The sequence below is a fragment of the Serratia sp. GW822-FHT06E05 genome (genome assembly GCF_058799445.1).
The window spans coordinates 516,379-598,889 of sequence record NZ_JBXALM010000001.1; the positions used below are offsets into that span (position 1 = coordinate 516,379).

An 82,511-nucleotide genomic window follows, 5' to 3' on the forward strand; every position below is an offset into this window, starting at 1 on the left:
GGTGAAAATCGACAAACTGGATGCCAAATCACTGAAAGAGTTCGTCGACCGTTACAACCAGCAGGCGATGACCATGTTGCAACAGGCGCAAACTATGGATCCGACTGCTTATCAACAGCAGAGAACCGACATCCTGCTGCAAAACCTGCCGCTGCTGTGGAAGGGCAATCCGTCGATTAGCATTGCACCGCTAAGCTGGAAAAACAGCAAGGGTGAAAGCACCTTTACACTGAATCTGGATCTGGATCTGACCGATCCGGCGCAGGCCGGTTCGCCGGCAACATCGATGGAGAAGTTGATTACCCGCACGGTAAAAAGATTCGACTTAAACCTAAGCATTCCGGTAGCAATGGCGACGGAAACCGCGGCGCAATTGACATTATCGCAAGGCTACAGTGCCGAAGAGTCGCAGAAACTGGCGCAACAACAGGTGCAAGGGTTGGCGACCATGGGCCAAATATTTAAACTGACCACCCTGAAAGAGGGTGTGATCGGCAGTCGCTTTCACTACGCCGATAACCAGGTTGATCTGAACGGCAACAAAATGTCGCTGCAGGAATTCATCGGTATGTTTGGCCAGTTTGGCGCACCAGTCGAAGATGGTGCACCGGCACAGGACGCGGTACCCGCCCCTGCACAGTAAAAGCTAATTCACGCTCAAGGGGCCAGACGATTCGGGCCTCTTTTTTATCCCCGTCCGCTATTTCCTGCTTTGCCTTTCTTTCCTGCCTGGCGTTAATCGTCATCATCGACAGTGGCGCATTGGTCAGGCAATATCGGTTTATACGCGATCAGCCGCGCCGAAACCGCAGCCTTCCTTCATAGGGTTAAGCAGGAGATGCTTAGCGAGTAGGTTCGTTTGTCCCGTAAACAGCATCGCGGATTTGCAGTGGATAACGTCCACTCATGCCTTCAAAGGCCGTATTGGTCAAGGCTACCACGCTGATCGCCGCTTGCGGATCGTAAAACCAACTGTGGCCATAGACACCGCCCCACTGCAGAGTGCCATTGTGCTGAGGCGTCGCCGCCAACTGCGCATCTTCCAGTACCGCACCGCCGAAACCAAACCCCCAGCCGGGCCCCTGAGTCTCGGCGTGCGACCCGACATGCGCTTGACGCATCAGCGCTGCGGTGGCCGGCTGTAAAATGCCTTCCTTGCCAGTGCGCAAGGTTTCCACCAACTGCAACACGTCGTCTGCATCGCCAACCATGCCAGCGCCGCCAGAAGGATAGGCCTGAGCGTCCAGTGCGCGCGAGGGTGCCAGTTCAATCTCGAAGCCGAACCCTTCCGGCAGGGTCAGCAACATGCCATCTCGTATAGGTTCCGGCTCCGCGGCGGTGTCGTGATACGCCGTTGCCAGATTATCGACATCGGTGGTGTAAAAACCGGTATTACGCAACCCCAAAGGTTGGGCAACCCAATGGTTGAACACCTGCGGCAAGGGCTCGCCCGCCACCTGTTCCAGCACCGCCCCCAGCACATCGATTGCCAGTGAATATCGAAACTCGCTGCCCGGCTCGGCCAACAGATCCGCCTGCGCCAACAGGCGCAGATTCTGTTCCAGCGTTAACGACGACAGTTCCATACCGTCTTTAATACCGAGTCGATGATACGGTCCTTCCGCAGGTTGGCTCAAACGATAATCCAGGCCGGCAGTGTGGCTCAACAAGTGACGGATTTTAATTGGCGGGCGAACCCCATCGGCCAGCACCGGGGTAAACCACGGCAACCAACGGCTGACGGTATCATCCAGCCCCAGCTTCTGCTGTTCGATCATACGCATGGCCGCCAGCGTAATATAAGGCTTGGACACCGACGACAGCCGAAATTGGGTCTCACGCCTCATAGGCTTCTTCTGTTCACGATCGGCATAGCCGCTGGCATTGGCGTAAACCACGCGACCGTGCCTAGCGACCAGCACCACGCTGCCAACGATACGCCCTTCATCAATCGCCTGTTGGCTAACGCCCTGCACTCTTTTTGCTAATGACTGATCCGCTATCGACATGTTTTGTTGCTCTCTGAGGATGATGAAATCAGTCTAAAGCGATTATTATAAAATTAAATGCCACATTTCTTAACGGATCATTAAGCAGGAATTACTGATAGATGAGCTCACTGTTGCAGCTGCTGCCGTTTTTCGAGGCCGTCGCCCGATTGGGCAGTTTTACTCAGGCAGCCAATCAATTGGGCGTCACGCCTCCGGCTGTCTCGCAAAACATTCAGGCGTTGGAAACCCGCCTGGGCGTACGGTTGTTCAACCGCACCAGCCGCTCCGTGCGGCTAAGCGATGAAGGCCGCTTGTTTTATCAACGGGTGGCTCCGGCTATGGGTCAGATTGACGTGGCGGCCGAAGATCTGCGAACTTTGCGCGGCCGCCCTTCCGGGCTGTTACGCATCACTCTGCCACAGTTGGCGGCTTCGCTGCTGGTTATCCCGCATTTGGCCGAGTTTCAGGCGCGTTACCCCGAGATCCAGCTTGAGCTGTTTACCGACGACCATTTCTCCGATCTGGTGCTGGACAGCTTTGATGCCGGTATCCGCATGCACGCCATGCTGCAAAAAGACATGATTGCGGTCCCCATCGACAACGGTCAGAAACGGGTGGTGATCGCCGCCCCCGGCTATTTGGCGCAGCACGGCACGCCGCAAACACCGCAAGCGCTGAGCGATCACGACTGTCTGCGTTACCGCTTTCCCGGCAGCGGTAAATTCGAACCCTGGTACTTCAAGCAGGATGGCGCGCAGCTGACGCTGGAGGTCGGCGGCAGCCTGATATTTAACGAAGACAGATTGATTAAAGATGCCGCGCTGGCGGGATTGGGCATCACCCAGCGGTTTATCGGCACGGTACACCGTGAACTGACCAGTGGGCAACTGGTGGAAGTTCTGGCCGATTACGGCAGCGATGCTCCCGGATTTTTCCTCTATTTTCCCGCCAGTCGGCACATGCCGCTCAAGCTGCGCGTGTTTATTGATTTTATGCGCGAAAAACGAGCGCAACAGTCTCCTTTCGAAAAAAGCCTTAGCGCCCCCTGAGTCTTTCTTGGAAGCACCGTGACAGAAAATGACATAACAAACTGATAAATACAGATATATCTTCTTAGGCTATTCGATAAATAACCGAGGGGAAATTATTTGACTGATCGTTCCACAATCAATACTATACGGCCTCAACTCATTTAAAGCCCCCCAACCCGCCATGAGTGCTGAAAAACCTATCTATCCAGGTCGTCCGAGACAGTTCGAAGATGAGGATGTCATTGATGCCGCCGTGGCCGTTTTTAGCGTCAATGGCTATGCAGGCACCTCTGCGCAAGATTTATGCAACGGTACCGGGTTGGGGAGAGGAAGCCTATATAATGCCTTTGGTAGCAAGCAAGCTCTGTACGAGCAAGCGTTGTTGCGCAGCCATGAACACACCATGTCGGCGCAATTAGCCATTCTCACACAGCCTGGCCTGGTGAAGGAGCGACTACGTACCCTGCTGCTGTGGGGAATTGCCGAAGATCTCTCGCAACCCGAGCAACATGACGCCATGGTCTTGTTCTCAGCACTGGAGCGAGGCAGCAAAGACCAGGCGGTCGCCAGTCTGAATCAGGAATATCGGCAACGTTTAGAACAAACCCTGGTCGCGGTGTTTACCGAAGGCCAACAAACAGGAGAACTCGGTAGCAAAGCATCCGCGATTGAAATGGCCAGAGGCTTTTTAGCCGGTTATTACGGTTTGCGCGTGCTGAATAAAAACATTTCAGATAGAAACACCCTCGAAGACGTCGTCGCAGGTCTGTTAATCAACTTATAAAACAAAGAAAAAATCACACGCAGAGTATTAAATATTTTTGTAACGATCATTCAAAATCCAGGAGAGCAGTAAAGCTATGCCGTTAGCAGTGTATATATTGGGGTTGGCCATTTTTTCAATTGGCACAGCAGAATTAATGGTGGCGGGCATGATGTCTACTTTGTCCGAGGCCTTTAGCATCACCGTCGGGGAAGTTGGCCATTTAATTTCTTATTATGCCTTTGGCGTGATGTTGGGTGGTCCGGTATTAACCTATTTTTTCTTGAAATTTAAAGCCCCCTACCGAACCACCTTATTGTGGCTATTAGCTCTGTATGTGGTGGTACAAGGTTTGAGTGCCTTTATTTCCGACTATTCTATTCTGGTTGCTATCCGAATTGTGACGGGCATTTTATGCGCTGGGTGTTTGAGCCTCTCGCTGGCGACCAGCATGGCGCTGGTTCCGATACAACACCGCCCGCGCGCCGCTTCAATAGTCATCGGCGGTTTCATGGTCTCTAACGTATTCGGCGTACCTCTTGCGACTATCATCGATCAACACTGGGGCTGGCGCATCACCTTCGGTCTGGTCGCCGTGTTGGTCTTTATCTGTTTGCTTGCGCTGGTGCGCCTGTTACCCGCTATCGCCGCAGGCAGGACGCTCAAAATGGCAGAGGAAATCAAGGCGTTTAAAAACAAGGCCTATTGGAAAGCCTGCACCACCAGCTGCTTAATTCTGGGTGCCAGCTTCGCAGCCTTCAGCTATTTCGTTCCCGTTTTGGTCGACGTCAGCGGCTTTAGCATGCAGGCCGTGCCGTTTATTTTGATGCTTTACGGCCTGGCCAATATTGTCGGTAACATGATCACCGGGCGCTTGGCCTATCGCCACAGTCTGGCGATTATGGTGGTGGGGCTGTCTATTCTCAGCCTGTCGTTGTTCGGCATGGCGTTATTTGCCGAATACCCGTTAATCGCCATTTGCGCGGTAATACTGATTGGCCTATCCGGTGTGCCAATGAACCCTGCCATGATGGCGAGAATTGTTAGCGTGGCGCATCCAGGGCCTATGGTTAATGCGGTTCATACCTCAGTGATTAATATTGGTTTAGGTGGCGGTTCTTATTTGGGGGGAATGGCGATCGCCTCCGGTTATGGCTTGCGTTCGGCGTTGTGGATCGGGATGGCATTGGCAGTATTGGCGCTGTTGTCAATTTTACCCTATTTGCGTCGCGGTCAGCAGGGCTGGCGTTAATTTATAACGAGTGAAGTCAGGGGCGCCGCAGCGCCCCTATTGGTATCAGCGTTTGTCCAGCGCCTGAACAATACGGTAAGTGGCTGCAACCCGGTCATCGTTCGGGAACCATTTATTGGCCAGCATCACCACCGCAATTTTTTGCGATGGAATAAATACCGCATAGGTGGAGAAGCCGCCGGTCGAACCGGTTTTGTTGTACCAGGCCGCGCCCTGATCCTGCTTCGGCGGCGTTATCGCCGTGGCCGGCGCCCCGTTCATGATCATTCCGGCATTGTTGCCTTCCGTCAGCGTCGCCAACTTCTCTGGATACGCATAGCTTTCCCACATCAGATCCTGAGTAAACACCCCGGTGCGGTAATAACCGGTATGGGTGGCCGCCAGCGCCTTGCGCCACGGATCCCCGACCTTGACCACCTGCATGTTGGCGTCGAGGTAGCGGATCAGATCCTGGGCGTTGGACTTGATGCCGTAGGCTTCGGCATCCAATGGCCCCGGCGTGACGCGCACCGGTTGGTCTTTTTTATTGTAACCCTGGGCGTAATTCGCCATTTCTTCGGCTGGCACCTTAATATAAGTGTGATTCATCCCCAGAGCCGGCAGCAGCTGTTTTTCCATCGCCTGAGTAAAAGGCTGGTTCAGGCTCTTGGCGGTAATCATCCCCAGCATACCGATGCCCAGGTTGGAATAAACGCGGTAGCTGCCCACCGCATGCGGCGGCTGCCATTGTCGGTAATAGGCCATCAACTGCGCGTCGTTGGTCACGTCGTCCGGGACAAACAGCGGCAGACCGGAGGTGTGGGTCGCCAAATTCAACAAGGTGACATGGTCAAAGGCGCTGCCGCGCAACGCCGGCAAATATCGACTGGCCGGATCGGCAAACGACATTTTGCCTTCACTGACCGCGTAGGTCGCCAAGGTCGCAGTGAAGGTTTTGCTCAATGAACCAATTTCAAACAGCGTCTGGTTGGTGATTGGTTTGCCGGTCTGCCTGGACGCCACGCCATAGTGATAAAACTGCTGTTTCCCCTCTACCGATACCGCAATTGCCATGCCTGGAACGGCATATTTCTGCATCAGCGGCTGAATAATGGCGTCAATGTCGGCTTTATCGGCGGCATGGCCTGCCGGCAGGATCAGTGCGGCGAACAATGCTGCCGCCAAGCGATTTATTTTCGTCATAATGAAGCTCTTGAGTTTTAGGGTATCGGCCGAGGCTAAAAGATTTTGTTGTCATTCGACACAAAGACATCCCTGGTTGATGAAGGTATTCCTTTTCTGACTGCGTGATATCCGCACCAGCTGCGCAAAATATCGGGGTTTAGACATAGATTGACAAGCGATAATAATTTCAGCCAGCATAAAGAAAAACTTATGGCTTAGCTTATGCGCAATCGACTTCCTCTGAATGCTCTGCGGGCGTTTGAATCCTCCGCCCGCCACCTGAATTTTACCCGCGCCGGATTGGAACTGAGCGTTACCCAGGCCGCCGTCAGCCAACAGGTGCGAACGCTCGAACAACAGTTGGGTATTCAACTGTTCCGGCGGCTGCCGCGTGGTCTGGATCTTACCGAAGAAGGACAGGCGTTGCTGCCGATATTGACCGACGCCTTCGACCGCATTGAATCGGTGCTGCAGCAGTTCGAAGGCGGGCATTTCCATGAGGTGCTGACGGTGGCGGTGGTCGGTACCTTTGCCGTTGGGTGGCTAATGCCGCGTCTGGCGGCTTTCAGAGCATCGCATCCGTTTATCGATCTGCGTGTCTTGACCAACAATAACCTGATTAACCTGTCCGCCGACGGAATGGATTTTGCTATCCGCTTCGGCGAAGGGCGCTGGCCCGCTACCCACAACCTTAAATTGTTTGACGCCCCGCTGACGGTGCTGTGCCCGCCGGAAATCGCCCAACGCCTGCGTACGCCGCAGGATCTGCAACACGAACTTCTGATGCGCAGCTATCGCAAAGACGAATGGGAGCGTTGGTTCACCGCGGCACAGGTCACGCCATGGCGGATAAACGGCCCGGTATTCGACTCTTCGCGGCTGATGGTGGAAGGTGCCATTCACAGCGGCGGCGTCGCCCTGGCACCGGCCCGCATGTTTGCTCGCGAATTACGCGAGGGGGTATTGCAGCGCCCCTTTGCCGCCGAAGCCAATCTTGGTGCTTACTGGCTCACCCACCTGAAATCACGCGATATGACACCCGCGATGAAGGTGTTTGTCGGTTGGATACAGCAACAGGCCAATGAAGAGTCGGCGTAAATTCAGGCAGAACCGCGTTTAATCAACATCGGTGGCAGGATAACGTTTTGCGGCGGCAACCCGGTATCAGCAATCCGCTGTAGCAAGCGTGAGGCCGCGCTGCGGCCCACTTCACGCGCAGAACTGGAAACCAGCGTCAAGGGCGGCTCGGTCAGTTCGGCTTCCGGAACGTCGCCAAAACCGATCAGGGCCACCTGCTGACCGTAATAGGTATCCACACCTTCCGAGCCAATACTGCGCCCGCTACGTACGATGCCAAAATAAGCCCCCAGCGCCACCGACGCCTTGTGGCACACCAGTGCGCTGATGTTCGGATACTGGCGCAGCAGATTTTCTGCCGCTTCCGCCGCCGCCCGTTGCTGACAGTCGCACTCGACAATCCATTCGGTGCGAAAAGGCAGGCCGTACTGTACCAACGTGGCGCAAAAGCCCCCCAGGCGCTCGGCGCGGGTCAACGAGCTGCTTTGCCCGCCGAGATAGGCGATTTGGCTGTGACCGCGTTTGATCAGAAATTCAGTGGCCAGTTTGGCGGCCTGCATATTGTCCGGCCGCACCACGTCTACCCCGTCCAAACCGTTGGAACGTGCCGCGCAGACCAGCGGAACCCCCTGCTCTGCGGCTTTTTCCTTCAGCCCCTCGGCCATACGCACGCCGCCCGCCAGCACCATGCCGTCGACGCCGTGCTCCAGCAGGGTATCAAAACAACGCATCAGCCCTTTGCCATCACGACCGCTTTGGGTCAGGAACAGCACTTTGCCGTGTTCCTCCAGCACTTCACTCAGCCCGGCGGTCATTTCCGCATAAAACGGTTCGCAAATATCACGCAGGATCAGCCCAATCACGCCCGACTCTCCGCCACGCAGCGTCGCCGCCTGACGGTTACGCACGTAGCCCAGGCTTTCAATCGCCTGATTCACCCGCGTTACGGTGGTCGATGAAATGCGCCCTTTGCCACTCAGCACCAGCGAAACCGTGGTGACGGAGACGCCAGCCTGCTGCGCAACATCAGTGATGGTGATCTTTTTGATGGTCATGACCTCGGCGAGCCCGATCCTGGGCATTCTGTCCCTGGCCACTCAAGGGTAGCAAGCCAGGGGGATGTCTCTTGGAGCAAATGGTATACCGAATCTGTTTGATCAGTAAAACGTTTTACTGGCTCTTCCATTCTCACCGCAAAGCAGGCTTTGAAATTGTGATTAGCGGCGCATTTTTGCTAGGTAAAACGTTTTATCTTATTTTTACCTAACAGGGGTACACACCATTTTTGCACGCTTTTTCGCCAGGAGCCGCCGGTTATGCCAGCACCTAAAAAACAAAAAATTACGCTCTGGGAGTTTTTCCAGAGCCTGGGCAAAACATTCATGCTGCCCGTCGCCCTGCTGTCGTTCTGCGGCATCATGCTGGGGATCGGCAGTTCGCTAAGCAGCCGCGACGTCATCACCCTGATGCCGTTTATCGGTCACCCTGCCTTCCAGTTGTTGTTCACCTGGATGAGCAAGATTGGCTCATTCGCCTTCAGCTTCCTGCCGGTGATGTTTGCCATCGCCATTCCGTTGGGCATGGCGCGTGAAAACAAAGGTGTCGCCGCGTTCTCGGGCTTTGTCGGTTTTGCGGTGCTGAACCTGGCCACCAACTTCTATCTGACCACCGCCGGCATTTTGCCCACCACCGATCCGCTGGTGCTGAAAGCCAATAATATCCAGAACATCCTCGGCATTCAGTCGATCGATACCGGCATTCTGGGGGCGGTGATCGTCGGCATTATCGTTTACCTGCTGCATGAGCGTTTTAATACCATTCGACTGCCGGATGCGCTGGCGTTCTTTGGCGGCACCCGCTTCGTGCCGATCGTCACTACCCTGGTACTGGGCCTGTGTGGGCTGGTGATCCCTCTGATCTGGCCGTGGTTTGCCGCCGGCATCAACGGGCTGGGCTGGGTGATTAATGGTGCCGGTGCCTTTGGGCCGATGATTTTCGGTACCGGCGAACGCCTGCTGTTGCCGTTCGGCCTGCACCATATTCTGGTGGCGCTAATTCGCTTTACCGAGGCGGGCGGCACGCTGGACGTATGCGGCCATAGCGTCAGCGGCGCCCTGACCATCTTCCAGGCTCAACTCTCCTGCCCGACCACCACCGGCTTTGCCGAAAGCGCCACCCGCTTCCTGTCACAGGGTAAAATGCCGGCATTCCTCGGCGGTCTGCCGGGAGCGGCGTTGGCAATGTATCACTGCGCCAAACCGGAAAACCGCCATAAGATTAAGGGCCTGCTGATCTCCGGCGTCGTGGCCTGCGTGGTCGGCGGGACTACCGAACCGATCGAGTTCCTGTTCCTGTTCGTCGCGCCTTTCCTGTACTTCATTCACGCCATCCTGACCGGGCTGGGCTTCACCGTGATGGCGCTGCTGGGTGTAACCATCGGCAACACCGACGGCAACATCATCGACTTCGTGGTGTTCGGCATCCTGCACGGTACCGCCACCAAGTGGTATCTGGTGCCGATCGTTGCCGCCATCTGGTTCGCGGCCTACTACGCTATTTTCCGCTTCTCCATTCAGCGCTTTAATATCAAAACGCCGGGCCGCGAAAGCGAGACTGCCGGCAGCCAAAGCGCCCCTGTCGGTGCGGTAGGCAAATCCGGTTATAACGTGCCGGCAATCTTGGCGGCGCTGGGCGGTAGCGAGAACATCGTCTCTTTGGATAACTGCATCACCCGTTTACGCTTGTCCGTTGATGATATGAGCAAAGTGGACGATGCCGCGCTTAAAGCCAACCGCGCGATTGGCGTGGTGCACCTTAACGAGCATAACCTGCAGGTGGTGATCGGCCCGCAGGTGCAATCGGTGAAAGATGAATTAGACTCACTGATAGCCGCCGCGCAACCTGCTGCGGCCCTGCAGGGAGCGTCTCATGTTTGATTTTTCTACCCCGGTCGATCGGCACGGTACCTGGTGCACGCAGTGGGATTACATTGCCGATCGCTTTGGCCATGACGATTTATTGCCTTTTACCATCTCCGATATGGATTTCGCCACCGCCCCCTGCATTATCGAGGCGCTGCAACAGCGCCTGCAGCATGGCGTACTGGGTTACAGCCGCTGGCAGCATGAAGATTTTCTCGGTGCGGTACGCCACTGGTATCAACAGCGCTTTGCGACCCCCGTCGACACCAACATGGCCGTGTATGGCCCGTCGGTAATTTATATGGTGGCGCAACTGATTCGCCAGTGGTCGGCACCGGGTGAATACGTGGTCACCCATACCCCGGCCTATGACGCCTTTTATAAGGTGATCCTCGGTAATCAGCGCCAACTGTTGGCCTGCCCGCTGCATCAGCAGGGTAACGACTGGCTGTGCGATATGGCGCACCTGGAAGCCTTGCTGGCACGGCCACAGACCAAAATTCTGCTGCTGTGCAGCCCGCAGAACCCGACCGGCAAGGTATGGCGCGTAGAAGAATTACAGCAGATGGCTGAGCTGTGCGAACGCCACGACGTACGGGTGATCAGCGATGAGATCCACATGGATATGGTCTGGGGGGAAAACCGCCACACGCCGTGGAGTCAGGTCGCCACCACGCCCTGGGCACTGCTGACTTCAGGTTCGAAAACCTTCAATATCCCGGCGTTGACCGGCGCCTACGGTTTTATCAGTGACGATGCCAGCCGCGAGGCTTATTTCCAGCAGTTGAAAGCGCGCGACGGCTTATCTTCCCCGGCGGTGCTGGCAGTGGCGGCGCATATTGCCGCTTATCGCCACGGCGAACCCTGGTTGGATGCGCTGCGTGATTACCTGCAGGACAACCTGACGTACGTCGCCGAGCGGCTGAATCAGGCCTTTCCTGCCCTGGCCTGGCAGCCGCCGCAGTCTACCTATCTGGCCTGGATCGATCTGCGTCCACTGGGCATAGACGATCGCCAGCTACAGCAGATACTGATCGAACGCGAAAAGGTAGCGATTATGCCCGGTTTCACCTACGGCGAAGAAGGCCGTGGCTTCCTGCGGCTGAACGTAGGTTGCCCGCGCAGCAAGCTTGAGGCGGGCATGGACAAGCTGATAAATGGGTTGAAGTTTGTGTTGGACGAGGTTTGAACTGAGGGGCTGGAAGGCAGGCGAAAGCCTGCCTTTTTTCATTCTTACGGTGTCAACTGCGGGATATCATCCAGACGATAATACACCGGCATTCCCCACTCATTAGCCAGGCGCACGTCGTTATCCGCGCCGGCCGACGCCCCTTCGATGCGATAAATAGCCTGGCACTGGGCTATCAGTCGGTGGGCCACCGGATAGAGAAACGCTTCACTCACCGCATCCCCCAACTGGGTGGAACCGGCCGCCGTCGCCAGGGGCAGCGCCAACCATTCGCCGATCACCGGCACATGCCCACGCTGATAGACCGCCAGCGCGGCCTGCTCCAACCGGTGCAAGTTGTCGGCAATGCGTTGTGCATCGCCATCGGTGCCGCTACGGTACGGGCCGGCAATCAGGATCAGTTGGGCGCTCATAAACGCTTCTCCAGAGTGTGGTTTAGGGCAACAAACTGCAGCAGCATGATAGTTTTGGCATCGACAATGGTGCCCTGTCTGACAGCGCGCAGTGCGTCTGCCAACGGCAGTTCGATCACTTCGAGATCTTCGCCTTCCGCCTCCACCCCGCCGCCATCGCTGACCCGCTCATCAGCCTGGTATTCGCCGACAAAAAAGTGCAGTTTCTCCGTCACCGAACCGGGGCTCATGTATGCTTCAAACACCTTTTGCACGTTTTGCACGATATAGCCGGTTTCTTCTTCCGCTTCAGCCCGGATGCGCTCTTCTGGCGACGCATTGTCCAGCAACCCGGCGGCAGCCTCTATCAGCATGCCGTCGTGCCCATTGACGAACGCCGGGAAGCGGAACTGACGCGTCAGCACTACCTTTCGCCTTTGCCGGTTAAACAGCAAAATGGTGGCTCCATCGCCGCGGTCGTAGGTTTCACGGCTTTGTCGCTGCCATACGCCATCGCGACGCAAAAAATCAAAGGTGGTTTTTTTCAGCAAATACCAGTCATCAGACAGTACCCGGGTTTCGACAATGCGAACCCGATCTTGGGTAGCGATCATGGTGCTCAACTCCACAAGCAGGAAAGGAAATTGATACTATCGTGCATTTTCGTGTATGATCAAGATATTTCGTGCAGCGCAAATTTAACGGGAAAACGCCATGCTCACCAGCCAACGTAAAAAAATCATTCTGGAAAAACTGGCTCAGGACGGACAGGTTCTGGCCAAACAGCTCAGCGAGATGTTCGGGTTGTCCGAAGATACCCTGCGGCGCGATCTGCGCGAATTGGACAGTGAAGGCCTATTGCAACGAGTGCACGGCGGAGCGCTGCCGGTCTCCCCGGCCATTGCCACCTTTGCCGAAAGAAACGGGCAGGAATCCGCCGCCAAACGTGCGATTGCCAAAGCCGCGGCGGCAATGATTACCCCTGGGCAAGTGGTGATTCTGGATGGCGGCACGACTTCTGCCGAATTGGTCAGGCAGCTCCCGCCCACGCTGGAAGCCACCGTCGTCACCCACAGCCCCAGCGTGGCCGTCGGTCTGGTAGACCACCCGAAGGTCGAAGTGATCCTGATCGGCGGGCGTTTATATAAACATTCGATCGTCAGCGTTGGCGCAGCCGCAGTGGAAGCCATGTCTCATATTCGCGCCGATATTTATTTTATGGGCGTGACTGGCGTGCACCCTACCGCCGGCCTGAGCACCGGCGATCTCGAAGAGGCTTACATCAAGCGGGCACTGGCCGCACGGGCGGGAGAAACCGTGGTATTGGCCTCGGCCGCCAAGCTCAATGCCGCCTCGCAATATGCCATTGGCGATATTTCCATGGCGCAAAGTATTATCGTCGAGCGCTCCACCGATGTTGCACTGACGGGCCCGCTGGAACAGGCTGGTTTGACCGTGGTTAGAGCCTGAATAACCTCAATCATTAAATAACTTAATAAATACGTGGCTATTTCTTTTATCCGCGTATTTATTAACGTCACACTCAGCGTATCGAATAAAAATGCGAGAGTTATCACACTTCATTAAACTTATTTCTTTGCTCCTCGCCATTGATGACGGTAAAGCCGGCCTTAACGCGACGTGAACGCAACTCGTTGATTATTAATAATCATCATCTAAAAATCTCGAAGTCGCCAAAAATAAAATGAGATCCACTTCGCAAAACTAATCCTGCCGGCAAGCCTGTCAAGGCCATCCATAAATATATTTGTGATTGTTTTGTGATGTCGCCTGCAAATTTTACCGATGCCAAAAATGACAATGAGCTCCACGGAATTAGCTGGAGACAGGTATATGAAGATTGGCGTAGTAATAAGCGGCGGCGATGTCACCGGGATCAATAACTTTATTTTCCAGGTCGCCAGGTTGGCGCAGGCAGATATCATTCTGTTTAACGGCGGCATTCCCGGATTATTGGCTAATCAGCACCATCCTATTGCCCAACGCGATTTGGTTGATTTCTCCATTTCATCAATGCCGATAATCTCTTCCGGCCGCACGGCCAAGAAATTGACGGCTGGAGAATATGAAACCATCAGCAAACAGCTTAAGGCCTTGCACACAGACGTGCTTATTATGGCCGGTGGTGACGGGTCGCTGCAGTTTTTAAATACGCTCAGTGAATTCGGTATTAACTGTTTTGGCGTGGGGATGACTATCGACAATGACGTTTTCGGCAGTCATTACAGCATTGGCTTTTCCACCGCCTGCGAACAGGTGATAAAAGAAGTCTCAAAACTGAGAAACACCGGACGCGCCCTACCCGGACGCGTGTTCATGATTGAGCTGCTGGGCGGCTATTGCGGGGAGTTGACGCTGCAATCGGCCATCAAATCCAATGCGGATTTTGCCCTGATCCCGGAATGCCAATATGCCTTGAATCAGCTGGCAGAAAAAATAACTCAACGACTTGAGCAGCAAAATAGCGTGATTATATTGTGCTCAGAGGGTTATACCAAAGAATACTCGCCCGGTTTTCAAGGCGCTATCGACACCATGATAAAACAATTGGAGCCCAAAATTGGCGTGCGTATTCGTAAAACGATTATGGGCTACGGTCTGCGCAATGGTGAACCGACCGGCGAAGAGATTTATCAGGGGACCATTATGGCCAGCGAAGTGGTTCGCTGTATTTATTCAGGAATGAAGAACAAGGCAATCATTATTAATGCCGGCAACCAACCTATTCCCATCGATTTAATCAGCATGCAGAAACGTTTGGTTGATACCGAAGGACACCATTACAAACTCGCCAGGCAATTAAATATAATCTGAGGAGATACCCATGCTTAAAATACTGTGCGTATGTGGCTGTGGCCTCGGCTCCAGCTTTGCCATCGAAATGAGCGCAAGAGCGGTGCTGAAGAAATTAGAGATTGAGGCAGATATTGATCACACTACTATCTCTGAGGCCAGCGCCTTTAAATCAGATATTATTCTTACCCAGAAAACCTTCGCCGATATTTTAAATGCTGACGCCAGCGAGGAGGAAAAGAAGCGGGTCATTATTCTGCATCGGCTTACCGATAAAGTGGAAATTGAGCAAAAGATCGTGGCCTTCCTGAAAGAACGTGACATGAAGGAAACCCGCCATGAATAGCCTGATTGACTTTATCGTCAAAGATCTGTTGGGCCAGGCTTCCATTCTGGTCGCTTTTATCGCCATGCTGGGGCTATTGCTGCAGAAGAAATCCATCGGCAAAGTAGCCGAAGGCACCTTCAAAACCCTGCTGGGTTTCCTGATCATGATGGCGGGCATCAACATTATTGTGGGTGCCTTGACCTATCTGAACAGTATATTCACCCAAGGGTTCGGCATGACCGGTTATATCACCGACGTCGCCGCCATCGCCGGCTTGGCCAACCGCGAGTTGGGTTCAGAAGTGGCGCTAACCCTGATGGTAATTTTCGCGGTGAATATCATCATTGCGCGCATTACTCCGTTCAAATACATCTTCCTGACCGGCCAGGCATTGCTGTGGATGGCCACCATAGGGGCAGTGATCGGCTACAAGGCCGGGCTGACCGGCATGCCGCTGATTCTGACCGGCGGCATATTCGGCGGCGTGATGGCGGTTTTGATGCCTGCGCTGGCCCAGCCGGTGGTGCGCAAAATCACCGGTTCGGACGATGTGGCCCTGGGGCACTTCTGCACCATCGGCTATCTGGTACAGGCTGCCGTCGCCAAGGTAGTCGGTAAGGGCTCCCGCTCCACCGAAGACCTGGAGCTGCCCGATAACTTCAAGTTCCTGCAGGACACCTACCTGTCGATGGCGGTGGTGATGATCCCGATGTATCTGATCCCGGCGCTGGCTGCCGGTCCGCAGTACATCGCCCAGTATGCCGGCGGCATGAATTACCTGATGTATTCCTTTATGCAGGCCATCCAGTTTGTCGCCGGCGTATTTATCCTCTACAGCGGCGTACGCCTGCTGCTCAATGAGCTGGTACCCGCCTTCCGCGGTATCGCCCTGCGCGTCGTGCCTGATGCCAAACCGGCGCTGGATTGTCCGGTGCTGTTCCCTTACGCCCCCAACGCGGTGATCGTCGGTTTCCTCGCCACCACCCTTGGCTCAATCATCGGCATGATCGTTTTCCCAATGTTCGGTCTGGCGATGATCCTGCCCGGTCTGCTGACCAACTTCTTCGCCGGCGGTACCGCAGGCATCTTCGGTAATGCGCTCGGTGGCCGTCGCGGCGCCATGATTGGCGGGGTTGTTCATGGCCTGTTTATCACCTTCCTGCCGGCCATTCTGGTACCGATGCTGGAAAGTTACGGCTTTGTCGGGGTGACCTTCAGCGACTCCGACGTCATCAGCAGTGGGCTGGTGATGGGACATGCTTTCCAGGGCAACTGGCTATTCATCTCCCTGTTCATCGCCTTCGTCACGCTGATTGCGTGGTTTGTTAACGGTAAATCAACCAAGCACCATGAGGAAAAAGTCCATGAAACTCTATAATTTCAACGAGCTGTTGTCAGTGGCCAAAGCCCGAGATTTCAAGGCGATAGGTTCATTCAATCTCCACTGTCTGGAAATGTTACCGGCCTTTTTCAAAGCGGCCAAAAGTATGCACAGCCCGTTGATGATCCAGATTTCGACCGGTACTGCCGAATATTTGGGTTACAGGCTGCTGGTTGATTCGGTGCGTTCTCTGGCCCAAAGCGAGGATGTTCCCACCTGCCTGCATTTGGATCACTGCTCTGACATTGCCTCCATCGAGACGGCGATTGACGCAGGCTTCAGTTCGGTAATGTATGACGGTTCGCACCTGGAAATGGATGAGAACATCGCCAATACCCGTCGAGTGATCGACATTGCTCGCCAACATAACGTGTCGGTAGAAGCCGAATTGGGTGCCATCGGCGGCTCCGAAGACGGTAAGGCGGTGGCGGAAGAGGATATCTGCTTTACCACGGTGGAAGATGCCAAACGCTTTGTCGATGAAACCGGGGTCGATATGCTGGCGGTCTCGGTAGGCACCGTCCACGGGCTCTATACCGGCAAGGCGCATATCCAGCACCAGCGTCTGGCGGAAATCACCGCCGCCACAGGTACCCCGCTGGTGCTGCATGGCGGTACCGGCGTCAGCGATGAAGATATGCGGCTCGCGGTAGCCGGTGGCATCGAAAAAGTGAACGTGGGCACCGAGATGAACGTGCAATGGGTAGACCGATGCAAACAAACCTTTGAAAATGGCAAGGTCAATGACAGCGTGCGCAAATTCCTGATCCCCGCCAACAATGCCGTTACCCAGGTATTAACGGAAAAGATCGGCCTGTTTAAATAATCACTGCCCTATTTTCTTTTTTATAAAACCCACAACCCTGGTGCCCCGGCGCCCGTCGGGGCTGGAAAGTTCACGCTTAATTTGTGGAGAAGGTCATGTTTAATTTTATGAAAAGTACGCGAAACAAAGAACTTGATCACGGCCTACAGAATGCCGAAGCCAATGAAATATCAGCCGAAATTAGTGTATTAGAACAGCAGTTGGCCACAGCGCCGGCGGATAGCGAAATTCATAAGGCTTTAATGCTGGCTTATAATCGCGCATTAAAGATTTATGCCAAAAATAAAAGCTATCGTCAGCAGATCGATGGAATTTTTATTAAAATGGATGAGCTGCGCAATATTATCAGGAAGTCTCTGTGAGGGAATATGATGACGATTAAACAACTGCTGATAGAAGCCGGTGCGATACAGGTCGGCGTGCAGGAAACCGACTGGAAGAAGGTGATTGAGCTGGCAGCCCGGCCCCTGGTCGAAAACGGTTATATTCACGCATCCTATTATCAGGCGGTGATCAGCAATACGCTGGCCCATGGGGCTTATTACGTATTCGACGAAGGCATTGCCATTCCCCATGCGCGCCCAGAATGCGGCGTGATCAAAAACTGTTTCAGCATGGTGCTGCTGGAGCAGCCGATCGCCTTCGAAGACAGTGAAGAGGCCGACATCGTGATCCTGTTCGGGGCGACCGACAGTAACAGCCACATTGAGGAAGGCATCCGCGCGATTGTGGATTTGCTGGATAACAAGCCGCGGCTCGAGCGGTTACGCGCCGCAAAACTCTGGCAAGAGGTGGTGGAAATATTATGACTTCGACAGATAGCGACGGTAAAACCGTTATTTTGGTCAATGGCGTTCCGGCTTCCGGTAAAAGCACCGTTGCCCGCGCGCTGGCGCACCATTTTGATCTGCCATATCTCTCCCTCGACGGTATCAAAGAACCTTTTATGGCACGCCTGGATAACATAAACCGCGAACTGAACCGTCAGTTGGGTTATGCCGCATACCAGGCTATCTGGTCAATGGTGGCGCAGGCGCCCCTGCGTTGCATCTATGTCATCGACGCCTGGTTTGGCTTTCAGTCCAGAGAACAGCTACGCCAGTACCTGCGCGAAGCGGGCGTGACGCAAGCTTTGGAGGTGTGGAACCAAATATCCGGTGAACTGGCCGCAGAACGCTACGCCGCCCGTACCGGCCAGCGTCCCAAAGGCCACCCCGGTGCGGAGTACTTACCCGAACTGCGGGCGCTGGCCGATCGCGCCATGCCGATGGCCCTGGGCCCGGTGTTGCGTATCGAGCAGGCACAACCGCTGGACATCGGCAGGGTTAACCACTGGCTGGCGCAACACGGCGTCGGCGATAACCAGGAAAAAAACATCGCAAAACTGAGGGTCGGATAAGCTCTGTTACCGACATCAATGCGGGAGTGCCACGCTCCCGCTTTAGCGCATAAATGCAGCAACCAGCAACATTAATGTGATTGTCGTCACTTTTTTATGCAACACAATGGCAATTTTCATCATTTTGTTTTTATACTGATCTGCACTTTACCTACAACAAAATAACGAGTGCACATCATGATTGACCCACGCCTCCCCTTGACCGACATCCACCGTCATCTTGACGGCAATATCCGTGCGCAAACCATTCTTGACCTGGGCCGTCAGTTTAACCTTGCCCTGCCCGCCAACGAACTGGAGGCGCTGCGTCCGCACGTGCAAATCACTCACACCGAACCGAATCTGGTCAGCTTTCTGCAGAAGCTGGACTGGGGCGTAGCGGTGCTGGGCGATCTGGACGCCTGCCGCCGGGTCGCCTACGAAAACGTCGAGGATGCGGCCAATGCCGGTCTGCACTATGCCGAACTGCGCTTCTCGCCGTATTACATGGCGATGAAACATCAGTTGCCGGTGGCTGGGGTGGTGGAAGCCGTGATTGACGGCGTTCGTTCCGGTTCGCGCGATTTGGGTATTGATGTACGCCTGATCGGCATCATGAGCCGTACCTTCGGCGAAGCGGCCTGTTTACAAGAGTTGGAAGGCCTGCTGGCGCACCGCGACGGTATTACCGCACTGGATCTGGCCGGCGACGAACTCGGCTTCCCTGGCAGCCTGTTCCTCAGCCACTTCAACCGCGCCCGCGACGCCGGCCTGCGCATCACCGTACACGCAGGTGAAGCCGCGGGTCCGGAAAGCATCTGGCAGGCGATCCGCGAACTGGGTGCCGAACGTATTGGCCATGGCGTGAAAGCGATTGAGGATCCGGCACTGATGGACTTCCTGGCCGAGCATGGCATCGGTATCGAATCCTGTCTGACGTCCAACATTCAGACCAGCACCGTGCCTTCTCTGGCGCAGCATCCGCTGGCGAAGTTCCTGCGCCACGGCGTTATGGCGTCGATCAATACCGATGACCCGGCCGTACAGGGCATTGAAATTGAACACGAATACCGCGTGGCGGCACCGCAAGCCGGCCTGACGCCAGCTGAAATCCGCACCGCCCAGGAAAACGGCCTGAAAATGGCGTTCCTCAGCGAACAGGAAAAACAGGCGCTGCGCGATAAAGTGCAGGGCTAAGTGAAAATGGGCGTGCCAAGCGCCCTTTTTATTTATTTCATTTCGCGGTCAACGCGCCTGCTTCTGCGCGTTGTTTGGCCGTTTTACGCGCGTAACGCTGCGCCAGTACGGCACACACCATTAACTGCACCTGATGGAAAATCATCAACGGCAGCACCATGGCACCCACCGCCGCCGCCGGGAACAGCACGTTGGCCATCGGGATGCCGTTCGCCAGGCTCTTTTTCGAACCACAGAACACGATGGTGATCTCGTCGGCGGTATTGAACCCCAGCCAGCGCGCGGCATAGGTGTTGATAATCAGCACCACCGTCAGCAACACCAGCGACATCACTAAAATGGTCAACAGCGACCAGCCGTCAATCTTGTGCCAAATCCCTTCCACCACCGCAGCGCTAAAAGCGGTATACACTACCAGCAGAATCGATGAACGGTCAGTGAGATTGATCAGCTTGCGGTGACGGTCGACCCATTTGCCAATTAACGGCCGGGCCAAATGCCCAACCACAAAGGGCACCATCAGTTTCAAAATGATTGAACCTATGGCGTGCAACACATCAGTATTACCGCCCTGAGTATGCATCAGCGCCCCGACCAGCAGCGGCGAGAGGAAAACACCGAGAATGCTGGATGCCGAAGCACTGCACACCGCGGCCGCCACGTTACCACCCGCCGCCGAAGTAAAGGCAATCGCGGACTGAACGGTCGCCGGCAGTGCGCACAGATACAGGAAGCCCAGATAAACCGTCGGTGTCATCAAACCCGGCACCATCAGGTTCATCGCCAGCCCCAGCAGCGGGAACAGCGCAAAGGTGCTGAGAAACACCACCAAATGCAGCTTCCAGTGCCCCATGCCGGCGATGATCGCCTCACGAGACAGCTTGGCACCGTGCATAAAGAACAACAGCGCGATAGCCGCGGTGGTCAGATGCTCAAAAAAGGTTGCCCATCTGCCTTCGCAGGGGAAAACCGAAGCGACAATCACCACCAGAATCAATACCAGCAAAAATTTATCAATGCGCAGACGCTGCAACCAGGACATGGGTCAGGATCCCTCGAGGAGTAAGACGGGTTCGGCACGCCGAACCCTGAGAATAAAACGCCGCGGTCAGACTACCGGCAACGCCTTTTGTTGTTTCGCAGATTCAATCCCTAGCTCGATCATTTCCATCACTTTGATGGCGTCAGCAGCCGTGACCGGGTTTTCACCCTCACCGTTAATCGCATCGCGGACAGCCGCGTAATAGGCTGGGTAATTGCCTGGAATGCTGAGCAAAGGTTTTTCAGCCAGCACCCCATCACGTGACAATGTCACTACACCATCACGCATGTCGTAACCCCAGTCGGCCTGCGGCAGACGCTCGCCCACTTTGAGGCGGTCTTCCTGCGGATCCAGCCCAAACTTGATAAAGCTACCCTGAGTCCCGTGCACGATATAACGTGCGGTTTCCGCCGCGGCCAGCACGGTACCATGCAGAACGACCCGGCGTTTGCCGTAGTTCAATATCGCGTGGAAATAGTCCACCGATTGTGCACCCGGACGCAGTTCACCCAGATCGACAAACAGCGTTTCCGGTTTGCCGAACAGTTGCAGTGCCTGATCGATCAGATGCGGCCCCAAATCGTACCAGATGCCGCTACCGGCACCGCCCAGCTCGCGCCAGCGCTGACGCACTTCCGGGCGGAAACGATCGAAATGAGACTCGAAATAAACCACCTCACCAAGCGCGCCTTCTTTCAACAATGCCTTGAGCGTCAGAAAATCGCTGTCCCAGCGGCGATTGTGGAACACCGACAGCAGCTTGCCGCTCTGCTGCGCTTGCTGCTCCAGTTGCTGCGCCTGTGACAACGTCACGGTGAAAGGTTTGTCCACCACCACGTGCTTGCCGGCCGCCATTGCCTGCTGCGCCAGAGGGAAATGGGTATCGTTGGGTGTAGGAATGACGATCAGATCGATAGAGGGGTCGTTAAACAGCGCCTGCGGATCGCTGACTACCGTCATCGATGGCCAGTCTGCGTGCACTTTGCCGGCATCGCTGCTGGAAACCGCAGCCAGCTCTACGCCTGGGGTGCCGACAATCAGCGGCGCATGAAAGGTTTTACTGGCATAGCCGTAACCGACCAGCCCAACCCGAATTTTTTCTGCCATGGTGTTTCCTCTTACTGGCTCGCAATAGACCAGTCAGATTTGACACCATGACGCTGGCGGGAACAAGAAGTAAATGTAATGTTAATTTGTAGCCACAGCATAAGGCGTCTCACGCTGATTCCTGGCCGGATAGTTTATCTCCAGACTACGGCGGCGAAAATCGCTCGGGCTGACCCCGACCCGTTTGCGGAATACGCGGGAAAAATAGAGCTGATCGTCATAACCCACCACCCGGCCGATGGTGGCAATCGACTCCTGGGTGGTCTGCAGCAGCAGCTTGGCGCGGATCACCCGCTGATCTTCGCGCCAGCGCAGAATATTGATACCCACCTGCTCACGGAACAGATGCGTCAGCCGCGAAGGCGACAGGCAGACATGGCGCGCCACTTCGTCGATGCGCAACTCACCGGCCAGATTACCGGTAATAAACTGGCATGCCTCTATCACCCGGGGATCCATGATTTTCTGTGGGCTGAGCGGATCTTCTTCCATCGCGCGCAGCAGCAAGCGCTCCAGCAGGTTCATCCCCAACTCTTCGGCGAAACGCCGGCCGGAACGCTGCGTTTGCTCGATATTGGCGAACAGCCGGTCGAACTCCAGCAGTAAATTATTGTTCGGTAAAGTTAAACGCCCGACCTCATGGGTTTTGCTGTGCCATTCCAGCCAGTCGGCCCAGTAGGCTCGCGGCCGGAAATACACCCAGCGGTGATACCAGCAGTCGCTGTCCGGCGAACGCCCATAGTAATGCGCCGCCTTGGGGGGAAACAGCAGCAGATCGCCAGGATTGCAGTAAAGGGTGTCTTCGCCGTCGAACACCTTGCCCTGGCCCTTGATGGTCAGGTTGAGAATATAGCCCTTCATGCCGCCGGGGCGATCGATAAAGAAATCCAGCGGGCCGTCCGCCATGATGGGCGTTAACCCCGCCACCAGATAGGCGTTAAAGGTGTAACCCGGCAACAGCGGGTTCGGCTGCGGTTCCTGTGCCATGCGATGGTACATCTGTCCTCCCGGAACGGCTGATAGAACTATCCTGAACAAGTGTATCGGCCCGGCAGAGAACTGCCTGAGCCGATAACAGAACTGTGAACACGGTTGCCGATTTTCTAAATCCGACGTTTGGCCTGCTGCTTGTAACGGTCAAAAATCACCGCCGCCAGCAAGATCACGCCGCGCACCACATACTGCGAGAACGGTGAGATGTTCAGCAGGTTCATGGCGTTTTCCACCGTGCCGAGGATCAAGATGCCGGCGATGACGTAGGAGATTTTACCGATACCACCTTTCAACGAAACCCCACCCAGTACGCAGGCGGAGATCACGATCAGCTCATAGCCGATCGAGGTCATTGGCTGGCCGCTGGTCATACGCGAAGCCAGAATGATGCCGGCAGCGGCTGAAACCAGCCCGGACAGCATAAAGATCACAATCTTGGTGCGTACCACCGGCACCCCGGCCAGTCTGGCCGCCTCCTCGTTACCGCCAATCGCCAGCGTATTGCGGCCAAAGGTGGTTTTATTGAGCAGGAAGCCGAACAGGATCAGACAGGCTACGGTGATCCAAATGGGCGCGGGCAACCCCAGCCAGTTGGCATAACCCAACGTAAAGAAGCGCTCGTCTTCAATGCCTACCGCTTTCCCGTCGGAAATGATGTACGCCAACCCGCGGAATATCTGCATGGTGGCCAGGGTGGTGATCAGCGCGTTGATTTTCAGCCGGGCGATAACAAAACCGTTGATCAACCCGGAGACCATTCCCAGCAGCAAACCGGCGCCCACGCCGATCCACAGGCTTTCGGTCATATTGATCACAACCGCGGTAGTGACCCCGGCGCAGGCGATCACCGACGCGACTGACAGATCAAAGTCGCCGGAGGCCAGACAAAACAGCATGCCGCAGGCCACCATGCCGGACATGGATATCGCCAACCCCAGCCCTTTCATATTGATAAATGAGCCGAAATTAGGCACAAACAGCACGCAGGCGATAAACAGTACCGCGAACACCACCAGCATGCCGTAGCTGTCCCAAATCCGCGCCAGCCCCTGGCCGCTGCGGTTTTTCACAGAATCGGTCGTTATGGTCGACATCTCTTTCTCCTTCACTTTCAGGCCACCGCCGCAGCGGTATCGAGGGCAATCTCGGGGGTGCGCAGCATCGCCAGGCTGAGGGCTTTTTCCTCGCTGGCGTCATCATGGAGTAACTCACCGGACAGGGCCCCTTCCCGCATCACCAGGATACGGTCCGCCAGCCCCAGGACTTCGGGCAGATCGCTGGAAGCGAACAGCACCGCGATGCCGCGCTGCGCCAGTTGGTAAATCACGTTATAAATCTCGTGCTTAGCGCCAACGTCGATGCCGCGTGTCGGTTCATCCAGCAGGATCACCTTCATGTCTTCCGACAGCCAACGCCCCAGAATCGCCTTCTGCTGGTTGCCGCCGGACAGATTCATAATTAGCTGCTCGGCGCTTGGGGTTTTGATATTCAACGCACGTATATGATGCTCGGCGTTGCTGGCCTCCCAACCGTTGTCGATCAGACAACCCGCGCGGACACTGTTCCGCCGCGCGCTGATGTTGATATTGTCGCGTACCGAATGCACCGGGATAATACCGTCCGCCTTGCGGTCTTCCGGACACAGCATGATGCCGGCACGAATAGCGTCTATTGGCGAGCGAATGGCGAGCGCCTGCCCATCCAGCATCAGTTGCCCGGCACTGACCCTCGTGGCGCCAAAGATCCCCTTCATCAGCTCGCTGCGGCCGGCGCCGACCAGGCCGAACAACCCGACGATCTCCCCGGCACGCACGCTCAGATCGATCGGCGTTTTCACGCCGGGCGCTTGCAACCCCTGGAGCGCCAAACGCACCGGCCCCAGTTCACGCGGTTGATAGCCGTAGACGTCACCGAGATCGCGCCCCACCATCGCCTGCACCAACTGGGCATTATCAACCTGACGCATATCGTCAAAGGTGCGCACATAGCGGCCATCTTTGAACACCGTGATGGCGTCGCTGAGGGCAAAAATCTCCTCCATGCGGTGTGAGACATACAGGATCACACGCCCTTCAGCGCGCAATTCGCGGATCACTCGGAACAGCTGTTCGATCTCCCGGGCGGACAGCGAACTGGTGGGCTCGTCAAACGCGATTACCTTGGCGTTGCGCGCCAGCGCTTTGGCGATTTCCACCATTTGCCACTGGCCGATCGACAGGTATTTCAATGGCGTATCCGGATCGATATCCAGCCCGAGATGCTCCAGTTGAAGCCGGGACTCGTAACGCAGCAGTTTGCGATCCACCAGCCCGCGCCTGGTCGGCAGTTGACCGAGATAAATGTTCTCCGCCACGGTCATTTCCGGCACCAGATGCAGCTCCTGGTAGATGATTGCCACCCCGGCATCCAGCGCGTCGGTAGTGTTGGCGAAGGTGACCGAACGCCCCTGCAGCTGAATTTCTCCCTGAGTAGGTGAATAGTTGCCGCTGAGGATTTTCAGCAGCGTGGATTTCCCGGCACCGTTTTCCCCCATCAGCGCGTGGATCTGCCCGGCCTGACAGCTGAAACTGATGTCATCCAGCGCCTTCACCCCTGGGAAAGTTTTACCTATGCCTTTAAACGCCAGATACGGCAGCGCGGTAGTCATAGTGTTTTCCTCCTGCAGTTAAAAATGCCGCCCGACAACATGCTGTGGGCGGCCCGGTAATTACATCAGGCCTTTCTTCTGCAGTTCGGTTTTAAAGTTGTCGCGCGTGATCAGCACCACGTCGGTCACTTCGGTGAATTTTTGCGGTTCTACCCCTTTTTCGACCCAGTCATGCAGCATCTGGATGCTCTTGTAACCGTGAATGTCCGGGCTAGGCAGCAGCGAACCGTAGAAGCCGGTGGCCTGCGCCTTGGACAGCTCACTGACCGCATCCACCCCGTTGATCCCGATGCCAATCACGTTCGGCGCCTTAAACCCCTGGCCTTCGGTAGCGCGCACGCCGCCGAGCACGGTGTTGTCGTTCATGCCGACAATCAGCCAGTTTTTCACTTCAGGATGCTGCACCAGCATTGAGTTGGCGGCGTCGAACGCTCCTGGGATATCGTTGGATTTGGTCGGTACCCGGTAAATCTGCTTTTCCGGGAAACCGGCGGCTTTCAACGCGGCAATAGAACCGCCGGTGCGGCGACGGGCCGTGTCCAGTTCATCGGCGGTAATGGCCATCACCGCGGTATCCGGCAGCTTCCAGCCGCGCTTGTTCAGCTCTTTCCACAGCTCTTCCCCCTGGCGTTCGCCGATTTTGGTGGCGGCCATCATCACCAGCGGCACGCTGTCCATAGGCTTGCCTTTGGCGGTAACGAACTGGTCGTCCACCGCGATCACTTTCAGATTGTAACTGCGCGCCTTGGCGACGATCGCCGAGCCCAATTTCGGATCCGGCGTGCAGATGACAAATCCTTTGGCCCCGCTGGCCGCCAGGCTGTCGATGGCGTTCAGGGTCTTCTCGCCGTCCGGCACCGCGATTTTAATCACCTCAAAGCCGAGATCCTTACCGGCCTTATCGGCAAATTTCCATTCGGTCTGGAACCAGGGTTCTTCCGGCTGCTTGACCAAAAAACCCAGCTTCATGGTCTCGGCGATAGCCGAATGTGACATAACGGCCGCCAGCCCCAGTGTCGCCAGCGCCTTAGTGAATTTATGCATGATGCTCTCCGCTATTTTGTTCTCTGTGGCGACGAAACCCGCTCGCGGTGAAAACGTTATCATTAGAGTAATGGCTGTAGGTGTAGCGCTTATCTCGCGGCATTGCCTTACAGCCGGGGTAAGACGGCTTAAGTTTTAGCGGGTATTTGTTGCTGAAATGTAGAGCGCTATCACATCCGTGGAATACAGCAGATATGTGCATATATTTAGCGAATTTCGCCAAGCGTTAACTTATGACAGCCGTCACAAAACCACTGTGGGAAGCAGAAAAGTGCATACTTCCAGCCAATGGCTCCTCACCTGCCCAGCGCTTCGGCTCCTATGGTTGTCACAGCGTATTAACACATCAGGAGTCAACATCATGACGGCAGGTGCTATTGCCCTGGGATTGGACTTCGGCAGCGACTCGGTGCGGGCGTTGGCGGTCGACTGCCAAAACGGTGCGGAGCTGGATACCGAAGTGGTTTATTACCCTCGCTGGCAGCGCGGTGAGTTTTGCAATGCGTCGGAGAATCGCTTTCGTCATCATCCGCTCGACTATATTGAAGCCATGGAACAGGCGATGGTCAGTCTGGTGCAGCGCATGACCCCGGCGCAACGGCTGCAGGTCGTGGGTATCGGCGTCGACTCGACCGGCTCCACCCCTGCGCCGATCGACCAGCAGGGCCAGGTGTTGGCGCTGCGGCCAGAATTTGCCGACAACCCAAACGCCATGTTTGTGCTGTGGAAAGATCACACGGCTCTCGAAGAAGCGGATGCCATCAATCGGCTCTGCCGCAGCGGCGAATTCCCCGATTATTCCCGCTATATCGGCGGCGTGTACTCTTCCGAATGGTTCTGGGCCAAAATTCTGCACGTCACGCGACGGGACGCCGAGGTACGTCAGGCGGCGGCTTCCTGGGTAGAGCTGTGCGATTGGGTGCCGGCGTTACTGTCCGGGACCACCGCCCCACAGCAGTTAAAACGCGGACGTTGTAGCGTAGGCCACAAAACCTTGTGGCACCCCGACTGGGGCGGCCTGCCGCCAAAACCCTTTTTTGCCGCACTCGATCCCTTACTGGTTGAGCATTTGCCCTCCCCGCTGTTTGACGACTGCCACACCGCCGAGCTGCCGGTCGGCGCACTGAGTGCCGAATGGGCCGCACGCCTCGGATTGCCAACCACGGTGGTGCTGTCAGGCGGCGCCTTCGACTGCCATATGGGCGCAGTGGGGGCCGGAGCCCAGCCTTATACCCTGGTGAAGGTGATTGGCACCTCTACCTGCGACATCTTGATCGCCGATCGCCAGCGGGTGGACGGGCGTGCCATCGAGGGCATTTGCGGCCAGGTTGACGGCAGCGTGGTGCCGGGATTAATCGGCATGGAAGCAGGACAGTCCGCCTTTGGCGATATGTACGCCTGGTTCGGCCGCCTGCTGAGCTGGCCGCTGCGCGAAGCGGCAAAAAGCCAACCGCAGCTGCAGCCGCAATTGCAACAGATAGAAGCCGGCATGCTGGCCGCGCTGACCGAGGCCTGGGTCGATAAACCGTCACTGGATCATCTGCCGGTGGTACTGGACTGGTTTAACGGCCGCCGCACGCCCTATGCCAATCAACGTCTGAAAGGCGTGATCGCCGATCTAAACCTCGGCACCGATGCGCCGACGCTGTTCGGTGGCTTTATCGCCGCTACCGCCTTCGGTGCCCGCGCCATCATGGAGTGTTTTGAGCAGCAGTCTATTCCGGTGGACAACGTACTGGCGCTGGGGGGGATTGCGCGTAAATCACCGGCGATCATGCAGGTCTGCGCCGACGTGATGAACCGACCGCTGCAGATCGTGGCTTCAGACCAATGTTGCGCGCTGGGGGCGGCTATCTTCGCCGCGGTGGCGGCCGGTCATTTCCGCAGCGTGCCCGAAGCGCAACGCCACATGGCCTGCGGCATCGAACGCACTCTCCAGCCGAATCCGCAGCGCGTCGCCCGCTACCAACAGCTTTATCAACGCTATCAGCAATGGTGCCAGGCCGCCGAGCCACGCTATGCCCCTAACGCCGGTTCAGCCTGCTGAACCCCCATTTCGACATGACAATTCAGGAGTCTCCATGGACGCATTCAAGCAGCGCGAAGTCTGGTTCGCCATCGGCAGCCAGCACCTGTACGGCCCGCACACCCTGCAACAGGTCAAGGCACACGCCGAGCAGGTGGTGGAAAATCTCAACCGTGAGGCCGGATTGCCGGTAAAACTGGTGCTGAAACCGCTGGTGACCACGCCGGATGAAATCACCGCCCTGTGCCGCGACGCCAACTATCAGCCACAGTGCATCGGCATCATGGCCTGGCTGCACACCTTTTCGCCGGCCAAAATGTGGATCGCCGGACTGTCGATCCTTCATAAGCCGCTGTTGCAATTCCATACCCAGTTCAACGCTCAGATCCCGTGGGACAGCATGGACATGGACTTTATGAACCTCAATCAGACCGCACACGGTGGCCGCGAATTTGGCTTTATTGGCGCCCGTATGCGTCAGCAGCACAGCGTGATAGCCGGCCATTGGCAAGACCCCGAAGCGCACCGGCGCATTGCGCAGTGGATGCGTGCAGCCAACGCCAAACAGGCCAGCCAGCAGTTGAAGGTGGCCCGCTTCGGCGACAACATGCGTGAGGTCGCCGTGACCGAGGGTGACAAAGTCGGGGCGCAGATCCAATTCGGCTATTCGGTGAATGCCTATGGCATCGGTGATTTGGTCAGCGTGATCAATGAGGTCAGCCGTGGCGATGTGGATACGCTGATTGAAGAATACGAAACCCGCTACGTCTTGAGCGATGCGGCGCAAATCAACGGGGAAAAGCGTGAAAACCTGCTCGACGCGGCGCGAATCGAATTAGGCATGAAGCGCTTCCTCGAACAGGGTAACTTCCAGGCCTTCACCACCAATTTTGAAGACTTGCACGGCATGAAGCAGTTACCGGGGCTGGCGGTACAACGCCTGATGCAGCAGGGTTACGGCTTCGGCGGCGAAGGCGACTGGAAAACCGCCGCGCTGTTGCGCATCCTGAAAGTGATGGCGCAGGGACTGGAAGGCGGTACCTCATTCATGGAGGATTACACCTACCATTTCCAATCGGGCAACGATTTGGTGGTCGGTTCGCACATGCTGGAGGTTTGCCCATCGATCGCCAAAGAACAAAAACCGCTGTTGGATATACAACCGCTGGGTATCGGCGGCAAGGCGGATCCGGCACGGCTGATTTTCTCCACCCCGGCCGGTCCGGCGATCAATGCCAGCCTGATCGACCTGGGCGACCGATTCCGCCTGCTGGTCAATCAGGTGGACACCGTGGAACAACCGCATCCGTTGCCCAAACTGCCGGTGGCGCGCGCCATCTGGCGGGCTCAGCCAACGCTTGCCACCGCTGCCGAAGCCTGGATCCTGGCGGGTGGTGCACACCATACCGTGTTCTCACAGGCGTTGGATGCCGACCTGCTGCGACTTTACGCCGAGATGCATAACATCGAGTTTGTGACGATCGACCACAATACCAGCCTCCCGGCGTTCAAAAATGAGCTGCGCTGGAACGAAGCCTACTATCAGCTTAATCGCCGTTAATCGGCCTGCTACCGGCGGCTTATCATGCCGTCGGTAGCCAAACGTGCTGCACCGGCCTCCTGGCGCCGACCATCCGCTTGATATTGATGACGAAGCCCGCATTACCCGCTAAGCTATGCGGCTGTCACATTGAATCATGTCTTACCCAGGAAGCCGTTTATGTCTCAAGCTGATTACAACCGTATTGGCGGTTGGTTGCTGGCCCCGATGTCCTATCTGATCGTCACCCTGCTTAGCGCCAGCCTGATGCTGCTTCTGTATGCCATGGCGATTTTCATGCCGGAATCGCGCGAATACCTGCTGACCAACGCTCAGGCGTTTAGCCTACAGTGGTATTTTTCAGTGCTGACCACGATGGCAATGTGGTGCTTTACGCTGTGGCTGCTGTGGCTGTTCTGCCATCGTTCGCAACGCTTCCCCAAGTTTTTCCTGCTGTGGTTGCTGATTACCGTACTGCTGGCGGTGAAAGCCTTTGCCTTTGCGCCGGTGCCGGATGAGCTGGCCGTACGCAGCCTGGGTTGGCCCCTGCTGATGGCGGCATTGTTGGTGCCTTATATGAAGCGTTCCAAGCGGGTCAAAGGGACCTTTACCGAGCGCTAGGCGCGTTGTGGCACGTTTTGTGCGTATGATTGTGTAAATTTTCGCCAAAAAAGGGCGAAAATAGCAATAACCTTGCTATCACTGTGTTGTGGTCAGGCCGCCAATTCCCGATAATAGGCGGCTTTTATTTTTTTAGGCATCGCAATGACCGAATACCTGCTCCTGTTTGTCGGCACCGTACTGGTGAACAACTTCGTCCTGGTGAAGTTCCTCGGCCTGTGCCCGTTCCTCGGCGTTTCCAAGAAACTGGAAAGCGCCATCGGCATGGGCATGGCTACTACCTTTGTCATGACGCTGGCCTCCGTCAGCGCCTGGGTGATCAACACCTTTATCCTGGTTCCGTTGGATCTGGTGTATCTGCGCACCCTGTCATTTATTTTGGTGATCGCCGTCGTGGTGCAATTTACCGAGATGGTGGTACGCAAAACCAGCCCGGCACTGTATCGCTTGCTGGGCATCTTCCTGCCGCTGATCACCACCAACTGCGCGGTGCTTGGCGTTGCGTTGCTTAACGTTAACCTCGGCTACAACTTCCTGCAGTCTGCGGTTTATGGCTTCAGCGCCGCCGCCGGCTTCTCGCTGGTGATGGTGCTGTTCGCCGCGATCCGTGAGCGTCTGGCGGTTGCCGACGTGCCTGCGCCATTTCGTGGTTCTTCCATCGCGTTGATCACTGCCGGGTTGATGTCTCTGGCCTTTATGGGCTTTACCGGGCTGGTGAAATTCTAATGACCGCGTTATGGATTGCGATTGCTGCGCTCAGCGCCCTCGGCCTGTTGTTCGGGCTGGTGCTGGGCTTCGCCGCGCGCCGCTTTGAAGTGGAAGAAGATCCGGTGGCCGAGCAGGTCGATGAGATCCTGCCGCAGAGCCAATGCGGCCAGTGCGGTTACCCCGGTTGCCGCCCTTACGCCGAGGCGGTGGCCAACGGTGAGATGATCAACAAATGTGCCCCCGGCGGCGAGCAAGTGATGCTGAAATTAGCCGAACTGCTCAACGTCGAGCCGCAGCCGCTGGGCAGCGAAGCCGCCGCCGAGCCGGTGCGTCAGGTCGCTTATATCGATGAAGCCAACTGCATCGGCTGCACCAAGTGCATTCAGGCCTGTCCGGTGGACGCAATAGTGGGTGCCACGCGCGCCATGCACACCGTGATTACCGATCTTTGTACCGGCTGCGACCTGTGCGTCGCGCCGTGCCCTACCGATTGTATTGAAATGAAACCGGTCGCCACCACTACCGCCAACTGGAAGTGGGATATGAAGACGATCCCGGTGCAAGTGATCCACGTGGAGCAACATGCTTAATTTGTTCGCCGCCTTCAAAAAAGACCGGATTTGGGATTTCGACGGCGGGATCCATCCCCCGGAAATGAAAACCCAGTCCAGCGGCGTACCGCTGCGTACCGCCCCGCTGCCCGACACCTTTGTCATCCCCTTGCAACAGCATTTGGGACCGGAAGGCGAATTGTGCGTCAACGTCGGCGAGCACGTGCTGAAAGGCCAGCCGCTGACCGTGGGCCGTGGCCGTACCGTACCGGTGCATGCGCCGACCTCCGGCACCATCAACGCCATCAAACCGCATATCACCGCTCACCCTTCAGGGCTGGCAGAGCTGTGCGTAATTATTCAGCCGGATGGCGAAGACCGTTGGTGCGAACGCGCACCGGTGGCGGATTACCGTCAACTGCCTACCGGCGAACTGATCCAGCGGATTCATCAGGCCGGCATCGCCGGGTTGGGTGGCGCAGGTTTCCCTACCGCCAGCAAGCTGCAGGGTGGCATGAACGGGGTAGAAACCCTGATCCTCAATGCCGCGGAATGCGAGCCTTATATCACCGCCGATGACCGTTTGATGCAGGAGCATGCCGACCAAGTGATCGAAGGCACGCAGATCCTGCGCCACCTGCTGCAGCCGAAAGTGACGCTGATCGGCATCGAGGACAATAAGCCCGAAGCGATCGAAGCGTTAAAACTGGCGTTGCGCGATCAACCGGGCATCTCGCTGCGGGTGATCCCAACCAAATATCCTTCCGGCGGCGCCAAACAGCTCACCAAGATCCTGATCGGCAAGGAAGTGCCGCACGGCAAACACTCCTCCGCTATCGGCGTGCTGATGCAAAACGTCGGGACTGCCTTTGCCATTAAGCGCGCCATTGTCGACGGCGAACCCTTGATCGAACGCGTGGTCACCCTTACCGGTGAAGCCCTTAGCCAACCGGGTAATCTGTGGGCGCGCATCGGCACCCCGGTGCAGCACCTGCTGAACTTTGCCGGTTTCCAGCCGCAGGCCCAACAAATGGTGGTCATGGGCGGCCCGCTGATGGGCTTCACCCTGCCCGCGCTGAACGTGCCGATCGTTAAGATCAGCAACTGTATTCTGGCCCCTTCCGTCAGTGAAATGGCGCCACAAGAACCTGAACAGTCTTGTATTCGCTGCGGTTTATGCGTTGATGCCTGCCCGGCGGGCCTGTTGCCACAGCAGCTTTACTGGTTCAGCCGTGGCGAAGAACACGAAAAAGCCCGCAAGCATAACCTGTTCGACTGCATTGAGTGCGGTGCTTGCGCCTTTGTATGCCCCAGCAATATTCCGCTGGTGCAGTACTACCGCCAGGAAAAGGCCGAAATCAAAGCCATCGATCAGGAAGCCGCGCGCACCGCCGAAGCCAAGGCCCGTTACGAAGCCAAATTGGCCCGTCTGGAACGTGAAAAACTGGCGCGCGAAGAACGTCACAAGAAAGCGGCCGTCAAATTGACAGACGGCGATCAGGATGCGGTACAAGCCGCCCTGGCCCGCGTGCGCAGTAAAAATGCCGCGCCGGCAACCGGAACCATCAGCGGCGAGACACCGGACAATAGCGAGATGATCGCCGCCCGCGAAGCCCGCAAAGCGCAGGCGCGTGAACGTCGTGCTCAGCAAGATGCGGCTGCCACCCCAGCGACGTCTCCTGCTGTCGAGGGCGAAGATCCGCGTAAGGCTGCAGTTGCTGCTGCGTTAGCCCGGGTTAAAGCCAAGAAAGAAGCTCAGCAAGCCGGCGCAGTTGGAACGCCTGCTGAACCGATAGCTGCTGTGGCGCAAGAAGAAGATCCGCGCAAGGCAGCCGTGGCCGCTGCATTGGCACGGGTTAAAGCCAAGAAAGCTGCGCAGCAGGCCGATAGCGTTGAGTCGCCGACGGAGCCAGCCACTGCCGTGCAGGAAGAAGATCCGCGCAAGGCAGCCGTGGCTGCTGCATTGGCACGGGTCAAAGCCAAGAAAGCTGCGCAGCAGGCCGAAACGGTTGAATCGCCGACGGAACCAGCAGCTGCCGTGCAGGAAGAAGATCCGCGCAAGGCGGCGGTTGCGGCGGCCATCGCTCGCGCTAAAGCCAAGAAAGCCGCGCAGCAGGCCGAAACGGTTGAATCGCCGACGGAACCAGCAGCTGCCGTGCAGGAAGAAGATCCACGCAAGGCGGCGGTTGCGGCGGCTATTGCACGTGCTAAAGCCAAGAAAGCCGCGCAGCAGGCCGAAACTGTTGAATCGCCGGCAGAACCGGTAGCTGCCGTACAGGAAGAAGATCCGCGCAAGGCGGCGGTTGCGGCGGCTATTGCACGCGTCAAAGCTAAAAAGGCCGAGCAAAACCTGGCGACGGCGGAAAACGATAAAGAGTAGCGGAAGCGGCGCCTTGCAAAACGCAAGGCGGCCCTGGCTGTTTCACTCAATAATGCGTGAGCGCCGCTGGCGACCACTTGAGCACGCAGCAAGGCGTGAGATGTGAGGGTTGGTGGACCAAACAGGCGGTTCGTAATACAGGGCGCGTTCCAATGGTCCCAGCCCTTGGAGTCACGCCCTAATCAATAGAAATCAGATAGGTATAATCAACGTCAATCTGGCGCATCTTCGAATCCTGATTCCGCTCCTTGGTTTGAATTATTTCCATCTCCACGCTCCCTTTCACTTCATTACGCAGCCCCGGCATCACGTGGGTGATCAGATAGGCAAAGAACTGCGAACACTCTTTCGCAGAGCCCAGATGGTTAATAGAAATATATTCACGCCCGGCGATCGGGATAGTGTCGATCTGGTAGCCCGACAAAATATCCTGTTTGTTCTCAGGATCCACTGCCATGATGTGGGTGGCCGAATACGCGTCATCATCTCGATTTCGCACGGAATGAATGCTGTAAACCCGATGACAATCCACACTCAGCCCACGGAAGAAATCGGTGAAGATTTCGTCCTTCATCGCCATACAAGACGAATGTTCGATCTCCGCTTCCGAGGCAAAATCCAACTGGCGCGAAAAACCCACCAGCTGCATATCCGGCAACGTCAGGCGTTTCACTTCTGGGTAATAATCGGCTGCGAAATTGGCATCGAAACTAAAACGCGGCATCAGGTTTTTCACATCCCAGGTGTCCATCGAACGATAACGATTGGGCGTGGTGTCGAAACGCTGTTTGAACATGCGGGTAAAGGTTTGTTGGGAATCAAAGCCCAGTTCGTCTGAAATATCGATGATAGAACGGTGGGTGATACGTAACGCCACCGCTGCACGCGTCAGAATACGTGAGCGGATATAGGTGGCGAGCTGAATGCCGGTGATGCGTTTAAACTTGCGTTGCAGATGCCACTTGGAATAGCCGGAAATACGCGCGACTTCGTCCAGATTAGGCCGTTTCTCCAGATGTATCTCAACCCACTCAATCAGTTCTTCAATAAAAAATACATCTTCATTTGTCATTAATGTACATTCACTAACTTAATAATACACGGGATAATAACCCACATAGATTATGCAAAAGTTGTTATTTTGTGCGAAAAAAAGGCCCTAAAATACCCTGCAAATCCAGTGGTTATCGCCTGTTGTCGGCCAGTGATGCCGACGATTTTTGTTTTGACTGACCAAACTACCCCGCTTTTCTCGGCAAAAAAAATCTAATCGCGCCATTAGAAATTTCCCCCTCGCGTACACCCCGTGCTAAAAGCCGAATACCCGCACAATTAAGACGTATTACCCTCGCAGTGATTCAGGTAGAATGCAGCGCTATAATTTTTCCTGCGGCTCCTCTGAGAGGCGCGTTGAACCTGCCGATGCACGGCAAAGATAGGTGTAGTTATTCTATGAAGTTCAGGCCGGTACAACAAACAGCCGCCAAAGGCTTGCACATCGCCAGTTCTCCTTTCACCCATAACCAGCAAAGCACCAGCCGTATTATGCTGTGGGTCATGCTGGCTTGTATTCCCGGTGTCGCGGCGCAGGTGTGGTTCTTTGGCTACGGTACTCTGATTCAAACCGCCCTGGCGATGCTGGTCGCCCTGCTGGCGGAAGGCGCTATCCTCGCCTTGCGCAAGCTGCCGGTTCGCACGCGTCTGGCAGATAATTCTGCCCTGCTGACCGCCTTGCTGTTGGGCATCAGCCTGCCACCACTGGCCCCCTGGTGGATGATTGTCATCGGCACTTTCTTTGCCATCGTCATCGCCAAGCAGCTGTACGGCGGCCTCGGGCAAAACCCGTTCAACCCGGCGATGGTCGGCTATGTGGTGCTGCTGATCGCCTTCCCGGTACAAATGACCAGTTGGCTGCCGCCGGATGAACTGCGAGCCACCGCGCTTTCATTCCAGGATACCCTGCTGGCGATCTTCAGCGGCCATACCGCGCAGGGCGCCACCATTCACGAATTGCAGATGGGGATTGACGGTATCAGCCAGGCCACCCCGCTGGACGGTTTCAAAACCGGGTTGCGCAGTGGCCATAGCGTCGAACAAGTGTTGCAACAGCCGCTGTTTGGTGGCGCTCTGGCCGGTATCGGTTGGCAATGGGTCAACCTCGGTTTCCTGGCCGGCGGGCTGTTTATGCTGGCTCGCCGCCTGATCCACTGGCAGATCCCGTTCAGCATGCTGGCAGCTATCGCCGTGTGCTCTGGACTGGCCTGGTGGCTTGACCCGCTGCAGCAGGCATCGCCGCTGATCCACCTGTTCTCCGGGGCCAGCATGTTGGGGGCGTTCTTTATTGCTACCGACCCGGTCAGCGCTTCCACCACGCCAAAAGGCCGCCTGATTTATGGCGCATTGATTGGCGTGCTGGTGTGGCTTATCCGTGTTTATGGCGGCTACCCTGACGGCGTTGCCTTCGCCGTTCTGCTGGCCAACATTACCGTACCGCTCATCGACCACTACACGCAGCCACGCGTGTACGGCCATCGCTAAGGAGCCATGATGCTGAATTCAATGAGAAAGCATGGCACCACGCTGGCGGTGTTTGCCGCAGTGACTACCGGTCTGACCGCGGTGGTGCATAGCCTGACGCAAAAAACCATCGCCCACCAGGCGGCATTGCAGCAAAAAGCCCTGCTTGATCAAGTGGTGCCCCCGGAACACTACGACAACGACATGCAGACCGAGTGCTTCCTGGTAAGCGATCCGGCGCTGGGCAACGGTGCCCCTCACCGCCTGTATCTGGCGCGTAAAAACGGTCAACCTACGGCAGCCGCGGTAGAAACCACCGCACCGGACGGCTATTCCGGCGCCATTCAGCTGCTGGTCGGCGCTGATTTCAGCGGCACCGTGCTGGGTACCCGCGTGGTCGAACACCATGAAACGCCTGGATTGGGCGATAAAATTGAGCTGCGTATCTCGAACTGGATTTCGTTCTTCAGCGGCAAGAAAATTGAAGGCCCGGACGATAAACGCTGGGCGGTGAAGAAAGACGGCGGTATGTTCGATCAATTCACCGGCGCCACCATCACACCGCGCGCGGTGGTCAACGCCGTTCGGCGCACGGCATTGTATATGGAAACGCTGCCGCCTAAACTTGATAGCTTACCTGTGTGTGGAGCCAGCGAATGAGTGAAGCCAAAGATCTGATTGTCCAGGGGTTGTGGAAGAACAACTCCGCACTGGTACAGCTGCTGGGGATGTGCCCGCTGCTGGCAGTGACGTCCACCGTGACCAACGCCCTCGGGCTTGGGCTGGCGACCACCCTGGTATTGACGCTGACCAACGGATCCATTTCCGCGGTGCGCCGCTGGGTGCCGAATGAAGTGCGTATTCCCATTTACGTCATGATCATCGCGGCGGCGGTCAGCATCGTGCAAATGTTGATCAATGCCTATGCCTTTGGCCTGTATCAATCGCTGGGGATCTTTATTCCCCTGATCGTTACCAACTGTATCGTGGTGGGCCGCGCCGAAGCGGTAGCCTCTAAAAAACCCATCGGTTTGTCAGCGCTGGACGGCCTGGCAATCGGCCTGGGCGCTACCGGCGTAATGGTAACGCTTGGCGCGATGCGTGAGTTGCTGGGCAACGGCACCCTGTTCGACGGCGCCGATATGCTGCTGGGCAGCTGGGCCAAAGTATTGCGCATCGAAGTGGTTCACTTTGACAGCCCGTTCCTGCTGGCCATGCTGCCACCGGGGGCCTTTATCGGCCTAGGCCTGCTGTTGGCGTTGAAATACCTGATTGATGAACGGATGAAAGCGCGTACGGCCAAAGCCTTGCTGGCTGAACCGACGCTGGGACAAGGACAGACAGAGAAAGCCTGATGAATAAGCAAAAACGGCTGGAAATTCTTACCCGGCTGCGCGACAACAACCCGCAGCCGACCACGGAACTGGTGTACAGCACGCCGTTTGAACTGCTGATCTCCGTACTGCTCTCCGCGCAGGCGACCGACGTCAGCGTCAATAAGGCCACCGCCAAGCTTTATCCGGTGGCCAACACCCCGGCCGCCCTGCTGGCCCTGGGCGTCGACGGCGTCAAAGACTACATCAAGACTATCGGTCTGTTTAACAGCAAAGCCGAGAACGTGATCAAAACCTGTCGCATGCTGTTAGAACTGCACGGCGGCGAGGTACCGGAAGATCGTGCCGCGCTGGAGGCCCTGCCTGGCGTCGGTCGCAAGACCGCCAACGTGGTGCTCAATACCGCCTTTGGCTGGCCGACCATTGCCGTAGATACCCACATCTTCCGCGTTTGCAATCGCACCCGTTTCGCTCCGGGCAAAAATGTCGATCTGGTTGAAGAGAAGCTGCTCAAGGTGGTGCCGGCCGAGTTCAAGGTCGATTGCCACCACTGGTTTATCCTGCACGGCCGTTATACCTGCATCGCACGTAAACCGCGCTGCGGTTCCTGCATCATTGAAGATCTTTGCGAGTTTAACGAGAAGGTTTATCCCGACGCCTGATCGCTGCCACCGGGCGCAACGCGCGCCCGTCTCTTCCTCATATCCCATTGAGCTATTTTTTATCGGAAATGTGATATCAAGCAGCAGTAACCTTGGTGTTCTCGCGGATTTCAGTAGAAAACCCAATTCCCGCTTATTTTCAAGCGAAAAATTAGTTAAAAATTGCGGTAAACCTCACGTTTTAAAGATCACATTACCGTCACAAGCGCCAGTCCCGTTTTCTTAAATTTCTATAATTTTACAAAATGCGTCATATGCACAACAATCCAATGGATTAATCACCCCACCTATTGATATGGACTAATAAAACTCCATTCAGCAGAATATATCACTGTTTAAATTCCGTATAGCTTTTAATCAAAACAAAAACTCGGCAAAGCAAATAAAGACGAACGTTAATGCTGCATAACATTTGCAACATGGTTGTTTCACTCCGCGAGCGTTATATGTAACAGGATATGACAAACGCCTTGCCTCGTTGACAAAGATAGTGAACATTAACCGCCGTCATCCCATCCTATAACAACGCAGAAGGATGCAGTCCTGCATCACCTTTTGCAATTTCTCGTCTCTCTGGGACGGGGCAGTGAAAAATCAGAGGTACCAGTGTCAACAGCAAACAACAACAGCGAACAACCTGAAAGCGTGAGTCTTAACGCCTTCAAACAACCCAAGGCGTTTTACCTGATCTTCTCTATCGAGCTGTGGGAACGTTTTGGCTATTACGGCCTGCAAGGCATCATGGCGGTTTATCTGGTCAAAATGCTTGGCCTGAGCGAAGCCGACTCGATTACCCTGTTCTCTTCCTTCAGCGCACTGGTGTACGGCTTTGTCGCCATCGGTGGCTGGCTCGGAGATAAAGTACTGGGCTCCAAGCGCGTGATCGTGCTGGGCGCGCTGGTGCTGGCCGTCGGATACGCCATGGTGGCCTACTCCGGCCATGAAATCTTCTGGGTGTACCTGGGTATGGCGACCATCGCCGTGGGTAGCGGCCTGTTCAAGGCTAACCCATCTTCCCTGCTGTCAACCTGCTATGAGAAAGACGATCCGCGTTTGGACGGTGCATTCACCATGTACTATATGTCCGTCAATATCGGTTCTTTCCTTTCCATGTTGGCCACACCGTGGCTGGCGGCGAAATACGGTTGGAGCGTCGCGTTCTCACTGAGCGTGGTGGGCATGCTGATCACCCTGGTCAACTTTATGGTGTGCCACAAGTGGGTTAAACAGCACGGTTCCAAGCCTGACTTCAAACCTCTGCAGGTGAAAAAGCTGCTGATGGTCCTGGTGGGCGTAGTCGCTCTGGTAGCCATTTCCAGCTGGTTGCTGCACAACCAGGTGATTGCCCGCTGGGCACTGGCGATTATCTCCATCGGTATCGTGATTGTGTTCGCCAAAGAAACCTTTGCGCTGCACGGTGCTGCGCGCCGCAAGATGATCGTCGCCTTCCTGTTGATGCTGGAAGCGGTCGTCTTCTTTGTGCTCTACAGCCAGATGCCGACCTCGCTGAACTTCTTCGCTATCCACAACGTGGAACACAGCATCCTCGGTATTGGTTTCGAACCCGAGCAATATCAGGCGCTGAACCCGTTCTGGATCATGCTGGCCAGCCCTATTCTGGCGGCGCTGTATAACAAGATGGGTGACCGTCTGCCGATGCCGCACAAGTTCGCTTTCGGTATGATCCTGTGTTCAGGTGCCTTCCTGGTGCTGCCGTGGGGTGCCAGCTTTGCCAACGAACAGGGTATCGTTTCGGTTAACTGGCTGATCCTGAGCTACGCGTTGCAGAGTATCGGCGAGCTGATGATCTCCGGTCTGGGCCTGGCTATGGTGGCGCAACTGGTACCACAACGCCTGATGGGCTTTATCATGGGTTCCTGGTTCCTGACCACCGCCGCTGCCGCGCTGATTGCCGGTAAGGTCGCCGGTCTGACTGCCGTTCCTAGCAATGTTAACGACGCGCACGCTTCGCTGGCTATCTACAGCCACGTGTTTATGCAAATCGGTATCGCTACTGCCGTGATCGCCATCCTGATGATGCTGACCGCGCCGAAGCTGTACCGCATGACGCTGGACACCGCTGAAGATACCAACAAGAAAGCACCGGCGGCCGCTGCGGCCAACTGATCGCCGGCGAGGTTTTCATCGCAATAAAAAGCCGGGGCAATCATTTGCCCCGGCTTTTTTTATCTCTCGTCCTGCGAGATTCAGACCTTCGGTTTAGCGCTCAGGTTAGTCCACATGAACTCGCTGACCAACGCACCGTGGAAAGCGGCCTGTTGCTTGTCTGCCGCCGCACTGTGCCCCCCCTCGGTATTCTCATAGAAATAGGCCTGCTGGTAGCCCATCTGCTGCATCCGCGCCGCCATTTTACGCGCGTGCGACGGGTTGACCCGGTCATCACTGGTGGCGGTGTAAAACAGCACCGGCGGATAAGGTACATCGGCTTTGATGTTGTGATACGGCGAGAACGTCTTGATGTATGCCCACTCTTCCGCTTTGCTCGGGTCGCCGTATTCGGCAATCCATGAAGCCCCGGCGGAAAGCTGGGTATAACGTTGCATATCCAGCAACGGCACTTCACAGACGATGCAACCGAACAGCTGCGGGTACAGCGTCAGCATGTTGCCTACCAGTAAGCCGCCGTTACTGCCGCCGCGGGCTCCCAGATGTTGTGACGATGTCACTTTTCGCACAATCAGATCCTCCGCCACTGCGGCAAAGTCCTCATAGGCACGATGACGGTTTTGCTTAAGCGCCGCCTGATGCCAGGCTGGACCATACTCACCACCGCCGCGAATATTGGCCACGACGTACACCCCTCCACGCTCCAGCCAGGCCGGCGCCTTGGCTCCCATGTAACCCGGCGTGAGCGACACCTCAAACCCGCCATAACCGTACAGCAGCGTAGGGTTGCTGCCGTCCAGTTTGATGTCCTTGGCCGATATTTGGAAATACGGCACCCGCGTACCGTCTTTTGACGTAGCGAAATGCTGGCTGACCTGATAACCACTGGCGTCAAAATCCTGCGGCCCTTGCTTAAGCAGTTCCGGCTCCCCGCCGTCCAGATTGCCCATGTACAAAGAGGTCGGCTGCAGGAAGCCGCTGAGAGTCAGGAAGTAATCGTTGGTCTCTTCATCAATGCCGCCGGCGGACAGGGTGCTGATTGCCCCCGGTTTGCCCAGCGGCTTGCGCTGCCAGCCATTCTCTTGCGGCGTCAGCACTTCCAACCGGTTTACCACGTTGTCCATGATGCTGAGGATCAGGTGATCGCGCGTGGCGCTGTAGCCACTTAACGCCACCTGCGCGGTCGGGGTGAATAACACCGTAAATTCACGCTTGCCGGCCAGATAATCGTCAAAATGGGTCGCCAATAATGCACCGGAAGGATAACGCGTCTCCCCCACCTGCCAGTCGCTGCTCGGCTTAACCAATAGCCACTCGCGGTGGGTGCTGAACTCGGCGTCGGCGGGAATATCAATTTTGATTTTCTGATCTTGTGCGGTCAGCAGATAGGTTTCGCGGCGATAGAAATCCAGGCTGCGGCCCACGTAGTTTCGCTCAAAGCCTGGCGTATGGTCATGATAGGCATACACCACCATATCCTGCGGTTGCGCTTCATACAGCGTTTGAGCCGCGCTCAACGGCGTGCCGCGCCGCCAGCGTTTGGCAATGCGCGCATAACCTGATTGAGTCATGGATCCCGCGCCAAAATCCGTGGCGACAAACAGCGTATCCTTATCAATCCACGAGGCCTGACTTTTCGCCACCGGCAGCACAAAGCCGTCTTTAACAAACTGCTTGGTCACCAGATCGAACTCACGGATTTCGGTGGCGTCACCGCCGTCCGGCGACAGCTCCAGCAGGCAATAGCGGTATTCGGGAGCCAGCGACTGCGAGCCATGGAACACCCAATCTTTGCCTTCGGCCTTGCCCAACGCGTCAATATCCAGCACCGTTTCCCAGTTCGGTTGATCCTTGCGATATTCCTGCAAGGTGGTCCGTCGCCACAGGCCGCGTGGATTGGCTTGATCCTGCCAAAAGTTGTAATAGTACTCACCCCGCTTGGTGACCCACGGAATTTGGCTCTCTTTATTCAGAATGGCCAGCACCTGCTTTTCCACCTGACGAAAACCTTCGCCCTGGGCAAAACGCGCGGTGGTACGTTGGTTTTCCTGCTTGATCCATGCCTGCGCGGCTTTGCCCTGCAGCTCTTCCAGCCACAAGAATTGGTCGGCGGCGCTGGTGCCCCCGTCTGCCGCCATCGCCAGGCGGATACTGTTGGGTAATGAAGTCATCGCGAATACGGCTCCTGCGGTTTGTGCGCTGAGTTTAATAAACTGGCGTCGGTTGGTGACTGGCAAGTTCAATCTCCCTTTGAAAGTTAATAAGACTCATTTTCAACAAGGTAGGCGTTTGGCGGCGCAGAGTCAAAGCCTGCGCCCACGCCGTTGAATCAAAATTTAGGGTAATGGATCAGATCGTGAATGCGTACCGTCTGTTGGCTGGCATTGCGGTAAGCATGTGGCCGATCGGCCTGAAAGCGCATCGCCTCGCCGCTGCTCAGGTGATACCACTGCCCGTCGACGGCCAGCTCCAGCTCGCCGCTGATGACAATCACATGCTCGATCACTCCCGGCTCATGTGCAGAAGACTCGCTGAGCGCCCCTGGAGCCAGATCGATGACAAACATGTCGAACCCCAGTTGGCGATCGAAGGGAAACAACGGGACGACACGCATATCGGCGTTGTATTGATTAAACACTGGCGCATCGCCATAGCGGTGCAGCGTGGCCTGCTGTTGTAGCGGTGAGATCTCGAGAAACGCAGAGAACGCCACGTTAAACCCGGTAGCAATTTTCCACAGCGTTGCCACCGTTGGGCTGGATTCTCCGCGTTCGATCTGCCCCAGCATGGCCTTGCTGACGCCGGTATTTTCCGCCGCCTGATTCAGGCTCCAACCGCGCTGCACGCGCAAAGAACGAAGCGTTTGTGCCAGATGACCGGACAATTCCTGCATGTTTTTCTCCCTTGCTTTTCGGCTGATTATAGCCACTTGTGCGCTATAACGCACGGTGCTATGCTGCCGCTTCACTGTGCGTTATAACGCACAACCGTTGCCGGAGTCAGCCATGCGCCCAGCCCTCTCTTTGCGTCATCTGTCCCTGCCCGCCGTGATGGCCGGGTTCGTTGCGGTATTGGTCGGTTACACCAGTTCTGCCGCCATTATCTTTCAGGCGGCCGCGGCCGCCGGTGCGACGCCAATGCAGATTGGCGGCTGGCTGACCATGTTGGGGCTGGGGATGGGCATCACCTCCCTCGGACTGTCGCTGTATTACCGCACGCCGATCCTGACCGCCTGGTCGACGCCCGGCGCCGCGCTGCTGGTCACCAGTCTGCCAGGAACCCCACTCAACGAAGCGATTGGCGTTTTCATCTTTGCCTCCGGGCTGATCCTGCTGTGCGGCGTGACCGGGCTGTTTGCCCGGTTGATGGATTACATCCCGCAGGCAATTTCGGCGGCGATGCTGGCGGGGATCCTGCTGCGCTTTGGCCTGGATGCCTTCGCTTCGCTACAGGTGAATTTCGTGCTGAGCGCGGGAATGGGGCTGGTGTACTTGATAACTCGCCGTTATCTGGCCCGCTACGCGATTGTCCTGACCTTGTTGACCGGCCTGGCGATTGCGGCGCTGCAGGGTAACATCCATCTTGCGCAGCAACCGTTGGCGTTCGCCATGCCGGAGTTTATTGCGCCACACTTTAGTGCGTCTACGCTGTTAGGGATTGGTGTGCCTTTCTTCGTGGTCACTATGGTGTCACAAAATGCCCCCGGCATCGCCACCCTCAAGGCCGCCGGCTACAGCGTCCCCACCTCGCCGTTGATTAGCTGGACGGCGCTGACCGCACTTTTGCTGGCGCCGTTCGGCGGGTTTTCGGTTTGTATCGCCGCTATTACCGCCGCGATCTGCATGGGGCCTGACGTGCATCCGCATCCGCAGCGCCGCTATATGGCCGCCGCTGCCGCCGGGGTATTTTACCTGCTGGCCGGTGCCTTCGGCGGCGTTATCGGCATGTTGTTCAGCGCATTGCCCGCCGCCTTGATCCACACCATTGCCGGGCTGGCGCTGCTGGGCACCATTGCCGGGAGTCTGCAACGCGCATTGCAAGATGAAAAGCAACGTGATGCCGCGCTGATCGCTTTCCTGATCACCGCGTCCGGCGTGACGCTGCTCGGCGTCGGCTCGGCATTTTGGGGGATTATTGGGGGGGCTATCGCTCATATCATCCTTTCACTGCCACACCGCGCGAACCGCAGCGAGAATTAAGTCCGCAGGTTGAAAGGTGCTTTAGTCCCTCCGTCAATGTTCCCCCTTTAGCGATCTTCTGCTTAACTGATGGGGAACCATGGACGGTTTTTCTACTGCCATCGCCAATCACTAAGTGACATTGTCACGAGGATGTTTATGAATGAGCATGCCACGCTGTTAGCCCAGCGTCTGATCCGTAATTTCGACCAGGTTGAGAAATCACACGACAGCCGTCCACCGCTGTATGACAGCATTGGCGCCCGTTTGGGCACCGGTACCGCAGCCAAAAAACTGGGGGCTTCTATCGACGTGGTAGCCCCGGGCATGCGTTCATGCCCTTATCACTTCCACTATGCGCAGGAGGAGATGTTCATCGTGCTGGAGGGGATCGGCACCTTACGGGTTGCCGGGGAGCAGCTGCCGATCAAAAGCGGGGACGTTATTTTCATTCCGCCGGGCCCGGAATACCCACATCAGATCATCAACACGTCGGATGCGCCGCTGAAATATCTGTCTGTCAGCACCCGCGAGCAGCCCGAACTGGTGGAATATCCTGACTCAGGCAAATTTCAGGCGATGGCCGTGGACCAAAATGGTGAAATGGTACGCTATTTACAGCGGCCTTCAGCGTCGCTCGATTATTGGCAGGATGAACCCTGAATCCCCTTCCGGTAACGACAGGCCCAGTGCGAGCGCCGCCTGCTCGGCGACACGGAAATCGATATCCGCCGCTTCGCCGTCCTCCATGAACCAGGCGGCGGACAGCCCTGCCCAGGCAAGGATCCACTGCAGCAGACGCTGGCGTTCCAGCCCGGCCAGTTGGCAGATCTGCACGACTCGCCGCTGAAAAATGTCTGGGTCAGTAGCAATACCGTAGTTGGGGTTGCAGAAAATGTTGGCGTAGTCGAACGCGCGTTCGCCATAAAGGCGTTTAGGGTCGATCACCAGCCAGCCACGCTCACCGAAATCCAGCACGTTGTCATGATGTATATCCCCGTGTAACACGGTCTGTTCACGCGGGCTGGTCAGCAATTCTGCGGCCACCCTGGCGCTGAGGCGCAGCATGCCACCGTGCGCCTGCGCCGCCGGCCACAGTGAGTTAAACCATTGGTGCAAAGGAATGAGTTCCGGTAAGGGTTCGGCACGTGGTGCATGCAGGCGGGCAACAACCTGGCAAAGAATTTCCGTCGCCTGACGATCGTCGCCATCGCGCACCATTTGCGGCAACGAGCGGCTGCCTTGCGCACGCTCCAGCAAGATCCCATCCTCATGCCAGGCCAGCACCCGCGCAGCACCTTCGCCCTGCCACCAGCACATCAATAAACCGCCGAACTTTTCTTCCTGTTCGCGGGCTATCTTCAACATGGCGGCGGCACCCTGATAGCGAACGGGCATCAGCAGGCTGCTGTGAGTTTCAAACGCCTGGCCGTCGGGCTGTAACTGCCAGCGTTGCATGTAAGGAATTAAGGCCGAATTCATTACCCTGAAACGTCCTTCACAGTTATAAATGAATGGTAGTGATATTATTAAAAATCAATATATCGCAGCGTACTTCCGATGTTCATCGCACTATCCTAACCAAGTTTGTTTACTTTTTTAATTTATCTCTCGGGGTTTTTACCATGACATCATTAAAGCGCATTAATTATCCGCATCTGCCTACGCCGGGGGGGCCCTATGTCCATGCCGTACGCCACGGGGATACGCTGTATGTTTCCGGCCTGACGGCATTTGCCACCGAGGCTCAGGGGCAAACGACCCAGCAACAGACACAGGCGATTCTGGAGCAACTGGCAACCATCGCCGCCACAGAGGGCACGAACCTCAAAGCGCTGATTAAAATAACCGTGTTTCTAACCGATATCGGCGATTTACCGGCCATCCGGCCGGTGCTGTTTGACTATTGCGACGGCGCACTTCCGGCCTGCTCACTGGTCGCGGTCAGCGCCTTGTTCTCGCCACAGGTCAGCGTTGAGATCGAAGCCGTTCTGGCGCTGTGAACGTAAGGTGCCCGTAGGCATCGCGTGCGTTACCCTTTGCCGCCATTGGGACTATTCTGCTAATTTACAGCTAGGAACTTTATTACCGCCGAGACGTTAATGCAGCAAAAGCCGGTTATGCACGAAGCCAGACAGTTAAAGCGCCTCAACGCCGCCACGCGTCGGCAATCCCATATGTATAAGTGGATTGCCTTTATCGCGGCGCTGGACGCCATACTGGTATTTTTTTATGACCGGGATATGCGCAACATTACTTTTTCAGGCGCCGTTGCGCTGGTGTGCGGATATTTGTGGATCCGCGATCGCAACAAAGCGCGCGGTTATCGGCGGGAGTACGATCGCAAATTTGGCAAGCACAGCGGCCTTTAGTCCTGCATTGCTTCCAGCACTTTTGCGCTGTCGACGATTTGCACGAACTTAACGATTTTTCCCGCACGCAGCTGGTAAATATGCGCAAAGGATGCGGTGAAGGACTTTCCGGTGGCCGCGTAGGTGCCATGGTAGAACCCCTGCGCAATCACGGTTTCGCCGGCATCATAGAAGTGGTCGACATCGGCGCGATAGCCCTGCCATTCCGTCCCCAAACGCTGGTGAACATTTTTGAATATCGCCTGCGGGCCGATATAGGTGCCGGCATAAGGAAACCCCGCCGCTTCGGTCCACTCGGCATCTGGCGCCAGCGCTGCCAGCAGATTGCGGCCATTCTCTTCGGCACTACCGCCCTCATAGGTGGCGCGTACAATTTCAAGATTCGTAGGCATGATCTTTCTCCGGTGGCGTCTGCAGGATATTCCGGCCATACCCCGCAGACACAGGTTTACACCAAGCGGAGATGACCGGAATGGCGTCATTGTAAGTTGCTTATTCCGGTATAAAAACCGCGATTGCGGCAATAGTCTGTTGCATTGTAGTAAACAATTAGAACATTGCGCTGTCATCACCGCCGCATCAAAGGGGGTTATGATTGAGGTTTTCCGACCACAAGGAACAAAACACGTGCATTCTTCACCTCTGGCGCAAGCCTTGCTGCAGCCTTTCGCCCCCCATCAGGAACTGGCTCAGGCGTTGTTGCCGCTGACGCTCGATTCCGATGATGGCTCTCATGACGTGGCACATCTGCATCGCGTGTGGAAAAACACCCGCAAAATCAGCCAACAAGAAGGGGGCAACCGTCGCATCCTGTGTGCGGCCGTGCTGTTGCATGACTGTGTGGCAGTGGAAAAAAACTCGCCACAGCGCCATCTGGCCTCGCGCATGGCGGCAGAGAAAGGCGCCCTGATGCTCAAACAGCTGGGCTGGGAGCCGCAGGACATTGCCGAAACCGCCCATGCCATCGAGGCCCACAGCTTCTCCGCAGCCATTACCCCGGAGAGCCTGGAGGCAAAAATCATTCAGGACGCAGACCGTCTGGACGCTATCGGCATGATTGGCGTAGCGCGTTGTTTCTATATTGGTGGACGCATGCGCAGCGCGCTGTACGATGCCGCCGATCCGCTGGCGGAACAGCGCCAATATGACGACAAGCGTTTTTCCCTGGATCACTTCGAAACCAAGTTATTCAAACTGCAGGAAGGTTTCCAAACCGCCACCGGCAAGAAAATGGCGCTGGAACGTACCGAACGCATGCGGCGTTTCCTCAGCGAACTGCTGGAAGAGATGTAACGCGCCAGCGCCCTGCAAACTGGCATTTCCGTTACGGCAGCAGCATCTTCACACCGCTAATTGCTGTACACTGGATGCCAACTTCACTGACCAGGCTGCAAAAATGAAAAAACTGACGCTGAAAGACATGACGGAAAGCGAGCAACGTGAAGTAAAAACCGAGTTGGACAAGGCACGTAAAAGCCTCGGGCGCGCCTTGACCAATGGCGAGAATAACAAGATCAAGGATGAGGTGGTGGCTCGCATCACTGCCGCCCGCGAGAAAATTGAAAAAGCCACCCGGGCCGAACGCAAAGCCAATCGCGTTCAACCCACCGGGGAAACGTTCAGTTGGTCGGCTTCGATCAACGGCGCACGCCGTCCCCGCTAATCAATTTCGCCCCGCCAAGGCGGGGTTTTCCTTTTCCCGGCTTATTAGCCAAACTCATCAGCGCGGTTTCATCATGAATAACCGTGTTATCAACCTGTTGCAAATTGACAGCATCATGCAGAATATTCATTATCATCGCATTACCCCTTTTCAAGAGACCGCCATGACTCACCTCAACCACAATGACGCTGCGCAAATATCGGCATTGCCGCTTGAAGGTTTGGTGGCAGTTTACTCGAAGAAACAGACGCTCATTTGATCGGGGCGCGCTGTCCCGTCAGATGAGCTGACTGGGCGGTGTACGACTCGTTTCCCCTCTTGTTATCTCATCTGGCTTCTTATTGTTCGCATTGAAGGAAATTACTATGGCCTCATTTTCCGGTATCTGGGTTGCGCTGGTGACCCCATTTAATCACAACGCCGTTGACCTGCCCGCCACCCAACGGCTGGCCCAACACCTGATCGCCTCTGGCGTCGATGGGTTGGTGGTTTGCGGTACCACCGGTGAGGCTGCCGCGTTAAGCAAGGAAGAACAGCTGGCGGTGCTCGATGCCGTGCTGGCCGTGACGCCAGCCCATCAGGTGGTGATGGGGCTGGCCGGCAATAACCTGGTCGACACATTGCAAATGCAACAGGCGATCCAGCTGCGCGACGTCGCCGGCGTGCTGATCCCCGCGCCCTACTACATTCGCCCGTCGCAATGCGGTCTGGTGGACTATTTCACCCAGTTGGCCGACGCCTCAAGCGTGCCGGTGATCCTGTACAACATTCCGCAACGCACCGGCGTGGTGATGGAGCTGACAACCCTGCGCCAGATTGCACGCCATCCGCAGGTGAAAGCCATCAAGGACTGCGGCGGTAATCCGGACACCACCATGGCGCTGATTAACGACGGTGAAATCGACGTACTGACCGGGGAAGATAACCTGATCCTGACGACGCTGTGCCTGGGCGGCACCGGGGCGATTTCTGCTTCCGCGCATATTCAGCCGCAGCGTTTTGTGCAATTGGTGCAGCAGGTCGCCGACGGCGATTTGGTTGCCGCCCGCTCTAACTTCTATGGCCTGCTGCCGATGATCCAGCAAATGTTCAGCTTCCCGAACCCAGCCCCGGTCAAAGCTGCATTGGCGCAGCAGGGTCTGATCCGTAACGAGCTGCGTTCGCCCATGCAAATCGCGCCGCAGGCATTGCAACAGCAAATTGCCGTCACCCTGGCGCAGTTGCAGCCCGAAGCCGCGTTGATAAGTTAAATTTGTCGTTTAACCCGCTGTAATTTTGGCGTTATAGAGCTAGGATCAGAAGTTAAGCATGCCTGTCACTCATCATTATCAAGGAGCTTTCGATGAAACTGTTCTATAAAGCCGGTGCCTGTTCTCTGTCTCCACACATTGTACTGCGTGAGGCGGGCCTGGATTTCACGGCGGAAAAGGTCGATCTGGCGCTGAAGAAAACGGAAAGCGGTGCCGACTATCTGACCATCAACCCGAAAGGACAAGTGCCTGCGCTGCTGTTGGATGACGGCAGTCTGCTGACCGAAGGCGTCGCGATTGTGCAATACCTGGCCGATCGCGTGCCGGATCGCGGTCTGATCCCCGCAGCGGGCACGCTGTCGCGCTACCATGCAATTGAGTGGCTTAACTATATTGCTACCGAACTGCACAAGGGTTTCAGCCCGCTGTTTAACCCGAAAACGCCTGAAGAATACAAAGCCTTCACGCGGGAAAAACTGGAGAAGCAGTTCAGCTATCTGGATTCAGTGCTGGCGAAGCAACATTTCTTGCTGGGGAACCGGTTTAGTGTGGCAGATGCCTATTTGTTTACCGTTCTGCGCTGGGCTATCGCCATGCAGTTTGATCTCAAAAAGCACGCCAACCTATCGGCCTATTTTGATCGCGTGGCCGCACGGCCGGCAGTAGATGCCACCTTGAACGCGGAAGGATTGAAATAATTTCCTGGCCCCGGCGCGATAATCCGCCGGGGCACAGCGTCAGCTTAATTACAGCTTTACCGCTTTAAAATCACAGTCTGGCTGCACGATACGATCCTGAGCCGCCACCACCTGTAGTTCGTACTGTCCCATTGCCTGAGTTGTCAGCATCACTTCATAAACCGCCGCCGTCACGTGCTCCAGCGCCTTATCAAGCGCCTTACCCTTAAGCAGATTAACCAGCAACAGGCCGCTGGTCAGATCGCCCACGCCTACCGGTTGGCGGCTGCCAAAATCCACCAGCGGACGACTGATGTGCCAGGCTTCATCCGCCGTAACCAACAGCATTTCGAAACAGTCCGGATGGTAACCGGCACGGCTCAGGTGCTTGACCAGCACCACTTTCGGCCCCTTGGCAATTAGCTCACGCGCAGCGCTTACCGCTTGATCAACATTCGCGACGGTGCGCTGGCTCAACAACTCCAGCTCCAGCAGGTTTGGCGCAATCATGTCGCTGCACGGCAATGCCTGCTGACAATGAAACTCCGCCACACCCGGTGCCACGATGCAGCCTTTTTCAGGGTGACCCATGACCGGATCGCAAAAATACCAGGCGTGCGGATTGGCCTGTTTGACCTGACGCACGATCTCAAGAATATGGCTACCCTGCTCCGGCGAACCGATATAACCGCTCAGCACGGCATCGCAATGCTTGAGTTGATCGATATCCGCAATACCCTGGGCAATTTCCGTCAGGTGGCTGGCCGGCATCACGCAACCGGTCCACTTGCCGTACTGGGTGTGATTGGAGAACTGGACGGTGTTCAACGACCAGACGTTAACGCCCATGCGGCGCATCGGAAATTCTGCCGCACTGTTGCCCGCGTGGCCAAACACCACATGAGACTGAATAGAAAGAATGTTTTTCATCAAAAATTTGCTCTGATGCCTTAAAAATAAAGGGGCCGCTGAGGGCCCCTTTGCTGCAATTTCGTTTACTGCCAATCTACCAGGCAGTAATGTTTTTTGCCGCGACGCAGCAGCGTATAACGACCGAACAGGCGATCGGCGTCGCTGAAGGTGTATTCGGCGTTAGACTGCTTCTCGCCGTTGATGGTCACTGCATTGGAGCCAATCATGGTGCGAGCCTGGCCGCGTGAAGGTACCAGCTCGGCATTCACCAGCGCCTGTTGCAGATCGGCGTCGCCATCGAGCTTGATGGTCGGCATACCGTCCTGCGCCAACTGAGCGAAGTCAGCTTCAGTCATGTCGTGCAGTGCACCGGAGAACAGGCTCTGGGTGATACGTTTGGCCGCAGCCAAACCTTCCGCACCATGCACCATGCCGGTCACTTCTTCTGCCAACACATACTGGGCACGCGGTGCCTTGCCGCTGTTCTTGTCTTCTTCTTCCAGCGCGTTGATTTCGGCCAGATCCATAAAGGTGAAGAATTTCAGGAAGCGGTACACGTCGGCGTCGGCGGTGTTGATCCAGAATTGGTAGAACTTGTACGGGCTGGTTTTTTCAGGTGCCAACCAGACTGCGCCACCTTCGGTTTTGCCGAATTTGGTGCCGTCGGCTTTGGTGATCAAAGGCACGGTCAGGCCGAACACCTGCTGCTGATGCATGCGGCGGGTCAGATCGATACCTGAGGTGATGTTGCCCCACTGGTCGGAGCCGCCGATCTGCAGCTCAACCTGATGACGGTTGTAGAGCTCGGCGAAGTCGAAGCCCTGCAGCAGATTGTAGGAGAACTCGGTGAACGAGATACCGGAATCGTCACGGTTCAAACGCTGCTTCACCGCTTCCTTGTTGATCATCTGGTTGACGGAGAAGTGTTTGCCGATATCACGCAGGAAGGTCAGCACGTTCATGCCGCCGAACCAGTCGTAGTTGTTGGCTGCTACCGCGCTGTTGTTGCCACAGTCGAAATCCAGGAACGGAGAAACCTGTTTGCGGATTTTTTCTACCCACTCGTTCACTGTATCGGTGGTGTTCAGCTTACGTTCAGCCGCTTTGAAGCTCGGATCGCCGATAAGCCCCGTGGCGCCCCCCACCAGCGCGACCGGTTTGTGGCCGGCAAGCTGGAAACGCTTCAGGCACAACAGAGGAACCAGATGGCCCAAATGCAAGCTGTCAGCGGTCGGATCGAAACCGCAATACAGTGCAATTGGCCCTTGCGCCAGTCGCTCTGCTAACGCTTCCTCATCCGTAACCTGGGCAACGAGGCCCCGCTCTTGCAGTTGTTTAATCAAGTTGCTGCTTGCCATCAATGACTCCATGTATAAACGAATGCACCTTTGTCGGTACACGACCTTTCGCCCACTGGCGAAATATAAAATTCAGAATACCGCATAGAATAAAGCGCCGGCGACATCAGTGCCAGCGCTTAAGGGGGATTTTCGGTCTTCAGGGCGCCAGTCGGTCAATTTTCCAGTCATTCCCGTCCCGTTGGTAGAGGAAACGGTCGTGCAGGCGGTTGGCACCGCCCTGCCAGAACTCGACGGAGTCGAACTTGACCCGGAATCCGCCCCAGAAACTCGGCAGCGGGACTTCGCCCTGTTGGAATTTTTGCTTAAGCTCGAGGAATTTGCTTTCCAGCACCCCACGCGCGGAAATGCGCGATGACTGCTGCGACACCCAAGCGCCGATCTGGCTGTCTTTCGGGCGACTGGCGAAGTATTTCATTACTTCTAAAGTGGAAAGCCGCTCCGCCTTACCGAGGAAAATCACCTGGCGGTCAAGCATGTGCCACGGGAACAGCAGACTGATATGCGGGTTATTCGCCAATTGCTGTGCTTTGCGGCTGCCCAGGTTGGTGTAGAACACCAACCCTTTTTCATCCACATGCTTAAGCAAAACAATACGCTGATAGGGTTGACCATTTTCATCCACGGTTGCCACACACATGGCAGTCGGATCGGCCAAACGAGCGTCGCAGGCCTGTTTAAGCCACTTTTCGAACAGCTCCAGCGGATTGGCGGTCAGATCGTTGCGACGCAGGCCACCCCGGGTGTATTCACGGCGCAGGTCCGCAACATCAAATTCATTATTTTCAATCATTGGGTTATCAACCAACTGAAAAATCGTGATTCTATTCTGCGCCAGCGGCGTCAGGATCTCAATCGATCTGACGCCGCCACCGCCGGATCAATTCGCCAGCGTGCAGTCGCTCATGATCACTTTGCCATTACGCTCAAGGTAGGCGTTTTGGCCCTTGGACCAGAAGGTGTATTTACCGTCGCTGTATTTTGCCCCGGTCATGGCCAGCACCTGCTTCAGCGTCAGTTGCTCGCCATCCATCAACATGCTGACGGTGCTCTCCTTGCCGTCCAGCGCCACCGTCAGTGGCGTGGTGCCACACTGATAATGCAGGGTCTGGCTGCTTTGCGGCAGAACGTAGCTGCAACCGGCCAACGCCAGTACACCGGCGGCAATAATGATTTTTTTCATGCTGTTGCTCCTTAGGAAAATCTGTCGATTTCTATCCTAACAGAGCTAACGGCCCCCTAAAGGCAAAACCGGATAAATCCCACCCAGCAGGGTTTCACGGCTGGCACCGGTGACCGAAGGCAGATTGCCGGGCTGGCCAGACAAGGTACGAAACGCCAGCCAGGCGAAGGCCAGCGCTTCCATATCATCGCCGCTGATGCCGAAATCGTCAGTCAGGCACACTTCGGTGCCGGGCAGTAGCGCCGACATCCGCGCCATCAGCAATGGGTTACGCGCCCCACCACCGCAGACCAACAGGCGTTCGCACCCGCCAGCCAACTGGACCTGCTCGCAGATAGTGATCGCCGTCAGTTCCGCCAACGTAGTTTGTACGTCAACCGGCTTGACCGCCGGCAGTCCCATAAGCTGACGTTCCAGCCAGGCCGCATTGAAATACTCACGGCCGGTACTTTTCGGTGCCGGCAGCGCAAAGTAAGGATCGGCCAGCATCTGCTGCAACAGAGGCAAACACACACGCCCTTCCATCGCCCAGGCGCCGTCTTTATCGTAAGGCTGCGAGCGATGGCGCCATACCCAAGCGTCCATCAGCATATTGCCCGGCCCGGTATCGAAACCGCGCACCGGCGCCCCCGGCAACAACATCGAAAGATTGGCAATGCCGCCGATGTTCAGCACCATGCGGCGTTCGACCGGATGCGCCAACAGTGCCTGATGGAAGGCCGGCACAAGTGGCGCGCCCTGGCCCCCATAGGCCATATCGCGCCGCCGGAAATCCCCCACGGTAGTGATGTTCGTCAGCGCTGCAATGCGATTGTTATCGCCCAATTGCATAGAAAAACGGGCGTCGCCTTCTGGCTCGTGCCATACCGTCTGACCATGGCAACCGATGGCGGTGATGTCCTGAGCCGACACGCCGGTTTGCTTTAGCAGGCCAAGCACCGCCTCACCAAACAAGGTGCCGAGCTGCGCATCCAGTCGCCCCACTGCAGCAAGCGTGGTCTGTTGCCCCTGGCACATACCGAGAATATCCTGCTTGAGCTGAATCGGCATCGGATGGCTGTAACTGGCCTGCTGCGCCACCATTCGTCCGTCGATCGCAGCAAGCACCACGTCGACGCCATCCAGACTGGTGCCGGACATAACACCTATATAGCGGCCTGACTTCATAGCAACATCCTTTACCCTGTGCGGGGAAACAAAATTTTGACCTGATAAATAAACCAGAATTAAAACATTAACGCCATGAATTCTGTTGTCTTTTTTCACCTCTGTGAGCAACGCGCCTGTTTTTCTGCTCACTTCCCCGGTTGATAACCAGCGCTAAACGATGGCTCAACGCGCAACGGAATTTCCTGCGGCGCTGTTATAAAGCTAAACCACCGTTTATTATTGGTTGAACAGCGCAACGTTAAGCTGCATGCAGTAGCGGGTCATGGTGATGTGCGTGCGTTTGAGCCATACTTTGTCTATCATTTTCATTGAATCTGGCCTGGAAAGGTTCCCCAGGTTATGGACTACTACCAACAGGAGTTTTATATGATCAAGCGTCTTCTCGTCGTTGCTATCGCCGCAGTTACGCTGGCAGGGTGCGCCAATGAATCCATGTCCGGCGACGTTTATTCCGCTTCGCAGGCCAAACAGGTTCAAACCGTGACTTATGGCACGCTGGTTTCGGTGCGCCCAGTCAAGATCCAGGGTGGTGAAACGTCGAATACCATTGGCGCAATCGGTGGTGCCGTATTGGGTGGCTTCCTCGGTAACACCGTCGGTGGCGGTACCGGTCGCAGCCTGGCAACCGCAGCCGGCGCAGTCGCCGGTGGCGTAGCGGGTAACAGCATCGGCGAAGCCGCAGGCCGTACCTCAGGCTACGAGCTGGAAATCAAAACTGACCAGAAAGAGAACATCGTGGTGGTTCAGAAGGCGGGCGCGACCAAGTTCAGCCCAGGCCAGCGTGTTCGTATGGCTCGTACTGGCGACACCATTACCGTATCTCCGCTGTAAGCGATACAGATGGGTAAAACCGGAGGCTTTAGGCCTCCGGTTTCATTTCCGATGCTGTGAAATCTAATCGAATAAAAAGAAATTCTTATTGTTTATTTTGTAGTTCAGTGATGTTTTGCTCAAGCTTGCCAATTAAACCAACCAACAGTTGTACTTCATCAGTAGTAATGCCGCTCAGAATCTCGCCCCGCGTAGAGCTGATGACGCTGTCCACTTCCCGGATGATGGGATCGGCCGCTTCAGTCAGTTTGATACGCTTTGCACGCCGATCGTTGGCGCAGGTGTGGCGAGTAATCAACCCCTTCTCTTCCAGTTGGTCCAGAGTACGAACCAATGACGGTTGCTCAATGCCGATCGCTTTAGCCAGCTGGATCTGTGACTGCTCCGGCGGCAAACGATTGATACTGTGCAAAGTAACCCAATGCGTTTGCGTGAGCGCCAGCGGCTTGAGCCGATGATCGATGAGCGCGCGCCATACACGAACTAATCGTGCTAAATCTGAACCTAATGTTGACTCCACTTACCCCTCCTTATAATTAGCATGCTAACATACCCTCCCAGAGCTTAGACTATTTTGAGTAACTCACATTAAAAACACAAATGTATATAATGTATATTGTGGAAATAGCCACCATTTTGATCAGTTATTGTTTATTCTCTATGCAACCGCTCAACATATTCACTCACTGGGATTGTTAATGTGAATACTTCATGGCTTCATGCCTCGTCCCCGCTACCCGATTTGGTGCTGGGCGCCTCGCTTTATTTTCCGCCCCTATTTAAGGCTGTTTTGCTAGGCCTGATTTTATGGCTACTGGTACACCACCTGTTGCGAGACTGGATTTATTCCGGCGAAATTTGGCACCCTATGCTGATGGATTTGTCTATTTTCGTCATCGCCGTCAGCGGCTCCCTGTGGCTTTTAGCGAGTTGGTAACTCATGACGTATAAAACATTAAAATATTTTTCTACGGTAATCGTCTGTGCCATTGCCATCTGTGCCGGTTGGTGGTTATGGAATTACTATATGCAATCCCCCTGGACCCGCGATGGAAAGGTGCGCGCCGAACTCGTCAATATCACACCAGAAGTTTCTGGAAGATTAGAGAAAATAACCGTTCATGACAATCAGTTCATACCTGCGGGAAGTCTGATTTTTACGATCGACCCCGTGCCTTACCAGATTGCGCTGGACAATGCTGAGGCCGCGCTGGCAAAAGCGCAGTCTGATTTGGCTAAGGCCGATCATGAGGCGGCTCGCCGCCGCGGCCTGCCGAAAAATGTTATTTCAGCGGAAGATATGGATGAGTCAAATTTAGCGGCGCAGGCAATGAAAGCCGCGTATAAAGCCGCACAGGCTAATCTGGAACAGGCAAAATGGAATTTAAGTAAAACTAAAATTTATGCCCCTACCGATGGCTATATCACCAATTTACAAACCCGCGTGGGTAACTACGCCAGCGCCGGTTCTCCTCTGGTTGCGCTGGTCGACATGCACTCGTTTTATGTGCTCGGTTATTTTGAAGAAACCAAGTTAAAACATATAAAAGAGGGCAATAAAGCCGACATCGTTTTATATAATGGCAACATTCCGCTCCAGGGGCAGGTGGAGAGTATTGGCCGCGCCATTTACGATCAAAGCGTCGAAAGCAGCGCAGATTTATTAATGGATGTTAAACCCAATGTACCTTGGGTGCGCTTGGCTCAGCGTGTGCCAGTCCGGATAAAATTGCTGAATGTCCCGACTGATTTGCCCCTGGTAGCCGGCACCACCTGCACCATCTCGATTCATCAGTAAGGCTAACGTGTGAACCTGCCTTTTTTGGAATGGAACCGTACCCCTTGGGGAAAAGCCACCGGCGGACAATGGCGTTATGCACTGCGCAATTCACTGGCGATGTGCCTGTCACTGTGGGTCGCTTTTGTTCTCAATCTTGACGAACCTTACTGGGCGCTGACATCGGCAGCGGTAGTCAGCTTCCCTACCGTCGGCGGCGTAATCAGTAAAAGCATCGGCCGGGTTTTCGGCAGCCTGGTCGGCGCTGCCGCATCCGTGGCCATCGCCGGGCACTGCCTGAATGACCCCTGGCTGTTCACGCTGTTTATCGCCGCCTGGATCGGCCTGTGCACTTACATTTCAAACCACTATCAGAACAACGTTTCCTACGCCTTCGCGCTGGCGGGCTACACCGCCGCCATCATCGCCTTCAGCACCGTCAACGTGACGGACACTCAGCAGATCTTTGATATTGCCCAAGCGCGCGTTTGTGAGGTCATCACCGGTATTCTGTGCGGCGGTCTGATGATGATGATCCTGCCCAGCACCTCTGACGGCGAAGCCTTGTTAACCTCGTTGCGGCGCATGCATCTGCGATTATTGGAACATGCCGCGATGCTGTGGCAGCCGGAAATCACCGTGCAGATGCGTACCTCGCACGAAGGGGTTATCGGCCAAATCCTGACCATGAACTTGCTGCGTATTCAGGCTTTCTGGAGCCACTACCGGCTACGCCGACAGAATAATCTGCTCAACTATATGCTGCACCAGCAGTTACGTATTACCAGCGTGATCTCCAGCCTGCGCCGCATGCTGCTGAACTGGCCGGATCGCCCGGACAACCTGGCCAGCGTGCTGGAGCAACTGCTGACCGAGCTGCGTACCCCCGAGACTGACAAGTACCGTTTGGCGCGCATACTGCAACAGATTGCGCCGCAAGATCCCGCCGACTATCGTCATCGCGCCTTCTGGCTGCGTCTGCGCCATTTCTGCTGGCTGTATCTGGGCGCCAGCCGCTGGTTGCATCGTCTGGAGAGCGCCACGCCGGTCAGCGATATTCAGCCACCGCGCGTCACCTCTTTGGCCCGTCACACCGACAGCTACGAAGCGGCATATAACGGCCTGCGCACCTTTTTGTGCATTGTCATCGGTTGCGCTTACTGGATTAACACCCAATGGGACGCAGGCAGCTCGGCCCTGACGCTGATTGCCATCAGCTGCGTGCTCTACTCTTCCACGCCGTCCCCCATCAACAGCATCACCACCCTGCTAAAGGCGGTGCTGCTGCTGTCGATTGCCTGCTTTGTGGTGAAATTTGGCCTGATGATTCAGATTGATGATTTTTGGCTGTTCTGTGCCTTTCTGTTCCCGGTGCTGGTAACGATGCAGATGATCAAGCTGCAGCACCCCTCCTACGCCGCACTCTGGGGCCAACTGATCGTATTCATGGGTTCTTTTCTTTCCGTCACCAATCCACCAAGCTACGACTATCAGTCGTTTATCAATGACAGCATCGGGAAGATTGCCGGGGTATTGCTGGCCGGTTTAGCCTTCCAAATATTGCGACCCAGCTCGGACAAACGCAAAAGTCGGCGCATTATCCGCGCCCTGCGGCGGGACTTTATCGATCAGTTAAGCAAAAAACCGCAGCAAAGCGAAAGCCAGTTTGAATCGCGAATCTATCATCGCATCAGCCAACTGAATCAAAGTCAGGATCAAGAAGCGCGCAGCTGGTTATTGCGCTGGGGCGTGGTGCTGCTCAACTGCAGCCATATCGTCTGGCAACTGCGTGACTGGCAAACCCGTTCCGATCCGCTCTCGGCGGTTCGCGACGTCTGTATTCATTGCCTGCGGGGAATCATGACGGAGAAAGGCGTGCAGCACAGTTCGCTGGACGCCAGCTTGCAAGAACTGCAGCGCATGAGTACTGCGCTGGCGCACCACCCTGAACAGGCGGCGCGCGATCTGGCAGGCTTAATTTGGCGGCTTTATTGTTCGTTGCAGCAGCTACAACAGGCGATTGTCCCTGTTGATAGCGCAGCGACGACATCCACCGCCCGCTAACCGTTGTTATGACTTAATCACGCCGCAGGCGAAGCGTTCGCCTCCGCCACCCAGCGGTTTGGGATGATCGGAGTGATTATCACCACCGGCGTGCACCATCAGTGCCTTGCCGCTGATTTCGCTGATTTTTTTCAGCCGAGGCGCCAGCACCGGGTAGCTGGCCATGCCGTCGTCGGTCACGTAAATGGCCGGCAAGTCCCCCAAATGACCGTCGGCGTATGGCCCAAGGTGCTTACCGGTTTTTTGTGGATCAAGATGTCCGCCGGCCGCCAACGCCGCGACGGCCTTGCCGTCCTTCATTCCCGGTTCGCAACTGCCCTTCTCATGAACGTGAAAACCGTGCACGCCGGCCGGCAAGGCTTTGAGCTGTGGCGTAAACAACAAACCATAAGGCGTTTCGCTGATCGTCACCTTGCCAATATCCTGACCAATTCCCTGTCCGGTCACCAGATTCATGTCAACATCCACCGTCGCCGCCTGAGCAACGCCGCAGGCCATCAAACCAAAGGCCGCATACCAATAGTGTTTCATCAATCAATCTCCTTGAAGTCTCTGTGAGTGTTCAGTATAGGGGAAGCTGCCGCGTCACCGCACAAAACACGCACAATTTTGGCGATCAAATTCGCATTCTTAATAATTACTACTAATAATAATTCTACCGATGTCGGTCCTCTGACCAGACGCCGTGCGGCATACTCATTTCATTGCGACTCGCTGCAATAGCTATTCAAAGATTAACCCGGCAACGCAGCTAATTCATAAGGAACTGATATGGGAATCTTTAATTATCAAGGCCTCGATGAGGCGAAGTCCAAAGCGTTATTTACCGATGCCATGGCAATTTCCACCTACGCCTATCACAATATCGATAATGGTTTTGATGAAGGCTATCATAATACCGGCTTCGGGCTGGGCCTGCCCTTTACCCTGGTCACCGCGTTGATAGGCAGCTCTCAATCACAGGGCGGATTACCCGGTATTCCCTGGAACCCTGACTCGGAAAAGGCGGCGCTGGCGGCGGTAAATAACGCCGGCTGGTCATTGATTAGCGCAGATCAATTAGGCTATCAGGGCAAAACGGACGCTCGTGGCACCTATTACGGTGAAACTCTGGGCTATACCACTGCACAGGCCGAAGTACTGGGAAAATACGACAGCGAGGGTAATCTCACCGGCATCGGCATTGCTTTTCGCGGCACCAGCGGCCCGCGTGAATCGTTAATCACCGATACCATCGGCGATCTGGTCAATGACCTGCTGGCCGGTTTCGGCCCCAGTGGTTATGCCGATAATTACAGCCTGAAAGCCTTCGGCACCCTGCTGGGGGATGTGGCCAAGTTCGCCCAGTCTCACGGGCTGAGTGGGGATGACATTACCATCAGTGGTCACAGCCTCGGCGGCCTGGCCGTGAACAGCATGGCGGCGCTCAGCGACGGCAATTGGGGTGGCTTCTACGCGCAGTCCAACTATGTCGCCTTCGCTTCTCCTACCCAATACGAAACCGGCGATAAAGTCATTAATATCGGCTACGAAAACGATCCGGTATTCCGCGCGTTGGATGGCACGACGCGCACTTCAGCAACGCTGGGCGTGCATGACGCACCACAAGAGTCCGCTACCAATAACATCGTTAATTTCAACGACCACTATGCCTCCACCGCCTGGAATATTCTGCCCTTCTCTATCCTCAATGTGCCAACCTGGTTATCTCACCTGCCGTTCTTTTATCAGGACGGATTGATGCGGGTATTGAATTCAGAGTTCTACTCGCTGACCAGCAAAGATTCGACGGTGATTGTCTCCAATCTTTCTGACGTTACCCGCGGCAATACCTGGGTGGAAGACCTCAACCGTAACGCCGAGCAACACAGCGGCCCAACCTTTATTGTCGGCAGTGACGGCAATGACCTTATCAAGGGCGGCGCGGGAAATGATTATCTCGAGGGCCGCGCCGGCAATGACACCTTCCGTGACGATGGGGGTTTTAATATTATTTCCGGCGGTGAAGGCCATAACACCCTGGATTTGCAACATGCATTGAAAAATACCGAGGTCGCGTACGACGGCAATACGCTCTATTTGCGCGATGCTGACGGTGGCATCACTCTGGCTAACTCGATTGGCACGCTGAAAAGCAAAGAGTCGTCACTGCTGATTTTCACCAAAGAGGTTGATCATCAGGTGACCGACAACGGATTACTTTCCACCAAGGGGTTGACCGCCTACGCCAGTTCGGCGAACGGTACCGCGACCGATGACGTTCTGACCGCCAAGGATTCCGGCTCCTGGCTATTCGGTCTGGAGGGAAATGACCAGCTGTTTGGCGGCAAAGGCAATGACGTGTTCGTCGGAGGCGCGGGTAACGACGTTATGCACAGCCAGGGCGGCAACAATACCTTCCTGTTCAGCGGCGACTTCGGTCAGGATCTGATTTACGGCTATCAGGCCCGAGACAAGCTGGTATTTATCGGTACCGACGGCAGCAGTACGGGCGGTAATTTCCGTGATTTTGCTTCCGAGGTGAACGACAATCTGGTGTTTAATTTTGGCGGCAATACGGTCACTTTAGTCGGGGTCGGGTTCGATAGCCTGTCGGACGGCCAGGTGGTACTGGCCTGAACACCGGGACATTAACGTTAAAAACGGGCGGCCGAGGCTGCCCGTTTTATTGTGCCGCTTAAGGTACGTCGTAACCCAGCGCCGCTTTGCGGATGCGGAACCACTGTTGACGATCCAGCGTCAATTGCTGCGCCTTCAATGCAGAACGCACGCGTTCAATCTTGCCTGAGCCGATAATCGGCAACGGTGCCGACGGCAGACGCATCACCCAGGCGTACACCACCTGCTCGATAGTCTCGGCCCCTATTTCCTGCGCCACCGCCTGCAACTCATCACGCAGCGGCTGGAACTCGGCGTCGCTGAACAGGCGGCCGCCCCCCAGACAAGACCAGGCCATCGGCTTGATGCGTAATTGCTGGCACTGATCCAGCGATCCATCCAGGATACTCGGCTGATGAATCGGTGAAATCTCCAGTTGATTGGTCACCAGCGAGAATGGCAGCCGCGATTGCAGCAACGTAAATTGCGCCGGTGTGAAGTTGGAAACGCCGAAGTGACGCACTTTGCCACTTTGGTGCAGAGACACAAAGGCCTCAGCGACCTCATCGGCATCCATCAGCGGATCCGGACGGTGGATCAACAACAGGTCAAGATAGTCGGTATGCAGATGCGCCAACGAACGTTCCGCGCTATAAACGATATGCTCGCGGTCGGTGATGTAATGGCCGATGGCGTTGCCCGGTTTGGCCGTAGTGGCGATACCGCATTTGGACACCAACTCCATCGACTGGCGCAATGACGGCTTCAGCCGCATCGCTTCGCCAAAAGCCTGTTCGCAGGCATAGCCACCGTAAATATCCGCGTGATCGGCAGTGGTCACGCCCAGCTCGATATGCTGCTCAATGAACGCCAACAGCTGTTGCGGCGACATGCCCCACTCCATCAAACGCCAGTATCCGCAAATCATGCGGGAAAATTCAGGCCCCTGCGGCGCGAGTTGAATACGGTTTTCCATTATTGAAACCTCATGACAGTGTTTGATGCCAGCATACACAAGCGGGTAACGACGTGGAAAGGGGAAAGCCGCGCTAACGTGCGGCGGATCGGGTACCGGTCAAAATAGCGACGGCTGTTCGGGTTGCGGCTCATCGGGCTGTTTATTGGCTCGCTGCAGGCGCAGGAAGCGTTGGTGACACAGGCGCAGCACATCCCTTTTTTGCGCATCGCTCATTTGCATCCAGCCAAAGCGTTCTTCGCGGCTGCGCAGGCAGCCACGGCAAAAGCCTCGGTCATCGGCCTGGCAGATACCTCGGCACGGGCTGGGGATGTCAAAAAACTCAAGCTGCTGCGGCACGCGTCCTCCTGTTATCTCTTGCTAATTGAAGACGCCATCGGTGCCGCTGGCAAGTGACTTTTCGGTGTGGCGGCGAAAATAGTCGCGCAAGTAACGCAGCGCCTGGCGATTTTTCTCCGGCATCGCCCGCTCGAGCGTCATCGCATGCAGCCGTAACGGTGTCGGCCGCCATTCAGGCATCAGTTGGATTAACTCACCGCGTTGCAGCTCATCTTCTATTTCATACAGGGGTTGAATCGAGATCCCCAAACCATTGCGGGTGAAGGCGCGCATGACGGTCATGCTGTCGCTGACAATCTGCCCTTCCGCCAGACGCAATTTAAGCTGCTGGCCGCTCTGGTGATGCAAATCGAGATGCGCACCGCTGAAAGCCCCGGTGATCCATCGGTGTTGCACCAGGTCTTGTGGCGTCTCCGGCACGCCATGCTGGCTGAGATAGCGAGGAGCGGCACACAGCACCATCGGCCATTCGGCCAGCGGGTGGGCAATCATATTGGCGTCCGCCAGTTGACGATTAACCCGCAGCGCAATATCGATACGTTGATCAATCATATCGACAATCCGGTCGTCAGCCAGCACCTTCAGCGTCAGCTTGGGATGCGCCTGCAACAACGGCGCCATCGCCTCCGCTAACGGGCGACCACCGATACCGATGGTCGTCGCGATGCGCAATTCTCCCACCAGGGTATCGCGCAGTTCCGCCAGACGCTGTTCCGCCTGCTGTGCCTGAAACAACATCGCCTCACAACCGGGATAGAACGCCGCCCCCGCTTCGGTGAGCGCCAGGCGGCGTGTAGAACGGTGCAACAAGGGCACGCCAAGCGTTTTTTCCAGTGAGCGCAGGTGCTGGCTGACCGCTGACGGCGTCATTCCCAGTCGCCGGGCGGCTCCGGCTAGCGATCCTTCGGCCACCACGGTGGCGAATACCGCCATTCGATTCAGTTTATCCATGATTATGAAGTTTTACTTAATCAAGAAAGCATGAATATGGCACTAATCAACATCATTGTTAAGTACTACATTATCTATACCCGCTCAGGTCAATCTGAGCAGAAAGTTAATACTGACCCCTTTACTGACAGGAGCATAAAGATGAAAGTAGCCATTATTGGAGCAACAGGTTTTGTAGGCCGCCGCGTGCTGGATGAAGCTCTGGCACGTGGACTGCAAGTCACGGCGATTGCCCGTCAGCAAAAAGACCTGCCGGAAAACGCCAACCTGAGCATAGCGCTGGGCGACATCGCCGACACCGAATGGCTGGTGAAACAGCTGGCCGGTCAGGATGCGGTGATCAGCGCCTATAACCCAGGCTGGGCGGAAGACAACCTTTACGAAAAAACCAGCCGCGGCGCACAGCAGATCCTGGACGCGGTTAAAAAAGCCGGCGTTAAACGCCTGCTGGTGGTGGGCGGTGCTGGCAGTCTGGAAGTCGCGCCGGGCGTTGAATTGGTGGACACGCCGGAATTCCCGGAAAATATCCGTCCAGGCGCACAAGCGGTACGCGATTTACGCAACAAACTGCGTAACGAGACTTCGCTCGACTGGACCTATTTGTCGCCAGCTGCCCTTTTGGAACCTGGCAAACGCACCGGCCAGTTCCGCCTTGGCACCACCAAACTGTTGATGAATGGCCAGGCGCCAGCCGGTATCTCGGTGGAAGATCTGTCGGTCGCCATCATCGACGAAATTGAAAAACCGCAGTTTATCAAAGCGCAATTTACCGCCGCTTACTGATATCGCATCGCCAGACCATCCCCCGGTCTGGCGACCTTTTTTCTAAACCAAAACTAAACGACTTCGCCACCATTCTGAATCTCTAAGGTTTTCTTAAGTTTCATCCTGTAAATTTCAGCGCATTACTTAATAGCAGGACTTAGATTTGGCAATGTGGTTACGTCAACGCTTACAGTGCAACAGCCTGGGTTTTATCCTCGCCAGCGCCTTGTTCTTCACTCTGTTCCAGAATGCGTTATTCCTTCATAAGGCCTGGTCGTATATCAGCTTCGATAACGTCCACAGCGTTATTTTCGCCGCCACCATGCCGGTAGTGATTTTTTGCGCGTTGAATATCATCTTCAGCGTGCTGACCGTGCCCTTCCTGCGTAAACCGCTGATGATTTTCTTCCTGCTCGGCAGCGCGGCCGCCAACTACTTTATGTTCAGCTATGGCGTGGTCATCGACGGCAATATGATGCAGAACGCCTTCGAGACCAACCCGCAGGAGGCCACGGCCCTGCTGACACCCCGCATGGGGCTGTGGCTGGTGTTGCTCGGTATTCTTCCGGCGGTGGCGGTCTGCTTTACCGATATCCGAAAAACTCGCCCCTGGTGGTACATGGCCGGGCTGCGAGCCGCCAACGTGATGCTTTCCGTGGTGGTGATCCTGATTATCGCCGCGCTGTTTTATAAGGACTACGCTTCGCTGATCCGCAATAACAAAAGCGTAGTGAAAATGCTGACGCCTTCTAACTTCGTCGCCGGCACCATCAAGTTTACCCAGCAACGCTACTTCACCCGTAACCTGCCGCTGGTGAAAATTGGTGAAGATGCTCGCAAAGGGCCGCTGATAGCCTCACAGCAAAAGAAAACCCTGGTGATCCTGGTGGTGGGCGAAACGGCGCGCGCCGAGAATTTCTCGCTCGGGGGCTACGGCCGCGAAACCAACCCGCGCCTGAAACAAGACAATGTGACCTATTTTAAAAACGCCAGCTCGTGTGGCACTGAAACCGCCATATCCGTCCCCTGCATGTTCTCCAACATGCCGCGCAAGGATTACGATGCGACTCTGGCTACGCATCAGGAAGGTGTACTAGACGTACTGGCTCATGCCGGTGTTAACGTGCTGTGGCGTGAAAATGACGGCGGCTGCAAAGGCGCCTGCGATCGCGTACCACACGTAGACATGACCAAGCTGAAACTGCCGCAGGATTGCGACGGCGATGTATGCATGGATAATGTATTGCTGTACAAACTGAACGACTACATCAACAGCCTGAAAGACGACGGTGTGATCGTACTGCATCAGATGGGCAGCCACGGGCCGGCCTATTACCGCCGCAGTACGCCAGAGTTCCAGAAGTTCTCGCCGACCTGCGACAGCAATCAGATCCAGGATTGCACCCACGAGCAGTTGGTTAATACCTATGACAATTCGCTGCTTTATACCGACGCCATGCTGGACGACACCATCAAACTGCTGCAGCAGTACAGCGGGAAATTCAATACGGCGCTGGTGTACCTTTCCGACCACGGTGAATCATTGGGTGAAAACGGTATGTACCTGCACGGTACGCCCTATGTCTTCGCTCCAAGCCAGCAGACCCATGTTCCCTTCCTGATGTGGATGTCTGCAGACTATGAGCGCAACTTCAAGATCGATCGCCAGTGCCTGAACAATATGGCGGAAAAGGACGAAGTCTCGCAAGACAACCTGTTCCATACCCTGCTCGGTATGATGAACGTGCAAACTCGCGAGTATCAATCGCAGTTGGATATTCTGCAACGCTGCCGCAGCGGTTCATAACCGCTTAACATCTTCATCCCGCTCGGGCAAAATACCGCTCATCGCAACCGGCGTTCTTACGCCGGTTTTTTTATTGCTATTGACCTAGACCGATTGGTCTATTATGCTGACAGCCATTATGACTAAACATGCGCATTGCCCGACAGACACCCGTGAACATTTGCTCGCTACCGGCGAGACGCTAAGCCTGCGCCTTGGTTTTACCGGCATGGGGCTGAGTGAACTGCTGAATACGGCCGGGGTGCCGAAAGGCTCGTTCTACCACTACTTCCGTTCGAAAGAAGCCTTTGGTGAAGCGATGCTGCAACGTTATTTCGAGCATTATGATGGGCAAATGAAACAGCTGTTTGCCGACGATAAAAGCGATGCGCGCCACCAGCTGCTGAGCTATTACGCCCAGGCAATCAGCTATCACTGCCGCAGCGAATGCCACAATGCCTGTCTGGCGGTGAAGCTTTCCGCCGAGGTGAGTGATCTGTCAGAACCGATGCGTCATGCATTGGAAACGGGAACCGCCCGGGTGATTGCTCACCTGCAGGACGCGATTGAACGCGGTATCCGCGAAGGCGCCTTGTCGATTGCCATGAGCCCGGCAGCAACGGCAGAAACACTGTATTCACTGTGGCTTGGCGCTTCGCTGCGTGCCAAAATCCGCCGCTCGGTCGCGCCGTTGACCAGCGCGCTGGAAAGTATTGAATTGCTGTTGCGTCCGCCGCAACCTTAAACAAAACACCCTGGCTTTACGAAACTTGCCCTGTGGGGCAGTTTTATTACATTACTAGTCGACCGGTCTATTAATATAGGATGCACTATGAAGATTGAAAAGTTGTTCTCCCCGTTGAAGGTTGGCGCTGTCACCCTGCCAAACCGCGTGTTTATGGCCCCACTGACGCGGCTGCGCAGCATTGAGCCCGGCGATATCCCTACTCCGTTAATGGGCGAATATTATGCTCAACGCGCCAGTGCCGGCCTGATCGTCACTGAAGCCACTCAGATTTCTTTCCAGGCGAAAGGCTATGCCGGCGCTCCGGGGCTGCACACTCCTGAGCAGATCGCCGCGTGGAAAAAAATCACCCAGGCTGTACACGATAAGAATGGCCATATCGCCGTTCAACTGTGGCACGTGGGCCGTATTTCCCACAACAGCCTGCAACCGGGCCAGCAGGCACCGGTGGCCCCTTCTGCGATCAATGCCGACACCCGCACCACCGTGCGTGACGAAACCGGCGCCTGGGTACGAGTGCCGACCTCTACCCCACGAGCGCTGGAAACCGACGAGATCCCGGGGATCATCAACGATTTCCGTCAGGCCACCGCCAACGCACGTGAAGCCGGCTTTGATTTTATCGAGCTGCATGCAGCGCACGGCTATCTGCTGCACCAGTTTATGTCGCCAGCGTCTAACCAACGTACCGACCAATACGGCGGCAGCATCGAAAACCGCACTCGCCTGACGTTGGAAGTGGTTGACGCGAGCATCGCCGAATGGGGTTCAGAACACATTGGCATCCGTATTTCACCGCTGGGTCCGTTCAACGGCCTGGATAACGGGGAAGATCAGGAAGAAGCGGCGCTGTATCTGGTGGAAGAGCTGAACAAGCGCAATATCGCTTATCTGCACATTTCCGAACCCGACTGGGCCGGCGGCAAGCCTTATTCCGACGCCTTCCGTGACTCGGTACGCGCCCACTTTAAAGGCGTCATCGTCGGTGCCGGCGCTTATACCGCCGAGAAAGCAGAAGAGCTGATCAATAAAGGCTTTATCGATGCAGTGGCCTTCGGCCGCAGCTATATCGCCAACCCGGATCTGGTAGAGCGCTTCAAGCAGAATGCTGCGTTGAACGAGCCGCAGCCTGCCACCTTCTATGGCGGCGGTGCAGAGGGTTATACTGACTACCCGACGCTGTAATAACGCGGAATACCAGATAAGAAAGCCCGCCGGTATGCGAATGCCGGCGGGCTTTTGTCGTTTTTCGGTTCAGGGGCAATTTAACGGGGAACCAACTTTCCCCAACGTTCGATCTCAGCGGCGTCGATATTGTTCATTATGGTGCGGAACCAAACGGTAAATTTATCAGGATCGTTTTTTATCTCCTGGGCTAATTGCCGAATATCGACCCACAACCAGCTGTGGGCCTCTTCGGGATCCTCTTGCGGTTCACCGTCAAACAAGCCCACGTAAATATGATCGAATTCGTGCTCAATTAAATCGCCTGGCACTTCCGCGCGGTAGGTAAAACTCGATACCTGCAGTAGCTCAGTGCAAAAGCCCATCTCTTCCTGCAACCGCCGCTGTGCGGCTGCCTGCGTCGCCTCTCCCCAGCGCGGGTGACCACAGCACGTGTTGGTCCACAACCCGGCAGAATGGTATTTACCGTAAGCCCGCTGTTGCAGCAGCAGTCTGCCCTGGCTATTAAATATAAAAATTGAAAACGCCCGGTGCAGTAATCCCTGCTGGTGCACCAGCGTTTTGGTTTGCGACCCCACGGAATTATCTTCGGCGTCCACCAGAATCAGCATTTCATCCATTAATGATCTCCTTCGGCAGTAGCCATCATTCCACACGGGTAAAAACAAAAAAGCATATTAACCAGATCCAAATGTATAAATTGAGGCCATTCACCCTGAGTCTGTATCGCTATCCGACCCTGCTGTTCCTTGCGAGGGGTATAGTACCTATTTCCATCAACCATAGGGCACATACTGTGCGATTGCCATTGATAAGGTGACAATGTCACTGAAGCTCTGCCGCTCCCGCCCCGGCATACATTGAAATCCCTTATGCGGCAACGCTATACTGAATTTCGCTTCAATCCATCCGCCATTGGCAACGGCACATCCAATCAGAGGAATTATGCGCTTACTCCATACCATGATCCGCGTCGGTGACCTGCAACGTTCCATCGACTTTTATACCAAGGTATTAGGCATGCGCTTGCTGCGTACCAGCGAGAACCCGGAATACAAATACTCGCTGGCGTTTGTAGGCTATACCGATGAAAGCGAAGGTGCGGTGATTGAACTGACCTATAACTGGGGCACCGACAGCTACGAAATGGGCAGCGCGTTTGGCCATTTGGCGCTGGGCGTCGACGATGTCGCTGCAACCTGTGACAGCATCCGTAACGCCGGCGGCAAGGTTACTCGCGAAGCCGGCCCGGTAAAAGGTGGCACCACGGTGATCGCCTTCGTTGAAGACCCGGACGGTTACAAGATCGAACTGATCGAGAACAAACATGCTGGGCATGGTCTGGGCCACTGAGGTCGATTAAGGGCGCTTCCTGCGCCCTTATTTTTATCTGCGTGATAACCGCCTGCAACCGGGCGCAAAATTTGCCATAATGCGCGCTGCATTCGATGAAGATAAGAAACTGATGGCCGAAAAAAGTGATCTTAACGCCCTGAGTGGCCGTTTTCGTGGGTTTTACCCCGTAGTCATAGACATAGAAACTGCCGGATTTAATGCCAAAACCGACGCGCTGCTGGAAATTGCCGCCGTTACGTTAAAAATGGATGAAAACGGCTGGTTGCAGCAGGACGAGACCCTGCACTTCCACGTGGAGCCTTTTGAAGGTGCCAACCTGCAGCCGGAAGCGCTGGCCTTTAACGGCATAGACCCAAGTAACCCATTGCGCGGTGCGGTCAGTGAGCACGATGCGTTGCACGCTATTTTTAAAGCCGTGCGCAAGGGCATTAAGGATCGTGGCTGCAACCGGGCAATCATTGTGGCGCACAATGCCAATTTTGATCACAGCTTCCTGATGGCCGCCGCAGAGCGCGCCAGCCTGAAACGTAACCCCTTCCATCCATTCGCCACCTTTGATACTGCGGCGCTGAGTGGGCTGGTACTGGGGCAGACGGTGTTGGCCAAAGCCTGCATCGCCGCCAATATCCCGTTCGACAGTTCCCAGGCACATTCTGCCCTGTATGACACCGAGCAAACCGCGTTGCTGTTCTGTGAACTGGTCAACCGTTGGAAACGCTTGGGTGGCTGGCCACTGGCGGTCGAAAACACCGACTAAGACAAAAAAATCGGGCGGCCCAGTCTTCACTGGTGCCGCCCGATGGATCCCAACAATAAAACCGAGCCGATTATGGCTGCTGGTCTTCCTGCTGTTTGTACTTCTCTGCCGTTTCTTTGATCAGCTGCTGCAGTTCGCCGCGCTGATACATTTCGATGATGATATCGCAGCCGCCTACCAGCTCACCGTCGACCCACAGCTGTGGGAAGGTCGGCCAGTTGGCGTATTTCGGCAACTCGGCACGGATGTCCGGGTTCTGCAGAATATCAACGTAGGCAAAGCGTTCGCCACAGGCAGACAGCGCCTGCACGGCTTGCGCAGAGAAACCGCAGTTTGGCAATTTCGGTGAACCTTTCATGTACAGCAGAATCGGGTTCTCAGCGATCTGGTGCTGAATTTTTTCAATCGTCGTCGTCATTGTATTGCTTCCTCAAGCCAAGTCTTATGGCTACAACATGCATCACACCGGCCATTGTAGCGGCTGGAACAGTCGCAAGAAAACGCCATCTTTTGCAAGGGCATTTCCCCGTAGTCAGTCGCGTCTTACCGGCAAAGCCTTTCCGGTCAAAACATATGCGCAGAATAACATTTTTAATCTGGCCATTTCACTAATATATTTTGCCATCAAAATGCGCCGTTAAATAATCCCGCCGACGGTGATTGTCGCTTTTTTATACATCAACAGATTGATTTTTCAGCAAAAAAAATGCCATTAACGTTTTCTCACAATATGGATTATCATTTATGAGTTCTTCGCTGTTTTATATGGCGAAATTCGGGAATACTGTCCTTCTTTCGATATCTGTTCCGGGGCCAAGGTTGGTAACGTCGACATGCGTTTAATTCTTACGCTTTTTGTGCTGTTGTTTACACAGCTATTCTTCAATCTGGCGCATGCTGCGCCACAGGCGCGTATTGCCGCCGAGCAACGCAAAAGCCATGTCAACGAAGCCCGGCCAGATGACCGCAAGAAAAAGAAAGCGGTAAAAGCCAGCAAAAAAGCAAAAACCACCACCCCGCAGAAAACCGCCAAGGTTTCCAAAGCCAAAACGGAAAAAACCGCTAAAAAGATCGTCAGCGCCAAATCGAAAGGCAAAACTCAGAAAATAGCCAAAATCAAAGTTACCCCGCCGAAAAAGGGTTACAAAAAAGGCTATGGTCGCCACCGCGAAGCCGGGATGGCCACCGCAAAACTGGTGCGTGATGATAAACCGTTGAAGCTGACTCCAGCGCACAAAAAACGCTATCAGCACGCCAAGCAAACCGCGATGGCCAAGCTGATGGACCAAATGGGCAAGCCTTACCGCTGGGGCGGTACTTCACCAAGAACCGGTTTCGACTGCAGCGGCCTGATTTACTACGCGTATAAAGACGTGGTGAAAATCAAAATGCCGCGCACCGCCAACGAAATGTATCACCTGCGAGACGCCGCGCCGATCAAGAGAAGCGAACTGGAAAGCGGTGACCTGGTGTTCTTCCGCATTAATAACCGCGGCGTGGCAGACCATGTTGGCGTTTATCTGGGCAACGGCAAATTTATTCAGTCACCGCGTACCGGTGAAGAAATTCGGATCAGCCAACTCGACAATGACTACTGGCAAAACCATTACATCGGCGCCCGCCGTGTAGTAACACCGAAAACCATTCGATAATTTCTTTGGCGGCTGGCTTGCCCAGCCGCTCTCCCCTGACTGATTTTCCTGCTGTCCCTAAAGCACCCAATCCTTTAGCCCGCCCCCACTGTATTTCAGCGCGAAAATTGCTAAGCTAAATACCCACAATAAAAACAGGTCAATTTAAAGTCCGTTGCTTTAGCGGCGAGTTGACACTGTACAAGGAGGAAGCAATGTCGTTTGAACTGCCCGCACTACCTTATGAAAAAAATGCCCTCGAACCGCACATTTCGGCAGAAACCCTGGAATACCACTACGGCAAGCATCACAACGCCTATGTGGTCAACCTGAACAATTTGCTGAAAGGCAGCGAGTTTGAAGGATTATCCCTTGAGGCAATCATCAAGGCTTCCAGCGGCGGCATCTTCAACAATGCGGCCCAGGTATGGAATCACACCTTCTATTGGCACTGCCTGTCACCTCAGGGCGGTGGAGAGCCTCAGGGCAAATTGGCTGCCGCGATCAACCAGGCTTTTGGTTCTTTCACCGCCTTCCGGGAACTATTCAGCGACGCCGCGGTGAAAAACTTTGGCGCAGGCTGGACCTGGTTAGTGAAAAAGCCGGATGGCTCGCTGGCGATTGTTAATACGTCGAATGCGGCCACGCCGTTGACAGGTGAAGACAAACCGTTACTGACCGTCGACGTTTGGGAACACGCCTACTACATCGATTATCGCAACGCACGACCGGCCTACCTGGAAAACTTCTGGGCGCTGGTTAACTGGGCATTTGTGGAGGAAAATCTGGCGTAACGCGGGGAAAATACAACCAGGCGTAGCGAACTGCGCCTGGTTGACTGAAGAGTATCAGTTCAATGCTGCGGTGAAGCTAAAAGCGATAATCACAGCCAGCGCACCCAGGGTGGTGAACAGTGACATTTTCAAATCGGTATCCATTACAACTCCTTTTCAGATTGGGTTTCCCAAGGGTAAAAGGCACACAATTAATGTGTTAAACCATTTTCCCACAGTTGGCCGATAAAATCTTGTTATCATTTCCCAGTTTATAATACCGATTACCTCTTCCCCTTTTGCTCAATATGGGACAAAATTCGCAGTTCACAACTGTGTACCGGCAAAATGCCCCTCCTGACCAAGCGCTGACGACTTCAACACACTAAAAACTCAGTTTTCGCTTCTTTGGAGAAGGATCTACGCAGGCAAACGATTAACATCACACTTACATACTGCAACATGTGAGTTCAGGAGTCATTCTTTACATGGCAACGATTAAAGATGTGGCCAAACGCGCTGGCGTTTCCACCACCACCGTTTCGCACGTCATCAATAAGACTCGTTTCGTCGCCGAAGAAACAAAAGCGGCCGTTGGCGCCGCGATCAAAGAGCTGCACTATTCACCCAGCGCCGTGGCGCGCAGCCTCAAGGTCAATCACACCAAATCTATTGGTCTGCTGGCCACATCGAGCGAAGCACCTTACTTTGCCGAAGTGATCGAGGCGGTGGAAAACAGCTGCTACAGCAAAGGCTATACGCTGATCCTGTGCAACTCACATAACAATCTGGACAAACAACGCGCCTATCTGGCGATGTTGGCGCAAAAGCGCGTCGATGGCCTGTTAGTCATGTGTTCGGAATACCCGGACCAACTGCTCGGCATGCTGGAAGATTATCGCAATATCCCGATGGTCGTCATGGATTGGGGCGCCGCACGCGGTGACTTTACCGACACCATTATCGATAACGCCTTTGAAGGCGGCTATCTGGCCGGGCGTTACCTGATTGAACGCGGCCACCGCGATATCGGGGCCATTCCGGGTCAACTGGCGCGTAATACCGGTGGCGGACGCCATCAGGGTTTTTTAAAAGCCATGGAAGAAGCCAATATCGACGTGCGTGAAGAGTGGATTGTTCAGGGCGACTTTGAGCCGGAATCTGGTTACAAGGCCATGCATCAGATACTGTCGCAGAAACAACGTCCTACCGCAGTCTTCTGCGGTGGCGATATCATGGCCATGGGTGCGATCTGCGCCGCCGATGAACTTGGCCTGCGCGTACCACAAGACATATCGGTGATTGGCTACGATAACGTGCGAAACGCCCGCTACTTTACCCCGGCACTGACCACCATTCATCAGCCCAAAGAGCGTTTGGGCGAGATGGCCTTCACCATGCTGCTGGATCGCATCATCAGCAAGCGTGAAGAGTCGCAGGTGATTGAGGTTCATCCCAAGCTGGTTGAGCGCCGTTCGGTCGCTGACGGTCCGTTCATCGATTATCGCCGCTAATTATCTGCGCCGGAAACTCTCACGGTTTCCGGCGTCATTCTTCGCTTAGCCACTCCTGATTCAAGGTTTCACTGTCTCCCAGATAATCCAGCAACCAGGCCATAGCCGGTGACGGCGTATTTTGCTGCCAGGTCAGGCAACAAGGACTGGCGGGAAATGGCTGTTGCAACTGTAGCGCCACCAACTCCCCGCGCTGCACCAAAGGCAATACCTGATGCGCGGGCATCATACCAACGCACAACCCGGCACACAGGCAGTCCACCGCAGAAGCCCAGTCCGGCACCACCAGGCGGCGCTGGTTGTCCAACGTCCAGGTCACGCGCTTGGGCAGGTTGCGCGAGGTATCTTCCAGGCACAGCGACGGAAAAGGCCGAAGTTGATCGTCGTTCAACAGCCCCTCTATCGCGGCCAGCGGGTGATGCGGACTGGCCACGCACAACCAACGCATATCTCCCATATCGCGAAAGGCGAAACCGCCGCCCACCGGCACCGCCCTTGTGGCGCCGATCGCCATATCGGCACGACCGTCCACCAGCGCATCCCATACGCCATTAAACACCTCCGGCTGAACCAGCAATTCGACGTCGGGGAAATGGCGGTAAAAATCCAGCACCAATTGGCGACTGCGTTGGGGTTTAACGATGATATCCACCGCTATTTTCAATTGGCCCCGCCAGCCGTTAGCGACCTGTTGGCACTGTCGGCGCGTGTCGAGCATTTTTTTGATGACACCACGCGCTTCCTGAATAAACAGCACGCCCGCCGGTGTCAGTTCCACGTCGCGATGACGGCGCTCAAACAGCGGTACCGCCAGCCATTGCTCCAACTGCCGCACCGTATAACTTACCGCCGACGGTACCCGATGCAGCTCCTGCGCCGCTGCGCTGAAACTGCCGGTGCGGGCCACCGCATCGACGACATCCAGGGAATATTCAGACCACATAGCTCTTGCCTTCAATTTTTTTAACAGCACCTCGCAAATATTACCGTTTCACAAGCAGAGATCCAGCCGGATACACTTGCCGGCGCTAAAAACCTGCGACAATAAAATATTAACGAGAAATACCATGCGAAATTCCTTTGGTTTTATGTTCTACCTTGCCGGCCTGAGCATGCTGGGATACCTGGCCACCGATATGTACCTGCCCGCCTTCGGCATGATGCAGCAAGATCTGCAGATTTCTGCCGGGGCAATCAGCGCCAGCCTGAGCATCTTCCTGGCCGGGTTTGCCTTTGCACAACTGCTGTGGGGCCCGCTTTCCGATCGCCTCGGCCGTAAACCGGTGTTGCTGATCGGTCTGGCGCTCTTTGCCCTCGGCTGCCTTGGCATGCTGTGGGTGCAAAATGCCGTGCAACTTTGGTCGCTGCGCTTTATCCAGGCGATTGGGGTTTGCTCCGCTGCCGTTACCTGGCAGGCCTTGGTAATTGACCGCTATCGCGAAGGCAAGGCTAACCGCGTGTTCGCGACCATTATGCCGCTGGTAGCCCTTTCACCGGCGCTGGCGCCGTTGGTGGGTGCCTGGTTGCTGAACCACATGGGCTGGCGCGCCATTTTCGCCGTGTTGCTGGGCATTACCGTGCTTCTGCTATTGCCGACGCTGCTGCTGAAAGAAAGCGCCAAAACCGTGCCTTCCGACGACAATAAGAAAAGCGCGCTCAGTTTCTTCCAACTATTAAAGTCACGCATCTTCAGTGGCAACGTTATGATCTTTGCCGCCTGTTCTGCCGGCTTCTTCGCGTGGCTGACAGGTTCACCGTTTATTCTTGGTGATATGGGTTATAGCCCGAACGACATCGGTCTGAGCTATGTGCCGCAGACGCTGGCGTTCTTATTAGGGGGCTATGGCTGTCGTACCGCATTGAACCGCATGAATGGCAACACCTTGTTGCCTTGGCTGCTGGTAGTTTATGGCGTCAGTATGGTTGCATTATATCTGGTTGCCACCCTGACTCAGCCCACGCTCACTACGTTGTTAATTCCGTTCTGCGTGATGGCGTTGGTCAACGGAGCCATTTACCCTATCGTGGTAGCCAATGCGTTGACCCCGTTCCCGGAGGGCACCGGTAAAGCTGCCGCCTTGCAAAACACCCTGCAATTAGGCCTGTGTTTTGTCGCCAGCATGCTGGTTTCGGCCTTTATCGCCCAGCCTCTGTTGGCAACGGTCACGGTAATGGTGTCGACGGTGGTATTGGCCGCGTTGGGCTATCTGATGCAACGGAGAAAGGTAATGGACGATCGACAGGCGACGCGTCAGGAACATGCTAACTCCGCGTCATAATTGCCAGTATTAATAATCACTTAAAGAATATTTTTGCCGAGTGCGATTTACAGTTGAGTAAGCGCCTCGGCAAGCCTATACTCAAAAACGACCTTTAAAAATAACACTTTTATAATTTCTTTATCACTAGCAACTGTTGTGTACGCGTATGGCGTCACAGTTTTTTAAGGATTGTCTTTCCCGCGTTTCTTGCGCTGGAACCTTCTTAAAATTTTCCTCTGTTCATAGTCGGATATCAGACGCCACGGGATTCTTACCGTAGGTAAACGTATGCACCCGCAGAATTTGTCTAAGCTATTTTTTGACGGGTCATAAGTCAGAAGAAGGTGATGGAGAAGCTATGAGTTCATCGTGTATAGAAGATGTGAGCATCCAGGACAACCAATGGTACCGTATCGCTCATGAAATGCTCAGCATGGCCGGTATTGAAATAAACGGCTCGCGCCCTTTCGATATTCAGGTTAAAAATCCTAATTTTTTTAAACGTGTGCTGCAGGAGGGTTCTCTCGGCCTGGGCGAAAGCTATATGGACGGCTGGTGGGAATGCGAACGGCTGGATATATTCTTTCATCACGTGGTCCGCGCCGGTCTGGAAAAGAAATTGCCCCGCCACCTCAAAGATACCCTGCGAATTGCCGCCGCGCGATTAACCAATCTGCAATCGAAGAAACGCGCCTGGATAGTCGGCAAAGAACATTACGATCTGGGGAACGATCTCTTTACCCTGATGCTGGATCCTTATATGCAGTATTCCTGCGCCTACTGGAAAGAGGCGACCACGCTGGAAGAAGCGCAGGAAGCCAAATTACGGATGATTTGCGAAAAGCTGCAGCTGCAGCCGGGTATGAATTTGCTGGATATCGGCTGTGGCTGGGGCGGGCTTTCTGCCTATGCGGCGAAAAACTATGGCGTTTCGGTGGTGGGCGTGACCATTTCTGCCGAGCAGCAAAAGCTGGCACAGGAGCGCTGTGCCGGGCTGGACGTCGAGATCCTGCTGCAGGATTACCGTGATTTGCATCTGCAATTTGACCGTATTGTTTCCGTCGGTATGTTTGAGCACGTCGGTCCGAAAAATTACCGCACCTACTTCAACGTGGTGGAACGTAATTTAAAACCGGGCGGCCTATTCCTGCTACATACCATTGGTTCGAATCGGACAGATATGAATGTTGACCCGTGGATCAACAAATATATCTTCCCGAATGGCTGCCTGCCGTCAGTTACCCATATTGCCCAGGCCAGCGAAGGGCATTTTGTGATGGAAGATTGGCACAATATTGGCGCTGACTACGATCGCACCTTGATGGCGTGGTACGAAAGATTCAAACAGGCATGGCCGCAGTTGGCCCAACGTTATTCGGATCGTTTCGAACGCATGTTCAGTTATTACCTGAACGCCTGCGCTGGAGCATTTCGCGCCCGTGACATTCAACTCTGGCAGGTCGTCTTCAGCCCGAAAGGCGTAGAAGGCGGTATCCGCGTGACGCGCTAAATACGCACAATAAAAAACCCCGGCCAATTAACCGGGGTTATTCTTATACATGACCTGCAAAAGCATCAGCCGCAATAAACACGGATGATTTTATCCTCGCTGTCGCCCAGGAAATTCAGGCGGCGCAGGTTGAAGTCCATCGTGACCGCTGAGTTATACGGAATCGCACGTACCTGCGACTCAATTCGTACGCCTTCCAGCGAAGACATCGGTTTACCGACATAATTCTGGTATTGCGCCGCACCACAGGTGTCGCTATCGGCATCCACTGTCGGGTTGGCTGTGCCCTGGTCCGGCGAACTGCTACAAGCACTCAGCGCCAGCAGCGCCGTTAACATCAACGTTTTCCCATAAAACTTCACGCGATTGCTCCTCTCTGGTGGGTCGTTTGTCAGATCTTCTGCGCCAGCGCGCTCGCTGCCGCCATTGCCGCCTCGCGGCTTGCCAACACCCGTTCAACGGTGTCTACCACCGCCTGCGTTTGCGGGTCGATCTCAATATTCACCTTATCACCCAGGCGTTTTTTGCCCAGCGTGGTACGTTCAAGCGTTTCAGGGATCAGATGCACGCAAAAACGATTATTTACCACTTCTCCGATGGTCAGGCTAATTCCGTCAATACCAATAAAACCTTTGTGCAGAACATATTTCATCAGTTCCGCATTCGGCATACGTAACCATACCTGACGATTATTCTCGGAGGTATAAATCTTGGCAACTTCCGCCGTGCAGATAATATGGCCGGACATCAGGTGACCGCCAATCTCATCATTAAACTTGGCCGCCCTTTCGATGTTAACCACATCGCCCAACGCCAGTTCACCAAGGTTGGTCAGGCGCAGCGTTTCTTTGATCAAATCAAAACTGACGCGGTTACCTTCTACCGCGGTGACGGTCAGGCAGCAGCCGTTATGCGCCACAGACGCACCGAGCTCCAATCCAGGTAGCAGCTCGGTAGGCATTTCTATGACGTGGGTACGGAAGTTGGATTTTTCATCAATGGCGACCAGCGGCGCGGTGCCTTGTACGATACCGGTGAACATGTGAGCCTCTTCTTTCTGAAAATGTTTAAAGCGCTTGGGGCAGTTTGCCCCAGTTGGCGAGGAAAACCAAACCCGTGGCGACAAAAAGTCTGTGCCTGCGCATTTAATAACTATTTCATCACAGCATTTGCTTAACCTCGCCGAGCGGGTACAATCTTTTTGACAAAATTCCGCTATTTTTAATTGTTGTCCTTTCGCGACGACCCTCCCCTCCATCATAAATAAATAGAAAAGGTGTATGCGTGCAGAAGTACTTCATTGAAGCGCGTAGTTTATTGGCCCTCGCAATCCCGGTAATCATCGCGCAAATATCACAAACCGCAATGGGTGTGGTAGACACCATTATGGCCGGTGCGTACAGCGCCACAGATATGGCGGCGGTTGCCGTCGGTACCTCTATTTGGCTGCCAGCCATTTTGTTCGGGCACGGCCTGTTGTTGGCGTTGACACCGGTCATCGCCCAGCTGAACGGCGCGGGCCGACGAGATCGCATTGCTCATCAGGTGCGTCAGGGCTTCTGGCTGGCGGGGGCGGTCTCGTTGCTGGTGATTATCGTGCTGTATAACAGCAAGTTCGTCATCGACTTGATGCACAATATCGACCCGCAATTGGCGGATAAAGCCGTGGGCTATCTGCACGCCATCATGTGGGGCGCGCCGGGCTATCTGTTCTTCCAGGTACTGCGCGGCCAATGCGAAGGGCTGTCGAAAACCAAGCCGGGCATGGTGATTGGCTTCCTCGGCCTGCTGGTGAATATCCCGATCAACTACATCTTTATCTACGGTAAATTCGGCATGCCGGAATTGGGTGGCGTAGGTTGCGGCGTGGCAACCGGCAGCGTTTACTGGTTTATGTTCCTGGCGATGCGTTGGTACGTGAAGCGCGCCCCGTCGCAGCGCGATATTTTGCCGCACGAAGGCAGCAGCCCGCGGCCCGACTGGGCGGCAATAAAACGCCTGTTCGGCATCGGTCTGCCGGTCGCGCTGGCGCTGTTCTTCGAGGTCACGCTGTTCGCCGTCGTCGCTCTGCTGGTCTCTCCATTGGGCATCGTTTCGGTGGCCGGGCATCAGATTGCCCTGAACTTCAGCGCGCTGATGTTCGTGTTGCCTATGTCGTTGGGCGTCAGCGCGACTATTCGCGTTGGCTATCGATTGGGTGAAGGATCGGTCGAAGGCGCGCGGATTGCCGCTTATTCGGCTATCGGGGTCGGTATTCTGATGGCCTGCTGCACCGCGCTGTTTACCGCCACCTTCCGCGAACAAATCGCCCTGCTGTACAACGACAGCCCGGCGGTAGTGGCCATGGCGTCGCAGCTGATGCTGTTGGCAGCTATTTACCAGATCTCCGATTCTATTCAGGTAATTGGCAGCGGCGTTCTGCGGGGCTATAAAGATACCCGCTCGATCTTCTTCATCACCTTTATCGCCTATTGGGTGCTGGGTCTGCCGAGCGGGTATCTGTTGGCGTTGACCGACATTGTCGTCCCGGCGATGGGGCCTAGCGGCTTCTGGATTGGGTTTATTATCGGGCTGACCTTCGCCGCCATCATGATGGCCTTGCGTATGCGTTGGCTGCAAAAACAGCCTGCCACCCTGATCCTGCAGCGCTCTACCCGCTAACTATCACCACCGGTCGGTTACGCCGACCGGTGGCTTCAGCAGCATGGATTGCAGAAAAAACCGCCGCACTGCACACAAGCGCAGCAATCGCGTGAAATACCGGATAAAATTACGTTTTTCTCCTTGCCAGCGCGCGGGTAGCTCGTTAATATTCGTCCCCGCTGTCAGCCATGACAGACAGGAAAAGATGCGTCCGTAGCTCAGTTGGTTAGAGCACCACCTTGACATGGTGGGGGTCGGTGGTTCGAGTCCACTCGGACGCACC

Annotated in this window: 85 protein-coding genes and 1 tRNA gene (1 of these 86 running past the window's edge); 54 read left to right on the plus strand and 32 right to left on the minus strand. The window is 55.4% G+C overall.

From position 1 onward, the window contains the following. Positions 1-643, plus strand: partial view of a YdgA family protein gene (locus AC1RKC_RS02270; RefSeq protein WP_493092167.1) — the end only. Its footprint begins 869 nt before the window's first position; 643 of the gene's 1,512 nt are visible here — the last part of the coding sequence; its start codon lies off the left edge, out of view; its stop codon occupies positions 641-643. Between the two features lie 199 nt (positions 644-842). Here the strand turns inward: AC1RKC_RS02270 and AC1RKC_RS02275 are convergent, their stop codons facing one another. After that, positions 843-2,009: a serine hydrolase domain-containing protein gene (locus tag AC1RKC_RS02275; protein ID WP_493092166.1), complete on the minus strand. Its 1,167-nt coding sequence runs from the start codon at positions 2,007-2,009 to the stop codon at positions 843-845. A 101-nt stretch (positions 2,010-2,110) separates the two neighbouring features. On the opposite strand from AC1RKC_RS02275, the gene AC1RKC_RS02280 reads away from it, so the two are divergent. The 3 genes from AC1RKC_RS02280 to AC1RKC_RS02290 all read left to right on the plus strand — a co-directional run bounded on the left by AC1RKC_RS02280 (position 2,111) and on the right by AC1RKC_RS02290 (position 5,037). Next, positions 2,111-3,040 carry a LysR family transcriptional regulator gene (locus AC1RKC_RS02280; RefSeq protein WP_493092165.1) on the plus strand — a complete coding sequence of 310 codons (930 nt, stop codon included), beginning with the start codon at positions 2,111-2,113 and terminating at the stop codon, positions 3,038-3,040. 163 nt (positions 3,041-3,203) lie between these two features. After that, positions 3,204-3,806, plus strand: a complete 603-nt coding sequence (locus AC1RKC_RS02285; RefSeq protein ID WP_020826743.1) for a TetR/AcrR family transcriptional regulator — start codon at positions 3,204-3,206, stop codon at positions 3,804-3,806. 76 nt (positions 3,807-3,882) lie between these two features. Beyond that, complete coding sequence (locus tag AC1RKC_RS02290) at positions 3,883-5,037, plus strand: MFS transporter (RefSeq protein WP_122079189.1); 1,155 nt, start codon at positions 3,883-3,885, stop codon at positions 5,035-5,037. Positions 5,038-5,082: 45 nt separating this feature from the next. Here AC1RKC_RS02290 and ampC read toward each other — a convergent pair whose 3' ends face one another. Then, positions 5,083-6,219, minus strand: a complete 1,137-nt coding sequence (gene ampC, locus AC1RKC_RS02295; RefSeq protein ID WP_234530131.1) for a cephalosporin-hydrolyzing class C beta-lactamase — start codon at positions 6,217-6,219, stop codon at positions 5,083-5,085. A gap of 204 nt (positions 6,220-6,423) precedes the next feature. On the opposite strand from ampC, the gene AC1RKC_RS02300 reads away from it, so the two are divergent. Continuing rightward, a complete protein-coding gene (locus tag AC1RKC_RS02300; RefSeq protein WP_115058910.1) occupies positions 6,424-7,299 on the plus strand; it encodes a LysR family transcriptional regulator in 876 nt (291 codons plus the stop codon). A 2-nt stretch (positions 7,300-7,301) separates the two neighbouring features. Here the strand turns inward: AC1RKC_RS02300 and AC1RKC_RS02305 are convergent, their stop codons facing one another. Beyond that, a complete protein-coding gene (locus tag AC1RKC_RS02305; RefSeq protein ID WP_046373658.1) occupies positions 7,302-8,333 on the minus strand; it encodes a Mal regulon transcriptional regulator MalI in 1,032 nt (343 codons plus the stop codon). A gap of 261 nt (positions 8,334-8,594) precedes the next feature. Here AC1RKC_RS02305 and malX point away from each other — a divergent pair, with 261 nt between their 5' ends. Both malX and AC1RKC_RS02315 read left to right on the plus strand, forming a co-directional pair. Continuing rightward, positions 8,595-10,214: a maltose/glucose-specific PTS transporter subunit IIBC gene (gene malX, locus AC1RKC_RS02310; RefSeq protein ID WP_048760927.1), complete on the plus strand. Its 1,620-nt coding sequence runs from the start codon at positions 8,595-8,597 to the stop codon at positions 10,212-10,214. Beyond that, positions 10,207-11,388 carry a MalY/PatB family protein gene (locus tag AC1RKC_RS02315; protein ID WP_493092164.1) on the plus strand — a complete coding sequence of 394 codons (1,182 nt, stop codon included), beginning with the start codon at positions 10,207-10,209 and terminating at the stop codon, positions 11,386-11,388. Before malX ends, AC1RKC_RS02315 begins: the two co-directional genes overlap by 8 nt. 44 nt (positions 11,389-11,432) lie before the next feature. Here AC1RKC_RS02315 and AC1RKC_RS02320 read toward each other — a convergent pair whose 3' ends face one another. Both AC1RKC_RS02320 and AC1RKC_RS02325 read right to left on the minus strand, forming a co-directional pair. Continuing rightward, positions 11,433-11,801, minus strand: a complete 369-nt coding sequence (locus AC1RKC_RS02320) for an NUDIX hydrolase (protein ID WP_116690558.1) — start codon at positions 11,799-11,801, stop codon at positions 11,433-11,435. Continuing rightward, on the minus strand, positions 11,798-12,394 hold the full coding sequence (locus AC1RKC_RS02325) for an NUDIX domain-containing protein (RefSeq protein WP_493092163.1): 597 nt from the start codon (positions 12,392-12,394) through the stop codon (positions 11,798-11,800). The genes AC1RKC_RS02320 and AC1RKC_RS02325 overlap by 4 nt, the downstream gene beginning before the upstream one ends. Before the next feature lie 100 nt (positions 12,395-12,494). On the opposite strand from AC1RKC_RS02325, the gene AC1RKC_RS02330 reads away from it, so the two are divergent. From AC1RKC_RS02330 to add, 9 genes are all read left to right on the plus strand, one after another. Further along, positions 12,495-13,250 (plus strand): DeoR/GlpR family DNA-binding transcription regulator, encoded by a 756-nt coding sequence (locus AC1RKC_RS02330; RefSeq protein WP_493092162.1) that lies wholly within the window; start codon positions 12,495-12,497, stop codon positions 13,248-13,250. Positions 13,251-13,634: 384 nt separating this feature from the next. After that, positions 13,635-14,615 carry a 6-phosphofructokinase gene (locus tag AC1RKC_RS02335; RefSeq protein ID WP_129940511.1) on the plus strand — a complete coding sequence of 327 codons (981 nt, stop codon included), beginning with the start codon at positions 13,635-13,637 and terminating at the stop codon, positions 14,613-14,615. Positions 14,616-14,625: 10 nt separating this feature from the next. After that, positions 14,626-14,940, plus strand: coding sequence for a PTS sugar transporter subunit IIB (locus tag AC1RKC_RS02340; RefSeq protein ID WP_020826731.1), 315 nt, complete (start codon positions 14,626-14,628; stop codon positions 14,938-14,940). Continuing rightward, positions 14,933-16,300, plus strand: coding sequence for a PTS sugar transporter subunit IIC (locus AC1RKC_RS02345; RefSeq protein ID WP_115058915.1), 1,368 nt, complete (start codon positions 14,933-14,935; stop codon positions 16,298-16,300). The genes AC1RKC_RS02340 and AC1RKC_RS02345 overlap by 8 nt, the downstream gene beginning before the upstream one ends. Next, positions 16,287-17,129: a class II fructose-bisphosphate aldolase gene (locus AC1RKC_RS02350; protein ID WP_493092161.1), complete on the plus strand. Its 843-nt coding sequence runs from the start codon at positions 16,287-16,289 to the stop codon at positions 17,127-17,129. The genes AC1RKC_RS02345 and AC1RKC_RS02350 overlap by 14 nt, the downstream gene beginning before the upstream one ends. Positions 17,130-17,224: 95 nt before the next feature. Continuing rightward, positions 17,225-17,491 (plus strand): hypothetical protein, encoded by a 267-nt coding sequence (locus tag AC1RKC_RS02355; RefSeq protein WP_256813775.1) that lies wholly within the window; start codon positions 17,225-17,227, stop codon positions 17,489-17,491. Positions 17,492-17,500: 9 nt separating this feature from the next. Next, positions 17,501-17,938 (plus strand): PTS sugar transporter subunit IIA, encoded by a 438-nt coding sequence (locus AC1RKC_RS02360; RefSeq protein WP_041415363.1) that lies wholly within the window; start codon positions 17,501-17,503, stop codon positions 17,936-17,938. After that, the gene (locus AC1RKC_RS02365) at positions 17,935-18,528 is read left to right on the plus strand and encodes a P-loop nucleotide/nucleoside kinase family protein (protein ID WP_493092160.1); all 594 of its coding nucleotides are present in this window, start codon (positions 17,935-17,937) and stop codon (positions 18,526-18,528) included. Before AC1RKC_RS02360 ends, AC1RKC_RS02365 begins: the two co-directional genes overlap by 4 nt. Before the next feature lie 177 nt (positions 18,529-18,705). After that, positions 18,706-19,704 carry an adenosine deaminase gene (gene add, locus AC1RKC_RS02370; protein WP_261279226.1) on the plus strand — a complete coding sequence of 333 codons (999 nt, stop codon included), beginning with the start codon at positions 18,706-18,708 and terminating at the stop codon, positions 19,702-19,704. A gap of 37 nt (positions 19,705-19,741) precedes the next feature. Here add and AC1RKC_RS02375 read toward each other — a convergent pair whose 3' ends face one another. The 6 genes from AC1RKC_RS02375 to AC1RKC_RS02400 all read right to left on the minus strand — a co-directional run bounded on the left by AC1RKC_RS02375 (position 19,742) and on the right by AC1RKC_RS02400 (position 26,537). After that, positions 19,742-20,746 carry a bile acid:sodium symporter family protein gene (locus AC1RKC_RS02375; protein WP_115058920.1) on the minus strand — a complete coding sequence of 335 codons (1,005 nt, stop codon included), beginning with the start codon at positions 20,744-20,746 and terminating at the stop codon, positions 19,742-19,744. A 66-nt stretch (positions 20,747-20,812) separates the two neighbouring features. Further along, on the minus strand, positions 20,813-21,853 hold the full coding sequence (locus AC1RKC_RS02380; protein WP_493092159.1) for an oxidoreductase: 1,041 nt from the start codon (positions 21,851-21,853) through the stop codon (positions 20,813-20,815). An 81-nt stretch (positions 21,854-21,934) separates the two neighbouring features. Beyond that, the gene (gene araC, locus AC1RKC_RS02385; RefSeq protein WP_493092158.1) at positions 21,935-22,852 is read right to left on the minus strand and encodes an arabinose operon transcriptional regulator AraC; all 918 of its coding nucleotides are present in this window, start codon (positions 22,850-22,852) and stop codon (positions 21,935-21,937) included. 104 nt (positions 22,853-22,956) lie between these two features. After that, a complete protein-coding gene (araH, locus tag AC1RKC_RS02390; RefSeq protein WP_020826721.1) occupies positions 22,957-23,940 on the minus strand; it encodes an L-arabinose ABC transporter permease AraH in 984 nt (327 codons plus the stop codon). Positions 23,941-23,957: 17 nt separating this feature from the next. After that, positions 23,958-25,493, minus strand: a complete 1,536-nt coding sequence (gene araG / locus AC1RKC_RS02395; protein WP_020826720.1) for an L-arabinose ABC transporter ATP-binding protein AraG — start codon at positions 25,491-25,493, stop codon at positions 23,958-23,960. A gap of 60 nt (positions 25,494-25,553) precedes the next feature. Beyond that, complete coding sequence (locus AC1RKC_RS02400) at positions 25,554-26,537, minus strand: arabinose ABC transporter substrate-binding protein (protein ID WP_020826719.1); 984 nt, start codon at positions 26,535-26,537, stop codon at positions 25,554-25,556. A gap of 361 nt (positions 26,538-26,898) precedes the next feature. Between AC1RKC_RS02400 and AC1RKC_RS02405 the strand changes: the two genes are divergently transcribed. From AC1RKC_RS02405 to rsxC, 6 genes are all read left to right on the plus strand, one after another. Beyond that, on the plus strand, positions 26,899-28,584 hold the full coding sequence (locus AC1RKC_RS02405) for a ribulokinase (RefSeq protein WP_493092157.1): 1,686 nt from the start codon (positions 26,899-26,901) through the stop codon (positions 28,582-28,584). 34 nt (positions 28,585-28,618) lie between these two features. Further along, positions 28,619-30,124, plus strand: coding sequence for an L-arabinose isomerase (araA, locus tag AC1RKC_RS02410; protein ID WP_493092156.1), 1,506 nt, complete (start codon positions 28,619-28,621; stop codon positions 30,122-30,124). Positions 30,125-30,283: 159 nt separating this feature from the next. Further along, positions 30,284-30,724: a DUF2569 domain-containing protein gene (locus tag AC1RKC_RS02415; RefSeq protein WP_020826716.1), complete on the plus strand. Its 441-nt coding sequence runs from the start codon at positions 30,284-30,286 to the stop codon at positions 30,722-30,724. Positions 30,725-30,868: 144 nt separating this feature from the next. After that, positions 30,869-31,450, plus strand: coding sequence for an electron transport complex subunit RsxA (gene rsxA / locus AC1RKC_RS02420; RefSeq protein ID WP_004938443.1), 582 nt, complete (start codon positions 30,869-30,871; stop codon positions 31,448-31,450). Then, complete coding sequence (rsxB, locus tag AC1RKC_RS02425; RefSeq protein WP_004943888.1) at positions 31,450-32,022, plus strand: electron transport complex subunit RsxB; 573 nt, start codon at positions 31,450-31,452, stop codon at positions 32,020-32,022. The genes rsxA and rsxB overlap by 1 nt, the downstream gene beginning before the upstream one ends. Then, positions 32,015-34,363 (plus strand): electron transport complex subunit RsxC, encoded by a 2,349-nt coding sequence (rsxC, locus tag AC1RKC_RS02430; protein WP_493092155.1) that lies wholly within the window; start codon positions 32,015-32,017, stop codon positions 34,361-34,363. Before rsxB ends, rsxC begins: the two co-directional genes overlap by 8 nt. A 178-nt stretch (positions 34,364-34,541) precedes the next feature. On the opposite strand, the gene AC1RKC_RS02435 is transcribed toward rsxC, so the two are convergent. Beyond that, complete coding sequence (locus AC1RKC_RS02435; protein ID WP_020826714.1) at positions 34,542-35,435, minus strand: helix-turn-helix domain-containing protein; 894 nt, start codon at positions 35,433-35,435, stop codon at positions 34,542-34,544. 380 nt (positions 35,436-35,815) lie between these two features. On the opposite strand from AC1RKC_RS02435, the gene rsxD reads away from it, so the two are divergent. From rsxD to dtpA, 5 genes are all read left to right on the plus strand, one after another. Continuing rightward, positions 35,816-36,901: an electron transport complex subunit RsxD gene (gene rsxD, locus AC1RKC_RS02440; RefSeq protein ID WP_020826713.1), complete on the plus strand. Its 1,086-nt coding sequence runs from the start codon at positions 35,816-35,818 to the stop codon at positions 36,899-36,901. A gap of 9 nt (positions 36,902-36,910) precedes the next feature. Next, on the plus strand, positions 36,911-37,540 hold the full coding sequence (gene rsxG / locus AC1RKC_RS02445) for an electron transport complex subunit RsxG (protein ID WP_020826712.1): 630 nt from the start codon (positions 36,911-36,913) through the stop codon (positions 37,538-37,540). After that, the gene (locus AC1RKC_RS02450; protein ID WP_020826711.1) at positions 37,537-38,235 is read left to right on the plus strand and encodes an electron transport complex subunit E; all 699 of its coding nucleotides are present in this window, start codon (positions 37,537-37,539) and stop codon (positions 38,233-38,235) included. Before rsxG ends, AC1RKC_RS02450 begins: the two co-directional genes overlap by 4 nt. Then, the gene (nth, locus tag AC1RKC_RS02455) at positions 38,235-38,876 is read left to right on the plus strand and encodes an endonuclease III (RefSeq protein ID WP_020826710.1); all 642 of its coding nucleotides are present in this window, start codon (positions 38,235-38,237) and stop codon (positions 38,874-38,876) included. Before AC1RKC_RS02450 ends, nth begins: the two co-directional genes overlap by 1 nt. A 606-nt stretch (positions 38,877-39,482) precedes the next feature. Further along, positions 39,483-41,003, plus strand: a complete 1,521-nt coding sequence (gene dtpA, locus AC1RKC_RS02460) for a dipeptide/tripeptide permease DtpA (protein WP_493092154.1) — start codon at positions 39,483-39,485, stop codon at positions 41,001-41,003. An 80-nt stretch (positions 41,004-41,083) separates the two neighbouring features. Here dtpA and AC1RKC_RS02465 read toward each other — a convergent pair whose 3' ends face one another. Together AC1RKC_RS02465 and AC1RKC_RS02470 are read right to left on the minus strand one after the other, a co-directional pair. After that, the gene (locus AC1RKC_RS02465; protein WP_261156994.1) at positions 41,084-43,174 is read right to left on the minus strand and encodes a prolyl oligopeptidase family serine peptidase; all 2,091 of its coding nucleotides are present in this window, start codon (positions 43,172-43,174) and stop codon (positions 41,084-41,086) included. A gap of 158 nt (positions 43,175-43,332) precedes the next feature. Continuing rightward, the gene (locus AC1RKC_RS02470) at positions 43,333-43,896 is read right to left on the minus strand and encodes a helix-turn-helix domain-containing protein (RefSeq protein ID WP_020826707.1); all 564 of its coding nucleotides are present in this window, start codon (positions 43,894-43,896) and stop codon (positions 43,333-43,335) included. 112 nt (positions 43,897-44,008) lie between these two features. Between AC1RKC_RS02470 and AC1RKC_RS02475 the strand changes: the two genes are divergently transcribed. Further along, positions 44,009-45,202, plus strand: a complete 1,194-nt coding sequence (locus tag AC1RKC_RS02475; protein WP_260628807.1) for a benzoate/H(+) symporter BenE family transporter — start codon at positions 44,009-44,011, stop codon at positions 45,200-45,202. Between the two features lie 138 nt (positions 45,203-45,340). Continuing rightward, positions 45,341-45,844, plus strand: a complete 504-nt coding sequence (locus AC1RKC_RS02480) for a cupin domain-containing protein (protein WP_260628808.1) — start codon at positions 45,341-45,343, stop codon at positions 45,842-45,844. Here the strand turns inward: AC1RKC_RS02480 and AC1RKC_RS02485 are convergent. After that, entirely contained in the window at positions 45,809-46,663 is an 855-nt protein-coding gene (locus AC1RKC_RS02485; RefSeq protein ID WP_020826704.1) for an aminoglycoside phosphotransferase family protein, read from the minus strand. The two genes, AC1RKC_RS02480 and AC1RKC_RS02485, sit on opposite strands and share 36 nt — an antisense overlap. A 143-nt stretch (positions 46,664-46,806) precedes the next feature. On the opposite strand from AC1RKC_RS02485, the gene AC1RKC_RS02490 reads away from it, so the two are divergent. Both AC1RKC_RS02490 and AC1RKC_RS02495 read left to right on the plus strand, forming a co-directional pair. Next, on the plus strand, positions 46,807-47,184 hold the full coding sequence (locus AC1RKC_RS02490; RefSeq protein ID WP_129982937.1) for a RidA family protein: 378 nt from the start codon (positions 46,807-46,809) through the stop codon (positions 47,182-47,184). 99 nt (positions 47,185-47,283) lie between these two features. Then, positions 47,284-47,553: a hypothetical protein gene (locus AC1RKC_RS02495; protein ID WP_044550680.1), complete on the plus strand. Its 270-nt coding sequence runs from the start codon at positions 47,284-47,286 to the stop codon at positions 47,551-47,553. Here the strand turns inward: AC1RKC_RS02495 and AC1RKC_RS02500 are convergent. Then, entirely contained in the window at positions 47,550-47,945 is a 396-nt protein-coding gene (locus AC1RKC_RS02500) for a nuclear transport factor 2 family protein (protein ID WP_046373681.1), read from the minus strand. The genes AC1RKC_RS02495 and AC1RKC_RS02500 overlap by 4 nt on opposite strands. Before the next feature lie 199 nt (positions 47,946-48,144). Between AC1RKC_RS02500 and AC1RKC_RS02505 the strand changes: the two genes are divergently transcribed. The 5 genes from AC1RKC_RS02505 to gstA all read left to right on the plus strand — a co-directional run bounded on the left by AC1RKC_RS02505 (position 48,145) and on the right by gstA (position 51,164). Next, positions 48,145-48,846 carry an HD domain-containing protein gene (locus tag AC1RKC_RS02505; protein ID WP_261107579.1) on the plus strand — a complete coding sequence of 234 codons (702 nt, stop codon included), beginning with the start codon at positions 48,145-48,147 and terminating at the stop codon, positions 48,844-48,846. 103 nt (positions 48,847-48,949) lie between these two features. Continuing rightward, positions 48,950-49,216 (plus strand): YjbD family protein, encoded by a 267-nt coding sequence (locus AC1RKC_RS02510; protein ID WP_020826699.1) that lies wholly within the window; start codon positions 48,950-48,952, stop codon positions 49,214-49,216. Positions 49,217-49,289: 73 nt separating this feature from the next. Continuing rightward, on the plus strand, positions 49,290-49,475 hold the full coding sequence (locus AC1RKC_RS02515) for a hypothetical protein (RefSeq protein WP_020826698.1): 186 nt from the start codon (positions 49,290-49,292) through the stop codon (positions 49,473-49,475). 106 nt (positions 49,476-49,581) lie between these two features. Then, positions 49,582-50,466, plus strand: a complete 885-nt coding sequence (gene dapA, locus AC1RKC_RS02520; protein ID WP_493092153.1) for a 4-hydroxy-tetrahydrodipicolinate synthase — start codon at positions 49,582-49,584, stop codon at positions 50,464-50,466. Positions 50,467-50,558: 92 nt separating this feature from the next. Continuing rightward, complete coding sequence (gene gstA, locus AC1RKC_RS02525) at positions 50,559-51,164, plus strand: glutathione transferase GstA (RefSeq protein WP_129940478.1); 606 nt, start codon at positions 50,559-50,561, stop codon at positions 51,162-51,164. A gap of 48 nt (positions 51,165-51,212) precedes the next feature. Here the strand turns inward: gstA and pdxY are convergent, their stop codons facing one another. The 5 genes from pdxY to anmK all read right to left on the minus strand — a co-directional run bounded on the left by pdxY (position 51,213) and on the right by anmK (position 55,763). Next, complete coding sequence (gene pdxY / locus AC1RKC_RS02530) at positions 51,213-52,073, minus strand: pyridoxal kinase PdxY (protein ID WP_020826695.1); 861 nt, start codon at positions 52,071-52,073, stop codon at positions 51,213-51,215. 65 nt (positions 52,074-52,138) lie between these two features. Continuing rightward, a complete protein-coding gene (gene tyrS, locus AC1RKC_RS02535) occupies positions 52,139-53,413 on the minus strand; it encodes a tyrosine--tRNA ligase (protein ID WP_020826694.1) in 1,275 nt (424 codons plus the stop codon). Between the two features lie 139 nt (positions 53,414-53,552). After that, the gene (gene pdxH / locus AC1RKC_RS02540) at positions 53,553-54,206 is read right to left on the minus strand and encodes a pyridoxamine 5'-phosphate oxidase (protein ID WP_020826693.1); all 654 of its coding nucleotides are present in this window, start codon (positions 54,204-54,206) and stop codon (positions 53,553-53,555) included. Positions 54,207-54,293: 87 nt separating this feature from the next. Continuing rightward, positions 54,294-54,596, minus strand: a complete 303-nt coding sequence (locus AC1RKC_RS02545; RefSeq protein ID WP_020826692.1) for an MliC family protein — start codon at positions 54,594-54,596, stop codon at positions 54,294-54,296. 45 nt (positions 54,597-54,641) lie between these two features. Further along, on the minus strand, positions 54,642-55,763 hold the full coding sequence (gene anmK / locus AC1RKC_RS02550; RefSeq protein ID WP_174574131.1) for an anhydro-N-acetylmuramic acid kinase: 1,122 nt from the start codon (positions 55,761-55,763) through the stop codon (positions 54,642-54,644). 369 nt (positions 55,764-56,132) lie between these two features. On the opposite strand from anmK, the gene AC1RKC_RS02555 reads away from it, so the two are divergent. Next, positions 56,133-56,597 (plus strand): outer membrane lipoprotein, encoded by a 465-nt coding sequence (locus tag AC1RKC_RS02555; RefSeq protein WP_041415361.1) that lies wholly within the window; start codon positions 56,133-56,135, stop codon positions 56,595-56,597. A gap of 85 nt (positions 56,598-56,682) precedes the next feature. On the opposite strand, the gene slyA is transcribed toward AC1RKC_RS02555, so the two are convergent. After that, positions 56,683-57,117 carry a transcriptional regulator SlyA gene (gene slyA, locus AC1RKC_RS02560; RefSeq protein ID WP_012144945.1) on the minus strand — a complete coding sequence of 145 codons (435 nt, stop codon included), beginning with the start codon at positions 57,115-57,117 and terminating at the stop codon, positions 56,683-56,685. Between the two features lie 180 nt (positions 57,118-57,297). Between slyA and AC1RKC_RS02565 the strand changes: the two genes are divergently transcribed. Genes AC1RKC_RS02565 through AC1RKC_RS02575 form a run of 3 tightly spaced genes read left to right on the plus strand, consistent with a single transcriptional unit; the run spans position 57,298 to position 60,438 of the window. Beyond that, on the plus strand, positions 57,298-57,534 hold the full coding sequence (locus AC1RKC_RS02565; protein WP_104410897.1) for a DUF1656 domain-containing protein: 237 nt from the start codon (positions 57,298-57,300) through the stop codon (positions 57,532-57,534). A 3-nt stretch (positions 57,535-57,537) separates the two neighbouring features. Beyond that, positions 57,538-58,395, plus strand: a complete 858-nt coding sequence (locus AC1RKC_RS02570) for an efflux RND transporter periplasmic adaptor subunit (RefSeq protein ID WP_041414529.1) — start codon at positions 57,538-57,540, stop codon at positions 58,393-58,395. Between the two features lie 9 nt (positions 58,396-58,404). Then, positions 58,405-60,438: an FUSC family protein gene (locus AC1RKC_RS02575; RefSeq protein WP_046373689.1), complete on the plus strand. Its 2,034-nt coding sequence runs from the start codon at positions 58,405-58,407 to the stop codon at positions 60,436-60,438. Positions 60,439-60,444: 6 nt separating this feature from the next. Here AC1RKC_RS02575 and sodC read toward each other — a convergent pair whose 3' ends face one another. Further along, the gene (sodC, locus tag AC1RKC_RS02580; RefSeq protein ID WP_020826685.1) at positions 60,445-60,969 is read right to left on the minus strand and encodes a superoxide dismutase family protein; all 525 of its coding nucleotides are present in this window, start codon (positions 60,967-60,969) and stop codon (positions 60,445-60,447) included. A 240-nt stretch (positions 60,970-61,209) separates the two neighbouring features. Between sodC and AC1RKC_RS02585 the strand changes: the two genes are divergently transcribed. Further along, positions 61,210-63,057 carry a polyurethane esterase gene (locus AC1RKC_RS02585; protein ID WP_046373690.1) on the plus strand — a complete coding sequence of 616 codons (1,848 nt, stop codon included), beginning with the start codon at positions 61,210-61,212 and terminating at the stop codon, positions 63,055-63,057. Positions 63,058-63,115: 58 nt separating this feature from the next. On the opposite strand, the gene AC1RKC_RS02590 is transcribed toward AC1RKC_RS02585, so the two are convergent. From AC1RKC_RS02590 to AC1RKC_RS02600, 3 genes are all read right to left on the minus strand, one after another. Further along, the gene (locus tag AC1RKC_RS02590) at positions 63,116-64,012 is read right to left on the minus strand and encodes an aldo/keto reductase (protein WP_020826683.1); all 897 of its coding nucleotides are present in this window, start codon (positions 64,010-64,012) and stop codon (positions 63,116-63,118) included. 99 nt (positions 64,013-64,111) lie between these two features. Next, positions 64,112-64,351, minus strand: a complete 240-nt coding sequence (locus tag AC1RKC_RS02595) for a DUF1289 domain-containing protein (RefSeq protein ID WP_046373691.1) — start codon at positions 64,349-64,351, stop codon at positions 64,112-64,114. Between the two features lie 21 nt (positions 64,352-64,372). Beyond that, complete coding sequence (locus AC1RKC_RS02600) at positions 64,373-65,302, minus strand: LysR substrate-binding domain-containing protein (RefSeq protein WP_493092152.1); 930 nt, start codon at positions 65,300-65,302, stop codon at positions 64,373-64,375. Positions 65,303-65,443: 141 nt separating this feature from the next. On the opposite strand from AC1RKC_RS02600, the gene AC1RKC_RS02605 reads away from it, so the two are divergent. The 4 genes from AC1RKC_RS02605 to AC1RKC_RS02620 all read left to right on the plus strand — a co-directional run bounded on the left by AC1RKC_RS02605 (position 65,444) and on the right by AC1RKC_RS02620 (position 69,783). Beyond that, positions 65,444-66,085 (plus strand): NAD(P)-dependent oxidoreductase, encoded by a 642-nt coding sequence (locus AC1RKC_RS02605; protein WP_493092151.1) that lies wholly within the window; start codon positions 65,444-65,446, stop codon positions 66,083-66,085. Between the two features lie 151 nt (positions 66,086-66,236). Then, entirely contained in the window at positions 66,237-67,874 is a 1,638-nt protein-coding gene (gene eptA, locus AC1RKC_RS02610; protein WP_201895323.1) for a phosphoethanolamine transferase EptA, read from the plus strand. A 103-nt stretch (positions 67,875-67,977) separates the two neighbouring features. Continuing rightward, complete coding sequence (locus AC1RKC_RS02615; RefSeq protein ID WP_020826678.1) at positions 67,978-68,598, plus strand: TetR/AcrR family transcriptional regulator; 621 nt, start codon at positions 67,978-67,980, stop codon at positions 68,596-68,598. A gap of 87 nt (positions 68,599-68,685) precedes the next feature. Continuing rightward, positions 68,686-69,783 carry an alkene reductase gene (locus AC1RKC_RS02620; RefSeq protein WP_122079121.1) on the plus strand — a complete coding sequence of 366 codons (1,098 nt, stop codon included), beginning with the start codon at positions 68,686-68,688 and terminating at the stop codon, positions 69,781-69,783. A gap of 80 nt (positions 69,784-69,863) precedes the next feature. On the opposite strand, the gene idi is transcribed toward AC1RKC_RS02620, so the two are convergent. After that, positions 69,864-70,403 (minus strand): isopentenyl-diphosphate Delta-isomerase, encoded by a 540-nt coding sequence (gene idi, locus AC1RKC_RS02625; RefSeq protein WP_020826676.1) that lies wholly within the window; start codon positions 70,401-70,403, stop codon positions 69,864-69,866. A gap of 325 nt (positions 70,404-70,728) precedes the next feature. Here idi and gloA point away from each other — a divergent pair, with 325 nt between their 5' ends. Together gloA and rnt are read left to right on the plus strand one after the other, a co-directional pair. Continuing rightward, a complete protein-coding gene (gloA, locus tag AC1RKC_RS02630; protein ID WP_041414525.1) occupies positions 70,729-71,136 on the plus strand; it encodes a lactoylglutathione lyase in 408 nt (135 codons plus the stop codon). A gap of 79 nt (positions 71,137-71,215) precedes the next feature. After that, positions 71,216-71,896, plus strand: coding sequence for a ribonuclease T (gene rnt, locus AC1RKC_RS02635; RefSeq protein WP_020826674.1), 681 nt, complete (start codon positions 71,216-71,218; stop codon positions 71,894-71,896). Between the two features lie 70 nt (positions 71,897-71,966). Here rnt and AC1RKC_RS02640 read toward each other — a convergent pair whose 3' ends face one another. Further along, entirely contained in the window at positions 71,967-72,314 is a 348-nt protein-coding gene (locus AC1RKC_RS02640; protein WP_020826673.1) for a Grx4 family monothiol glutaredoxin, read from the minus strand. A gap of 415 nt (positions 72,315-72,729) precedes the next feature. Here AC1RKC_RS02640 and AC1RKC_RS02645 point away from each other — a divergent pair, with 415 nt between their 5' ends. Beyond that, on the plus strand, positions 72,730-73,548 hold the full coding sequence (locus AC1RKC_RS02645; protein ID WP_020826672.1) for a C40 family peptidase: 819 nt from the start codon (positions 72,730-72,732) through the stop codon (positions 73,546-73,548). 194 nt (positions 73,549-73,742) lie between these two features. Continuing rightward, positions 73,743-74,321 carry a superoxide dismutase [Fe] gene (gene sodB / locus AC1RKC_RS02650; protein WP_174574128.1) on the plus strand — a complete coding sequence of 193 codons (579 nt, stop codon included), beginning with the start codon at positions 73,743-73,745 and terminating at the stop codon, positions 74,319-74,321. Between the two features lie 54 nt (positions 74,322-74,375). Here sodB and cydH read toward each other — a convergent pair whose 3' ends face one another. After that, complete coding sequence (gene cydH, locus AC1RKC_RS02655; protein WP_020826670.1) at positions 74,376-74,465, minus strand: cytochrome bd-I oxidase subunit CydH; 90 nt, start codon at positions 74,463-74,465, stop codon at positions 74,376-74,378. A 323-nt stretch (positions 74,466-74,788) separates the two neighbouring features. Here cydH and purR point away from each other — a divergent pair, with 323 nt between their 5' ends. Beyond that, the gene (gene purR / locus AC1RKC_RS02660; RefSeq protein ID WP_020826669.1) at positions 74,789-75,814 is read left to right on the plus strand and encodes an HTH-type transcriptional repressor PurR; all 1,026 of its coding nucleotides are present in this window, start codon (positions 74,789-74,791) and stop codon (positions 75,812-75,814) included. 34 nt (positions 75,815-75,848) lie between these two features. On the opposite strand, the gene punR is transcribed toward purR, so the two are convergent. After that, positions 75,849-76,757, minus strand: coding sequence for a DNA-binding transcriptional activator PunR (gene punR, locus AC1RKC_RS02665; RefSeq protein WP_122079117.1), 909 nt, complete (start codon positions 76,755-76,757; stop codon positions 75,849-75,851). A gap of 124 nt (positions 76,758-76,881) precedes the next feature. On the opposite strand from punR, the gene punC reads away from it, so the two are divergent. Together punC and cfa are read left to right on the plus strand one after the other, a co-directional pair. Further along, positions 76,882-78,093, plus strand: coding sequence for a purine nucleoside transporter PunC (punC, locus tag AC1RKC_RS02670; protein ID WP_020826667.1), 1,212 nt, complete (start codon positions 76,882-76,884; stop codon positions 78,091-78,093). Positions 78,094-78,433: 340 nt separating this feature from the next. Beyond that, entirely contained in the window at positions 78,434-79,585 is a 1,152-nt protein-coding gene (gene cfa / locus AC1RKC_RS02675; protein WP_493092150.1) for a cyclopropane fatty acyl phospholipid synthase, read from the plus strand. Positions 79,586-79,650: 65 nt separating this feature from the next. Here cfa and AC1RKC_RS02680 read toward each other — a convergent pair whose 3' ends face one another. Continuing rightward, on the minus strand, positions 79,651-79,947 hold the full coding sequence (locus tag AC1RKC_RS02680; protein ID WP_493092149.1) for an I78 family peptidase inhibitor: 297 nt from the start codon (positions 79,945-79,947) through the stop codon (positions 79,651-79,653). A gap of 29 nt (positions 79,948-79,976) precedes the next feature. Then, entirely contained in the window at positions 79,977-80,627 is a 651-nt protein-coding gene (locus AC1RKC_RS02685; RefSeq protein WP_020826664.1) for a riboflavin synthase, read from the minus strand. Positions 80,628-80,869: 242 nt separating this feature from the next. On the opposite strand from AC1RKC_RS02685, the gene AC1RKC_RS02690 reads away from it, so the two are divergent. Both AC1RKC_RS02690 and AC1RKC_RS02695 read left to right on the plus strand, forming a co-directional pair. Further along, the gene (locus tag AC1RKC_RS02690; RefSeq protein ID WP_493092148.1) at positions 80,870-82,246 is read left to right on the plus strand and encodes an MATE family efflux transporter; all 1,377 of its coding nucleotides are present in this window, start codon (positions 80,870-80,872) and stop codon (positions 82,244-82,246) included. Between the two features lie 189 nt (positions 82,247-82,435). Further along, positions 82,436-82,509, plus strand: a tRNA-Val gene (locus AC1RKC_RS02695). Positions 82,510-82,511: the final 2 nt, after the last annotated feature.

Coding starts and splice junctions, on each gene's coding strand:
- AC1RKC_RS02275 (WP_493092166.1), bottom strand. CDS start 2,009: ATGTCGATAGCGGATCAGTCATTAGCAAAAAGAGTGCAGGGCGTTAGC.
- AC1RKC_RS02280 (WP_493092165.1), top strand. CDS start 2,111: ATGAGCTCACTGTTGCAGCTGCTGCCGTTTTTCGAGGCCGTCGCCCGA.
- AC1RKC_RS02285 (WP_020826743.1), top strand. CDS start 3,204: ATGAGTGCTGAAAAACCTATCTATCCAGGTCGTCCGAGACAGTTCGAA.
- AC1RKC_RS02290 (WP_122079189.1), top strand. CDS start 3,883: ATGCCGTTAGCAGTGTATATATTGGGGTTGGCCATTTTTTCAATTGGC.
- ampC (WP_234530131.1), bottom strand. CDS start 6,219: ATGACGAAAATAAATCGCTTGGCGGCAGCATTGTTCGCCGCACTGATC.
- AC1RKC_RS02300 (WP_115058910.1), top strand. CDS start 6,424: ATGCGCAATCGACTTCCTCTGAATGCTCTGCGGGCGTTTGAATCCTCC.
- AC1RKC_RS02305 (WP_046373658.1), bottom strand. CDS start 8,333: ATGACCATCAAAAAGATCACCATCACTGATGTTGCGCAGCAGGCTGGC.
- malX (WP_048760927.1), top strand. CDS start 8,595: ATGCCAGCACCTAAAAAACAAAAAATTACGCTCTGGGAGTTTTTCCAG.
- AC1RKC_RS02315 (WP_493092164.1), top strand. CDS start 10,207: ATGTTTGATTTTTCTACCCCGGTCGATCGGCACGGTACCTGGTGCACG.
- AC1RKC_RS02320 (WP_116690558.1), bottom strand. CDS start 11,801: ATGAGCGCCCAACTGATCCTGATTGCCGGCCCGTACCGTAGCGGCACC.
- AC1RKC_RS02325 (WP_493092163.1), bottom strand. CDS start 12,394: ATGATCGCTACCCAAGATCGGGTTCGCATTGTCGAAACCCGGGTACTG.
- AC1RKC_RS02330 (WP_493092162.1), top strand. CDS start 12,495: ATGCTCACCAGCCAACGTAAAAAAATCATTCTGGAAAAACTGGCTCAG.
- AC1RKC_RS02335 (WP_129940511.1), top strand. CDS start 13,635: ATGAAGATTGGCGTAGTAATAAGCGGCGGCGATGTCACCGGGATCAAT.
- AC1RKC_RS02340 (WP_020826731.1), top strand. CDS start 14,626: ATGCTTAAAATACTGTGCGTATGTGGCTGTGGCCTCGGCTCCAGCTTT.
- AC1RKC_RS02345 (WP_115058915.1), top strand. CDS start 14,933: ATGAATAGCCTGATTGACTTTATCGTCAAAGATCTGTTGGGCCAGGCT.
- AC1RKC_RS02350 (WP_493092161.1), top strand. CDS start 16,287: ATGAAACTCTATAATTTCAACGAGCTGTTGTCAGTGGCCAAAGCCCGA.
- AC1RKC_RS02355 (WP_256813775.1), top strand. CDS start 17,225: ATGTTTAATTTTATGAAAAGTACGCGAAACAAAGAACTTGATCACGGC.
- AC1RKC_RS02360 (WP_041415363.1), top strand. CDS start 17,501: ATGACGATTAAACAACTGCTGATAGAAGCCGGTGCGATACAGGTCGGC.
- AC1RKC_RS02365 (WP_493092160.1), top strand. CDS start 17,935: ATGACTTCGACAGATAGCGACGGTAAAACCGTTATTTTGGTCAATGGC.
- add (WP_261279226.1), top strand. CDS start 18,706: ATGATTGACCCACGCCTCCCCTTGACCGACATCCACCGTCATCTTGAC.
- AC1RKC_RS02375 (WP_115058920.1), bottom strand. CDS start 20,746: ATGTCCTGGTTGCAGCGTCTGCGCATTGATAAATTTTTGCTGGTATTG.
- AC1RKC_RS02380 (WP_493092159.1), bottom strand. CDS start 21,853: ATGGCAGAAAAAATTCGGGTTGGGCTGGTCGGTTACGGCTATGCCAGT.
- araC (WP_493092158.1), bottom strand. CDS start 22,852: ATGTACCATCGCATGGCACAGGAACCGCAGCCGAACCCGCTGTTGCCG.
- araH (WP_020826721.1), bottom strand. CDS start 23,940: ATGTCGACCATAACGACCGATTCTGTGAAAAACCGCAGCGGCCAGGGG.
- araG (WP_020826720.1), bottom strand. CDS start 25,493: ATGACTACCGCGCTGCCGTATCTGGCGTTTAAAGGCATAGGTAAAACT.
- AC1RKC_RS02400 (WP_020826719.1), bottom strand. CDS start 26,537: ATGCATAAATTCACTAAGGCGCTGGCGACACTGGGGCTGGCGGCCGTT.
- AC1RKC_RS02405 (WP_493092157.1), top strand. CDS start 26,899: ATGACGGCAGGTGCTATTGCCCTGGGATTGGACTTCGGCAGCGACTCG.
- araA (WP_493092156.1), top strand. CDS start 28,619: ATGGACGCATTCAAGCAGCGCGAAGTCTGGTTCGCCATCGGCAGCCAG.
- AC1RKC_RS02415 (WP_020826716.1), top strand. CDS start 30,284: ATGTCTCAAGCTGATTACAACCGTATTGGCGGTTGGTTGCTGGCCCCG.
- rsxA (WP_004938443.1), top strand. CDS start 30,869: ATGACCGAATACCTGCTCCTGTTTGTCGGCACCGTACTGGTGAACAAC.
- rsxB (WP_004943888.1), top strand. CDS start 31,450: ATGACCGCGTTATGGATTGCGATTGCTGCGCTCAGCGCCCTCGGCCTG.
- rsxC (WP_493092155.1), top strand. CDS start 32,015: ATGCTTAATTTGTTCGCCGCCTTCAAAAAAGACCGGATTTGGGATTTC.
- AC1RKC_RS02435 (WP_020826714.1), bottom strand. CDS start 35,435: ATGACAAATGAAGATGTATTTTTTATTGAAGAACTGATTGAGTGGGTT.
- rsxD (WP_020826713.1), top strand. CDS start 35,816: ATGAAGTTCAGGCCGGTACAACAAACAGCCGCCAAAGGCTTGCACATC.
- rsxG (WP_020826712.1), top strand. CDS start 36,911: ATGCTGAATTCAATGAGAAAGCATGGCACCACGCTGGCGGTGTTTGCC.
- AC1RKC_RS02450 (WP_020826711.1), top strand. CDS start 37,537: ATGAGTGAAGCCAAAGATCTGATTGTCCAGGGGTTGTGGAAGAACAAC.
- nth (WP_020826710.1), top strand. CDS start 38,235: ATGAATAAGCAAAAACGGCTGGAAATTCTTACCCGGCTGCGCGACAAC.
- AC1RKC_RS02465 (WP_261156994.1), bottom strand. CDS start 43,174: ATGACTTCATTACCCAACAGTATCCGCCTGGCGATGGCGGCAGACGGG.
- AC1RKC_RS02470 (WP_020826707.1), bottom strand. CDS start 43,896: ATGCAGGAATTGTCCGGTCATCTGGCACAAACGCTTCGTTCTTTGCGC.
- AC1RKC_RS02475 (WP_260628807.1), top strand. CDS start 44,009: ATGCGCCCAGCCCTCTCTTTGCGTCATCTGTCCCTGCCCGCCGTGATG.
- AC1RKC_RS02480 (WP_260628808.1), top strand. CDS start 45,341: ATGAATGAGCATGCCACGCTGTTAGCCCAGCGTCTGATCCGTAATTTC.
- AC1RKC_RS02485 (WP_020826704.1), bottom strand. CDS start 46,663: ATGAATTCGGCCTTAATTCCTTACATGCAACGCTGGCAGTTACAGCCC.
- AC1RKC_RS02490 (WP_129982937.1), top strand. CDS start 46,807: ATGACATCATTAAAGCGCATTAATTATCCGCATCTGCCTACGCCGGGG.
- AC1RKC_RS02495 (WP_044550680.1), top strand. CDS start 47,284: ATGCAGCAAAAGCCGGTTATGCACGAAGCCAGACAGTTAAAGCGCCTC.
- AC1RKC_RS02500 (WP_046373681.1), bottom strand. CDS start 47,945: ATGCCTACGAATCTTGAAATTGTACGCGCCACCTATGAGGGCGGTAGT.
- AC1RKC_RS02505 (WP_261107579.1), top strand. CDS start 48,145: ATGATTGAGGTTTTCCGACCACAAGGAACAAAACACGTGCATTCTTCA.
- AC1RKC_RS02510 (WP_020826699.1), top strand. CDS start 48,950: ATGAAAAAACTGACGCTGAAAGACATGACGGAAAGCGAGCAACGTGAA.
- AC1RKC_RS02515 (WP_020826698.1), top strand. CDS start 49,290: ATGAATAACCGTGTTATCAACCTGTTGCAAATTGACAGCATCATGCAG.
- dapA (WP_493092153.1), top strand. CDS start 49,582: ATGGCCTCATTTTCCGGTATCTGGGTTGCGCTGGTGACCCCATTTAAT.
- gstA (WP_129940478.1), top strand. CDS start 50,559: ATGAAACTGTTCTATAAAGCCGGTGCCTGTTCTCTGTCTCCACACATT.
- pdxY (WP_020826695.1), bottom strand. CDS start 52,073: ATGAAAAACATTCTTTCTATTCAGTCTCATGTGGTGTTTGGCCACGCG.
- tyrS (WP_020826694.1), bottom strand. CDS start 53,413: ATGGCAAGCAGCAACTTGATTAAACAACTGCAAGAGCGGGGCCTCGTT.
- pdxH (WP_020826693.1), bottom strand. CDS start 54,206: ATGATTGAAAATAATGAATTTGATGTTGCGGACCTGCGCCGTGAATAC.
- AC1RKC_RS02545 (WP_020826692.1), bottom strand. CDS start 54,596: ATGAAAAAAATCATTATTGCCGCCGGTGTACTGGCGTTGGCCGGTTGC.
- anmK (WP_174574131.1), bottom strand. CDS start 55,763: ATGAAGTCAGGCCGCTATATAGGTGTTATGTCCGGCACCAGTCTGGAT.
- AC1RKC_RS02555 (WP_041415361.1), top strand. CDS start 56,133: ATGATCAAGCGTCTTCTCGTCGTTGCTATCGCCGCAGTTACGCTGGCA.
- AC1RKC_RS02570 (WP_041414529.1), top strand. CDS start 57,538: ATGACGTATAAAACATTAAAATATTTTTCTACGGTAATCGTCTGTGCC.
- sodC (WP_020826685.1), bottom strand. CDS start 60,969: ATGAAACACTATTGGTATGCGGCCTTTGGTTTGATGGCCTGCGGCGTT.
- AC1RKC_RS02585 (WP_046373690.1), top strand. CDS start 61,210: ATGGGAATCTTTAATTATCAAGGCCTCGATGAGGCGAAGTCCAAAGCG.
- AC1RKC_RS02590 (WP_020826683.1), bottom strand. CDS start 64,012: ATGGAAAACCGTATTCAACTCGCGCCGCAGGGGCCTGAATTTTCCCGC.
- AC1RKC_RS02600 (WP_493092152.1), bottom strand. CDS start 65,302: ATGGATAAACTGAATCGAATGGCGGTATTCGCCACCGTGGTGGCCGAA.
- AC1RKC_RS02605 (WP_493092151.1), top strand. CDS start 65,444: ATGAAAGTAGCCATTATTGGAGCAACAGGTTTTGTAGGCCGCCGCGTG.
- eptA (WP_201895323.1), top strand. CDS start 66,237: ATGTGGTTACGTCAACGCTTACAGTGCAACAGCCTGGGTTTTATCCTC.
- AC1RKC_RS02615 (WP_020826678.1), top strand. CDS start 67,978: ATGCTGACAGCCATTATGACTAAACATGCGCATTGCCCGACAGACACC.
- AC1RKC_RS02620 (WP_122079121.1), top strand. CDS start 68,686: ATGAAGATTGAAAAGTTGTTCTCCCCGTTGAAGGTTGGCGCTGTCACC.
- idi (WP_020826676.1), bottom strand. CDS start 70,403: ATGGATGAAATGCTGATTCTGGTGGACGCCGAAGATAATTCCGTGGGG.
- gloA (WP_041414525.1), top strand. CDS start 70,729: ATGCGCTTACTCCATACCATGATCCGCGTCGGTGACCTGCAACGTTCC.
- rnt (WP_020826674.1), top strand. CDS start 71,216: ATGCGCGCTGCATTCGATGAAGATAAGAAACTGATGGCCGAAAAAAGT.
- AC1RKC_RS02640 (WP_020826673.1), bottom strand. CDS start 72,314: ATGACGACGACGATTGAAAAAATTCAGCACCAGATCGCTGAGAACCCG.
- AC1RKC_RS02645 (WP_020826672.1), top strand. CDS start 72,730: ATGCGTTTAATTCTTACGCTTTTTGTGCTGTTGTTTACACAGCTATTC.
- sodB (WP_174574128.1), top strand. CDS start 73,743: ATGTCGTTTGAACTGCCCGCACTACCTTATGAAAAAAATGCCCTCGAA.
- cydH (WP_020826670.1), bottom strand. CDS start 74,465: ATGGATACCGATTTGAAAATGTCACTGTTCACCACCCTGGGTGCGCTG.
- purR (WP_020826669.1), top strand. CDS start 74,789: ATGGCAACGATTAAAGATGTGGCCAAACGCGCTGGCGTTTCCACCACC.
- punR (WP_122079117.1), bottom strand. CDS start 76,757: ATGTGGTCTGAATATTCCCTGGATGTCGTCGATGCGGTGGCCCGCACC.
- punC (WP_020826667.1), top strand. CDS start 76,882: ATGCGAAATTCCTTTGGTTTTATGTTCTACCTTGCCGGCCTGAGCATG.
- cfa (WP_493092150.1), top strand. CDS start 78,434: ATGAGTTCATCGTGTATAGAAGATGTGAGCATCCAGGACAACCAATGG.
- AC1RKC_RS02685 (WP_020826664.1), bottom strand. CDS start 80,627: ATGTTCACCGGTATCGTACAAGGCACCGCGCCGCTGGTCGCCATTGAT.